This window comes from Sphingomonas sp. UNC305MFCol5.2, from assembly GCF_000712135.1.
Taxonomy (GTDB): domain Bacteria; phylum Pseudomonadota; class Alphaproteobacteria; order Sphingomonadales; family Sphingomonadaceae; genus Sphingomonas.
Map to the genome: position 1 here is coordinate 2,501 of NZ_JOOE01000004.1, position 112,623 is coordinate 115,123.

The following is a 112,623-nucleotide window of genomic DNA, read 5'->3' on the forward strand; positions in this document are numbered from 1 at the left end:
GGCGTTGCCTGAGTGGAGACCTGGTAAAACCACGCATCACTGCTCTGCCGAGTTTCGTGTGGGTCTTATGACCCATCCAGTGTTGTCGTTGGTGGTGTGGACTCTCAAGCGTGAGGTAAGGGCAATTCGTGGATGCCTTGGCATGTACAGGCGATGAAGGACGTGGCACGCTGCGATAAGCGTCGGGGAGCTGTGAGCAAGCTTTGATCCGACGATTTCCGAATGGGGAAACCCACCTGATCCGATTATCTCGAGCGTCAGCAATGACGGTCGGGGTAATGGGAGAAAGGTATCACTTAGCTGAATAAAATAGGCTTCGTGAAGCGAACCCGGCGAACTGAAACATCTCAGTACCCGGAGGAAAAGACATCAACCGAGATTCCGTTAGTAGTGGCGAGCGAACGCGGACCAGGCCAGTGCCCTCAATTCAACTAGCAGAAGCTTCTGGAAAGGAGCGCCATAGCGGGTGACAGCCCCGTATGCGAAAGTGATGTTGAGGGACTCGAGTAGGGCGGGACACGTGTAATCCTGTCTGAACATGGGGGGACCACCCTCCAAGCCTAAATACTCGTACATGACCGATAGCGAACTAGTACCGTGAGGGAAAGGTGAAAAGCACCCCGATGAGGGGAGTGAAACAGTACCTGAAACGGATTGCCTACAAGCAGTTGGAGCCTCTTTATGGGGTGACAGCGTACCTCTTGCATAATGGGTCTGTGACTTAATGTACCAAGCAAGCTTAAGCCGATAGGTGTAGGCGCAGCGAAAGCGAGTCTGAATAGGGCGACTTAGTTTGGTGTATTAGACCCGAAACCCGGCGATCTAGGCATGACCAGGATGAAGGTGAGGTAACACTCACTGGAGGTCCGAACCGATTAACGTTGAAAAGTTACCGGATGAGTTGTGTTTAGGGGTGAAAGGCCAATCAAGCCGGGAAATAGCTGGTTCTCCGCGAAAACTATTGAGGTAGTGCCTCGGACGAATACCATAGGGGGTAGAGCACTGGATGGGCTAGGGGGTCGCGAGATCTACCAAACCTAACCAAACTCCGAATACCTATGAGTACTATCCGGGAGACAGACGGCGGGTGCTAAGGTCCGTCGTCAAAAGGGAAACAGCCCTGACCTACAGCTAAGGTCCCCAAGTCATCACTAAGTGGGAAAGCATGTGGGAATCCCAAAACAACCAGGAGGTTGGCTTAGAAGCAGCCATCCTTTAAAGAAAGCGTAACAGCTCACTGGTCTAAACAAGGGTTCCTGCGGCGAAGATGTAACGGGGCTAAAGTGATGCACCGAAGCTTAGGATGTGATCGCAAGATCACGTGGTAGCGGAGCGTTCCGTAAGCCTGTGAAGCAGTCTGGTAATGGGCTGTGGAGGTATCGGAAGTGCGAATGCAGACATGAGTAGCGATAAAGAGGGTGAGATGCCCTCTCGCCGAAAGACCAAGGGTTCCTGCGCAAGGCTAATCCGCGCAGGGTGAGCCGGCCCCTAAGACGAGCCCGAAGGGGGTAGTCGATGGGAACCACGTTAATATTCGTGGGCCTGGTGGTGTGTGACGGATCTCGTGTGTTGTACGATCTTATCGGATTGATCGTGCTTCGAAGAGGTCCCGGGAAATAGCCCCACCGTATAGACCGTACCCGAAACCGACACAGGTGGTCAGGTAGAGTATACCAAGGCGCTTGAGAGAAGTGTCCTGAAGGAACTCGGCAAATTGCCTCCGTACCTTCGGAAGAAGGAGGCCCTTGTTCTGCGCAAGCAGTTCAAGGGGGCACAGGCCAGGGGGTAGCGACTGTTTAGCAAAAACACAGGGCTCTGCTAAGTCGGCTTCAAGACGACGTATAGGGTCTGACGCCTGCCCGGTGCCTGAAGGTTAAGTGGAGGGGTGCAAGCTCCGAAATGAAGCCCAGGTAAACGGCGGCCGTAACTATAACGGTCCTAAGGTAGCGAAATTCCTTGTCGGGTAAGTTCCGACCTGCACGAATGGCGTAACGACTTCCCCACTGTCTCCAGGACATGCTCAGCGAAATTGAATTCTCCGTGAAGATGCGGAGTACCCGCGGTTAGACGGAAAGACCCCGTGCACCTTTACTGCAGCTTCAGAGTGGCATTAGGAAGGAACTGTGTAGAATAGGTGGGAGGCTTTGAAGCATTGGCGCCAGCCAGTGTGGAGCCACAATGTGAAATACCACCCTGTTGTTTTCTGATGTCTAACCACGCACCGTCATCCGGTGCTGGGACCCTCTGTGGCGGGTAGTTTGACTGGGGCGGTCGCCTCCTAAAGAGTAACGGAGGCGCGCGAAGGTTGGCTCAGGCCGGTTGGAAACCGGCTGTTAGAGTGCAATGGCATAAGCCAGCCTGACTGCGAGACTGACAAGTCGAGCAGAGACGAAAGTCGGTCATAGTGATCCGGTGGTCCCTCGTGGAAGGGCCATCGCTCAACGGATAAAAGGTACGCCGGGGATAACAGGCTGATAACCCCCAAGAGCTCATATCGACGGGGTTGTTTGGCACCTCGATGTCGGCTCATCACATCCTGGGGCTGGAGCAGGTCCCAAGGGTTTGGCTGTTCGCCAATTAAAGTGGTACGTGAGCTGGGTTCAGAACGTCGCGAGACAGTTTGGTCCCTATCTGCCGTGGGCGTCGAAATTTGAGAGGAGTTGACCCTAGTACGAGAGGACCGGGTTGAACATACCTCTGGTGTACCAGTCGTCGTGCCAACGGCGCAGCTGGGTAGCTATGTATGGACGGGATAACCGCTGAAAGCATCTAAGCGGGAAGCCTCCCTCGAGATAAGATTTCTTAGGACGGTCGAAGACCACGACCTTGATAGATCGGATGTGGAAGTGCGGTAACGCATGGAGCTAACCGATACTAATTGTCCTATTCGCGCTTGAGAGTTCCACCATCAATGACAGCTCTGGCTGACATTCTGGTCGGATGATCCAGTCGCAGCTTTATTCAAACCCGTGTGCACGGTATCGATTTGAAACCCTGATTTGCGCCCAAAGGGCAGCCCAGGCTGCCCGTCGCACGGGCTCCATTGCCTGGTGGCTATGGCGTCTGTGAACCACCCGATCCCATCCCGAACTCGGCCGTGAAACCAGACAGCGCCGATGGTACTATCGCTCAAGCGATGGAAGAGTAGGTCGTCGCCAGGCATTGCAGCCCGTGCGAAACGCAAATCAGCAAAAACCCATTCACAAGTTAAGCGACCTCCGGTCGCGCCCATGGCGCGGGATGGAGCAGCCCGGTAGCTCGTCAGGCTCATAACCTGAAGGTCGCAGGTTCAAATCCTGCTCCCGCAACCAAGGTCGCTCGCCGCACCAAAGCCGCCCCGGGCGGCCTTTGGGTGCCGCCGTCTCGTCAGGCTCACAACCTGAAGGCCGTCAGACAAATCCTGACCCCGCAACCAGCCAAAGCCCGCATGCCGCAAAGCACGCGGGCTTTCTTGCGTCCTGCTCCGCGCTTGTCGTGCGACGCAGGTGAAGGGAAAGGCCGGAGTGGTCGGGCAACCCGACCACTCCCCGTCATGACGAACACGAAACGGCTGCCGCGCGTCCGCTACACCCAATAGTCCAGATGGTGTTGCTGCGACGTGGCGTAATCATGCGCTGACATGTCGGCCCATCCGAGTTGCCCGGCGCTTTCCGTCTCGGCGCCTTCCGGAGCCCGCCGCTCGCCCTCGCGGAGGAAGCCGAACATCACGTCGTCGCTCGCGGCGGCCGAATAATGGTCGTCCAGCCCCGCGACGTGCCCGAGCTCATGCATGACTACCGTCAGCAGATCGATGCCCGCAGGGCCATTGTCCCCCGCGAATTCGAGATCGTCGAACGGCGTCGCATCGAGATACCAGCCGAAGCCGGCGGCATTGCTGTCGATCAGCACTCCGCCGCTGCCGTGCAAGCCGAGATCGAGCCCGGCCAGATCGGCGACCGCGAACGATGTGGCGCGCATCGCGGCGACCGCGTCGGCGCCGGCGCCGGCATCCGCCCAACGCTGGATGGCGGCATCGACAAGGCCATCGAGCTCGGTCTGGCCGAGCAGATGGCCGGTGCCGGCCGACGGTCCGGCGACGGCGTCCGCCATCAGTGGCGTCGGATTGTCGGGGACCAGCGCGATGCCCCCGGCCGGCGAGGTCGCCCCGCCGGTCTGGCTCACGACGATGTTCGCCGCGGTGGCGACCGGCGTGTTGCCGTTGGCGTTCCAGGTGGCGACCGCATCATCGTCGAGGCCCGGCCCGCCCTCGACGAAACCGCCGAGGAAGATCCGCGGATCGGAGGTGCCGTCCAGATCCGAGGTGCGAAGGCGCAGCAGGTTGGTGGGTCCGCCGGCAAGGACATCGTTGTTGATGATGTTGGCATAGACCTGGTTGGTCTCGCCGGCCGCCGAGGAACCGGCGGTGATGTTGATGTCGGCAAGGGCGGTGGCGTTCGAATCGAGCGTGTTGTTGTCGAGCGTGAGATCGAGCCGCGCGTCGCCGAAGCGCGCCTGCGCCTCGATCGATGCGCTGCTGTTGCCGGTACCCATGGTGAAATTGTTGTTGCGGACCTCGACGATCGCAGTGCTGCCGGTGTCTTGCGGAAGAATGCGCACGCCCGATCCAGCCGCATTGGCAGTGACGATATTGTCGTTGATCCGCCCTTCGATGTCGGCGCCGCCGAAAGCCGTGACGTTGATCGCGTTGCCGCCGCGGCTGGTCACGGTGTTGCCGATGACGTTGAACGAAAATTGCGACGCGTTGCCTGCATTGAGATCGATGCCGGTGCCGATCGCCGCTTCGCTGTCGATGAGATTGTTGACGATATCGACGCTGACGATCGAATCATGATCGCCGACGACCTGGATCGCCTGGGTCCGGAGCCGCACGAAATCGCTGTCGATGATGTCGATGTTGGTGACTGGCGCGCCCGGCGCGGTGCTGAAGCTGCGGAACTGCAGGCCGCCATCGCCATTGGGGTTGACCGGACCACCGCCGATCACGGTCTGGCTGTCGCGGATGGTGACGTTGTCGAGCACGAGGTTGAGTCCGACATCGGTGTTGACGATGTCGAGCCCGTTGGTCTCCGAGAAGGAGATGTCGGTGTTCGAGATCGAGGAATTGCCCGACAGATTGGTGAACTCGAGGCCGCTTTCGTTCACGGCATTGCCGGCCTGGGTGATCGTGCTGTTGTTCATCACGAAATCGGCGACGTTGATGCCGACGACGCCGCTGTCGGCGGCGCCGTCGATATCGACATTGTCGAACGATGCGCCGTTCACGCCGCTCAGATAGATCGCGCCGTTGGAATTGCTCACGTCGAGATCGGTCGAAGTGCCGTTGGTCAGATTGGCGTTGGTGAGGGCGACATTGGCGATGCTCACCTCCGCGGTGTTGATCAGTTCGATGCCGCGCACGCCGATATTCTGGATCGTGCCGCCTGAGCCGTCGTTGCCGGTGCCGGTGATGTGCAGCCCGCCCGCCGTTCCGGTGCCGTTGAGCCGGATTGCGTAGGCGCCGCCATCGGCCGAGACGCTCTCGAAGGTCAGGTCGGCCGCGCCGATCGCAGTGCCGCTGACCGACACCGCGACCCCCGTGGTCGAGGTCACGCTGTTGCCCGCGCCGGTCGCGGTGACCGACCCGCCGCCGCTGGCGTTGAGACCCGCGCCGCTGGTGGTGACGATGTCGAGCCCGCCGCCAAGCGCCAGCGCGCCGCTGTTGCCGGTGAAGTTGACGGCGGTGGTGGTGCCGGTCGAGACCGTGCCGCCGCCGGTGAAGCTGGCGCTGAGCGACGATCCGGTGATGTCGATGCCGCCGCCGCTATGCGTGCCGGTGATCGTCGTCGCGCCGGTGACGGTGAAGCTGCCGCTCACGCCGGCCAGGTCGATCGCGCCGCCGCTCGAGCCCGAGGAGGCGGCGCTGTTGAGCGCGACATTGAGCGTACCGCCCTGATCCACGTCGATGATCTGGCCCACGCCCGATTTGCCGACGTCGCTGACCGTCAGCGTGCCGACGCCGCCGCCGCCGTCGGAGATGCCCGCGCCGGTGGTGTCGCCGATGTCGAAGCCCGAGATATGGTTGTTCTGGGCAAGATCGACGCCGTTGTTCGTGCCGCCGGTGACGATGATCGTCGGCCGGCCGGTGCCCTGCTCGATCGTCTCGGCGCCGATCACCAGATCCTGGCCGCCGCCGACCAAGGTCTGACCGTTCAGCAGATTGATGCCGTCGGCCTCGGAATAGGTGCCGGTGCCTTCGCGCAGATAGATGGTGTCGCCGGTGCCGGGGCCGCTCGGCGAGCCCTGCGCCGCGTTGAAGGCCGCGAGCGACGTGAACGGATCGGCCTGTGTGCCCAGATTGGCGCTGCCGACCGCGGCATTGTCGATGAACCAGACCTGGTTCGCCCCGACAGTGACGGTCACCGTCGCGGTGTCGGTTGCGCCGTCGGCGTCGGTGAGCGTGTAGGTGAAGCTGTCGGCACCGCTGAAACCGACCGGCGGCTCGTAGGTGAACGAGCCGTCGGGATTTACGGTCACGCTGCCGCCGTTCGCCGATGTCGCGTCGAAGGCAGTGACCGAAGCCTCGCCCGGCCCGGCGCCGACTCCGCCATCGTCGGTGTCGTTGGCGAGCACGCCGTCATTCGCATCGACGGTGAGCGTGACGTTGCCGACCACCGAATAAGCGTCGTCGACTGCGTCGGGCGGCAGATTGTCGGACTCGCCGGTGATCGTGACGGTCACGTCCTGCGTCGTGGTGCCGCCATGTCCGTCATCCACCGAGACGGTGTAGACTTGCGTCAGCGTCTCGCCTTCGTCGAGGAAATCGATCGCGCTGTCGTCGACTGCGAAATGCCAGCCGACGCTGTCGGTGCCCTGGTTGACGGCATCGAGCGTGAAGGTGCCGACATAGCCACTGTCTTGCGGCACGAAGCTCGCGCTGTGCGTGTCGCTCAAATCGGCGTCGTCGAACGCGATCGTGCCGCTGTCCTGGTGCGTGAAGGCATTCTCGTTCGGATCTCCATTGGGCAGTTCGGTAATGCTGCCCGTGGCATCGGTGCCGCCGGCATCGATCACCGGCGCGTCGTTGGTGCCGGTGACGGTGAGGGCGATCGTCGATGCGGCGGTGGCGCCATGTTCGTCGGCGATCGAATAATTGACCGTGACGACAGTGCTTTCGCCGACCGCGAGATAGTCGAAATCGCTGCCCGGGGCGAACTGCACCTGGTTCCCGACCACCGATGCGGTGCCTTGGCCCGACGGGGTGGAGGCAGTCGTGACCGTGAGCACCGCGCCGTCGTCCGCATCGGTATCGTTGCCGAGGACATTGACGAGGATCGTCGCGTTCTCGGTCGTCGCGGCGGCGTCCGGATTGGCGACGGGGCCGTCATTGGTGCCGGTGACGGTGACCGTCACGGTCGAGGCGGAAGCGGCGCCGAACTGGTCCTGCATCGTGTAATTGAGCGTGACGCTGGCGGTCGCGCCCACCGCGAGATGGTCGAAGTCGCTGCCCGGATTGAACTGGACCTGATTGCCGACCACGGCGGCGCTGCCTTGTCCCGCCGGGGCCGAAGCGCCGGTGACGGTGAGCACCGCGCCATTGTCGACATCGGTGTCGTTGGCGAGGACGTTGATCGATATGCTCGCATTCTCGGTCGTCGCCGCATTGTCGGGATTGGCGACGGGCGCGTCGTTCACGCCGGTGATCGTGAAAACGAGGTTGGCGGTGTCCGAGGCGCTGCCGTCCGACGCGGTGTAGGTGAAGCTGTCCTGCACCACCTGTCCCTGCGCGAGGGTCTGCGCCGTTGCGTTGAGCACATAGTTATAGGTGCCGTCGGCATTGAGCGTCAGCGTGCCATAGGTGCCGTTGAACACGCCGGGAGTGGCGGTCAGCGTATCGCCCTCGAAGTCGAAATCATTGTCGAGCACGCTCGCGGTGCCGCTGCTGTAATTGCCGGCATCCTCGGTGAGCGCGGCCGCGTCGTCGGCCGCGAACGGCGCGTTATTCGCAGTGAGATCAATAGTGACGTCGGCGAATTGCAGCCGCTCGACCGAGACCAACAGGTCGGTGCCGTCCGTGCCCGAACCGGGCCCGCCGGGGCCGTTATGCACCACGCCCGCGATCGGCCCGAGCCGATAGATCGTGTAATCGGCGAGCGAGCCCGAATAGACTGCGGTATCGGTGCCCGCGCCGCCGTCGATGACGTCGAATCCCGCACCGCCGGTGAGCGTATCGTTGCCGTTGCCGCCCGACAGATTGTCATTGCCGCTGCCGCCCGAGAGCGTGTCGTCATCGTCGTCGCCGGAAAGCTGGTCGTTGCCGTCGCCGCCGATCAGGATGTCGTTGCCGGTGCCGCCCGACAGCTCGTCGTCGTCGGTGCCGCCGTCCAGCGTATCGGCGCCGTTGCCGCCGAACAAATGATCGAGCCCCGCGCCGCCATGGAGATAGTCGTTGCCGTCGTCGCCATAGAGCGTGTCGCTATCGGCCTCGCCATAGAGGGTGTCGTTGCCCGTGCCGCCATGCATCACGTCATTGCCGGTACCACCGGTCAGCGTGTCGTCATTGGCATCCCCGAACATGTCGTCATTGCCCACGCCGCCGCTCATGACGTCGTTGCCGTTTCCTCCCGACATGTCGTCATTGCCGTCTTCGCCATAAAGTGTGTCGTTGCCGTCATTGCCTTCGATGTCGTCGTTGCCGGTTCCCCCATAGATCGTGTCGTTTCCGCCGCGCCCATAGAGATGGTCGTTTCCGCCAAGGCCATAGATCGTGTCATCGCCGTTGGAGCCGTTGATGGTGTTGCTACCATTATTGCCGGTGTAGATGGGCACATCCGTCTCCTATTGTTGCATTGCAGGAAGCAGCCGATTTGCGACGAAAAGAGCATGGAATAACAATTACAAAGCTCGCCGTATTCGGCGCGCATGTGCGGAAATTGTTGATGTGGTCCCAATCCCCCGTCCGAACGCAGCGCTCGAAATCTCGAACGAAACTTTGCCCCGCGCGACTCGATCTTATTTCATATCGGAACACGCACAGGTTACTCGCCGATGACTTCGAGTCCATAGCAAATCATTTTGGCCGGGGCCTGCGCGGAAAGATCCGATTCCAATCAAGGATCGGCAGGACGAGGCGTGCCCCCGTTTCAGGCCCTGGCGCCCGCGGCGACCGGCTTCCCTGCGATCGACACCAATCGCGAACGCAGCCATAAGGGGGCGCGGGAGTTGCTACGGCGTGACGACAAGCTTGGATGAAGCGCCGGACGAAGTGACTGCGGGAGTGCCTCCCCGCCGTGCGCGCTGGGGACGCTTGTTTCTAGCGCTGTTCGTGCTGCTGCTGACCGCATTGCTCGTCGCGTGGTTGCAGCGGCGCACCATCGCGCGCGAATTCGTCGATCGGGAATTGAGCCGCCGGGGCGTCCGCGCCCAGTACGAGATCGAGCAGCTCTCCCCCTGGCGTCAGCGGCTCACCCATGTCGTGATCGGCGATCCCCGCAATCCCGATCTGACCGCCGACTGGGTCGAGCTGGGTACCACGCTGTCGCCCTGGGGCGCCAAGGTGCTGGCGTTGCGCTCCGGTGAGGTCCGTATGAAGGCGCGACTGGTGCAGGGTCAATTGTCGCTGGGGGCGATCGACCGGCTGATGCCGCCTTCGTCGGGGAAACCTTTTACGCTGCCGCACATCGAACTCGCCGTCGCCGATCTGCGGATGCGGCTGGATAGCGGGCACGGCGTTGTCGATTTCCGGATGGCGGGCAAGGGGATGCTCGATGACGGCTTCACGGGCGCCACGCGCATCGCCGCGCAGCGGCTGGATATCGCCGGTTGTTCGATACTCGACCTGTCAGCTTCGGTGGCGCTCCACATTCGCCGCGCCCGACCCGATCTGGCCGGTCCGTTGGCAGCGGCGAGCCTCGATTGCGGCACCATCCGCGCCGATCAGCCACGGGTCGCGCTCAAGGCGATGCTGAGCGAGGGACTGGACAATTGGAACGGTACGGCGCGTGTGAACCTCGCCGCGCTCTCCATGCCCCGGCGGCGCGTTTCCCAAGTGGCGGGGGACGTGTCCTTTGCCGGCGGTGCCTTGGGAACGCGCGGCAAGGTCGCTCTCGGCACGGGGCGCTTCGACATGCCCCAGGCGGCGGGAGAGCGGTTGCAGCTCGGCGGTGGTTTTGCCCAGCGCGGGAGTGGCTTCGAATATCGCGGGAGGATCGCCGCCGGCTCGACGCGCCTCTCGCGGGCGTTGCTCGACAAGATCCGGAGCACTGCCGCCGCTGCACAGGGCACGCCGATCGGACCGATCGTCGCGCAATTGGCCGGTGCCACCGCCACGGCGGCTGCCGCGTTCGATGCGAGTGCCGACCTCGTCCTCACCGTCTCGCCGACTGGAATGCAATACCGCCTGCCGCGTCTGGAAGTCGCCGCGGCAAATGGCGCTCGATTCTCGTTCGACCGCGGGGATGGCGTGCGCGGGGACGCCAGTGGCGCGGCGCCGCGGCTCGACGGAACGCTCGCGCTGCGCGGCGGCGGAATGCCTGAAGTGCTGGTCCGCCTGTCACAGAAACCGGGTGACGCGCAGATCTACGGCGTCGGCTTCCTCCAGCCTTATGCCGCCGAGGGTGCGAGCCTCGCATTGTCGAACCTGGTCTTCGTGCTTGGGGATCGCGGCGGCACGATGCGGACATTCGCCACCCTTTCGGGGCCCTTTGCGGGCGGGCGGATCGATCGCCTCGCACTCCCGCTCGATGCACGCTGGCGCGACCGGAGCATCACCTTGAATCCGGGCTGCGTTCCCGTCCGCTTCGAGCGGATCGCCGCGGCGGGGGTAGTGCTGATGCCAGCGGGCGTGACGGCCTGTCCGCTGGGCAGCGCGATGGTGCGCACCGGCCCGGGCGGCGTGGGCGGCGGCGTTCGCCTCGTACACCCGGGCCTCTCCGGCCGGGTCGGCTCCAGCCCGCTCGCCTTGCGAGCGGCGGAGGCACGGTTCGAGCTGGGGACCCGCCGGTTCGAAGTGACCGGGACGGCGGTGCGTCTCGGCGCGGGGAGCATCACGCGCCTCGATATCGGCACGCTCTCCGGCCGCTTCGGCGACGTCATCGGCGGTGACTTTGCCGATCTCGGCGGCCAGATCGGCAGCGTGCCGCTGGTGATCTCCGGCGGCGCGGGAACATGGAAAGCCGATGCCACGGGTCTGTCGCTCGCGGGGCGGCTGCAAGTCGCCGACACCGCCGCGCCGGTGCGTTTCCACCCGCTCGCCAGCGACGACGCGATGCTGCGGCTGGCTGGCAACGATATCGTCGCCACTGCCGGCCTCAAGACTCCCACCGCCGGCGTGCCGGTGGGGCGGGTGGAAATCCGGCACGACCTCTCCACCGGCAAGGGCGTCGCATCAATCGCGGTGCCCGGCCTGCGCTTCGCCGAAAGCGGGCTGCAGCCCAGCGACCTCACGCCGCTCACCTTCGGCGTGATCGCCGACGTGAGCGGAACCGTGGAAGGCGAAGGCCGCATCCTGTGGTCGCCCGAAGGCGTGACCAGTACAGGCCGCTTCGGCACCCGCAGCGCGGATCTGGCCGCGGCGTTCGGGTCGGTCCGCGGCCTCGCCACCGAAATCCGGTTCAGCGATCTCCTCAACATGCGCACTGAACCCGGCCAGGTCGCGACCGTCGCCGAGATCAACCCCGGCGTACCGGTCAGCAACGGCGCGATCCGCTTCCGCCTGCTCGACAGCCAGCGTGTCGAGGTGGAAGGCGGGCGCTGGCCCTTCGCCGGCGGCGAACTCGTGCTCGAGCCGACGATCCTCGACTTCAGCCAGAGCCGCGAGCGGCGCATGACCTTTCGGGTTATCGGCGCCGACGCGGCCTTGTTCCTGAAGGAGATGGAGTTCGAGAATCTCGACGCCACCGGCACGTTCGACGGAACGCTGCCGATGATCTTCGACGAGAAAGGCGGCCGTATCGAAGGGGGCAGCCTGCGCGCCCGCGCCGGCGGTTCGGTCGCCTATGTCGGCGAGATCTCGCAGCACGACGTGGGTTTCTGGGGCAATATGGCGTTCCAGGCGCTGAAGGCGCTCGACTATCGCAGCCTGACGATCGCCATGAACGGTCCGCTCGCCGGCGACATGGTCACCGAGATCCGCTTTTCCGGCGTCAGCCAGGGCAAGGGGACCAAATCCAATTTCCTGTTGAAGCGGCTGGCGAAATTGCCCTTCGTGTTCAACGTCCGGGTCAGCGCGCCGTTCAAGCAGCTGCTCGATTCGGTGCAGTCCTGGTACGATCCGAACCGGCTGATCGAGCGCAACCTGCCCTCGTTGCTCGAAGAACAGGAACGATCCGGCGGCGAAAACGGCGCGAAGCCGGTTCAGCCGCGCGAAAGCGACAAGCTGCGATGAAGGGAGCCGTGATGCGGTTGAATCGAACTACAGGCCTTTTGGCGATGCTCCCGATCGGAGCCACGATCGGCGGCTGCGTCAACGTGACGGCGCCCGACAAGCCGATCGTCATCAACCTCAACATATCGATCACCCAGGAAGTGGTGTATCGCCTCGACAACAAGGCGAAGACACTGATCCAGGAAAATCCGGGAATCTTCTGATGCGCCCTATGCTCTTCACCGCCGCGCTTGCGGCAGCTGCGTTGACCGTCACGCCGGCGCTCGCCCAGCGCGATCCGGCCTATGCCGCGGCGCGCGCCGCGGGTCAGGTCGGCGAACAGCCCGACGGCTATCTCGGGATCGTCGGCACGGCGACCCCGGAGCTTCGCGCCTTGGTCAACAACCTCAATATCCAGCGCAAGAAGCAATATACCGATCAGGCTGCGGCGGGCTCGACCGTGCAGCAGATGGCGTTCGTCACCGGCTGCAACCTGATCCTGCGTACGGCGCCGGGCGAGAAATATCAGGCGCCCGACGGCCGCTGGCTCACCCGCGGTGCCGAAGCACCCGTGCGCGATCCGCGCTGTCTTTGAGCCGATAAGGCGAAATCGCGCTCTAGTTTCCCCTCCCGGTAAGGGAGGGGATCAAGGGGTGGGTAGCGGCGGCGAGGCTCGATGCCTCGCCCGGCGCTTCGCCGCTGGGCGACAGAGTCTTTTGGGCGCGCAGACGCGCGCACCCACCCCCAACCCCTCCCTGCAAGCAGGGAGGGGAGTTTAAGATCGCTAATGCGCCGCTCCCATCTCGACCGTCCGTGACGGCCGCGGCGTGAGCCAGATGATCATCGCCGCGAAGGCGAATACCACCGCCGAGATCAGGAAGATGTGCGTGGTCGCCACCGCCAGGGCTTCCTTGTCGACGAGCTGGGCGATCACCATCCGGATCTGATCCACCGAGAAGCCCTGCGCGGCGAGCGCGTCGCTGGTGCCTTGCGTGTTCAGGCTCGATACGATCTCGCTGCGGGCAACCCGGCTGCTGTCGTCCCACATCGTCGCCGAGATCGAAGTGCCGATCGCGCCGGCCATGGTGCGCAAAAAGCTCATCACCCCCGCGGCAGCCGCGGTCTCCTCGGGCTCGACAGCGCCGAGCGCGAGCGTCGTCAGCGGAATGAAGAAGAACGGCATGCCGAAGCCCTGAAGCAATTGGGGGAAAGCGAGCGTCCAGAAGTCCGCGCCGCTGTTCCAGTGGACACGCAGCAGCGAGGTCAGGCCGAGCCAGAGGATGCCGAAGCAGACCAGCGCGCGCGGATCGACCTTCGTCGACAGCTTGGCGACGATCGGCGACATGATCACCGCAGCGACGCCGGTGAACGCAGTGGCATATCCCGCATAAGTTGCGGTGTAGCCCATGCTGGTCTGCAGCCATTGCGGGATGATCACTGCCGAGGCGAAGAAGGTGGCGAAGGCGAAGGACAGGGATGTCACCGCCACCGTGAATCCCCGATGCCGGAACACGCGCAGGTCGACGATCGGCTGGTCCTCGGTGAGCTCCCAGGCGAGGAACACGACCAGCCCCACCGCGGCGATCACTGCCAGCGCGACGATCGTCGGATCGCTGAACCAGTCATGCTCGCGGCCGAGATCGAGCATGATCTGCAGCGCGCCGATCCACAGCAGCATCAGCGCGAGCCCGACGCCGTCGATCCGCATCTTCTCGGTTTTGGTCTCGGATGAAGCGAGCAGCCGCATCGCGCCGAACGCACAGAGCGCGGCGACGGGGATGTTGATGAAGAAGATCCAGTGCCACGACCACGAATCGCTGATCGTGCCGCCGAGGATCGGGCCGAGGATCGGCGCGGTAACCGTGGTCATCGCCCATACGCCCATTGCCTGCGCGCGCTGCTCGGGCTTGAAGATGCGCATCAGCAAGGTCTGGCTGAGCGGCATCAGCGGGCCGCCGCACAGGCCCTGCCCGATCCGGCACGCGACGAGCATGCCGAGCGACGTCGACATGCCGCACAGCAGCGAGAACAGGCCGAACCCGATCATCCCGAAGGTGAAGGTGCGCACCGTGCCGAACCGGCCGGCCAACCAGCCGGTCAGCGGCACGCACACCGCCTCCGCCACGGCATAGGAAGTGATGATCCACGTCCCCTGGCTGGCCGAGATGCCGAGGCTGCCGGCGATGTGCGGCACCGAGACGTTGGCGATCGTGGTGTCGAGCACCACCATGAAGTTGGTGAGCGCGAGCACCGCGCCCGCGAGGATCAGCCGGAACCCGGTGAGGGGCGCCATTTCCTCGGCCTTGCCGTTCATCGGAGCTGTCCTCAGTTCTTCGAGACGTCGATCTCGGCGTCCATGGACAGCCCGACCCGCAGCGGGTGCGCCAGCAACTCCTTCGGATCGAGCGCGACGCGTACGGGGAGGCGCTGGACCACCTTGATCCAGTTGCCCGTGGCGTTCTGCGCGGGAATCAGCGCGAAGGAACCGCCGGTACCGCCCGAGAGCCCGACGACGCGCCCATGATATTCGACATCGCCGCCATACAGGTCGGAGGTGAGCGTCACCGGCTGGCCGACCTTGACGCGGTCGAGCTGGCCTTCCTTGAAATTGGCGTCGACATAAAGCTGGCCGACGGGGACGATCAGCATCAGCGCAGTGCCGGGCGCGACGCGCTGGCCGATCTGGACGTTGCGCCGGGTGACCACCCCGTCGATCGGCGCGCGGATCACGGTGCGCTCGAGATCGAGCTTCGCCTGCGCCACCTTGGCCTGCGCCGCCAGCACTTCGGGCGCGGTGTTGGCGGTCGTGCCGCTGATCAGTGCGTTGTTGGCGGCCAGTTCGCCGCTGGCTGCGCCCTTGGTCGAGCTCGCCTGCGCAATGCCGGCGCGCGCCAGTTCGAGTGCCGCCCTGGCCGAGGCGAAGGCGTTGGTCGCCGAGGAGAGTTCCTCGCCCGACACCGCGCCATTGGGGGCGAGGCGCTGGCGCCGGGCGAGGTCGACGCGTGCCCTCTCGTAATCCGCCTGCGCGGAGACGAGTTGGGCGCGGGCACGCGCGATATCGGCGTTGCGAGCATCGACCTGCGCGGCGAGCGCCGTGCTGGTGGCCGAGGTCTGGCCATATTGGCGCCGGGCCCTGGCGAGTTCGGCCTCGGCCTGCGCGAGCGCGATCCGCGCGTCGCTGCCGTCGAGCTGGACGAGGACGTCGCCCTTGCGCACCGCCTGCGTGTCGGCGACGCGAACGTTCAGCACCTGCGCGGCGATCATCGGCGTCACGCTGGCGGTGTCGGCGCCGACATAGGCATTGTCGGTGCCGATATGATGGCTGCCGACCAGGGCATACCAGCCGCCATAGCCGGCGCCGGCGAGCAAGACGGCGCCGGCTATCCCGCCGAGCAGCTTCTTGCGGAGCGTGTTGGGCTTGTTCTGCACCTCGTCGGTGCGCAACTGGAGGCCTGCGGGATCTGCGTCAGCCATGGGTCGAATCCTTGCGTGCGGCGGTGGCCGTGTTGTTGTTGGAAAAGCCTCCGCCGAGCGCGCGGACCAATTGAACGTCGAGCGTGAATGCTCGCGCCTCGAGGTCGACGACGATCTGGCGGTTCTGCAGCACCCTCTCTTCGGCGGTCAGAACATCGAGGAAGGTCGACAGGCCGCCTTCATAGCGTTGCCTGGCGATTCCATAGGCGGCTTCCGAATCGGCGAGCGCCTGCCGGCTCTCGGAGAGGCGGATGGCGAGCGCGCGCTGGCTGGTCACTGCGTCGGCGACTTCGCGGAACGCAGTGGCGACGGTGCCGTCGTAATTGGCGACGGCTTCGTCATAGCCGGCGCGGGCGCCCTTATATTGGCCGGCGAGCTGCCCGCCGCGGAAGATCGGCAGGCTGATCGCGGGGCCGGCCTGGCCGAAGGTCGAGCCGCGGTCGAACAGGTTCGACAGGCCGAGCGACTGGAAGCCGATCAAGGCACTGAGATTGACCGAGGGATAGAAGTCGGCGCGCGCCACCTTGATGCGGCTGGCGGCGGCCTCGACCCGGGCACGGGCGGCGGCGATGTCGGGGCGGCGGCCGATCAGGTCTGTGGTCACGCCGGCGGGAAGCGACCGCGCCTCGGCGGGCGAGACGGGCAGGGCTATGGTCAGGCCTCGATCGGGGCCCTTGCCCAGCAAAGCCGCGATGCGATTGCGGGTCAGCCCGATCGCTTCGTCGGTTGCGGCGAGCGTGGCGCGTGCGGCGGGGACCGCCGAATCGGCCTGCTTGCTTTCGGCGCGGGTATCGAGGCCGGCAGCGACGCGATCGGAGACGAGTTTCTGCGTCTCGGTGCGGAGGCGCAGCGCATTCTCCTGCACCCGGCGTTCGGCGGCGAGCTGTGCCAGATCGGCATAGGCGCTTGCAATGTTGGTCGAGAGCACGAGCCGCGATTGTTCGAGCTCGATCCGCGCGGCCTCGGCATCGGAGGTCGCCGCGGCAAGTGCCGCGCGGTTCTTGCCCCACAAATCGAGGTCGAAGCTCAGGCTGGCGGCGACGCGCCCGCTGTCGTTCCAGCCCTGCGGCACGAACGCGGCGGGGATGCCGTTGTTATAGCTCTGTTTGGCCTCGGTCGCGCTCGCGTCGACTCCGATCGAGGGGAGCCGGGCGGCGCCGGCCTGTTGGGCGTAAGCCTGCGCCGAACGCAGCCGCGCCGCGGCGGCGGCGAGATCAGGCGAGTCCTTGAGCCCTTCTTCGATCAGTGCAGTGAGCTGCGGATCGGCATAATCGGTCCACCAGTTGCGGGCGGGCCATGTCGCCGCCGCGGCGCCGAAGGTCTGGCTCGCGGCATAGCTGTCGCCGGCGCGAACCTCGGGGCGCGCGCCGAGCTGCGGCACCGGTGCGCAGGCGGAAAAGAGGAGCGGCGTGGCGAGCGTCGCGAGGGCAGGCCGGAAGCGGGAAGCGATCATGATTTAAATACCGTACTGTAGGGTACGGCGACGCAAATGGTCCGGGCCTTGCGCCTTGTCAATAGGAAATCGTACCCTATAGTACGGTTATGGAAACGCTAATCGAAAAGGCGCCCGGCAAGCGCGAGGCGCGCAAGGAAGAGCGGCGGCTGGCGATCCTCGACGTCGCCAAGCGTTCGTTTCTCGAAAGCGGCTATTCGGCGACATCGATGTCGGCGATCTCGGTCGAGCTGGGCGGCTCCAAGGGTACGCTCTGGAACTATTTCCCCTCGAAGGAAGAGCTGTTCGCGGCGGTGCTCGAACATGCCACGGCGTCCTACCGCCGGGAGCTTGGTGATCTTCTCGAACCGTCGGCCGATCTGTGGATGACGATCGTAACTTTCTGCCGCAGTTTCATCGCCAAGATCACCTCGCCCGACAGCGTGCGGCTGCATCGCCTGATCGCCGCCGAAGCGGCGCGCTTTCCGGAGGTCGGCGAGATTTTCTATCGCCGCGCGCCGGAACCCACCCAGCGGATGCTCGCCGATTTCTTCGCGGGCCAGATGGCGGTCGGGCACATGCGCGACGCGGATCCGCTGGTTGCGGCGCGTGCGCTCGCCTGCCTGTGCATGGGGTGGCTTCACCAGCGTGTGATCTGGGGAATTGCGGAGCCTACGCCTGAAACCGTCGAGGCGGAGGCCTATGGCGCGGCCGACATCTTCGCGCATGCCTTCGACATTGCTCGCCCCGGCGAAGCCTAGTTTCGCCGCCGCGGTCGCTGTGGGCCGAAATTGAGCCGCCGGGTGACGTTGTAGTCGAGCACCGCCATGACGAAATATGCCGCGAACTGCTTGACGCGTGTCCACATGCCGGTGCGCGCATTGTAAACTTCGGCGGTTACTTGTTCCGAATTGGCGATCTCGCCCTCGATGAATTTCCGGACATGTGCCGCAAAGCTAACATCCTCGATTCGCAGCATAAGTTCTAGATTGAGGAACATGCTGCGGATATCGAAATTGGCCGAGCCGATGTGCACGACATCGTCGATGACGAACAGCTTGGTGTGGAGTTTCAACGGCTGATATTCGTAGATCTCGACATCCTTGCGCAACAGTCCCGCATAGGTGAAATGCGCCGCCCACAGCGACGCGGTGTGATCCACCTTTGACGGCAGTACCAGCCGGACGCGCCCGCGCCTGCCCACTTTGTCGAGCCGGCGCAGCATGGCGGGATTGGGTGCGAAATAGGAAGTGATCAGGTCGATTGCCTGCGCCCGCTGCATGTCGCGCTTGACGACTCGCGCCCATGGCGAGAGCCGCCGCATCGGGCCACCCAGCAGCCAGCGGGTTGCGCCTTCGGGTTCGCTCCACGAATTGAGCATCCGTGCGAGCGAGCGCATCGACGCGCGCGGCCGCTTCGCCCAGCGCGACAGCGCGTCGAAATAGCCCACCAGTCGTGCGGCGGCAGGCCCTTCCACGATCAGCCCGAGGTCGCGCCAGGCATGCTGTTCAGGCGTGCCGAAATAGCTGTTCTCGATATTGAACCCGCCGATGATCACACGCGATTCGTCGGCCAGCGCGAGCTTCTGGTGATTGCGCAGCAGATAGCGGCGACCCCAGCGGGGCACGAAGCGGCACATGTCCACTCCTGCCCTCTGCAGCGGATCGAAGAAGTGGCGGGCGGCGGCGTGCTCGCTGCCCAGCCCGTCTACGATCAAATGGACCTTCACGCCGCGCTCCGCGGCCGCGATCAGCGCATCGCGGATCGCGGCGCCGGCCGCGTCGTCGACATAGATGTAATAGAGCACCCGTAGCGTCCGCGTCGCCGAACGGATCAACGCCAGCAACGCGTCCATGCGTTCGGGCCCCTTGGGCAGCATCGTCAGCCGGTTACCGTCGACTGTGAAGGGCTGCGACCAGGGATCCATGGCGAATGCATGGGCTGCACCGGCCGCGGCGGCAAGTGTGGCAGTCTCCGGCAATCGCACCGCCCGAATCCTCGTGACGCAACTGAAACCATTGAACCCATGGGCCGCATTCTGGTTTCAACCGCGCTGGCGACGGGGCGTTTTCCTTGACAATCAGCGGGTCGATGCCTAAGTGCCGCCCCTCTCCCGGACACCATTATCCAAGGAAAGCGTAGATGGCGCGCGTCACAGTCGAGGATTGCGTCGACAAGGTCTCGAACCGATTCGATCTGGTTCTGTTTGCGGCGCAGCGCGCCCGGCAGATCTCGGGCGGGGCCGAACTGACCATCGATCGCGATCGCGACAAGAATCCGGTCGTCGCGCTGCGCGAGATCGCCGAGGAAACCGTTCGCCCGACCCATCTCGAGGAAGCGGTGGTTTCCAGCCTTCAGCGCGTCCAGATCGACGACGAGGAAGCACCGGACGAAGTCGGTTCGCTGGCGCAGTCGGCCGAGGCGCTTCGCCTCACCGCGGCGGCGCCGCCCCGCAACCAGAATCTGGGCAGCGATTACGAAGGCTGATTTTTTCGTATCGCAGGAAATTCGCGGCCCCGGAGCGATCCGGGGCCGTTTTCTATTCGGGCGCCTCTTCCGCGCGGCCCTTGAAGCCCTGCGCGACCACGAACCATTCCACTGAGCCCTTGCGGCTAGCGGGCGGTTTGGCGTGCTTCACGGTGGCGAAATTGCGCTTCATCTCCGCGACCAGTGCCGAATCGGCGCCGCCGGCGAACACCTTGGCGACGAAATCGCCGCCTGGCGCCAGCGTGCGAAGCGCGAAGTCGAGCGCCGCCTCTACCAGCCCCAAGGTGCGTAGCGCGTCGGTCTGGGGATGGCCCACGGTGTTGGCGGCCATGTCCGAGAGGATCAGATCGGGCGCGCCGCCCAGTTCCGCGACCAGCCGATCGGGCGCGGCGTCGTCCATGAAGTCCATCTGCAGGATAGTCGCGCCGTCGATCGGATCGACGGGCAGCAGGTCGATTCCCACCACCGCGGCCTTGGGCAGTCGCTTGCGCACTAATTGCGTCCAGCCGCCCGGCGCGATGCCGAGGTCGACGACGCGCTTCGACCCCTTGAGAAAATCGAACTTCTCGTCGAGTTCGAGCAATTTGTAGACCGCGCGGCTGCGATAGCCCTCGGCCTTGGCGCGCTTCACATAAGGATCGTTGAGCTGGCGCTCGAGCCAGCGATTCGATTGCGGGGTGCGGCCCCGCGCCGTCTTCACGCGCGTATGGCCGCGCCCGCCGCCGCGGCTCATAACCGGTCTCCGTTCATCAGACGTCGCAGGATGCCTTCGCGGATGCCGCGATCGGCGATGCCTAGGCGTTCGGCCGGCCACAAGTCGAGGATCGTCTCGAGGATCGCGCATCCGGCGACCACCAGATCGGCGCGTTCGCCGCCGATGCACGGCACTTGCGAACGTTCCGCCATGCTCATCCCCGCGATTCGCCGGCTGACTTCGCGCATCGCCGCCGAAGGCATGATCAGCCCGTCCACCACCGACCGATCATAAGCTGGCAGCCCCAGATGGACGCTGGCCAGCGTCGTCACGGTGCCCGACGTGCCCAGCAACCGCGGCGTGCCCTTCGGCGTCCGCAGGCGCGCGACGAAGGGCGCGAAGCTCTCGGCCACTCGAGCGCGCATGTCCGCATACACTGCGGCACCATGTTCGGCGCCGTCGGCGATGCCCGTGGCCTCGGTCAGCGAGACCACGCCCCAGGGCGCGCTGTGCCAGTCGAGGATGCGCGGCACTTCCGCACGCGAATCGACGAGTACCAGCTCGGTCGAGCCGCCGCCGATGTCGAATACCAGAGCGGGTCCGTCGCCGGGTTCGAGCAGCGCGTGGCAGCCCAATACGGCCAGCCGGGCCTCTTCCTCCGCCGTGATTATGTCGAGCGCGATTCCCGTCTCGCGATAGACACGCTCGATGAATTCGGATCCGTTCGTGGCCTGACGGCATGCCTCGGTTGCCACCGATCGCGCCAGTGCGACGTTGCGGCGTTTGAGTTTGTCCGCGCAGATCCGCAGCGCCGCCAGCGTGCGGTCGATCGCGGCATCGGACAGCTTGCCGCTGGTCGCGAGGCCCTCGCCCAACCGGACGATTCGCGAAAAGGCGTCGATCACCGTAAAGCCCGCCCCCTGCGGCCGGGCGATCAGCAATCGGCAATTGTTGGTGCCCAGATCCAGCGCTGCGAAATGGCGCGATTCGGGCCAGCGTGCCCGGGCAGGCCGCTCGGGCGGTGCTTTGGGTATCGGTCGGGCGGAACTGCCGCTCCGGCCACGGGGCACTCTGGCTGGGCCATCCCCCATCGGGTTCACTCGCTTATGTTCTGTTCCGTCTCGGCCATGTTGACCGTCCGGTGCTTGGGAACGAGGCTAGCGCAGAGGGACGGACGGAGCAAGGCGCACTGCCGAAGTGGCGTTGACAGCATTCAAACCCCGCCCTATCTGGCCGGCCCTGTTGCCCCGTCGTCTAAAGGTAAGACTACGGACTCTGACTCCGTCAATTGAGGTTCGAATCCTCACGGGGCATCCAGACCGCTCAAATCCCGTTGAGCGATATCTTGAGAGAGACCAGTTCGCACGAAGGTGCCGGTCGATCGGGCGAGTGTGCACGCCCCCCACCGCCAATCCCATCGCTGCGACGAAGCTCGCTCACGCTGAATGCGGGCATTCACAATGGGCCGGGGGTGAAAGCTGGCGCACCCGACAGGATTCGAACCTGTGGCCTCTGCCTTCGGAGGGCAGCGCTCTATCCAGCTGAGCTACGGGTGCCTTGAAAGCCGCGCCTAGCAAAGCCGGAGGGAGCGCGCCAGCCGTTTCCTTTTCAGCGCTTTGTGAGCGTCACCGGCTGGAAACTGCCGAGCCCGCACCTGGCGCCGCGCGACGGGCCGGTATCGCGGAGCACGGTGATCGTGTCGTACGAACAGAGATCGCCCGAACTGGTCTTGTACAGAAAGCGCCTCTCTGAAGAGAGACCGGGGCAGCTGCCGCCGTCGAGGCTGTTGCGATAGACTTGCCCGCTCCGCATCACGAAATCGATCGTAGCGCCGTCGCGAACCTTGGTCCGGAGGATCTGGTTGAGCCGGACACAATTGACCGGCTTGCCGGCGAGCATCGCGACCGGACCGTCGCCGTGATGCTGGATCGCGGCGCCGGGGGCGGCGGTGAAAAGCAGGGCGGAGGCGGCGAGCAGGGCGCGCATGGACCTATCCTTCCTTCCGGGCGCCGCGGCCGGGCTTGCCCGCGGGTGGCGCGGGAGCCTTGGGCTTGAACGCGCAGAGGTCGGCGACGACGCATCGCCAGCATTCGGGCGTCCGCGCCTTGCAGGTATAGCGGCCGTGCAGGATCAACCAATGGTGCGCGTGGATCCGGAACGGCCCGGGCACACGCTTTTCGAGCTTGAGCTCGACTTCGAGCGGGGTCTTGCCGCGTGCCAGCCCGGTGCGGTTGCCGACGCGGAAGATGTGGGTATCGACTGCGAAGGTCTCCTGCCCGAACGCACTGTTGAGCACGACGTTGGCGGTCTTGCGGCCCACTCCCGGCAGTGCCTCCAGCGCCGCACGGTCGGCGGGCACTTCGCCAGCATGTTGCTCGATCAGCGCGCGGCTGAGCGCGAGGACGTTCTTCGCCTTGGTGTTGTAGAAGTTGATCGTCCGCAGATGCTGCTTGAGGGTGTCCTCGCCGAGCGCGAGCATCTTCTCCGGCGTGTCGGCCTCGGCGAACAACGCGCGCGTCGCCTTGTTGACCCCGACATCGGTCATCTGCGCGGAGAGCACGACCGCGACGAGCAAGGTGAAGGCGTTCGAATATTCGAGTTCGGTTTCGGGGTGCGGATTGTCCGCCGCCAGCCGCGCGAAGAACTCGACGATCTCCGCCTTGTTCAAATGCCGAGCACCTGATCCATCGTGTAGCGGCCGGGCTGCTGGCCCTTGAGCCAGAGCGCCGCCTGGACCGCGCCGCGTGCGAAGATCGCGCGATCGTCGGCGCGGTGGGTGAGCTCGATACGCTCGCCCGCTGTCGCGAAGATCACGCTGTGATCGCCGACCACCGATCCGCCGCGCAGCGACGCCATCCCGATCGTGCCCTCGGCGCGCGGACCGGTGAGCCCGGCACGATCGGTGACGCCAGCTTCAGCGAGCGTTGTGCCGAGGCCGTGTGCGGCGGCGTTGCCGAGCATCAGCGCGGTGCCCGAGGGGGCATCGGCCTTGTTGCGATGGTGCGTCTCGACGATCTCGATGTCCCAATCGGGCCCGAGCCGCGCCGCGGCCTCGCGCACCAGCCTGGCGAGCAGGCCGATGCCCATCGAAGTGTTGCCGGTCTGCAGCACGGGGATTTCGGCGGCGGCGGCATCGATCAGCGCGTGCTGGTGCGCGCTCAGGCCGGTGGTGCCGACCACGATCGGCGTCCAGGCGGCACGCGCGGCGCCGAGATGCGCCTCGAGCGCCGCCGGCGCGGAGAAATCGACCAGCACATCGGCCTTGCGCGCCAGATCGGCGGGATTATCGCCGACATCCGAACCGCCTGCCAATTGCGCGCCGAGGCTGGGAGCGATCGCGGCGATCGCCTGCCCCATCCGGCCCATGCTCCCGAAGATACCGATGCTCGTCATAAGGCACGCTGTGGCACAATCGGGGGGCAGCGCGACAGGGGCTATTTCTTGCCCTTGCCCAACGGAATCCGGAATCGCACCATCGCGGCGGGGCCGCCGCCACGCGGTAATGCGCGCTGATCGGTCTCGACCGAGCGCGCCGGGACCCAGCGGGTGGCGGCGCGCACCGGTTGCTCGACATAATGCGGGCCGATCTTGGGCAGCCGATAGCGATTCGGATCGTTGTCCCCGCACACCACGATCTCGTCGGGATCGGTGCTGCAGCCGGGTGATTCGCTTTTGGCGATATCGAGATCGCCGCCGCCCAGAACGAGGGGAGGGCCATCCTGCGCAGCCATGGCGAACAGCATCAGCGTTGCGAATCCGGCCAGGGCGTTCCTAGTGGTGTGAACACAGTCGAACATTGCGGCAGCGGCAAGGCTGGGCCTTGACCACCGGGCCTCAGCGCGAACAGGTTCGTGCGATGACGGGCATTCGCAACATCGTAATCCTGACCGGTGCCGGTGTCTCGGCGGAGAGCAGCGTCGCGACGTTTCGCGGTCCGGGTGGGCTGTGGGAAGGCCACCGCGTCGAGGATGTCTGCACGCCCCGGGCGCTCGCGCGCGATCCCGAGCTGGTCCACCGCTTCTACGATGAGCGGCGCGCGAAGCTCACCAGCGTCGAGCCCAATGCCGCGCACCGCGCGCTGGCGCGGCTCGACCGGGAATGGCCGGGCGAGTTGCTCCTGGTTACGCAGAATGTCGACGATCTGCACGAGCGCGCCGGATCGCGGCGGCTGGTGCACATGCACGGCGAGTTGAAGTCGGCGCTCTGCGCGGCGTGCGGCAACCGTACCGCGTGGGAGGATTCGCTGCCGCCCGAGACCGAATGCCCCGATTGCGGCACGCCCGCGCTGCGCCCCGACATCGTCTTCTTCGGCGAGATGCCCTACCAGATGGAGCGGATCGAACGTGCGCTCGCCGAGGCCGACCTGTTCGTGTCGATCGGCACGTCCGGTGCGGTCTATCCGGCGGCGGGGTTCGTCCAGACCGCGCGCTATCACGGCGCCGAGACGCTCGAGCTCAACCTCGATCCCTCCGAAGGCAGCGCGTGGTTCGGCGAAAGCCGCCTGGGTCCGGCGGGGGAACTGGTGCCGGCCTGGGTCGGCTCGCTCGGGATCTAGCCGGTCACTTCAGCAGCACCAGCTCCTCGGCCATGCTCGGATGCAATGCGACGGTATCGTCGAACGCCTCCTTGGTGAGCCCGGCCTTCACTGCCACCGCGGCCGCCTGGAGGATTTCGGGCGCATCGGGGCCGATCATGTGGATGCCGACCACCCGGCCGGTCATTCCGTCGCACACCATCTTGTAGAGCGCGCGCTCGTTGCGGTTGGCGAGGACGTTCTTCATCGCCCGGAAGTCCGACGTGTAGACCTTGACCGAGCCGAGCTTGTTGCGCGCCTCGCCCTCGGTCATCCCTACTGCGGCGATCGGCGGATGGCTGAACACCGCGCTGGGGACGCTGGTATAATCGACCGTCTTCGGCTTGCCGCCGAATACCGTATCGGCGAACGCCTGCCCTTCGCGGATCGCGATGGGGGTGAGCTGGATGCGGTTGGTCACGTCGCCCACGGCATAGATGCTGTCGACGTTCGAGCGGTTCTGCGCGTCGACCTTGACCGCGCCCTTGGCGTCGATCTCCACGCCGAGTTCCTCGAGCCCCAGCCCGGTGGAATTCGGCACGCGCCCGGTGGCGAACAGGACGACATCGACCTCGATCGGCTCCTGCCCGGCGAGGAACACCTTGAGGCAGCCATTGTCGAGCTTCTCGATCTTCTCGAACTCGGCGTGGAAGCGGAAGTCGATGCCCTTGGTCAGCGAGATTTGGAGCAGCCGGTCGCGGACCGAATGATCATAGCCGCGGAGAATGACATCGGTACGGTTGACCACGGTCACGTGGCTGCCGAACTCGTTGAAGATCCCCGCGAACTCGTTGGCGATATAGCCGCCGCCCGCGATCAGGATGCGCCGGGGCAGGGTTTCGAGGTGGAATGCCTCGTTCGAAGTGATGCCGTGCTCGCTGCCCGGGAATTCGGGGACGTGCGGGTGCGCGCCGGTGGCGATCAATATGTACTTCGCAGTGACCTTCTTGCCGCTCGCCAGCGTCACTTCGTGCGGGCCGGTGACGGTCGCGCGTTCGAGGATGATCTCGGCGCCGGCATTCTCCAGCCCCTGGGTGTAGAGCCCGTTCAGCCGATCGACATCGGCGAGGACATTGTCGCGCAAGGTCGCCCAGTCGAAATCGCATTCGGGCACCTGCCAGCCGAAGCGCTTGGCGTCCTTCAGATCCTCGGCGAAATGCGCGCCGTAGACGAGCAGCTTCTTGGGCACGCAGCCGCGGATCACGCAGGTGCCGCCGACGCGATATTCCTCGGCGAGCGCGACCTTGGCGCCGTATGCCGAAGAAACGCGCGATGCGCGGACCCCGCCGGACCCCGCGCCGATCACGAAGAGATCATAATCATAGTCGGCCATGCAATCTTCCCCGCTTCGTCGCGCTGGAGCCGCAGATAGGCGTGCGGAAGCCCGATGCCAACGGACCGGTTTCGCCCCCCATGGGTTGATTGCGCGAACAAGGAGAGGCCCCATGCACATTATTCTTGGCGGCACCGGCCATGTCGGCTCGGCGGTCGCGGACGCGCTGCTCGCAGCGGACGAGCCCGTCACGATCGTCAGCCATGATCCGGCCAAGGCGGAAGCGTGGAAAGCGAAGGGCGCGAGGATCGCGATCGCCGACGTGCACGACGTGGATCTGCTGCGCTTCGTGTTCCGCAGCGGCCGGCGCGCGTTCCTGCTCAATCCACCCGCGGCTCCCCGTATCGATACCGATGCCGAGGAAAAGGCAACAGTCGCTGCGATCCTGGCCGCGGTCGAGGGCTCGGGACTGGAGAAGGTGGTCGCCGAATCGACTTATGGCGCGCAGCCGGGCGAGCGGTGCGGCGACCTCAACACCTTATGGGCGCTGGAGCGCGGCCTCGCGGGCCAATCGATTCCCTATGCGATAAATCGTGGCGCTTATTATTTCAGCAACTGGGCGGCAAATCTGGATGAGGCGCGCGACGAAGGCGTGCTGCGGACGATGTTCGACCAGGATTTCGAACTGCCGATGGTCGCGCCCGAGGATCTTGGCGCGCATGCCGCCGTGCTGATGAACGACGACCGCACCGGCATTTTCTTCGTCGAGGGACCGCGCCTCTATACGCCGCGGGATGTCGCCAATGCCTTCGCGGCGGCGCTCGACCGCACGGTACGAGTCGAGACGATTCCGCGCGGCCAGTGGACGCCCGCGTTCAAGGCGATCGGCTTCTCGAGCCCGGCCGCCGAAAGCTATGCGCGAATGACCGCGGCGACCGTCGACGGTCCTGCGATCCCCGACGATCCGGTTCGCGGGGCCGTGCGCCTCGAAGACTATATCGCCATGCTGGTCGAGCAGGCGGCAGTGTCCGCCTGACGACCGCCGTCAGGGGAAGGCGCGCGCGATCAGGTCGTTGGTCGAGGGATCGAAGTCGCCGCCGCCGGCACCCGCCGCCTTGGCCATTTCCTTGCCAAGCTCGACGCCGAACTGGTCGAACGGATTGATGCCGAGCAGCACTGCGTTCACGAAGGTCCGCTGTTCGTAAAACGCCAGCAGCGCGCCGAGGGTGCGCGGATCGAGCGTTTCGAGCAGCAGGGTCGAGCTTGGCCGATCGCCCGGATAGGCGCGCGCCAGCTCGTCATGCGCCTTGCCCGCCATCAGCGCGGCGCCTTGGGCGAACATGTTGAGCAGCAGCTGGTTGTGATGCGCATCGGACTGGCTGTCGCCGGGCTCGATCACGCCGACGAACTCGACCGGCACCAGCCGCGTGCCCTGGTGGAGCAACTGGAACACCGCGTGCTGCGCGTCGGTACCGACCCCGCCCCAGGTGATCGGCGCGGTCGGCCATTCGACCGGCTGGCCATCGGCGGTCACGCGCTTGCCGTTCGATTCCATCTCGAGCTGCTGGAGATAGCTCGGCAACAGCCGCAGCCTTTCGTCATAGGCGAACACGCCACGCGTCTCGCAGCCGCGCGCCTGGGTGTAGTAAAGGTCGGCGAAGGCGGCGAGGGCGGGGGCATTCTTCTCCAGCGGTGTCAGGCGGAAATGCCGGTCCATTTCGGCCGCCCCTTCGAGCATCTCCTCGAACGCCTCCCAGCCGAGCGCGAGCGCCGCGGGGAAGCCAATCGACGACCAGAGCGAATAGCGTCCCCCCACGCTCTCGGCGAAGGGCAGTACGCGGGTCTCGTCGACGCCCCATTCGATCGCCTTTTCGGGCGCGGCAGTGAGCGCGATCACGCGGCCATAGGGATCCTCGACGCCGTTCCCCTCCAGCCAGCCGAGCGCGCTGTCGGCGTTGAGCATCGTCTCGGTGGTGGTGAAGGTCTTGGAGGCGACCGCGATCAGCGTCGCTTGCGGATCGAAGCGGTCGAATGCCTCTTCGAGTGCCAGCCCGTCGACGTTCGACACCACCGCGACATCGTAGCGATCGGCGTCGCGGCCCAGCGCGTCGACCAGCAGATCGGGGCCCAAAGCCGATCCGCCGATGCCGATATGGAGGATGTGCCGGATCGGGCCGAGCGCCTCGGCCTCGATCGCGTCGATCAGCGCGCGCATCCGGCTATGGAAGCCGCGTGCCCGCGCTACGCTCTCGGGCGCGCCCTCGCCGCGTTCGGCGCTGTGCTCGGCGGCGCGGCCCTCGGTGACGTTGATTGCATGGCCGCCGAACAGCGCGTCGCGACTGGTGGCGAGGCCCATCGATTCGGCGAGCGCCGCGAACGCCTGCACCGCTTCGGTCGTCAAATGCGTCTTCGACCAGTCGAAATGAATGCCCGCGACATCGGCGGACAGCGCCGCGACGCGACCCGGATCGGCATCGAAAAGTTGCTGGAGCGGGGCGGATTTCAGGGCGCGGATCGTCGACCAGTCGGGCAATGCCATGTTCATCTCCTTGGATGCAGGCTGCCCCTAACGTCCCGTACCGGTCGCTTCCAGCCGGATTCAGCCGCTTGACCTCCCCGCTTAGCCCAAGCAGAGCACGTCATATGGATAATGTGCCCTCTACCGAGCCCGAAAAGCCGGCAGCCGACGCCCCGAAGCCTTATTCGGTGGGAACCGCGAGCGAAAAGCCCAAGTCCGAATGGCGCGATCTTGGCACGTTCCTGCTCAAGCTCGCGCTGATCGTGTTCGTCGTGCGCAGCTTCATCTTCTCGCCTTTTTCGATTCCTTCCGAATCGATGCTGCCGCGGCTGCTGATCGGCGACTATCTGTTCATCACCAAATGGAATTACGGCTATTCGAAGCATTCGCTGCCGTGGAGCCTGCCGCTGATCCCGGGCCGCGTCTTCGGCGGCACTCCCACGCGGGGCGATGTGGTGGTGTTCAAGGCGCCGCCGGGCAACGACACCGACTGGATCAAGCGCGTCATCGGGCTCCCGGGCGATACCGTGCAGATGGTGGGCGGCCAGCTGATCCTCAACGGCAAGCCGGTGCCCAAGGATGAGATTGCCAAGTTCGTGCTGCCGATCACGCCCAATTTCCAGCGCTGCCAGCCGCAATTCCAGAATATCGACGCGCAAGGCAATCAGGTGTGCAGCATCCCGCGCTATCGCGAGACCTTGCCCAACGGCAAGACCTATGAAGTGCTCGATCAGGGCACCTACCCGAAGGACAATACCGGCATCTACACCGTGCCCGCGGGCCATGTCTTCCTGATGGGCGACAACCGCGACAATTCGACCGACAGCCGATTCAGCCACGCCGATGGGGGCATCGAGTTCGTGCCGCTGGAGAATCTCGAGGGCAAGGCAGTGGTGAATTTCTGGTCGACCGACGGCAGCGCCAACTGGTTCCTGCCCTGGACCTGGTTCACCGCGGCACGCTGGAGCCGCATCGGAGAGGGCTTCTGACCGCCCCCGCTTTGGGGGGATGGATCGCCGAGACCTTCGGCCGCAAGCCTACCGACCTGGCCGCCTATCAGCGCGCGCTGACGCATGGCAGCCAGGCCGCGGCCAATTACGAGCGGATGGAATTCCTCGGCGATCGCGTGCTCGGGCTGGTCATCGCCGAATGGCTGTTCGAGCGCTTCCCCGAGGAGCCCGAAGGTGCCTTGTCGCGTCGGCTCAATGCACTGGTGACGGGACCGGTCTGTGCCGATGTCGCGCGCGAAGTGGGCGTGGCCCCGTATCTCCGCCTCGGCAAACAGGCGCGCGAGGACGGCGCGGCCGATAGCGACAATGTGCTGGGCGACGTGATGGAGGCGTTGATCGGCGCGCTCTATCTAGAATTCGGTATCGAGCCCGCGCGTGCCTTCATCCGGAAAACCTGGGCGAAACGTATCGACTTGCAGGTGCAGGCACCGAGGCACCCCAAGTCCGCGCTTCAGGAATGGGCGGCCGCGAACAACCGCCGTCCGCCCGAATATGAGATCGTCGATCGCTCGGGCCCCAACCATTCGCCGCGCTTCAAGGTGAAGGTGAGCATCGGCAAGCTCGCCGACGCGATCGGCGAGGGGACGTCCAAGCAGGAGGCGGAGACGGCGGCGGCGGCGGCTTTGCTGGAGAAGCTTGGCTCCAAATAGAGTGCCTTTCGACAAGCTCAGGGCGAACGGTCGGTGAGGCTGGCCCCTCTAGTCCGTTCGCGCTGAGCTTGTCGAAGCGCGGTAGTTGGGTCTAGCCGCATTACGATGACCGATTCCCCCACTCAACGTTGCGGCGTGATCGCCGTGGTCGGCGCGCCCAATGCGGGCAAATCGACGCTCGTCAACGCGCTCGTCGGCCAGAAGGTCGCGATCGTCAGCCCCAAGGCGCAGACCACGCGCGCGCGGCTGATGGGAATCGCCATCGAGGGGGATGCCCAGCTCATCCTCGTCGATACGCCGGGCATCTTCACGCCCGAGCGCCGGCTGGATCGCGCGATGGTCGCAGCGGCGTGGGAAGGCACCGACGGCGCCGACCTGATCGCGTTGGTGGTCGACGGCAAGGGCGGGACGGGCCCCAAGGTCCAGCAAGTGATCGAGAGCCTCGCGGGCCGCTCCGAGCGGAAAATCCTGATCCTCAACAAGGTCGATGTGGCCGACAAGCCGCGCCTGCTCGGCCACGCCGCGAAGCTCAACGAGATGCTGCCGTTCGACGAGACATATTTCGTCAGCGCGCAGACCGGCGACGGCGTCCCCGAATTGAAGGCCGCGCTTGCCGCGGCGATGCCCGAGAGCGCGTGGCATTTCCCCGAGGACCAGGTTTCCGACGCGACCGAGCGAATGATCGCCGCCGAAGTCACCCGCGAGCAGCTCTATCTCCAACTCCACGCCGAGCTGCCTTATGCGAGCGCCGTCGAGACCGAGAAATATTCGGAACGGCCGGACGGTTCGGTCGAGATCCACCAGCAGATCCTCGTCGCACGCGAGACCCAGCGCGCGATCGTGCTCGGCAAGGGCGGCACGCGGATCAAGGAGATCGGCGCCCGCGCCCGCGCCGAGCTCTCGCGGATCATGGGCGTGCCGGTGCACCTGTACCTGCACGTCAAGGTCAACCCGAAATGGGAGGAAGACCGCTCGCTCTATCGTGAGATCGGGCTCGACTGGGTGGAATAACCCTATTCGCTCAGCAGTGCGTCGGCCTCGGTAGCGGACTCGTCATCGTCGCCGGAGCGGATGCTGACCGCGCGGGTGGTGGAGACCTGCATCGCGACATTGCCGAGCGTGCGGAAGATATCGGGGATCGTCTCGACTGCGACGAGCAGGCCCAGCGGCAGGATCGGCACGCCCATGGCGATGGCGATCGGCGCGATCGAGCTCACGAAGCTCACCGTGCCCGGCAGCCCCACCGCGCCCATCGTCGTGATCGCGCCCGCGGCAAGCCCTGCGGCGATTTGGCCCGGCCCGAGCGGGATGCCGAACCAGTGCGCGACATAGATCGCCACCGCGAAGTTCATCGCCGGGCCGGTCCAGCGGAAAATCGCGACGCCGATCGGCAGCGTCACGCCCGAATGCGCGACGGGCACGTCGAGCTTCTCGGTTGCCTTGAGCATCGCCGGCAGGCTCGCCAGCGACGATTGGGTGCTGAGCGCGACTGCCTGTGACGGACCGATCGCCCGGAGATAGCGGAGCAGCGATACTCGGCCGGCGATCCACGCGAACGGCGCCGAGAGCAGCCACAATACGATGCCGACGCCCGAGATCACCGCGACGTAATGGAGCAGCGCGCCGAACGCCGAGGTGCCTGCGCGCGCGCCGACGACATAGGCCAGTGCCCCCACGCCGATCGGCCCCAGCCACAGCACCCAATTGATCACGACGAGCATCGCATTGCCCAAAGCCTCGAAGAAACCGGTCAGGCGTTGGCGTTCCTCGGCGGGGAGGCGCGTGACCGCGAAGGCGAAGACGGTGGTGAACAGAATGAGCGGCAGGAAGGCGTCGCTTGCCGCCGACGTGACCGGATTCGACGGCACCATCGCGATGAGGAAGTCGGTGAAGGGCGGCACTTCGCCGATCTTAGGCGCTTCCTGCGCTAGCGCGCCCTTCAGCGCGGCGGCGGCGCCCGGATCGAGCGGCCAGAGATCGAGGAAGCCGAGCGTCAGCGCGCCTCCCAATGCCGAGGAAACCCAGAGCAGGACGATGAAGGTGACGAAGGCGCGCGTGGCGAGTTTGCTGGCCTTGGCGCGCTCCGCGGTGGCGGCGATTCCGGTGATCAGCAGCGATGTGACCAGGGGCACGATCGTCATCTGCAGCGCATGGAGCCAAATCGTGCCGATTGGCTGAACCCAGTCGGCGGCCTGAATCGCGATCGCGGGTGACGATTTGGCGACGAGCACGCCGATGACGAGCCCGGCGATCAGGGCCAGAAGGATGCGGGTAGGTTGCGACATGCTCGCCCTTTGTAGTTTTCGCCGCTATCTCTGCGGGCACGAAACGCCACAAGGGCGCGAACAGGCAGGGCATGGCAAGAAAATATTTCGGTACGGACGGAATTCGCGGGACGACCAACGTCTCGACGATGACTGCGGCGATGGCGATGAAGGTCGGGATGGCGGCCGGCGCGCACTTCGCGCGCGGCGATCATCGCCACCGCGTGGTGATCGGCAAGGACACGAGGCTGTCGGGCTATATGCTCGAGAACGCGATGGTGGCGGGGTTCACCAGCGTCGGCATGGACGTGGTGCTCGTGGGGCCGATGCCAACTCCGGCGGTGGCGCTGCTCACCCAGTCGATGCGCGCCGACATGGGCGTGATGATCTCGGCCAGCCACAATCCCTATGCCGATAACGGCATCAAGCTGTTCGGGCCCGATGGCTACAAGCTTTCCGACGAAGACGAGCTCGCGATCGAGGCGCTGATCGACGGCGACGTCCCGCTCGCCCCCGCAGCCAATATCGGTCGGGCGCGGCGCGTCGAGGATGCGCGTGGACGCTATATCCACGCCGCCAAATCGACCTTTCCAGAGGATCTCACGCTCGACGGGCTCAAGATCGTGGTCGATTGCGCCAATGGTGCCGCTTATCAGGTCGCTCCCTCGGCGCTCTGGGAGCTCGGCGCCGAAGTGATCGCGATCGGCGTCACGCCCAACGGCAAGAACATCAACGACGGCGTCGGCTCGACCGCGCCTGAGACTCTCTGCGAAACCGTCGTCGCCTCAGGCGCGCAGGTCGGCATCGCGCTCGATGGCGACGCCGACCGGCTGATCGTCGTCGACGAGACCGGTCGGGTGATCGACGGCGACCAATTGATGGCGCTGATCGCCAGCGGCTGGGCGCGGCAGGGCAGGCTCGCCGGCGGCGGGCTGGTGACGACGGTGATGTCCAATCTCGGGCTCGAGCGGCACCTCGCCGCGCAAGGGTTGGGAATGGTGCGGACCAGCGTCGGCGATCGCTACGTCCTCGAGAAGATGCGCAGCTCGGGCTATAATGTCGGCGGCGAGCAGAGCGGGCACATCATCCTCTCCGATTACGCCACCACCGGCGACGGGCTGGTCGCGGCGTTGCAGGTGCTCGCCGAACTGGTCCGCGCCGGCGCGCCGGCGAGCGAAGTGCTCCACCGTTTCGATCCGCTGCCGCAGATCCTCAAGAATGTCCGCTTCAAGGGCGGCAAGCCGCTCGACGATGCGCGGGTGAAGGACGCCATCGCCACCGCTGAAGCGGAACTCGATGGCAGTGGCCGACTCGTCATCCGTGCCTCGGGCACCGAACCGGTAATCCGGGTGATGGCCGAGGGCGACGATCGCGGTCAGGTCGAGGCGGTGGTCGACCGGGTGTGCGACGCGGTGCGCGAGGCGGCCGCCTGATGCTCGAGATGCGTCCCGATTGCGAGCGCTGCGGCACGGACCTCCCCGCCGACGATCCCGGTGCGTTCATCTGCTCGTTCGAATGCACCTTCTGCGCCGGATGCGCCGACGCTCTCGACGAAAACTGCCCCAATTGCGGCGGTGAATTGATGGACCGGCCGACGCGGACTGGTAAGGCGCTCGAACGCCACCCCGCCTCGGCGGAGCGCAAGTTCAAGGGATAGACCAGTGACGCCGCGTATCCTGATTATTGCTGGTTCCGATTCGGGTGGCGGCGCGGGCATCCAGGCCGATATCAAGACCGTCTCCATGCTCGGCGGCCACGCGATGACCGCGATCACTGCGATCACTGCGCAGAACACGCTCGGCGTCGGGGCCGTGCATCCGGTTCCCACCGACATGGTGATCGCGCAGATCGACTCGGTGGTGCGCGACATCGGAGTCGATGCGATCAAGATCGGCATGATCGGCTCGGCGCGCACGGCGCTGGCGCTTGCCGACAAGCTCGCCGAGCTGCCCGGGGTACCGGTGGTGTTCGATCCCGTCATGGTCGCGAGCAGCGGCGCGACGCTGGCGGACGACGCGACGGTCGCCGCGTTCGAGCGGCTGATGGGCTACGCGACGATCGTCACGCCCAATCTTCCTGAGCTCGAAGCGCTGGGCGGCGATCCCGCGGCCTTGGTAGCGGCGCATGGTTGCGCGGTGCTGGTCAAGGGCGGGCATGGGGATATGCCGCAAGTCACCGACCGGCTGCACTCGGCCAATCCCGACGATCCGCCCATGATCGAATGGAGCGATCCGCGGATCGAGAGCGAGGCGACGCACGGCACCGGTTGCACGCTTTCCTCGGCGATCGCCTGCGGCCTCGCGACCGAATGGGACCTGCCCGAAGCAGTCAATCGCGCGCGCCGTTTCGTCCGGATAGCGATGCGCGAGGCACCTGATCTGGGGCGCGGCCATGGCCCGATGGGGCAACAGGCAGTGCGGCTCGATCTCAACATGAGCTTCTTCGAGCCGATGCTGAACCAGGTGACGGTGCCCGCGCGCGACCTCGCCGCTTCCGAGCGCTTCTACCGCCTGCTGGGCCTTCGGCAGGTCGTTCGCGCCAGCCCGCGTTATGCCCGTTTCGAGACCGAGGGTGGCGCAACTTTCTCGGTCGCCACCGACAAGGATTACACCGCCCCGGTCGTCTATTTCGAATGCGGCGATCTCGACGTGACGGTCGCCTATCTCCAGCAACAAGGCTTCAAGTTCGAACAGGAGCCCAAGGACGAGCCCTGGGGCTGGCGCGAGGCGCGGCTGCGCGATCCGGCGGGCAATGCGGTCCGTCTCTATCAGGCTGGCGAGATGCGGCGCTTTCCGCCATGGCGGCTCGACGATGCCTGACCTGAAGTTCGAGCGCCGCTACAAGCGCCTGCACAACGGCCCAGTCGCCGGCGTCGACGAAGCCGGCCGCGGGCCGCTCGCCGGACCGGTGGTCGCCGCGGCGGTAGTGCTCGATCCCAAATGCATCCCAGAGGGCATCGACGATTCGAAGGTGCTCACCGCGGCAAAGCGCGCCGACCTGTGCGCGCGGCTGCTCGAATGCGCCAAAGTCGGCGTCGGGATCGCCTCGGTAGAGGAAATCGACACCCTCAACATCTTCTGGGCGACGATGCTGGCGATGACGCGCGCGGTCGACGCGCTCGGCTTCGTCCCCGCCTTCGTGCTGGTCGACGGCAATCGCTGCCCGGACTGGGCCCACCAAAGCCACGCCGTGGTCGGCGGCGATGCGCTCTGCCTGTCGATCGCCGCGGCGTCGATCGTCGCCAAGCACCGCCGTGATTGCATGATGCAGGAGCTCGATCTTCTCCACCCCGGTTATGGCTGGGCGAGCAACAAGGGCTATTCGGCCAAATTCCATCAGGAAGCGCTGCGTACGCTGGGACCGACTCCGCATCACCGCCGCAGCTTCGCGCCCGTTGCGCAGGCCGAACTCGATTTCGGTCCGGTGATCGCAGCGGAATGAACCGTGCTCCGGCGAAGGCCGGAGCTCTGGATGCGAGGGGGTATGTTCGGCCAAGGCTCCGGCCTCCGCCGGAGCACTGAAAGCGGAGTGCAACTAGCCCCGCATCAGCCGGTCCACCCGCGTCATCGCCAGTGCCGCCAGCAGCAGCGTCGCGGCCGCGAACGCCATCGTCCAGATCGGCTCGCCGGGGAAGAAGCGCTTCATGATCGATCCCATCGCGGTCGCGACCAGCAATTGCGGCACCACCACGAAGACGTTGAACAGCCCCATATAGATGCCGAGCTTCTTCTGCGGCAGGCTCGAGGCGAGGATCGCATAGGGCATTGCGAGGATCGACGCCCAGGCGATGCCGATCCCCACTTCGCTGAGCAGCAGCCAATGCCGGTCGGGCATCACGAAGAAGCTCGCATAGCCCGCCGCGCCGCACAGCAGCCCGACGATATGCGTCCGTGCCTGGCCGATCCGCGCGGCGAGGAAGGGCAGGAGCGTCAGCGCGGCGATCGCGGCGACGCCGTTATAGGTGGCGAACAGCGCATCGACCCAGTTCGCGCCCTTCTGATAAAGCGGGTCCGTGGCGTCGGCGGCACCGAAGAAGACCTGCGTCACGATCGGCGTGGTGTTGATCCACATGATGAACAAGGCCGACCAGCTGAAGAACTGCGCCACCGCCAGCCGCTTCATCAATACCGGCATGCCCGAAAAGTCGCCGACGATGCTGCTCAGCATGTTGGCGGGCGAACCGGCGCGGGCGAGCGCGATCGCCGCTGCGCTGGCGAGCCCGTAACCGAGCAACAGCGTGCCGAGCAGATAAACTTCCTTCTCGAGCCCCAGCTGCCCGACCTCCCAGATCACGAACATCCCGGCGGCGAGCCAGACGAGGCTGGTGGCGTAGCCGCGCGTCGCGAGAAGCGGAGCGGCCTGTTCGTCCACCCCCGCGGAGCCGTCGAATGCCGCCATGGCGTCGGGCGCATATTCGCGCGTCGTCACTACGGTCCACAGCACCGAAAGGAACAATGCGCCGCCGCCGAACCAGAAGGCATAGTGAACGGTATCCGGTATGCCGCCGCCCACGGCGAGGTTCGATATGCCGAGATGCTCGAGCGCCCAGGGGAAGATCGATCCGACCACTGCGCCTGCGCCGATGAACGCGGTCTGCACCGCATAGCCGGCGGCGTGCTGGTCCTTCCGCAGCATGTCGCCGACGAACGCGCGGAACGGCTCCATCGAGACGTTGAGCGAGGCGTCGAGCACCCACAGCATCACTGCGGCGAACAGTAAGGCGGGCGCCAGCGGCATCGCGAACAGCGACAGCGCGGCGAGCAAGGCGCCGGCAAAGAAATAGGGCCGCCGCCGGCCCAGCCGGCCGAGCCAGGTTCGGTCGCTCATATGCCCGATCACCGGCTGGACGAGCAGTCCGGTGAGCGGCGCGGCCACCCATAGCCATGGCAAATCGTCGATCTTCGCCCCGAACGTCTGGAAGATCCGGCTCATATTGGCGTTCTGCAGCGCGAAGCCGATCTGGATGCCGAAGAAGCCGAAACTGATGTTCCACAGGCCGGCAAAAGACTGGCGCGGCTTTTCGATCATTTGGTGCTCCAGAAATCTGAAATCGTCATCCCGGCCTTGTGCCGGGATCCACCGTGCCGCGACGGAAGAACAGGCGGCTCCAGCTTCTCGCCGAGCCGCTTGGTGGACCCCGGCACAAGGCCGGGGTGACGTAGGGCATTGAGTCTCAAGGAGGACTTAGCCCGCAGACCCGCAGGATTTCCGCACCACCAGCTTGGTCGGCAGCAGCGCCGACCCGACCGGTTGCTCGCGGATGCGGCCGATCAGTGTCTCAACCAGTTTGCGCCCGGCGGTGCGCGGGTCCTGCATCACGGTGGTGAGCGGGGGGCTGGCGGAGCTCGCGGCGGGAATGTCGTCGAAGCCGACCACTGCCACGTCCTCGGGCACGTTCAGTCCCGCAGCGGCCAGCGCGCGCATTGCGCCGATCGCGATCAGATCGCTGGCGGCAAGGATCGCGTCGAACTTCTCGCCGCTGGCGATCAGCGCGTTGGCGGCGGCGGCGCCCGATTCCTCCGTGGTGATCGCGTCGAACTGGAGCCTGGGCCGCGGGATCACGCCGCCTTGCTTGAGTGCCGCGACATGGCCGCGATAGCGATCGTGGAACTCGGGATAATGGCTCGATGCGCTGCCCAGGAAGGCGATGTTGCGCCGCCCGAGCGACAGCAGATGCTGGGTCGCGTCCCTGCCGCCGCCGCGATTGTCGCAGCCGACGGTCAGCCCCGAAGCTTCGGACTGGACCGATCCCCAGCGCACGAAATGTGTCCCGGCATCCTCGAGCGCGCGCAGCCGCGTCCGGTACAATTCGTAATCGCCATAGCCGAGCAGGATGATCCCGTCGGCCTTGCGCGAATCCTCGTAATCATTGTGCCAGTCGCTCGACAGCTGCTGGAAGCTGATCAGCAGGTCGTGATCGTGCTCGGCGCAGGCGCGGATGATCGATCCCAGCATCGAGTGGAAGAACGGATTGATCAGCGAATCGTCGGCGGTCGGGTCTTCGAAGAAAAGCAGTGCCAGCGTCTGCGAATGGCGCGTGCGCAGATTCGATGCGGCCTTGTCGACGCGGTAGTTGAGCTGCTTGGCGATCGATTCGATGCGCAGCCGCGTGACGGGGTTGACCCCCAGTTCGCCCCGCAAGGCACGCGAGACGGTCGGCTGCGAAACCCCCGCGAGCTGGGCGATGTCGAATGAAGTGGGTTTGCGTTGCATGCCCGGCGCTCCCTTCCCGCGCGCGGTCTTCGCGGCTTCGCATAATATGCAGACAGCGCAGATCGTCCGCCGCGTCAACGTCACAGGTGATGCAAATCCGTCACGCGGGGCATGGATCGCTATTGAATACGTATGTGAGCGGCTGGTCGAGCGCCCCCGTTTCGGAAGAAGTGCGCGTCGACGGCGGGCAGTTCCTTCGCTCGTCACATGTTGCGCATTCGAAATGAGCCGGCCGCAGAGCCGGAGCGACGCGCCGATTAGGGGAGACGGACTTTGATCAGCAAAACCCGGGGCCGGACGGCCACTCGTATCGCTCTTGGCACGAGCAGCCGGACACTTGCCGTGGCGCTCGCGCTTGCCGCCTTCGCCGCGCCCGCCGCCGCGCAGGAAACGCCGGTCGCCGAAGCCGATGCCCAGGACAGTCCCGACATCGTCGTCACCGGCTTCCGTGCCGCGCTCGAGAATGCCGTCGCCGAGAAGAAGTCGCGTGACCAGGTCGTCGAATCGATCTCGGCCGAGGACATCGGCAAGCTCCCCGACGCCTCGATCGCCGAATCTATCGCGCGCCTGCCGGGCCTGACTTCGCAACGCGTCTCGGGCCGTTCGAACGCGATCTCGATCCGCGGCTTCGCGCCTGATTTCTCGACTACTCTTCTCAACGGGCGCGAGCAGACCTCGACCGGCGACAATCGCGCGGTCGAATATGATCAATATCCGTCCGAGATCATGAGCCAGGTGCTCGTCTACAAGACACCGATGGCGTCGATCGTCGGGCAGGGGCTTTCGGGCACCGTCGACCTGCGCACCGTACGCCCACTCGATTATGGCCGGCGGACCTTCTCGGTCGGCGGCCGCGGCACCTATGTCGATCTCGGCAAGCTCAATCCGGAATCGAAGGAGTTCGGCTACCGGGTCAACGCGACTTATATCGACCAGTTCGCCAACGACACGCTCGGCATCGCGCTCTCGGCCTCGTATCTCGACGAGCCCTACCAGATCCAGGAGTTCAACGCCTGGGGCTATGCCGGCACCGGCGCGAACGGTTCGGCGCCCTATGTGATCGGTGGCTCCAAGTCCTATGTCACTTCGACGCAGTTAAAGCGGCTGGGCTTACAGGGTACGATCGAATGGCGCCCAGCGCCGGAGTTCACCACGAGCTTCGACGGCTTCTTTTCGGACTTCAAGGACGACCAGATCAAGCGCGGCGTCGAGCTTCCACTCTATTGGGGTGGATCGCCGCTCTCGAACGCGCAGACCGAGGGCAATCTCGTCCGCTCGGGCACCTTCTCGAATGTCGAGGGCGTGGTGCGCAACGACGCTTTTCAGCGGCATGCCAAGCTTTATTCGTTCGGCTGGAATGGCAAGTATGAGAGCGATGACGGCTGGAACGCGATGCTCGACATCAGCATGTCGAAGACCGATCGCAACGAACTGGTGCTCGAAAGCAATGCCGGCACGGCCCGCGGCCCAGGAACCGGCGCGACCGACACGATCGGCTTCATCAGCGGCGAGAACGCCACCACGTTTTCGCACAACCTAAACTACGGCGATTTCGGCACGATCCTGCTCACGAGTCCCTTGGGCTGGGGCGGTGATCAGACCGCGGTCGACGGCCGCCGGATCATCGGGGGGCAGGACGGCTATTACAACAACCGTATCATCGAGGACGAACTGTGGCAGTATCGCCTCCAGGTCGAGAAGGCGCTCGACGGCTTCCTCGGCGCAATCAAGTTCGGGCTCAACTACACCAACCGTTCGAAGAAGCTGACACCGGACGAGGCGTTCCTCGGCCTCGTCGCCAATACCGACGGCACCGTCAGCATTCCCGTCCCCGAGCAATATCGCCTGGGCACGGCGAACCAGGACTTTCTGGGCCTCGGCTCGGTGATCGCTTATGATCCGATCGCGCTGCTCGAGGGGGGCATCTATCAGAAGGTGCCCAACCCCTATGGCGACGTCGTGGTCAAGGCATACGACATCCGCGAGAAACTGATGACCGCCTATTGGCAGGCGGATATCGACGCCGAGCTCGGCGCATCGAAGCTGACAGGCAATTTCGGCGTCCAGGCGATCTTCACCGATCAGAATTCGCGCGGCGCCAGCGCGGTATTCCTCGGCACCAATCCCAACGGCTCGCCGAACGTCGGCGCCGCGGTCCGCGATGCGAGCACCGATTATGTCGACGTGCTGCCCAGCCTCAACCTGTCGCTACGCCTGCCGAGCGACTTCGTGATCCGCTTCAGTGCGGCGCGCGAGATCATCCGTCCGCGGATCGACGACATGCGCGCGACGATCAATTTCAATTACGCCATCATCACGCAGAATGGGCAGACCTATGCCTTCCCGAACGGCAATGGCGGCAACCCCGATCTGCGACCGTGGCGCGCGAATGCCGTCGACCTCACCTTCGAGAAGTATTTCGGCGGGCAGGGCTATGTGGCGGCGCAGTTCTTCTACAAGGACCTGAAGAGCTACATCTACAACCAGGACCAGATCGTTCCGACGAGCAGCCTCGCGCTGGCGCCGCCGGGCGGTGGGGCGATCATCGCGCCGATCGCGACGCTCAACGTGCCGATCAACGGCGAGGGCGGCACGCTCTACGGCGCGGAGCTGGCCGCGACCTTGCCCTTCGGCAGCGTGATCAGCGCACTCGACGGCTTCGGCGTGACCGGCGGTATTTCCTACACCAAGACCAAGATCGAGCCGACCCCCGGCGCCCCTGCCGAGGATATTCCCGGATATTCGAAGTGGGTCGCCAACGGCACCGCCTATTTCGAGAAATGGGGCTTCTCGGCGCGGGGCAGCGTTCGCTACCGCTCGAGCTTCATCGGCGAGGTTTCGGGCTTCGGCGCAGGCCGGGTTCGGCGGCGCGCCAGGGGCGAGACGATCGTCGACGCGCAGATCGGTTACGACTTTCAGGACGGATCGGCGCTCGACGGCCTTTCGCTGTTCGTTCAGGGACAGAACCTGACCGACGAACCGTTCGTCACCTATAATCCGGGCGAGCCGCTCCAGATCATCGACTATCAGACTTATGGCCGCCGCTTCCTCGCGGGTGCGAGCTTCAAGTTCTGATGATGGTTGGCGCCGCGCGGGCCCTCCCCGCGCGGCGCCTCTGCGGAAAGGTCGAGTAAGTGACCGTATCCCATATGATGCGACTCCACGCATTGTTGTTGTTTGGCGCGTCGGTACTCTCCGCGCCCGCAGCGGCGCAGAGCCTTCGCGATCGATTGCCCGAGGACGAGGTGCTGTACTTCCTCCTCCCCGACCGCTTCGAGAATGGCGACACCGCCAATGATCGCGGCGGGCTGAAGGGGGATCGGCTCGTCACCGGCTATGATCCGACGCACAAGGGATTCTTCCACGGCGGCGATCTCGTGGGGCTGACTCGCCGGCTCGATTATATCCAGGCGCTCGGCGCGACGGCGATCTGGGTCGGTCCGATCTTCAGGAACAAGCCCGTGCAGGGGCCGCCGGGGCAGGAATCGGCGGGCTATCACGGCTATTGGGTGACCGACTTCACGCGGGTCGATCCGCATTTCGGCACCAATGCCGAGTTCAAGGCGCTGGTCGATGCGGCGCATGCACGCGGCATCAAGGTCTATATGGACATCATCGCCAATCACACGGCGGACGTGATCCAGTATCGCGAGTGCGGCGGCTGCGAGTATCGCGGCCGAGCCGATTATCCGTACGGCCGCAAGGGCGGAGGGAAGGGCGAAGCGATCAATCCCGGCTTTGTGGGCGATCAGGCGCAGACGGCGGAGAACTTCGCGCGGCTAACGCGTCCCGATTATGCCTACACGCCGTTCGTGCCCGCGGCCGAGAAGGACGTGAAGCGACCTGCCTGGCTCAACGATCCGATCTATTATCACAATCGCGGCAACTCGACCTTCGCGGGCGAAAGCTCGCTGCTCGGCGATTTCGTCGGGCTGGACGATGTAATGACCGAGAATCCGCGAGTGATCGCGGGGATGGTCGAGATTTTCGGGGGCTGGATCGATCGCTTCGGGATCGACGGTTTTCGCATCGATACCGCGCGCCACGTGAACCCCGAATTCTGGGCGGCGTTCGTGCCCGCGATGCTCGAGCGTGCAAAGGCGAAGGGCATTCCCAACTTCCACATCTTCGGCGAGGTCGCCGATCCCGACACTTCGGCGCTGGCGCGGCACACCCGCGTAGACCGGCTGCCAGCAGTGCTCGACTTCGCCTTCGCACGCGCAGTCAATGCGGTCAGCGCCGGGGAGGCGGGGACCGATCGGCTCGCTACGGTGTTCGCCGCCGATCCGCTCTATGAAGGCGGCGAGGCCACCGCGCGGCGGCTCCCGACTTTCCTCGGCAACCACGATCAGGGCCGCGCCGCCTTCTTCATTCGCAAGGCCAATCCAAAGGCGAGCGCCGAGGAACTGCTCGCGCGCGACCGGCTCGCGCATGCGATGCTGCTGCTGCTGCGCGGGGTGCCGACGATCTATTCGGGTGACGAGCAGGGTTTCGTCGGGGACGGCGGCGATCAGGATGCGCGCGAGGACATGTTCGCCAGCCGGGTCGCAGTCTATAACGATAATCAGCTGCTCGGCACGAACAAGACGAATGCCACTGCGAACTTCGACACCGATCACCCGCTGTTCCGCGAGATCGCCACGCTCGCGAAGCTGCGCCGCGCGCACCCCGCGCTGACCCGCGGTCGCCAGCAGCTCCGCTTCGCCGGCGACAAGCCCGGGCTGTTCGCGGTGTCGCGCTTCGATCCGGTCGCAGGAAACGAATATCTGATCGCGTTCAATTCGAGCCCGCAGCCATGGACTGGCAATATCGAAGTCGAGACCGGATCGGCGGCCTTCACTGCCCTCGCCGGTACCTGCCCCGCCGGTGCCGCGGCGCCGGGCAGCATCGCCCTCTCTCTGCCCGCGTTCGGCTATGCCGTCTGCGCCGCCGGAAAGCCGCAATGAACGAACTGCTTGCCCAGCAACCCGAGGCCGATACCCGTGCGTGGTGGCGCGGATCGGTGATCTATCAGATCTATCCGCGCAGCTTCGCCGATTCGAACGGCGACGGCGTCGGCGATCTGGCGGGGATCACTGCGCATCTCGATCATGTCGCTTCGCTCGGTGTCGACGCGGTGTGGCTGTCGCCTTTCTTCACTTCGCCGATGCGCGATTTCGGCTACGATATCGCCGATTTCTGCGACGTCGATCCGATCTTCGGGGCGCTCGCCGATTTCGACGCGCTGATCGCGCGCGCGCATCAGCTCGGGCTGCGCGTGATCATCGACCAGGTCTATTCGCACAGCTCGGATCAGCATCCGTGGTTCAAGGAGAGCCGCGAGAGCCGGAGCAATCCCAGGGCCGACTGGTATGTCTGGGCCGATCCGAAGCCCGACGGCTCTCCTCCCAACAACTGGCAATCGGTGTTCGGCGGCCCGGCATGGACGTGGGACGCGCGGCGCGGCCAATATTATCTGCACAATTTCCTGCGTGAGCAGCCCGATCTCAATTTCCACAATCCGGCGGTGCAGGACGCCGCGCTGGCGATCGCGCGCTTCTGGTTCGAGCGCGGAGTCGACGGCTTCCGGCTCGATGCGATCAACTTCACGATGCACGATCCCGAACTGCGCGATAATCCGCCGGCGCCCGATACCGGCACGCCGCGCACCCGCTCGTTCGATTTCCAGCAGCATGTCTACAATCAGAGCCACACCGATATCCCGCGCTTCCTCGAGAAATTGCGCCGGCTCGCGGACAGCTTCGGTGGACGCTTCACGGTGGCGGAAGTCGGCGGGCCCGCGCCCGAGCCCGAGATGCACCTGTTCACCGAAGGCGAGACCCGGCTCAACAGCGCCTATGGCTTCAACTTCCTCTATGCCGATCGCCTGACGCCCGCGCTCGTCCGCGATGCAGTCGAGGGCTGGCCGCATGCCCCCGGCATCGGCTGGCCGAGCTGGGCGTTCGAGAATCATGATGCGCCGCGCGCGATCTCGCGCTGGATCGCGCCCGACCATCGCGACGCGTTCGCGCGGCTAAAGATGCTCCTGTTGCTCTCGCTGCGCGGTAATGCCTTTCTCTATTATGGCGAAGAGCTGGGGCTCACCCAGGTCGAGATCGGGTTCGAGCATCTCCGCGATCCGGAGGCGATTGCCAATTGGCCGCTGACATTGAGCCGCGACGGTGCCCGTACGCCGATGCCATGGCAGGCCGATGCCCCCCAGCTCGGCTTCACGGCGGGGCACCCGTGGCTGCCTGTCGGACCCGATCATGCCGCGCTGGCGGTGGACCGGCAGGAGGCGGATCCCGAATCGCTGCTCAATCTCACGCGGCGGTTGATCGCGCTGCGTCATTCGAATCCGGCGCTGATGACGGGGTCGATCACGATCCGGCAGGCCGAAGGCACCCTGTTGCTGTTCGAGCGCGAGGCCGAGGGGCAGACCCTGTTCTGCATGTTCAATCTCGGTGACACCGCGCTTCCAGCGCCTGCGCAGATGCGCGGCCGCCGGGTGATTCAAACCGTCAACGGCGCCACGGCCGATCTGCTGCCCCCTTTCGCCGGCCTGATCGCCGAATAGCGTTCGGGTTCCCGGACGACTATGCACGCTTCCGAAGACCGGAGGATTGCAATGCCCGAAGCCGCGCCGCTCCACATCGCCTTCCTGCTCTTCCCGCACGTCACTCAGCTCGACTTGACCGGCCCGGCGCAGGTGCTGTCTCGGATGGGCAATGTGAAGCTCGATCTGGTTGCGAAGACGCGCGAACCGGTCGAGACCGACGCCCAATTCGCGCTTTTGCCCACAGCGACCTTCGCCGAGATCGAGTCCACCGATATCCTCTGCGTGCCCGGTGGCTTCGGGACGGTCGCCGTGATGGAGGACCCCGAGACTCTGGCATGGCTTCGCCGGGTGGCCGGGACGGCGCAGTGGGTGACGAGTGTCTGCACCGGCTCGCTGGTGCTTGCCGCGGCCGGGCTGCTCACCGGTTATCGCGCGGCATGCCATTGGGCATCGCGCGAGCAGCTCGCCTTTTTCGGCGCCGAACCCGTCGCCGAGCGCATCGTGTTCGATCGCAATCGCGTCAGCGGTGGCGGCGTGACCGCCGGCATCGACTTCGCACTCGCGCTGACTGCGCGGATCCGCGGCGAAGCGCATGCGAAGTTTGTCCAGCTCAGTCTCGAATATGATCCCGCGCCGCCTTTCGACAGCGGCTCGCCCGAGCACGCCGATCCGGCGACGCTCGCCAGATATCATGCGATGGTCGAGAAATTCGCGCCGGGTCGCGTGGAGAAAGTGCGTGCGATTGCATCGCGGCTGGCGGAGGCGCGATCTGCCGGTTAAGCGCTCGTCATGCCCGATACCCTGACGATGAACGACGGTCGTGCGATCCCCGCGATCGGTTTCGGTACCTATCTGGTCCCCAATGACGAGGCCGCGCGGATCACCCGCGAAGGACTCGAGGTCGGCTACAGGTTGGTCGATACCGCAGCTTTCTACGGCAACGAGATCGGCGTCGCTGATGGCCTGAGCGGGCGTGACGACGTGTTCGTCACTACCAAGCTGTGGCGGAGCGATATGGGGTTCGATCCGGCGCTACGGGCGTTCGACCGGAGTCTCGAACGGCTCGGGCGCGGCAGTGTCGACCTTTACCTGATCCATTGGCCGATGCCGTCGCTCGGCAAATATGTGGAGACCTGGCAGGCGCTGGTGCGGCTGCGCGACGAGGGGCGGGCGAAATCGATCGGCGTGTCGAACTTCGGTCCGGATCATCTGCGGGGGATCATCGATGCGACGGGCGTGGTGCCGGCACTCAACCAGGTCGAGCTCCATCCGGGGTTCCAGCAGCGTCCCCTTCGCGAATTCCATGCCGCGCACGGCATCGTCACGCAGAGCTGGGGGCCGTTGGGGCAGGGGACGATGCTCGAACATCCCGAGGTGGTTCGCATCGCCGGCCGGCACGGTTGTTCGCCGGCACAGGCAATTCTCGCCTGGCATCTGCATCACGGACTCGCAGTGATCCCCAAAGCCTCGGCGAAGGAGCGTCTCTCCGCCAATCTCGCGGCAAGCGACGTGACGCTGGAGCTGGAGGATATCGACGCGATCGATGCGCTCGACGATCCTGACGGCCGACTCGGCCCCAACCCCGCCAATCTCTAGCCCAGCGCCTTCGCCGCGCCCTTCAAATCCTCGACGAACGCCGCGAATTCTTCCTCGGCGCGGCTCTTGTCGGGCATGCGCAGCAGGAAGCTCGGATGGATCGTGATCCAGCCCAACCCACCCTCCGCGAGCTCAATCGCCCGGCCGCGACTACCGCTGATCGTCACAACCTTGCCCAGCATCTGGCGTGCCGCGGTGGCACCCAGCGCCACGGTCATATCCGGCTTCACCAGCAGCCGCTCTTGCTCATACCACCAGCGGCATGCGCGGATCTCGCCGGCGTCCGGTTTGGAATGGATCCGGCGTTTGCCGCGCGGCTCGAATTTGAAATGTTTCACTGCATTGGTGACGTAGACGGTGGAACGGTCGATCCCTGCCACGCCGATCGCCTTGTCGAACATCAGCCCGGCGGGGCCGACGAACGGTCGGCCGGCAAGATCCTCCTGATCGCCCGGCTGCTCGCCGACGAACATCATTCGCGCATCGACCGGACCCTCGCCAAATACGGTCTGCGTCGCATGCTCGTAGAGATGGCAGCGCGTGCAGCGCGCCGCCTCTTCGCGCAGGGCTCCCCAGGCCGCCGCTTTATTGTGGCCGATTCCGGTCCGCGCTTTCGTCACCCTTGCCTTCTCCCGCGCCCGGGCGCCTGCCAAATGCTCCCTTACCAACGCGGTTCCCGGCGGGTTCTTTCCTCGTCTCGCGGGAGCGCGGCAGAGGCTCAACGCGCCGGTGCGGCCTTCGGCATCGCATCGATCCAGTCGTGGACCAGCGCAACGCCTTCCTTGTGGACGGTAGCGCGGCCGAGCTCGGGCATGGCGATCCCCGGATCGGTGCTTTCCATCCGGTAGATCAGGATCGAGGCGTCGGGGGCGCCCGGCTGAATCGCGAAATCGCGATCGCCGCTGCCGCGTCCCGCCGCAACGGGGCGCTTGCGGATACCCAGCGCGGTGCGATCGCCTTGGCGCCAGTCGAGGAACAGCCCCGAGTTCGACGCGGCGCCGGCGGGATTATGGCAATGCGCGCAATTGATCTCGAGATAGGCCCGGGCCCGCGCTTCCAGCGGCGCAGCGGCGTCGTCCCAACGCGCGATCCGCGGTGCATCGGCCGGGAGCCGGTCGAGCATGCCGCCGGCGACTAGTTTGTCGAGCTGGGCATTATGATTGAGATAGCGCGCCTTGATGCCGATCGGCGTGATCCGGCCGTTCAGCGCGTGGCAGTCCTTGCACTGGTTCTGGTTGGGTACGGCATAACTGATGCTGCGTGACGCGCCCGACGGGTCGTTGAACGTCACCGGGACGCGCGTCCCGGCGCGCTTCAGATCCGCATCGGTGCCCGCGGCGTTCCAGACATAGGGCAAAGCGACCCAGCCGCTCGCGCGGTGGAGCAGCAGCCGCGTCTCGATCGGCTTGAATATTCCGTCGATACGGTAGCCGAAGGTCTTGACCAGCGCGACACCCACTGGGAGCTCGAATACCTGGTCGGGGTCGTATTTCGCCTGCGCGCCCTCGGGCAAGTAGAGATAGCGCTCTTTCTCGGCATAATCGGAGAAGAGTGCGGTCTCGAGATCGTAGCGGATCATCCGCGCGGCGGGGGTGCGAGTCGGAAGATCGGTGAACAGGCCGAATTCGGAGAGATGCGCGGGGAAACCCTGGCCGGTGATCGCAGTGTCGTCGACGCCGCCCGGTCGGGCGACCAGCGCGGCGACGAGCAACGCCCCGGCGCCTAGCAGCGCCTTCACTTCGCCGCGGCCTCCATCGCCGGGGGCAATTTCACGATACCGGGCGGCGGCGGGATTTTCTCACTGAGCTTGACCGGCTGCGGTTTGGCAGTCTCGATCCCTGCGCCGAGCGCGAGACCGAGCGACAGCATCGGCACCTGATTGTCACCGGTGAGGTCCACCGCGTCTCCCCCGGTGCCGTCCCAGAAGATCGGCGGCAAGGTGCCTCCCAGCGCCTTGGCGAGCTCGGCGCCGCCCGGCATGGCGGGCGCGAAACCGGCGTGGCCATGCTTGTTGGCAGCGAGATGAACGTGGCGCGGAAGGGGATTATAGCCCTTGTCATCGAACGGCTGCCGATAGGCGATCACCATGATGTTGGCGGTGCCATGGCCAGCGAGTTCGTTACCGGTGACGGTGACATTGTTCGCGGCCATGATCAGCACGCCGGTGCCGGTGGGGACAGTGGCGACGATATTGCCTTTGGGCGCGAAGTTGGGCGTGTCGTTGTCGACCACCTTGTTGCCGCTCACCGTCACCCAGCCCGCGCCACGTCGGGGCAGCGCCGGCAGGTCGAAGACGAGGATGCCGCCGGTATTGTGCGTGACGAGGTTGCCGGTCACATCGGCGTGGCCGCTATTCTCGATCTCGATCCCCGCGACATTGTACATGGCGGTCGAGTTGCGGACGATAATCCGGTCGGATTGGCCGACATAGATGCCCGCGTCCGACGCACCCTTCACCGTGACGCGATCGATCAGCACATCGCTGCTCTCGACCGGATAGACGCCATAGGCGCCGTTGGTGGCCTTGGGCCCGCCGGTCCATTCGACACGGATGTCCTTGTAGAGGATCCGGTCGGCGCCCTTGGACTTGATCCCGTCGCCCTTGCTGTCCTCCACCGCGAAACCGCGCAGCACCACGTCGTCCGACGTGACGAGAAGTCCCTCGCCGGCGCCGAGCTGGCCCTTGAAGCTGAGGACGGTTTTATCGGGTCCGGCGCCGCGCACGGTGACGCGATCGACATCGAGGCTGAGGCCGTCGGTGAGCTCGAAGCGGCCTGCGCCGATCCGCACAATGCTCCCTGGCTTCGCCTCGATCAGTGCGGCCTGCAACCGCTCCTGCGCATTTGCGCCGGCCTCCACGGTCACGGTCTGCGCCGCCGCCGGACTGGCGGCCAGCACGGCCGCGAGCGTCCAGTATCGCTTCATCCTGCTCTCCCATCTTTATTTTTGGGCATGATAATCAGAGCGAAGTGAATTGACACCCTTGTTAATTAGCCGGGTTCGGCGGCGTGGCAGACGAACTCGACCAGCCGTCCGTCGGGATCGCGGAGATAGCCGGCGTAGTAATTCGGGTGGATATGCGGGGCGAGCGCCGGCGCTCGATCCAGCGTCAGCCCGGCGGCGCGGCCCTTGTCGTAGATCCGGTCCACCGTCGCGCGATCAGGCGCGGCAAAGGCGAAATGCACGTCCGACGGCGTGCCTTCGACGAGGAACAGGTCGAGCGCGCTGTCGTTGCCGAAGCCCTTGGCGTCGCCATCGACCTTCTGGGTGTAACCGAGCGGGCCGAGCGCCTTGGCATAGAAGGACAGGCTTTCGGCCATGCGCGACGTGCGGATTTCGATATGGTCGATCATCGGGAGCTCCTTGAATAATATGCGAACAGATAAGGGTGCCCGCTCGGTGGATTCCCGCGAAATGAATATCCACATGGCGGATTCCCGCGCAGATTGGCGCTAGAGTGACGGCGATGGCCCGATCCGACCTCGACGCGTTCGACCGCAAGCTCCTCACCCTCGTCCAGCGCGACGCGGGACGCACCGCGGATGCGCTCGCCGAGGAGGTCGGGCTCTCGCCGTCTTCCGTGTTGCGCCGACTGAAGCGGTTGCGGGACGACGGCGTCATCGTCGCGACCGCTGCGGTGGTCGACCCGCTGAAGGTGGGCAAGCCGAACTTCTTCCTCGCCGCGCTCGAGATCGAACGCGAGCGGCCCGAGTTGATTGCGCGACTGCGCCAATGGCTTGCAGCCGAGCCGTGGATCCAGCAGGTCTATTATGTTACCGGCACCGCCGATTTTGTGTTGGTGGTGGTCGCACCCGATGTCGGTGCGTACGACGCGCTGATGAGCCGGCTGATGGGCGACAATCCCAACGTCCGCCGTTTCACCACCAATGTCGCGCTCGGAGTGGGCAAGCGCAGCCTGTTCGTGCCCATCGACTCGGCGGATTAAGGCTATTTGCGTGACCCGGTCGAACCAATCCCTGCCGCCGCTGAGTCGCGCTTGCTCATGACCGACGAGGCGCAAGGCGCATTGTATTTTGGCGGCATGGACGCCGTTCGTCGCGCGCGATAAGCAGCCGAGCCATGGGTTGGGCTCTTCCACGCGATGTGAACTGGCGCGTGGCTTCGCTGTGGATCGCGCTGGTCTTCACCATCGGCGCTGGCTGGCTGTTCAAGGGACATTGCCTGCCCGGCGGCTGGACCGATGCCGAGCAATACACCACCGGCTGCTACAATGACGTGATGCCCTTTTGGCACGGGCGCGAAGTGGCCGAGGGCAAGATTCCCTATTTCCAGACCCGGATGGAATATCCGGTGCTCACCGGTGCGCAGATCTGGGTCGAGGGCGCGACGACGCGCCTGCTGTTCGGCCATCGCGCGCGCGACGGCCATTTTCTCGGCGTGGTGACGATTGCCAACGGGCTGCTCGCCGCGCTGGTGTTGTGGCTGTTGCTGCGCGCGGGAATGGACGAGAATCGCCTCTGGGGCTGGGCGCTGGCGCCACCCTTGATCCTCTATGTCGGGCATAATTGGGATATGGCCGCGGCGGCACTCGCGGTGGCGGCGCTGCTGCTCGCGCGTGAAGGGCGGCTGGTGCCCGCGGCGGCGGCGGCGGGACTCGGCACCGCTGCCAAGCTGTTTCCGGTGCTCGCGCTGCCATTGATCGGACTCGGCGCATTGTTCGGCGACGCCCGTCCCTGGCGCGAGCGGCTGCTCCGCGCGGCGGCGCTGTCGGCCGCGGCGATCGGGGCGTGGGGATTGGTCAATCTGCCGGTCGCCTGGTTCGCACCCGAGAACTGGAGCGAATTCTATCGCTTCTCGCAGGAACGCCAGGGCACCGCGGCCGCGAGCTGGGAGATCTTCTCCAACATGGGCTGGTGGTTCACCTGGATCGAGGACCGCAATCGCTATGCCGCAATTGCCTTCGTTCTGGGTACGACGCTGATCGTCGCACTCAGCTGGCGCCAGCACCGTACGCACCTCTGGGTGTTGTTCACGCCGGTGCTCGCCTGGTTCATGCTGACCAACAAAGTCTATTCGCCGCAGTTCGACCTCTGGCTCTATCCGCTGCTGCTGATGACCGCGCCGCGATTATGGCCGGTGGGCCTGTTCGTGCTGGGGGATCTGGGCACCTATTTCGCCGAATTCTGGTGGTTCGCCGGGATGGAGCATGGCTGGCCGGCGACGAGCTATATCCATATTGCACTGGCTGCGGGCTTCCGCGCCGTGGCGATGCTGTGGATCATCGGCGAGTGCGTGCTGCGCGATCCGCCGGAATGGCTGCTGCGTAGGGGCTGAGCCGCTCAGGGCAGCGGCAGGTTGGATGCTTCCTGCTGGCGCGCCCGTGTCTCGGCGCGCGCGCGGGTGGCCTGACGCACGAAGCAGCCGGTGGAGCCGCCGGGGCCCACCGTCGAGCAACTGCCGACGCCGCCCGTCCGGCCCGTGTCCAGCGCGTCCTGCGAACGCACTGCCCAGCTCTCGCTGATCTGCGGGCGGACGGACTGATCCCGCAGCGATTGGGGGATACGGAAGCGCTCGCTCTCATCGAGCCGCTGGCAGACGACGATTTCCTCGCCATTGTCGTTGGTTGGGCATTTGTCGTCGCCATAGATGAGCAGGACGCCGTTCTGCGCGGCATTTTGCGCCTGTGCGGCCGGTACCAGCAAGGGCGCTGCGGCAAGCCCCGCCACGATCACGATCCGCTTGAGCATCATGCTGTCTCCTCGCGCCTGTCCTGGCGCCTCAACGCTTAACCGGGCCTGTCATATCCGTTTCGATACTGCAATGGCCGCCCGGCACCCCATCCGGATCAACCCCGAGAGAAGCGGATAGGCCACCGCATTCTCCGCGCCCGAGGCGATCGCAGTGTCGCGATGCTCGATTTCCTCTTCGCGAAACCGGGCGACGGCATCGCGCAGCTCGGTATCGCCGCTGCCGAGCTCGGCTAGCTGACGCTGGTAATGCAGGTCGATCTCGGTTTCGATCGCCGCGGTACAGGCCATTGCGGCGGACGGACCGATCGCCGCGGTGACTGCGCCCAATGCGAAGCCGGCCACGTTCCAGAAAGGCTGAAGCGCGGTCGGCCGCACGCCGCGCCGCGCGATCATCGCGTCGAAAAATGCGCGGTGGCGCTCTTCCTGATTGGCCATGCCGTTGATCATGCGCGCCATCGGCGTGCGATCGCCCATCACGGCGAGTTGTCCGGCATAGATGCGCGTCGCGCCATATTCGCCGGCCTGATCGACGCGGACCATCGCGTCATGGCCTTCGCGGCGATCGCCCGGCTTCCAGCTCATCGCCGCGCCTTTCGCGGCGCCAGCGCGAAGATCGTCACGGCTCCCCCCAGCGACAGGATCGCGTTGAAGCCCGCGAGGCTGATTCCGAAGAGCGTCCACTGCGGTACGTCACAACGCACGAGTGGGCGGCGAAGTGCTTGATTGAGGATATCCATCGCATCGCCATGGCCGACGGGAGCGGTGCAGGCGGTGATCCCCTGCCACCAATGATATTCGACTCCGGCATGGAACACGCCGATCGCGCCGCTGACTGCGATCAGCAACGCGGCGAACAGCACGAACAGCATCTGCACCGGCCGCGGCAGCGGCGCGAACGCGAGCAATGCGACCCCGACCGCCGCATAATGCGGCCAGCGCTGCCAGTGGCACATCTCGCACGGCACGAGCCCGAACAATTGCGATCCCCACGCTCCGGCGAGCAATGCGGCCGGCAGGAGGAGCGCGATCAGCCGCGCGGTCCGGAGCCCGTCCCTGCGCACGCCTCAGCGGCCCTTGACTGCGACCTGGGGCTTGCCGCCCGAGCGGGCAATCGTCTGCAGTGCATAATGGAGCTGGAAGTCGTCGATGCCCTGTTTCTTGAGCTGCTCGGCGGTCTGGGCGAAGCGCGGATCGGTGCGGGCATCGTCCTCGAGCGTCGCGTCGTCGACCTTCTCGGCGTTGATCAAATGCTTCCGGAGATCGGCCTCGCGGATCACCGTGCGATCCTTGTAATCGGGATCGGAGATCTGCGGCACGAGCAGATCGGGCTTGATCCCGCCTTCTTGCACCGAATGGCCCGAAGGCGTGAAATAGCGTGCGGTGGTGAGCCTGAGCGCGGCGCGCTGGCCCATCGGCAGGATCGTCTGTACCGATCCCTTGCCGAAGCTGCGCACACCCATCACGAGGCCGCGATGATGATCCTGCAGCGCGCCTGCGACGATTTCGGAAGCCGAAGCGGTGCCCGAATCGACCAGCACGATCACCGGCAACCCCTTGGCGAGATCGCCGGGGACCATCGATTCGGCGTAATAACGCTCGATGTCGTTCTTCTCGCGGCCGCGCTGCGAGACGATCTCGCCATGGCCGAGGAACACATCGGAAACCGCGATCGCCTCGCTCAGCAGCCCGCCGCCATTCTCGCGAAGGTCGACGACATAGCCCAGCGGCTTGTGGCCGAGCTGCTTGTCGATGCCCTGGATCGCCTTGATCGTGTCGGCGCCGGTCTGTGCCGTGAAGGTGTTGATGTTGATGTAGCCGACGCCGTTCTTGACCTCCCACTTCACTGGCTTCTGCACGATGATCTCGCGCACGAGGCTGAACTGGAGCGGCTTGTCGGCGCCCGGGCGGACGACCGTCAGGTTGATCTTGGTGCCCGGCTGGCCGCGCATCTGCTCGATCGCCTCGTCGAGGCTGCCGCCAACGATGAACTTGCCGTCGAGATGCGTGATGAAATCGCCCGACTTGATTCCCGCGCGGGCCGCCGGTGTGTCTTCCGTGGGCGCGATCACCTTCACCGCGCCGTCTTCCTGCGTCACGGTGAGGCCCAGCCCGCCGTAATTGCCGTCGGTCTGGATCTTGAGATTGTCGAAATCGAGCCCGTCGGCGTAGGAGGAATGTGGGTCGAGCGCGGCGAGCATGCCCTGGATCGCGCCCTTGATCAGCGTCTGGTCGTCGACCTTCTCGACATAGTTCGCCTTCACCTGATTGAAGACTTCCATGAAGGTGTCGAGCTCGCGGTAGCTGTTGGTATCGACACCCGCCATTGCGCCCGAGGCGACGGGGACGAGCGCGAGCGCGCTGACTGCGGCGGTGACCTGGAGAAGCGGACGAAGCATCATACGACTTTCGACAAAAACGACTTGCACAATCTAGTGCAGGATAACGGCATTTACACGGCCTGTCAGTCGAGCAATTGCGTGAGATCCATGGGCTGGCCGCGACGGCGCAACTCGATCGTGATTCGGGGATCGCCCCCGCCGGGCGCTCGCCCGATCAGCTGGCCTTGCGAAACCCGATCACCGACCCGCACCGCCAGCCCGCCGAGCCCCGCGACCAACGAGGTCCAGCCATTGCCGTGATCGATGATGATCACGCCGCGATAGCCGCGGAAAAGCCCGGCATAGACGATGCGTCCGGCGGCAGGGGCGATCGCGCGGGCGTTGGGCAGAGTGGCCAGCGTGAGGCCGCGCGCGCGGACGCCGGTGGTGGAGAGCTCGCCAAGGCCCGTGACGAGTTGTCCGGCCACGGGCAGGCGATAGGCGGCGACATGCTTGACGGCGGCTGGCGCGGCTTCGGTATCGGGCCGCGGCAGCGGGCCGGAAAGAGCGAGCAATTCCCCTTGTATCTGGTCGGCCTCGCCTTGCGACTCCATCTGGTCGACGATCTCGCGCGCACGTTCGCCGAGCGCGAGCGCCCGGTCCGATTCGACCAGCGCACTACGCCCCAATTCCTGTGAGCGCGCGCGATGCTCGGCCTCGAGCCGCACGAGTCCGATGCGTTCATCCTCCAGTCGCGCCCGGCTTTCGCGCAGCGCGCGCACCGCGGTCCCGGCATTGGCGCGGAGTTGCTGGACGCGGGCGAGCTCGGCGCGCACCTCGGCAGTGCGCCGCTCGACGACGGGCATGGTGGTGCCCAGCACGGCGCGGACATGGACCATGTCTTCGGTCGATCCGGGCTGGATGAGCCCGAGCACCGCAGGGCGGCGCGCCATCGATTGCAGCGCGGCGATCAACCGAACCACCGGGCCCTGCCGCTCGGCGACCTGGCTGCGCTGCGCCGCAAGCAGCCGATCGACGATCGCGATACGCGCCTCGGCGGCAATGATGTCGGCCTCGGCCGCCTTGATGCGTTCGGCGGCGGCGGCTTCCTGCGCGCGGGCCTGTATGGCCTGATCACGCTCGTTGGCGGCTGCATTCTCCAATGCCTGTGCGCGGGCCTGCGCGGCATCGGACGCCGTCTTCGCCGATTGCAGCCGCTTTTGCTGCTCGCGCAACTGCTGCGCGTCCGCCATGCTTCCTGCGGCGAGCATCGCCAGCAATGCCATAGCGGTGGCGGTGCTCCGCGCGGGTCCCATGGCTCACCCTTCGCGGTGATAGGGATGATTGGCAAGGATCGACGTGGCGCGCCACAATTGCTCGGCGAGCATCGCGCGCGCCATCAGATGCGGCCAGGTCGCCCGCCCGAACGAGACCAGCAGGTCGGCCTGCGCGCGCTGGGCATCGTCGAAACCGTCTGCCGCGCCGATCAGGAACCGCGTCTCGCGCACGCCGTCGTCGCGCCAGCGCCCCAGCTTCTCGGCGAGCAGACGCGAAGGAAGGTTCTCCCCGGTCTCATCGAGCATGACGATCCGCGTGCCCGGCGCCTGTTCGGGCATCTTGCCGCCGGCGTCGGGAAGTTCGGTGATCTTTGTCGGCCAGGCGACGCGCTTCAGATAGCGCTCGACCAGCTCGGCCTCGGGCCCGCGCCCGATGCGCCCGCGCGCGACGATGTGGAGCAGCATCAGCCCTCCGTCGCGGTGCGGGCCTCTAACTGCAAACTACGCCTGCCCTGCGTTTTCCCCGAACGACCACATCCGCTCGAGATTGTAGAAGGTGCGCACTTCGGGGCGGAACAGGTGGACGATCACGTCGCCTGCGTCGATCAGCACCCAGTCCGCGGTGGGCAGGCCCTCGACACGCGGGCTCCGGCCGAACTCGGCCTTGATCTTCTCGGCGAGCTTGGTCGCCATCGACGCTACCTGGCGCGTCGAGCGCCCGGAGGCGACGACCATATAGTCGGCGATGCTGCTCTTGCCGGCGAGCGGGATCGAGACGGTTTCGACCGCCTGATCGTCGTCGAGCGAAGTCATCACGAGTGCATGCAGTGCCTCGACGCCATCGGCACCGGGGACGCGCTGCACATTGGGGGAAGTGGCCAAGTTAGTTCCTCAGGGTTGCAACATGTCTGTGCGCGACGGTGGAGACGGCACGGACGGCGCCGATATGGATATCGAACGCGCGTTCGGAAAGCGCCGGTGCCAGGCAGGGTCGGCGGCGCGGATGCGGGTCGCCGAAGTCGGATCGGGGCGAAAGCGCAGCAGCACGAGGGCCGGCAATCTCCAACTCGTCCATTTCTTCGCCTGGCCTGCGGGCCGCACAGCGCGCCGCAGCCAACTCATCGCGGGACTAGCGTGAGCCCGTGCATCATAGCCGGGACGTGCAATCACCGCAATCGGAACCTGTCGCGCAATGTCGCGCCAGCGCTCCCATTTATCGAATTGGGCAAGATTGTCGGCGCCCATCAGCCAGATGAAGCGATGCTTGGGAAAGGCGCGCGAAAGGCGATCGAGCGTATCGGCGGTGTAGCGTGTCCTGAGCCGTTTCTCGATATCGGTGACCCGGATCGGCGCATGGAGCGCCATCCTCTGCGCCGAGGCCATGCGCGCCTTGAACGGCGCCATCCCCGCTTTGTCCTTGAGCGGATTGCCGGGCGAGACCAGCCACCATACCTCGTCGAGCCCAAGCGTGCGGATCGCATGGAGCGAGAGCCTGCGATGCCCGCGATGCGCCGGGTTGAACGAGCCGCCGAGCAGTCCGATGCGCTTCATTCGGGGAAGCGGCGGACGACTTCGATCGCGCCGATGATCGCCGCATTGAATGCGGGCAGGTCTTCGGCGGGGATCCAATATTCGCGATGCGCACGGCCGCCCGCATCCTCGACACGATAGTTGGCGATAAAGGCACGCTGCACATCGAAGCGCGTGACGAAACCCGCGCCGCTCTCCGGGACATTCCAGTCGCGCGCAATCTTCACTGCATACTCTTCGCTGGTGACCGGATAGAATATCGGCTGCTCGGGCAGGCGCGGCGGGAATTCGCGCATCCCACTCGCCTCGATCAGCTCCAGCTCCCCGGGGCCTACGGGACGCCATAGCGTCACAGTGTCGGTCACGGCCGCGCCTGGCCGGTGCCCCGAACGACCCATTTGTACGTCGTCAGCCCTTCGAGCGCGACAGGGCCGCGGGCGTGGAGGCGGCCGGTGGAGATGCCGATCTCGGCGCCCAGCCCGAACTCGCCGCCGTCGGCGAACTGGGTCGAGGCGTTCCACATCACGATCGCGCTGTCGACTTCGGCGAGGAAGCGCTCGGCAGCGGCCGCGTCCTCGGTGACGATCGCATCGGTGTGATGCGATCCGTGTGCGGCGATATGCGCCATCGCGTCTTCGGCGCCGTCGACGAGCTTCACCGACAGGATCGCGTCGAGATATTCGGTGTCCCAGTCGCCGCATTCCACCGGCAGCGTCCGCGGTTCGATCGCCTGGATTTCGGCGTCGCCGCGCAGCTCGCAACCCGCCTCGGCGAGTGCTGCGAGCACCGGTGCGGGATCGGCGAAGCCGCGGTCGATCAGCAAGGTCTCGGTCGCGCCGCAGATGCCGGTGCGGCGCATCTTGGCGTTGAGCGCGAGTTCCCGGGCCATCGCGGGATCGGCGGCACGGTCGATATAGGTGTGGTTGAGCCCGTCGAGATGCGCGAGCACGGGCACGCGCGCCTCGGCCTGGACGCGCGCGACGAGGCCCTTGCCGCCGCGCGGCACGACCATGTCGATCGCACCCTCGGCTGTCAGTATCGCGCCGACCGCGGCGCGATCGGTGACGGGGACAAGCTGGATCGCATCGGCGGGCATGCCGCCTTCTTCCAACCCCTTCGCCAGCGCGGCGTGAATCGCGCGGTTGCTGCGGATCGCTTCCGAGCCGCCGCGCAGGATCGCGGCGTTGCCCGACATCGCGCAGAGCGCGCCGGCATCGGCGGTGACGTTGGGGCGGCTCTCATAGATGATGCCGATCACGCCGATCGGAATGCGCACCCGGGTCAGCACCAGCCCATTGGGCCGATCGACACGCTCGATCACCTTGCCGACAGGATCGTCGAGCCGCGCCACCGCCTCGACGCCGGCGGCGGTCGCCTCGACACGGCTCGCATCGAGCCGCAGCCGATCGAGCAGCGCGCCCGACAGCCCCGAAGCCTGGGCCGCGACCATGTCCTCGGCATTGGCCGCGACGATCGCGTCGCTCGCCTCGCGGATTGCGGCTGCGGCCGCGAGCAAGGCACGGCTCTTCTGGTCGCTGGTCATCGCCGCGAGGCGGCGCGAGGCGGTGCGGGCCCGCGCGGCCATGTCTGTGATCAGCATTTGGATATCGGCATCGGCCATGCTGCACCCGCTAGCACGGCTTGGCGCAAGCTGATAGGCGTCGCGCATGGGGGAATTCGAGGCAGCTGGTGAAATCGTCACCGGAGGATTGCTGGGCCGCGCGCTGGAGCCGCGGGCCGGCGAGGGGCAATCGCACGCGGAGCATATGTGCCTCAACTGTGGCACCGCGCTGATCGGCGCGCACTGCCATCATTGCGGGCAATCGGGACACGTCCATCGTTCGCTCGGCGCGGTCGGGCACGAGATCGTCCACGGCGTGTTCCACTTCGAAGGCAAGTTCTGGCGCACGCTGCCGCTGCTCGCGTGGCGCCCGGGCGATCTCACCCGGCGTTACGTCGCCGGCGAACGCGCGCGATTCGTCTCGCCGATGGCGATCTTCCTCTTCTCGATCTTCGCGATGTTCGCAGTCTTCTCGTTCGCGGGAATCTCCGCACCGAGCGAGATCTCGGGCCTCACCGCCAAGCCAGCCACAGCGATCGAGGAGGCGCGCAAGGATGCCGAGGAGAATCGCGCAGAGGCTACCCGGGAACTGCGCGCGCTCGCACCCGACAATCCGAAACGCGCCAAATATGAGCAGCGCATCGCCACAGCGAACCACGATTTGGCTGAGCTGAACGAAGCTGCGAAGCACGTCTCGCCCGACAAGGTGGACCAGATCGTGGAGGTCCGCACCGGCTGGTACACGCTTGATCACGGCATCGAGAAGTGGAAGAAGAACCCGTCGCTGATGCTCTACAAGCTCCAGTCGAGCGTCTATAAATTCTCGTGGCTGCTGATCCCGCTGTCGCTGCCGTTCCTGTGGCTGCTGTTCTTCTGGAAGCGCCAGTACAAGCTCTACGACCACGCGGTCTTCATCATCTACTCGATCGCGTTCATGTCGCTGCTGTTCATCGTGATTACGCTGGCGGCGCAGCTGGGCGTGCCCTCCGGCTGGCTGGGCATGGCGGGGGTGTTCATCCCGTTCTTCCACATCACCCGGCAGCTCAAGCAGGCCTATCAGCTGCGCTGGTGGTCGGCAGTGCTGCGCGCGATCGTGCTGACCTGGTTCATCGCGATCGTGCTGGTGCTCTTCCTGCTGATCCTGGTGGCGATGGGGATGACCGGCTAGGGCCGCTGCCGGGGCGAAGTTGACGAAGTTGACTACCCCTTCGCGCGCGCGAAGCAGTCAACTTCGCGCGCGGCAGTGGGGCGGAGATGCGGTCGGTGCGCCATGCCGAGACCCCAGCAGAACAAATCCTACATTTCCAGCACTATTCCCAGGCCGCGCCAAAGCGGCGTCACCGGCAGGGATAGGTCTTGTTGAGATAGACGTAGACGCCGTCCTTGAGTTCGATTTCCTGCTCGGCCGGTGACAGCGCCTTGAAATGGGCCATGAGCTTGTCGCTCTCGAATTCCGCCTGTCCGGGAGGCGGCGGGCAGGCGATCGGTTTCGCTGCCGCCTTCGCCTTGTCGACATCGGCGCGCCAGGCCCCGAGGATCGTCTCCAGCTCGTTCATGAGCCGCCGCAGCTCGGGATCGAGCTTCGCCATCTCGCCGAGCTTCTCCACCGCAGTCCACCGTGCGATGAATTCACGGACCGGCATTGCCTGCACGGGAGCTGCGAGCAGGCTCATCCCCGCAGCCGCCAGCACCAAGTGCCTCACCGGCACGGATAAGTCCGCTTCATATAGGCGTAGACTGCGGCCTTCATGCTCATTCCCCGTTTCGCCACCGGGATCTTCTCGAGCTCGGCGAGCATCTGCTTCGGCGTGAGTTTGGGCTTGCCTGTCTCGGGCGGGCAGCTGTGCGGAGTCTTGCCCGCCGCGCGCGCGGCGCGCAGATCGGCGGTATAAGCGGCGCGGATCGCGGCGACTTCGTGCTTGATCAGCTCGGCGTCGGGCGAGAGCAACGCCAGCGCGCCTTGCGCCTGCAGCGCCTTCGCCTTGGCGAGGAATTGCGCGACGGTCATCGCTTGCGCCGTCGTCGGCACGATCAGCGCCGTGGCAATCACCAGAACCGTCAACCGCCGCATAGGAAAAAGCCCTCCCCCGATCGCTCGGGAGAGGGCTAATCGTAACCCGTTTAACGTCAACTGAACTTATGCACCTTGCGGGGCGGGGCTCCCGAACGGGCCCTTGGGCTTGCGAATCTTCGGGATCGAGGTGCCCGCGGCGGCGACCGGAGCCGCCTTCGTGCCGGGGTCCTCGCGGCCCATGTCCTCGCCAGCGATCAGCCGCTTGATCTCCTCGCCGGTCAGCGTCTCATATTCGAGCAGCGCCTGGGCGAGGCTGTGGAGCTGGTCGACATGGTCGGTCAGCACCTGCTTGGCGCGGTTGAGCCCGCCCTCGACCAATTTCTTGATCTCGGCGTCGATCAGCTGTGCGGTTTCGTTCGACATGTGCGCGGGACGCGCCATGCCGTAGCCGAGATAGTTCTGATCGTCGTCGGCATATTCGAGCGGGCCGACCGCTTCGGACATACCCCATTTCGTCACCATCGAGCGCGCGAGACGCGTCGCGGACTGGATGTCCGACGATGCGCCCGAGCTCACCCGATCGTAGCCGAAGATCAGTTCCTCGGCGACGCGGCCGCCCATCGCGATCGAGAGATGCGCGTACATCTGGTCGCGGTGCATCGAATTCTGGTCGCGCTCGGGCAGGCGCATCACCATGCCCAAGGCGCGGCCGCGCGGAATGATCGTGGCCTTGTGGATCGGATCCGACGCGGGCTCGTGCATCGCGACGATGGCGTGACCAGCCTCGTGATAGGCGGTCATGCGCTTCTCGTCCTCGGTCATCAGCATCGACTTGCGCTCGGCGCCCATCATGACCTTGTCCTTGGCGTCCTCGAACTCGCTCATCGCGACGAGGCGCTTGCCGCGGCGCGCCGCGAGCAATGCCGCCTCGTTGACGAGGTTCGCCAGATCGGCGCCCGAGAAGCCCGGCGTGCCGCGCGCGATGACGCGGGGATCGACGTCGGGCGCCAGCGGCACCTTCTTCATATGGACCGACAGGATCTTCACGCGGCCTTCGATGTCCGGGCGCGGCACCACGACCTGGCGGTCGAAGCGGCCCGGGCGCAGCAACGCCGGATCGAGCACGTCGGGGCGGTTGGTCGCCGCGATGATGATGATGCCTTCGTTCGCCTCGAAGCCGTCCATCTCGACGAGCAGCTGGTTGAGCGTCTGCTCGCGCTCGTCATTCTGGTTGCCGAGACCCGCGCCACGCGAACGGCCGACCGCGTCGATCTCGTCGATGAAGACGATGCACGGCGCCGATTTCTTGGCCTGTTCGAACATGTCGCGGACACGGCTGGCGCCGACGCCGACGAACATCTCGACGAAGTCCGAACCCGAAATGGTGAAGAACGGCACGCCCGCCTCGCCTGCGATCGCGCGGGCGAGCAGGGTCTTGCCGGTGCCGGGCGAGCCGACGAGCAATGCGCCCTTGGGGATCTTGCCGCCGAGGCGCGCGAACTTGGTCGGGTCCTTGAGGAACTCGACGATCTCCTGCAGCTCCTCACGCGCCTCGTCGATGCCGGCGACGTCGTCGAAAGTGACCTTGCCTTCCTTCTGGGTCAGCAGGCGGGCGCGGCTCTTGCCGAAGCCCATCGCGCCGGAACCCGAATTCTTCTGCATCTGGCGCAGCACGAAGAAGGCGATGCCGAGGAAGAGCAGGAAGGGCAGCGACTGGTAGAGGATGTAGAACCAGACCGATGGCTGCTCTTCCGGACGCGCGTTGATCGTCACGCCCTTCTCGCGCAGCGTCGAGATCAGCTGGGGATCATTGGGCGCGTTGGTGCGGAACTTCGCATCGCTCGAAAGCGTGCCCGAGACGAGGCTGGTGCCTGCCGAGCCCGCGGCGATGTTGACCGACTTGACCTCGCCGGCCTGCACCTTGTCGAGGAAGCTCGAATAGGACATCGCATCGCCTGCGGCCTGCGCACCTGGACGGTCGAACAGGTTCACGAACAGCGCCAGCGCCGCGAGGATGCCCACCCAGATCAGGAGGCTTTTCATCCAGGGATTGCCGCCGCCGTTTTCGGGACCCTGCGGCTTGTTGTTGTCGTTCATCGAGCTCGATACCTTTCGCCCGTCCTAGATAGGCGCCGCCAGGTTAATGGCAATGGAACACTATGGTACTTTGGGTCGATCAGTGTGATCGACGCGCCGGGGCCAGGCTGAAACGCCATTCAGCACGTTTCGCCTCGGCTTTCACCCCCGCAATCGTACCTGTCTTCCCCGAAACGAGCGTGGCGACCAGCCCGTCGAGACTCTCGCCGCGAAGTGGGGCGGGATCCTCTCCATCTTGTGAGCGGATATGGTCGACCGCGCGCTCGACGAGCCGACGCTGCAATTCGTAAGGCAAATCGCGTGCTTCGAGCTGCGCCGAGCCGGGGTCGATCCGGCTCCGCATTTGCCACTCGCGCTCCGTCACCCATTCGAGCGCGTCCTCCGCGTGCCGCAAGTTGTGCGCCGCGAGCGCCAGGCGGTCGGCCGGGAGCTCGGGCGTTTCGGCGAGCATTCTTCGCATCCGGGCGCGGTCGAACCGTGGGTCGCGATTCGAGAGGTCCTCTATCGGCACGATTCCCGCCGCGGCGACGATCGCCTCCAGCTCGGCGCGCGACCAATTGAGCAGCGGACGGACCAAAGTCACGTCGCCCAGTGGTCGCGCCGCGCGCATCGCCGCGAGTCCGCCGACACCCGCACCGCGGCGGGCGCGCATCAGGAAGGTTTCGGCCACGTCGTTCTGCTGGTGTGCCGTCGCGATCCATCGAGCGCGGTCTCTCGCCCATTCGGCGAGCAGGGCGTAGCGCAGCGTGCGTGCGCCTTCCTGGAGATTGCCCTCGGGCACAATGCCCGTGAGGATGGCATGCGGAACGCCGAGCGGGTCACAGATCTCGGCTACGAACCGCGCCTCCGCCGCTGCTTCGGGGCGCAGGCCATGATCAACGGTAGCGGCGATCACTCTGTCCGGAAACGCCGCCGCCGCCAGCAACAGCAATGCGAGACTGTCAGGCCCGCCCGATACCGCAAGCGCCAGCCTGAAATCCTCCCTAGGGGAGGAGCAAAGCGCAATCACATCGTCGCGAAAGCGCGCAACCTGATCCGCCGGGGGCGTCAGCTCATTTGCACTTCTGCGCGACACGTCCCTCGGCGATGCCGTTCTTCATCTCCGCGGACAGCCGCTCGCCGTAAAGCTGGTCGAGCTCGGTATAGACCTTGCACACTTCGCTCGCGGGCTTCTTCAGCTTGGTCAGCGCCTGTGCCAGATAATAGAGACTGTCCGGCGCGCGCTCGCCGTTCGGGTTCTTCTTGTAATTCTCGTAGAAGGCGACCGCGGCGAGGCTCGGCGCACCGGCGTCGAGATAGGCGCGGCCGAGCAGATTCTGCGAAAAGCTCGCACGGCGGTGCTGCGGATATTTGGTCGCCACCGCCTCGAGCTCGCGGCGCGCTTCGGGATAGAGCTTGGCCTGCCACAGGCGATAGCCATAGGTATAGCCGTCCTCGGCCGGGTCGCCCGAATTGGGCTTCTGGATCGCCGCGACCTGCTGCGCGCGGGTACCGGTCGGCTTGGCGGCGGGTGCCTCTTCGGCGGGCGGGCGGCTTGCGGGCCGGGTCGGCCGCGCGGGTGCTTCGGAAATGTCGACCGGCGCGATCACCGGATCGCCCGATGCGCCGATCTGCGCCCCATTGTCCTCCAGTGCCTTCAGCCGTGCGTCAGTCGCGCGCTTATAGGCGCTGAACCCGTCCTCGAGCTGCTTGAGCCGATAGCCGTCCTGCTCGACCTGCCCGGTGAGCGACTGCACCTGATTCTCGAGCGCGGCGACGCGCTGGGTCAGATCGGCGACCGGGCTTCCCGAAGGAACACCGGGCGCCTCGATGCTGGTATCGGGAACGATCTGCGGCTCGATCGTCTGGCCCGCGCCGCCCGGGAACACCTTGCGCTGCACCGCGCGCATCTCGCGCTCGAGCCGATCGACGCGGCCTTCGACCGCGGTGGTCTGGGCCTGGGCCGCAACGGGACCGGCAATGGCGGCAGTCACGCCTGCCGCGACAATCAGGAAACGCATTCGTCACACCCCCCGGTGCTGATTTCGGGAATTAAGCAGATGATATAGTCGACACGCCGTGCCTTGTCGCCCGCCTTAAAGTGTGGCGGCGGCGTTGCCAGCAGGCACGTCCACGGGTGCGGTAGAAGGGGTCGATGGCGCGCCGGATTGCCCGCGCGACTGTAGCGCCGCGGCGCTCACCTCGACTTCGACGGTCTCCACGCCGGTGCCCAGCGGGGGCACGTTCGAGCCGTTGAGCAAAACCTGGATCCGGTCGGGCCGGCCGGTACGCACGCGCGGACGATCGGCATCGGCCGGTACGTCGTAGCGTTCGCCCGCCGCCATTTCCTTCTCGAACAGCCGCTTGCCGCTCGCATCGGTCACCCGGATCCATGCAGTGTCGGTCGCCACCAAAGTCACTTGCCCGCCGGTGACGGGCGCGGGCGCGGGCGCCGCGGCGTTGCCCGGATCGGCGGCGATTGTGTTCTCGATCGGGATCACATTCTCGTCCGGCGCGCCGGCGCGGAACAAATTGGTGCCATACCAGAGTCCCACCCCGATCAGCACCAGCACGGCTACGATCACCCCGACGATGACGATGCCGCTTGGCGGCGTGCGCGAGCGCTCGTTGAAATCATAGGCCGGGGGCGGCGCGGGACGTTCGGGCCGCTCGCCGATCTCGAGCCGCAGCTCACGCGCGAGCGCGACTTCGTCGGCGCCCACCGCCCGGGCATAGGCCTTGGCGAAGCCCAGCGCGTAGGTGGACGAGGGCAGGCTGGCGAAGTTCGACTGCTCGATCGCCTCGAGATGGCGTTGCGGAATGCGGGTACGGCTCGCGATCTCACTCAATTCGAGCTTCTGCGCTTCGCGCGCCGCACGCAGTTTCTCGCCCACGGTGGCGGGGAAAAGCGTCGGGTTGTCGGCGTTTTCGCCTTCCATTCTCACCTCCGGCAGAAGGGTTCGCGGCCCTGTGTGCTCCCGCCTTTGCGCGGGTGTCCCTCACGCCGCTGCCCCTGTCAACGCTGCCGCAGCAAAACTGGCGAAAGATCAGGCGAGTTCGACCGAATGCTCGCTCGCCCAGCTCGCGAGCATGTCGCGCAGCGGCGCGCGCGGGTCTGCGAGCCACGGAGTCATCGAGTCGATCAGTGCGGCGCGATCGAGCGAGCGGACCATCGCCTTGATCGGTCCCACCGCCGCCGGCGTGATCGAGAGCCGGTCGATGCCGAGCCCGATCAAGGCCATCGCCTCGAGCGGCCGCCCGCCCATCTCGCCGCATATCGCCACCGGCACGTCCGCGGCGTGCGCCTGATCGATCACGCGCTTGAGGAAGCGCAGAATCGAGGGGCTGAGCCAATCGTAACGCAACGCCAACTTGGGGTGCGCGCGATCGGCGGCGAACAGGAACTGGGTGAGATCGTTGGTGCCGATCGACAGGAAGTCGATCTTCGGCAGCAATATGTCGAGCACTTCGGCGAGTGCCGGTACTTCGAGCATCGCACCATAGCGGATCTCGGTCGGCATTTTCCGCCCGCGCGCCGCAAGCCAGGTGCGCTGCGCTTCGAACAGGTCGCGCGCCGCGTCGAATTCCCATGGTTCGGAGACCATCGGGAACATGATGTTGAGCGTCTTGCCCGCGCCTGCCTCAATCAGCGCGCGCGCTTGCGCCTTCATCAGGCCGTCGCGATCGAGCGCGAGCCGCAGCGCGCGCCAGCCCATCGCCGGGTTCTCCTCGTCGCCGTCCTCGTCATGGTTGAGATAGGGCAGCGCCTTGTCGCCGCCGATATCCACCGTGCGGAAGGTAACGGGGCGCTCGCCCGCGGCTTCGAGCACGTCCTTGTAGAGCCGCTTCTGCGCCTCACGCTGCGGCAAGGTCGCGGAGACGAGGAACTGGAATTCGGTGCGGAACAGCCCGATGCCGTCGGCACCGGTCAGGTCCAGTGCGGCGAGATCGTCGCGCAGCCCGGCATTGACCATCACGGTGATGCGATGCCCGTCGCTCGTTACCGGCACTTCGCCGCGCAGCTGGGCGAAGGCGGCACGGCGCTTCTGGCTGAGCGCCAATTTGGCCTCGAACGCCTCCTGCATCGCGCCGGTCGGCCGGACGAACAGGCTCTCCTCGGCAGTGTCGAGCAGCAGCATGTCGCCCTCGGCGATCAGCCGCCGCACGTCGCGCACGCGGCCGAGCACCGGCACGCCCATCGCCCGGGCGACGATGGTGACGTGCGCGGTCAGCGATCCTTCCTCAAGGACCACACCCTTCAGCCGCCGCCGGTCATATTCGAGCAGTTCGGCGGGGCCGAGGTTGCGCGCGATCAGGATCGAATCCTGCCTAAGGCCCATCTGCGCCGCAGTGCCCAATTGGCCTGAGACGATGCGGAGCAGCCGGTTGGAGAGGTCCTCCAGATCGTGCATCCGGTCGCGCAGCAGCGCGTCGTCGATCTCGCGCATCCGCATCCGGGTGCGCTGCTGGACGCGTTCGATCGCGGCTTCGGCGGTCAGACCCGAATCGATCGCCTCGTTGATCCGCCGGCTCCAGCCTTCGTCGTAGGCGAACATCTTGTAGGTCGCGAGGACCTCGTCATGCTCGCCACCGCCGCCGAACTCGGCCTGACTGGCCATGCGCTCGATCTGATCGCGCATCTTGTCGAACGCGGCATAGACGCGGTGGCGTTCGACTTCGATATCCTCGGCGACGGTATGCTCGATCGTGATGCGCGGCTGGTGGAACACCGCGACGCCCGCGGCCATCCCCTCGACCAGCTTGAAGCCGCTCGCGCGCGATGCCGCGGTCGATTGCGGGCGCGTCGTGGCGCCCCCCATCTGGTCGACCAGGTCGGCGTTGGCGATCAGTTCGGACAGCACCATCGCCACCGTCTGCAGCGCCTCGATCTCGACATCGGCATAGCGGCGCGGCTCGGCATGCTGGACCGCGAGCACGCCCACCGCGCGCTCGCGCCGGATGATCGGGACGCCGGCAAAGCTGTGGAAGCGCTCCTCGCCCGTCTCCGGCCGATAGGCGAAGTCGGGATGCGCCGCCGCCTCGTCGAGATTGAGTGTCTCGACATTGGCTGCGATCGTGCCGACCAAGCCCTCGCCGAGTGCGAGCTTGGTGACGTGGACGGCTTCCTGGTCGAGTCCGCGGGTCGCGAACAGTTCGAGCACGCCTTCGCGCAGCAGATAGATCGAACAGACCTCGCTATCGAGCACGGTGCCGATGATTTCCGCCACCGAGTTGAGCTTGGATTGCACGGGCAACCGTTTCGCCATCACGTCGTGAAGGCGGGTGAGGATCTCGCGAGCGGAAGCGGCGGCAGTGAGGGCCATGGCTCCCGGCTAACAGATTGTCCCGGCGCGCGCCATTGTCCCGCAAGACAAAGCGCGCCTCGGCGAACCAGCGCGCCGAACCACTGAAGCGCCGGCCCGTGGCCGCCATCGCCACTCACGATTTTCCCTGTTGCATTTGCCAATACTGTATATCATACAGTGTATGACGCATACCATGTGAGACACGGCAATGCCCATTGAAGAGGACCAGTTCGAAAAGCTGCGCGTCGAGCTCCGGCGCGGCTCGCTGGTGCTGGCGGTGCTCGGGGCGCTGCGCGAGGAGCGCTATGGCTACACCCTGCGCACCAGCCTCGAAGAGGCCGGGCTGCCGATCGACGAAGGCGCGCTCTATCCGCTGCTGCGCCGGCTCGAGGCGCAGGGACTGCTCACCAGCGAATGGCGCGAAGAGGCGAAGCGCAACAAGCGCTTCTACCGCCTCTCGCCCGACGGACTCGAGATCCTCGCCCAATTGCTCGGCGAATGGAACGCGATCTCGGAATCGATCCTGCTGCTCACCGGAAGGGACAAGTGATGGACCTCATCGAACGCTATCTCGCGGCCGTCCGGCGGAATCTGCCGGCCGAAAAGGCCGACGACATCATCGCCGAACTCCATGACGATCTCGCCACGCGGCAGGAGATGCGCGAGGACCGGCTCGGCCGGCCGCTGCGCCGCGACGAGATCAACGCACTGCTCAAGGAATTCGGACACCCGCTGGTGATCGCCGCACGCTATCACACCCAGCAATATCTGATCGGGCCCGAAATCTTCCCCTTCTACCTGTTCGGGCTGCGGATCGTGCTGACGATCGGCGCGATCCTGCTGGTCGCGATCGGCGTGATCTCGGCGCTGCTCGGCGATCGCAACATTGTCGAGATGTTCGTGCGCATCACCGGCGATCTCTGGGGCTTCTTCTTCGCTTCGGTTGCGATCGTGACGCTCGGCTTCGCTTTGTTCGAGCGCTATGGCGGCCCGGTCGATCAGTTGATCCGCTGGACACCCGAACAACTCCCCGCGCCGCTCGCGCGCCGCAAGGGCCAGTGGGAAGCCGCGTTCGAAGTCGGGATGAGCATCGCCTTCTTGCTCTGGTGGATCGGCGCGATCCGCTTCCCGACGATCGCGGCGACCAGCGGGGTCCGTGTCGAGCCCGCCGCGATCTGGGACCAATATTATCTGCCGATCCTCGTGCTCGCCTCGGCGCAGCTCGTGGTCAATCTGGTCAAATGGCTGCTGCCACGGCTCTGGCGAGTCCAGGCGCTCCTGTCGATCGCCGTCTCGGTGGCGACCATCGCGCTGGCCGCCGGGCTCTACAAAGCAGGGGCCTGGGTGACCGTCGTTGCGGCCGGCAAGGACACGGGGAACCTCACCCGGCTCACCGAAAGCGTGAACCTCTCGATCCGCATCGCGCTGATCGTGATGATGGCGATCATGGCGGCGCAAGCGCTGGGCGAGCTGTGGAAGCTTGCCCGCGGGCAGCGCACGGCAGGCCTTGCGGTCTAAACCGCCCGCTTCTCCAGCGCGTGCGCGGCCTCGGCCATCAGCGTGGCAATGATCTCGGCGACCGGCTCTTCCTTGTTGACCATGCCGACCGATTGGCCCGCCATCACGCTGCCATGCTCGACATCGCCGTCGATCACAGCGCGGCGCAGCGCGCCCGCCCAATAATGCTCGATCTGGAGCTGCGCCTCCATCATCTCGACCTTCCCCTCGTCGAGCAGCTGGGCGACTTCGCGCTGCTTGGCGGTGAACAGCTCGCCGGCAGCGTTCTTCAGCGCGCGCACCGGGATGACCGGAAGCCGCGGATCGATCTGGACGCTGGCCGTCGCGTCGCGTGCAGAAGCGCGGATGAACGCCTTCTTGAAGTTGGCGTGCGCGATGCTCTCTGTGGCGCAGACGAAGCGCGTGCCGAGCTGGACGCCCGCCGCTCCCATGTCGAGATAGCCGGCGATCGCCTCGCCGCGGCCGATCCCGCCGGCGACGAACACGGGGACTTGGGCGGCCACTTCGGGCAGGATTTCCTGCGCGAGCACGCTGGTCGAGACCGGGCCGATATGCCCGCCGGCTTCCATGCCCTCGACGACGAGCGCGTCGACGCCCGAACGGATCAGCTTTTTGGCGAGGCTCAGCGCCGGCGCGAAGCAGATCAATTTGGCGCCGAATTCCTTGATCGCGTCGAGGCTGCCCGCCGGGGGCAGTCCGCCGGCGAGCACGACGTGCGTCACGCCATGTTTCTTGCACACTGAGATCAGCTCGAGCAGCTGCGGGTGCATCGTAATCAGATTGACGCCGAACGGCTTGTCGGTGAGCGCTTTGGTGCCGGCGATCTCCTTGTCGAGCAATTCGGGAGTCATCGCGCCGCATGCGATCAACCCGAAGCCGCCCGCATTGGACATCGCTGCGACGAGGTTGCGCTCGCTCACCCACGACATCGCGCCGCACATGATCGCGACTTCGCTGCCCAGGAATTCGCATCCGCGGGCCATGCGTCGGGCCAGGCGCTCGGCGCCGATACTGCTGTCAGTGGTCATGGCGGCAGGGCCTAGCCGGGCGGAAGGCTTTGGGGCAAGCACGGAACGCGGCTCATTCGCTGTCGACATTGCCGTAAGTGATGCGGATGCTCACCCAGGTGCCGGTCAGCTCCTTGCCGCCGACGCGCGGCGCGCGGACGCGGAACTGCCACGCCGCCTGTCGCACCGATCCGGCATAGCCCGAGCCGCGCGGACCCTCGCCCAGCTCCTGACAATCCTCGACCCGGTGATCGGCCACGGTGCGGCACGCGATCAGGCCCCAGCCCGGACCGAGTGCACGCCGGGAAAGATAAGGTGAGAGTTCGGCGTCGCGCGGCCGGCGATACCATTCGGCGGCGTAGAGCGGTTCGCCGTTGGGGGCCTTGCCCACCACGGTGCTGTCGCCCGCGCGGCTCCCCGAACTCGCTGCCGAGGCGGTTTCGCCTTCCGGCGCGGCTGCCGGCTGCGAACCCTTCCCGGCAATGTCCGCCGCCTTGTATTCGGAGCGGGTCATCCGGACGAAGGTGGACGGGAGCGGCGGCGTCGGCGGCTTGGGCACGGGTGGCGGCTCCACCGGCTTGGGCGGGACAGGGCGGGGCTTACCGCTCTCGACCTTGCGTTCGTCGGCCTTTTTCTCCGGCGTCCGGTTCGCCTCCTCGCTGTCGCTGGAGGGACCCGAGATCCCGAAGACGCTGGGCACGTCGCCCTTTTCCTTGCCCGGGATCACCGGCGCCATGAACCACAATAGCAGCGCCACCAGCAGCTCGATCAGCAGCGCGAGCACGAACGCCACGCCGCGTTGGCCGAGCGACGCGCGCAGCCGGACGGAAGCGCTCGGGCGCGTTTCGATGGAATCGACTACGGACAAGGCAGAGCGTCCGATGCCGCGGCCATGCGGCGGAAAGATGTCAGAAACGCGCGGTCAGGCCACGGCGTCTTCCGCATCCAGACCATAGGCCGTGTGCAGCACGCGCACCGCCAGCTCGGTCTCGTCCTCGTTGATCAGCACCGAGACCTTGATCTCGCTCGTCGTGATCGCCTGGATGTTGATCCCGCGCGCGCCCAACGTCTTGAACATCGTCGCGGCGACGCCGGCGTGGCTGCGCATGCCCACGCCCACGACCGAGATCTTGGCGACGCGCGTGTCCTGGATCAGCTCGGCAAAGCCGATCGCCGCCTTGGACTGGTTGAGCGTCTCGATCGAGCGGGCGAGATCGGCCGCCGGCACCGTGAAGGTCACGTCGGTGGCGCTCGCGCTGCCGGCACTCTGGTGCGCGATGTTCTGGATAATCATGTCGACGTTGATGTTGGCGTCGGCGAGCGGCGTGAAGATAGAAGCCACCGCGCCGGGCTGATCGGGCACTGCGGTCAGCGTGATCTTGGCTTCGTTCTTGTCGTGCGCGATGCCGGTGATGAGCTGGCTTTCCACGTCCTGAATCTCCTCTTCGCCGACGATCATCGTGCCGGGCAATGTGTCCGCCATCGGTGCCGTGTCGCCGGTGAACGACGACAGCACCTGGACGCGGACCTGTTCCTTCATCGCCAGTCCCACCGAGCGCGTCTGGAGCACTTTCGCCCCAACGCTGGCGAGCTCCAGCATCTCCTCGTACGTCACTTTCTTGAGCTTCCGGGCCCTCGGCACGATGCGGGGATCGGTGGTGTAGACTCCGTCCACGTCGGTGTAGATGTCGCAGCGATCGGCCTTGACCGCGGCCGCGACTGCCACCGCGCTGGTATCCGATCCGCCGCGGCCGAGCGTGGTGACGCGGCCGGTCTCGTCACTGGTCACGCCCTGGAAGCCGGGAATCACCGCCACTTCGCGGCGCGACCAGCCTTCTTCGAGCCCCGTCGAGTCGATCGACTTGATCCGTGCCTTGGCATGCGCGGCGTCGGTCCAGATCGCGACTTGAGACCCCAGCCACGAACGTGCTGGCACGCCGATCGCCTGGAGCGTCATCGCCAGCAAGCCGCTGGTGATCTGCTCGCCGCTGGAGACGACCACATCATATTCGCGCGGATCGTAGAGCGAGCTCGCCTCGCGGCAGAAGCCGACCAGCCGGTCGGTCTCACCCGCCATCGCCGAGACGACCACCGCGATTTCGTTGCCCGCGTCCCATTCGCGTTTGACCCGCGCGGCCACGTTGCGGATCCGCTCGATGCCGGCCATCGAGGTGCCGCCGAACTTCATCACGATGCGTGCCATGTCGAGTGCTTGTTTTCCGGGCCTTGGGAAGGATGGACCGGCCTGATAGGAGGCGGCCATGGCGAACGCAACCAAAGCAACTATTGACCGACATGAAGCTGAGCATTTCGGCAAGCTCGCCGCGGACTGGTGGAATCCGAAGGGTAGCTCGGCCATGCTGCATCGGCTGAACCCTGCGCGCCTGGCCTATATCCGCGAGGTGACCGACGCGCATTTCGACGGCGACGGTATGTCGTTTACGCCGCTCGCGGGCAGGACGGCGCTCGACGTCGGCTGCGGGGCGGGGCTTCTTGCCGAGCCGCTCGCCCGGCTGGGCGCCCGGGTCACCGGCCTCGACGCCGCGCCGGAGAATATCGGCGCCGCGCGCGCGCATGCCGCCGCTGCGGGCCTCGACGTCGAATATATCGCCGGCGGGATCGAGGACCTTCCCGGCCGCCGCTTCGATCTCGTCACGTCGATGGAAGTGATCGAGCACGTCGCCAATCCTGCCGCCTTCGTCGCGGGCCTCGCCGACGCGCTCGCGCCGGGTGGACTGATGATCCTGTCGACGCCCAACCGTACCGCGCTGTCACGACTGGCGATGATCACGTTCGGCGAAGGCAGCGGCGCGATCCCCAAGGGTACGCACGACTGGAGTCAGTTCCTCACCCCTGAGGAGCTGACGGCCTTGCTCGAAGGCGCCGGGCTACAGGTCGGCGACCTCCGCGGCCTTGGTTTCTCTCCCGCCCGCGGCTTCGTTCTCAGCGACGATGCCAGCCTCGACTATCTGGTCACCGCGCGCCGCGCCTGAGCATTATTGGCCCATGTCGAGCACCGCGACCGGCCCCATGTCGATCACCTGCTTGCCGGTGTTGAGGTGGAATGCGGCGCCGATCGATCCGACGGCATAGTCCTTGTCGGCCTTGCCCGAGAACTGAAGCAGCTTCCATTCGGGCGTGACGTCGAACGGCTTGCCGAACAGCGCGGTATAGGGCGCCGCCGAAAGCTGGATCTGCCCGTTGACCTTCGCGGTCGGCGCGTCCCCCTTGTTCAGTCGCGCATAGAAAGCGACGACCAATTTATCGCCCGCCTGGACCGGCTTCAGCAGCGGCACATTGACGCCGATGCTCCACGGCTCGCCCGCGCCGGTCAGGGGAATACGGAGTGCTTTGCCGCCCTGCACCGCCTTGTCGTTCACCAATTTGGGTGGGGGCGTCAGGCCATAGGGCTTGAAGCTGGCCGGGTTGGTGTTGGTGATCACCTTTTCGGCGAGCGCGTCCTCGTCCGATTTGGCATCCTGCGCAACGCCGGGTACGGCGAGCAGCGCGGGCACGGCGGCACCCAGCGCGAGTGCGATCCGCAAGTCCATGATTCCCCCTCCTTATTATTTGAGGAGGAGACTATGCTGCGCACCGCCGCCGTCAACGGCAAAGTGACGGCGCCGACCCGGACTCAGAAGAGCCTGCCTCCGTTCGGCACATCCTTGCCCGGCCGCACCAGCACGACCTTGCCCGCTTCATCCGGGAAGCCGAGCGTCAACACCTCGGACATTACCGGTCCGATCTGCCGCGGCGGGAAATTGACCACCGCTGCGACTTGCATCCCCGGCAATTCCTCGAGGCGATAATGCTCGGTGATCTGCGCCGACGAACGTTTTCGGCCTATGGCTGGCCCGAAATCTATCAACAGCTTGTAGGCCGGCTTGCGTGCTTCGGGGAAAGGCAGCGCCTCCACGATCGTGCCGACGCGGATATCGACGGCGAGGAACTGGTCGAAGCCGATCGTCTCGGCGGGCAAAGCGGCGGGATCGTGGGTGATGTGCATGCCCTCGCCCTTATCGCGCCGCCTCCGCCTCCGACAAGGCGGTCTCGACGATCGCCGGCCGCGCCTCCTCGCCCAGTTGCTCCATCGTGCATTGCCTGGGCGCCTTGTCGGGGCGCCAGCGCAGGAAACCGGTGCCGTGGCGGAAACGGCGGCCGGTGACATGATCGTAGCGCACCTCGGCGACCAGCTCGGGGCGGAGCGGTTGCCATTCGGCCGAGCGTTCGGTCGACCAGCGGCTCGGCCCACCGGGCGCGTCGCCGGTGAAGCCTGGCGCCTCGATCAAAGCTTCCAGTCTTTCGGTCAGCGCCGGGCGGTCGGTCGCGGCAATTGCCGAAGTGAAGCCGACATGATGCAGCAGCCCGGCGTCGTCATAGAGCCCGAGCAGCAGCGATCCCACCTCGCGCTTCTTGCTGGCGTAGCGAAAGCCGCCGACCACGCAGTCGGCGGTGCGCAGCCTTTTGACCTTGAGCATGGCACGCTCGCCCGGCTGGTAGGCCTCGTCGCGGCGCTTGGCGATCACCCCGTCGAGCGCACCGCCCGCCGCGGCGAGCCAGCTTTGTGCAACTGCCCGCTCCTCGGTCAGCGGCGATAGACGCAGCGTCTCCGAGCAATGATCGTCGTAAAAGGCTTCCAGCGCGGTTCGACGTTCGCAAAGGGGGCGCTCGACGAGCGCACCGGCCTCGGGCGACCATAGGCAATCGAACAGCATCAGCCGCGCCGGCGTCTCGGTCGAAAGTTTCCGGATGCGGCTCTCGGCCGGATGGAGCCGCATCTGCAGTGCCTCGAACGACAATGTCGGTCCGACGGGAATCAGCAGCTCGCCATCCAGTACCACCCGATCCACCGGCAGCCCCGCGATCGCCGCCGCGACTTCGGGAAAATAGCGCGCCAACGGCTTGCCCGACTTGGATTGAAGTTCGACTTCATCGCCTTGTTTGAACGCCAGGCAGCGGAACCCGTCCCATTTGGGCTCGAATTGCCAGCCCGGGCCGTCGGGCAGCGCTTCGACGAACCGGGCCTCCATGGGCTCGATGTTGGCGAAGTTCAGTGGCTGGCTCCATCATAATGCGTGATCTCGAGCGCATCGAGATCGACGCCGTCGGCGCAGCGCAGGTTGATCTCGACCATCGCCTTGCCGTCGGGACCAGTGCCCTCGGCAAAGGGGGCGATCCCGCACGTCTTGCAGAAATGATGGCCGATCACGTGATGATTGAATTTGTAGGTGGCGACATCGTCGCGCGATCCATGGAGCGCGAACTTGTCGGGCGTGGTGAAGTGATGCAGCGGCGCCTTGCGTCGGCAGATCGAGCAATTGCACGCCATTGCCTTGGTCGGGGCGTCCTCGTCGACGGTATAGCTGATCGCGCCGCAATGGCAGCTTCCGGTGAACGACATATCCTGGCTCCTGGTGGGTGAACGTCTTTGCGCGTCCGCCGATCCGATACCGCGCATTCGCCGCAAAGGCCATTGCCGTTGTTCCTGATATGTTCTAAAGAAAGGCAATGCAATCGAGCTTCGCGTTTCGCGGCCGCGACGATCTGCTCCTCTGGCATCGGAGGCTGACTCCGTTACGAGAGCGAGTACGACCCCACCCGGCACGCCGACCGGTCGGCCAATTGGTCAAATCGATGATCAGCGGCCGCACCCGCGATGCCGTGTCGCAGGCTGCCTATGACCGGCTGGTTGCTGCATTCGGCTCGCCGCGATCGCTCGCCGCTGCCGGCGCGCGGAATGTGCTGACGGTGATCCGGGACGTCACTTTCGCCGAAGCCAAGGCCGCGCACCTCGTGGTCGCGCTGCGCCGGATCGCGGCCGAGCGCAGAGGCTTCGATCTCGACTTCCTCGCCGATCTTCCGCTCGACGACGCGCTCGCCTGGCTTGAGCGTCTGCCGGGCGTCGGCCGCAAGGTCGCGGCATCGACGCTCAACGCGAGCACGCTCTCGCGCCCCGTGCTGATCGTCGACAGCCATGTCCTGCGCGTGCTCCAGCGCCTCGGTTTCGTCGGCGTGCATGCCGATGGCCGCGTCGCGAGCGAGACGGCGACGGCCGCCTTGCCGGATTGGCCGGGCAGGGCGTTCCTCGATCTCCATGTCGAACTCAAGCTGGTGGGGCAAATCTGGTGCCGGTCCGCAGCGCCGCAATGCCACGCCTGTCTGCTCTCCGCCGTTTGCCCGAAGCGGTTGACTGCTTAGCGGCGTGTGCCGCAATTGAGGGCCATGGGGGACGTCAAGCTGCACCCGAGTTGGCTCGAACCGCTGCGAAGCGAATTCGCGTCGCCGTACATGACCGCATTGCGCGAATTCCTCGTCGCCGAGAAGGCCGCGGGCAAGCGCATCTTCCCGGCGGGCGGCGAATGGTTCCGCGCGCTCGATCTGACTCCGCTCGAGGATGTCCGCGTAGTGATCCTCGGCCAGGATCCCTATCATGGCGAGGGGCAGGCGCATGGCCTGTGCTTCTCGGTGCGGCCGGGCACGCGCACGCCGCCCAGCCTCGTCAACATCTACAAGGAGATGGAGGCGGATCTCGGCATTCCGCGCGCGCGCCACGGCTTTCTCGAGCATTGGGCCGAACAGGGCGTGTTGCTGCTCAATGCGGTGCTCACCGTCCAGCTGGGCATGGCCGCTTCGCATCAGGGGCGCGGCTGGGAGCGTTTCACCGATGCGGTGATTCGGCTGGTCAATGCGAAGCAGGAGCCGGTGGTGTTCCTGCTTTGGGGCAGTCACGCGCAGAAAAAGGCGGCGTTCGTCGATTCGATCGACAAGGGCGGACGGCATCTCGTGCTCAAGGCGCCGCACCCGTCGCCGCTCTCCGCCCATTCGGGCTTTTTCGGCTGCAGGCACTTCTCGAAGGCAAACGAATTTCTCGCCAGCCGCGGCCAAAAGCCCATCGACTGGGCGCTGCAGGATCCCGCATGACCGCTAACCTCGCGTTCATCCCGCGAGTGACAAGATCGCATGTTTTTGTCAGGTGCCTGAATATATTAGGGAAAGAGCTGACCATGCGCAAACCCGTCGCTGCTGTGCTGAGCCTGGCGATGACGCTCTCCGCCTGCGGCGGTGGCGGCAGCGGCTCGGTCGTCACGCCGCCGCCTGTCGGTGCCACACCGACGCCGACCCCCACCGCGATCGCCGGCTGTTCGCTCCGCGAGCGGCAGGACTGGGCCGCGGCGCAGCTCAATGAATGGTATCTCTTCCCCGAGACGCTGCCGACCGGCCTGAGCCCCGCAGCTTATGGTAATGTCGACGACTATATCGACGCGCTCACCGCCACCGCGCGTGCGCAGGGTCGCGATCGCTATTTCACCTATCTGACATCGATCGCCGAGGAGAATGCCTATTATTCCTCGGGTTCGAGCGCGGGGTTCGGCTTCCGCCTGGCCTATGATTTGGCGGGCGGACATGTGTTCGTCGCCGAAGCGTTCGAAGGTACGCCCGCGCTGAACGCCGGGATCGATCGCGGCACCCAGATCGTCGCGATCGGCACCAGCGTGGCCAATTTGCGCACGGTCAGCGCTATCCTTGCGAGCGAGGGGCCGGCGGGGGTGAGCGCTGCGCTGGGCAACCCCGCCGTCGGCACGACGCGCGTACTGCGCATCAGCGATACCGCCGGCACCCGCGACGTGACCGTCGCCATGGCCGATTACGAGCTGAAACCGGTATCATCGCGCTACGGCGCCAAGATCCTCGACGATGGCGGCCGCAAGGTCGGCTATATCAATCTGCGTACCTTCATCTCGACCGCCGACCCTGCGCTGCGCGCGGCTTTCGCGCAGTTCAAGGCAGCGGGCATCACGCAGGTGATCATCGATCTGCGCTACAATGGGGGCGGCCTCGTTTCGATTGCGCAGCTGATGGGCGATCTGATGGGTGCGAATCGCGCCGCGACCGATGTGTTCGATTACATGGTCTTCCGCCCCGAGAAATCGGCGGAGAACGACACGCGATTCTTCCAGCCCAAGGCCGAATCGATCGCTCCGACCCGCATCGCCTTTATCGGGACCGGCGGCACGGCATCGGCGAGCGAGCTCGTGATCAATGCCTTCATCCCCTATCTCCACGCCAACGCGGCGCTGATCGGCACCAACACCTATGGCAAGCCGGTCGGGCAGATCGCAGTCGACAAGGCCGCGTGCGACGATCGCCTGCGCGTGATCGCCTTCGCCACCCAGAATTCCGCGCATCAGGGCAATTATTTCAGCGGTCTCGCCGGCACCGTCGAGGCGAGTTGCCGCGCAGGCGACGATATTTCCTATCCGCTTGGCGATTCGCGCGAGGCGTCGACCAAGGCGGCGCTCGATTTCCTCGCGGGGCGCAGCTGCACTGCGATCGCATCGAGCGGACAGACGACGCTCGCGCTCAGGACCAGCGCGAACGAGCTGCTCACCCCCGAACGTCCGACCACGATCCAGCGCGAAGTGCCTGGCGCGTTCTAGCGTTCCCCCTTCCGTGCATGGCAGGGGCAGCGATCAGGACGTTTCGGGCTTATCGGGACCTGCTTCGACCTGAAGCTTCGCCTCGGGCTCGCCCGTTTCGGCCGTGGCCAGCGCCTCCGCTTCGGGCTGAGCCTCGCTCCCGGCCTCTGCCGCCTCTGCCTCTCCGCCTTCCGGCACCAGCGCCCGCACTTCCTCCATGAAGCGGGCGAGGCTTATCGGCTTGGAGACATAGGCATTGGCCCCGGCGGCGCGGATCCGATCCTCATCCTCGCGCCCGGCATAGGCCGTCACTGCCATGATCGGGATCGCACGCAGCCCGGCGTCCTGCTTCATCTCGCGAATCAGGTCGAATCCGGTGACGTGCGGCATCTGGATGTCCATCACGATCAGATCGGGTTCGAACGCGCGCGCCCTGGCGACGGCCTCGCGCCCATCGGCCACCGGCTCCGCGGCGAAGTCGTGCGCGCGCAGCAGATCGCAGAACAGCTTTAGATTGAGTTCGTTATCCTCGACAACGAGAACCCTTTTTGCCACGCGCAGACCTCATGCAGTTGGAGATGGTTTAGGCGATGCCGCCGGTGGAAACAAACGCAGAGGCAATTGCGCTCCAGGCCCTGGTCTGGACGCTCGGCGATCCGGCGCGCGCGGCGCGGCTGCTGGACCTGACCGGCCTCGATCCCGCAGGGTTGCGCGCCCGTGCCGGCGAGCCTTTGTTGCTCGCGGCGACGCTCGGGTTTCTCGAGGCGCATGAGCCCGATCTCGTCGCCTGTGCCGAGGCGCTGTCGATCAAGCCGGCCGATCTCGTCGCCTCCCGCGCGGAGCTCGAACGCGCATGAAACCGCTGCTGATCACCGATTGCGACGAAGTCCTGCTCCACATGGTCCGCCATTTCGGCGTGTGGCTCGACGAAGCGCATGACATCGACTTCACGCCCAATGGCGGCGATTTCGCCACATCCATGCGCCACCGCGGCGATCAGGCCTTGGTCGAACGCACGCAGATGTGGGCGTTGCTCGACGGCTTCTTCCCCGCCGAGATGGATCGCCAGACGTTGGTGCCGCACGCTCGCGAGGCGCTGGCGGCGCTCGCCGAACATGCCGAGATCGTCGTGCTCACCAATCTCGGCGATCATTGCCGCGAGCATCGCATCGCCCAGCTCGCTACCCACGGCATCGCGCACCGCGTCGAGTGCAACCAGGGGCCCAAGGGGCCGCCGGTGGCGCGGCTCGTTGCCGAGCTCGGCGCGCCCGTCACGGTGTTCGTCGACGATCTCGCGGTCCATCACGAATCGGTCGCCGAGCATACACCGCAGGTCCACCGTCTCCACATGATCGCCGAGCCGAGCCTCGCGCCCGCTGTCCCGGCCGCACCGCATGCGCATGCCCGGATCGACGATTGGCGCGAAGCGGGCGACTGGATCGCGGCGCGTTTCGCGGCGGGCTTGACCGCCGATGCCACCGGTGGTTGATCGCGGCATGACTCAGGAAATCGATGCGAAGCTGGCCGAGCTCGGCCTCTCCCTCCCCGAAGCAGCGGCTCCGGTCGCGGCCTATGTCCCCGCTGTCGAGGCGGGCGGCCTGCTCCACGTGTCCGGCCAGCTCCCGTTCCTCGACGGTCAGTTGATGACCGGGCGGCTCGGTGAGGATCGCGATCTCGAATATGGCCAGCAGGCCGCGCAGCGCTGCGGGCTGATGCTCGTTGCACAAATCAGGAAGGCGCTGGGCGGCGATCTCGATCGGGTCGAGCGCATCGTGAAGCTCGGCGTGTTCGTCAATTCGACCGGGAGTTTCACTGATCAGCCCAAGGTCGCCAATGGCGCGTCGGAGCTGATGCAGGCGCTGTTCGGCGAGGCCGGCCGGCACGCGCGCAGTGCAGTGGGCGTGCCTGCCTTGCCGCTCAACGCGGTGGTCGAGGTCGACGCGGTAGTAGCGATCCGCCGCTGACCGCTGTGGCGGTGTAGCAACAGTTCGTCACGAACGAGCAACAAAGTAGCAAATATTGTTGTGCGCCGCAGCGGCGTCCGGCAATGATCTTGTGCTGTCTGGAAATCGCGCGGGTTTTGAACCTCATAGACGCGGTGCCGGCAGCAGCAGGTGGGGACCCTTCGTCACTGAATTTGAAAGGGATTTCCATGCGCTTTTCCATGATCAGCCTGGGCGCTCTCGCGCTCGTCACCGCTGCGCCCGCGATGGCGCAGGACGAGACCGAGCCCGCTCCCGCTGTCACCGTCAACGGTAGCGCGACCGTCGTAAGCGATTATAAATTCCGCGGCATCTCGCAGACTGACGGCAATTTCGCCGTGCAGGGCGGGATCACCGTGAGCCACGAATCGGGCTTCTATGTCAGCGTCTGGGGCTCATCGGTCGACGACTATGTCACTGTCCACGGCACGGCCCACCAGGAGATCGACCTGATCGCCGGCTTCAAGAAGTCGTTCGACGGCGTGACCTTCGACATCGGGGCGCTCTATTATGTCTATCCGGGAACCCGGCCCGGTTTCGCCGGCGACAATAGCGCGTCGGACTTTATCGAGCCCTATGTCTCGCTTTCCTACGCGATCGGCCCGGTAACCGCCAAGGCGACTGCCAATTACGCGCCGAAGCAGAAGGCGCTTGCGCTCGATCAGGGTGCGACCGGGCTCCTCGACAAGCAGGACAACCTCTATCTCGCGGGCGATCTTTCGACCTCGATTCCCAACACGCCCCTGGCGCTGACCGCGCATCTCGGTCACACCTTCGGCCCCAGCTGGCTGTCCGGCCCGACGGACGAATATACCGATTGGGCATTGGGGGCGACCGCGACGTGGAAGTCGCTGACCTTCGGCGTTCAATATGTCGACACCGACACCTTCTTCACCACGCCGAGCGGCAAGAATGCGGCAAAGGGCGGCGTGATCGGCACGATCGGCGTCAGCTTCTAAAAGACGGGGAGGGAACGGTCCGCCGTTCTCTTCCGCGCAAAAAGGCGCCGGTCCGCAATGCGCGTGGCCGGCGCCTTTTGTTTCCGGTTCGATTATTGCGGCGTGCTGGCCCGTGCGGCCTGGCCGTCGCCCTGCGGCGCAGCGATGATGTCGCGCGTCGTGCTGCCCTTGTCGACCACGTTGGTGGTGGGGCTGCCCGCACTGCTGCGCGTGCCGACTTCGGCCGAAGTGCGGCCGGCAGCGTCGAGCGTGGCATTCTCCGAGGCGCTGCGCGCCTGCGATCCGCCGAACAGGGCGTCGAGCGCCTGGGCGGAAGGATTGGTGTCCTGCGGGCGCGGCGCGCCCGGACGCGGCGGTACCAGGGCAAAATCGGGCGGGATCACCAAAGGCGCGGCGCGCGCCACGGCGAATTCATCGGGACGGGCGCGGTCGACCCCGCTCTTGCCGCAGGCGGAGAGCGAGCCCGCGAGCGCGATGCCCGCAGCGACGGTGATCAGCTTACGCATTGACTTCATTCTCCACAGCGGGCGCTTGCCCGGCCTTATCGCGCACGAACAGGGCGCGGATCAACAGGATCAGCACGCCGATGGTAATCGCCGCATCGGCCACATTGAAGACCAAAAAAGGGCGCCACGTCCCGAAATGCAAATCGGCGAAATCGACGACATAGCCGAGCCGCGTCCGATCGAGGATATTGCCCAGTGCACCGCCCAGCACCAGGCCGAGCGCGGCCACGTCCGGGCGCTTCTTTTCGCGCAGCATCCACCAGAGCACGCCCGCCGCGATCCCCGCGGTCAGCAGCACCAGCAGCCAGCGCATCGTCGCGCCGCTCGCCGGCAGCAGCCCCAGCGACACCCCGACATTCTTGACGAACCTGAGGTCGAAGATCGGCAGCACGGTCAGCGACGCGTCCTGCACATTGAGCCCCAGCGGACCGGTCACATAATATTTCGCGCCCTGATCGATCAGGAACACGAGCGCCGCGACGAGCAGCCCGAAATGCCAATTCTTCATCAACCCACCACCTCGGCGCAGCGGTCGCACAGCAAGCCGTCCTCCGCAACCTCGGGAAGATGTCGCCAGCACCGGCCGCATTTATGGCGTTCGGTGGGCGTTACCGTGACGCTGTCGCCCTGCTCGACCTTCGAGACGATGAACAATTCGGCGAGTTCGTCGCCTGAGGCCGGCAGATCGGGCACAGTCACTTCGGCCTCGAGGCTCGAACGGATCGTCTTTTCGCGGCGATAGGGCTCGATCGCCTCGGTCACCGTCTGGCGTAGCGCGCGGATCGCGGTCCAGTCGCCGGTCGTGATTGCCCCCTCGGGCAGCACCGGCCAGTCGAGCAGATGGACCGAACCGTCCTCGCTCGGGAAGCGTGCCTGCCACACTTCCTCGGCCGTGAAGCTCAGGATCGGCGCGGCATAGCGCACCAAAGCGTGGAACAAAGTGTCGAGCACCGTCCGATAGGCGCGCCGCTTCGAATCCGTGGCCGCGTCGCAATAGAGGCAGTCCTTGCGGATATCGAAGAAGAAGGCCGACAGATCCTCGTTGGCGAAATCGGTCAGCGCGCGGCTGTAGCGATTGAACTCGAACGCCTCCGCCGCGGCGCGCAGCTCGGCGTCGAGCTCGGCGAGCCTGGCGAGCACATAGCGCTCGAGCTCGGGCATCTCGCCGACGGGCAGCTTCTCGGCCTCCTCGAACCCGTCGAGCGCGCCGAGCAGATAGCGGAAGGTGTTGCGCAGTTTCCGGTAGGTGTCGCCGGTGCCGGCGAGCACTTCCTTGCCGATGCGCACGTCCTCGAAATAATCGGTCTGCGCGACCCAGAGGCGCAGGATGTCCGCGCCGCTCTCGCCGATGATTTTCAGCGGATCGACGACGTTGCCGAGCGACTTCGACATCTTGCGGCCATTGCCGTCGAGCGCGAAGCCGTGGGTGAGCACCGCTCCGTAAGGCGCGCGGCCGCGCGTGCCGCAGCTTTCGAGCAGCGACGACTGGAACCAGCCGCGATGCTGGTCCGAGCCTTCGAGATACAGGTCGGCGCGGACATCTTCGCCATAGCGCGCCTCGACCACGAAGGCATGCGTCGAGCCGGAGTCGAACCACACGTCGAGAATGTCGGTGATCACTTCGTAATCGGCGAGGTCGTAGCGTTCGCCGAGCAGGGCCTGGTGGTCGGCCTGGAACCAGGCATCGGCACCGCCATTGGTGAAGGCCTGCAGGATGCGGGCGTTGACCTCCGGGTCGCGGAGATAATCGCCGGTGGCGCGGTTGACGTAGAGCGCGATCGGCACGCCCCAGGCGCGCTGGCGGCTGATCACCCAGTCGGGGCGGCCCTCGACCATCGAACGGATGCGGTTGATCGAGCGCTCGGGCACCCAGCGGGTGGTTTCGATTGCGTCGAGCGCGATGCCGCGGAGAGTGGCGCCATTCGACTCCCTCTCCCCTTCAGGGGAGAGGGGCATATCCCCGATCGGTGTCGCATGCGGAGAGCCCCCCTCTCCCAACCCTCTCCCCTGAAGGGGAGAGGGCTTTTGCGCTCCATCCATCGGGATGAACCATTGCGGCGTCGCGCGGAAGATGATCTTGGCCTTGCTCCGCCAGCTGTGCGGATAGCTGTGCGCGAAATCGTCGGTTGCGGCGAGCAAGGCGCCCGCTTCGCGCAGATCGGTGCAGATCGGGCCGTCCGAGGCGACGAACTTCTTGTTGATCACCGAACCCTGGCCGCCGAGCCACAGCCAGTCGGCGCGGTACATGCCCGCGCCGTCGACCGCGAACACCGGATCGATCCCGTGCGCTTTGCACAGCAGGAAGTCGTCCTCGCCATGGTCCGGCGCCATATGGACGAGGCCGGTGCCGGTGTCGGTGGTGACGAAGTCGCCGGGCAGGAACGGGCGCGGTTTGGCGAAGAAGCCGCCGAGATGATGCATCGGGTGGCGGGCGACGGCGCCGGCGAGGTCGGAGCCCTTGCCACGCCAGACAGGCTTGAACGGAGTCTCATCCGGAGTGAAGGAGGTCCTTCCCCTGAAATCGCCCGGCTGGCCGCGATCAAAAAGCTCCGCCGCGACGATGACGGTGCCTTCCCAAACGGTTTTAAGGTTGCCCGTATTGGCCGGTAGTGACTTGTCGATCAGTGCGAGCTGCCTGCCCTTGTAGGCGACATAATCCAAGTCCGGTCCATAGGCGAGCGCCTGGTTCACCGGGATCGTCCACGGCGTGGTCGTCCAGATCACTGCATGCGCGCCGACCAGCTCGGGCGCGTTCGGCGCCTCGACGATCTCGAACGACACGTCGATCTGCGTCGACACCACGTCCTCATATTCGACCTCGGCCTCGGCCAGCGCAGTCTTCTCGACCGGGGACCACATCACCGGCTTGGCGCCGCGATAGAGCTGGCCGCTCTCGGCGAACTTCAAGAGCTCGCCGGCGATGATCGCCTCGCTCTGATAGTTCATCGTGAGGTACGGCGTGTCCCAGTCGCCCATCACCCCGAGCCGCTCGAACTGGCCGCGCTGCACGGCGACCCATTTCTCGGCATAGGCCCGGCACTCGGCGCGGAAGGCGACGGGATCGACTTCGTCCTTGTTGAGCTTCTTGGCGCGATAGGCTTCCTCGACCTTCCACTCGATCGGCAGGCCGTGGCAGTCCCAGCCGGGGACGTAGGGCGCGTCCTTGCCGAGCAGGGTCTGGCTGCGCACGACGATGTCCTTGAGGATCTTGTTCATCGCATGGCCCATGTGAATGTCGCCATTCGCGTAGGGTGGGCCGTCGTGGAGCAGGAAGGTCTCGCGGCCCGCGCGGGCCTCGCGCAGCTTTCGATAGAGCCCGATCTTCGCCCAGCGTTCGAGGATCGCCGGTTCCTTTTGGGCAAGGCCGGCCTTCATGGGGAAATCGGTCTTCGGCAGGAAGACGGTTTCGCGATAGTCTTTTTCGTCGCTCATGGGTCCGCGCCGATTAGAGGATGGGCGCACGGAAGTCATCCCTTACGAAAGGACTGCGAGTCGCGCGCTTCGGCAGGTATTTGGATACCGGTTCCTGACGAAGTTGACGGTCCCACCTGCGCACGCGCGGGCGCGCGGGTGCGCGCGAGGGCCGAGTATAATGAATAGAACATTTCGCGAACGTGATCGGCCAAATCCTACATTGCAAGGGGGTTCTGCCGGATCACGAAAAGGGGGTGAGGCGATAGGCCCCTGGCGCGACTGTCACGCCAGCCTCGGGCCAGGGTCCACCGGGAGGCAGCGGAAAGCGGGAGGATCGAATCCTGCCGACGCGGCTTGGTGGACTCCGGAACAAGTCCGGGGTGACGAAAGAGCTAGCGCAGAAGCGCCCGCGCCTTTGCGGCGTCCGCGTCCATCTGGACCTTGAGCGCGTCCATCGAATCGAATTTCGCCTCGGGGCGCAAATAGTCGATCAGCGAGACTTCGAGGACCTGATCGTACAGATCGTCGTCAAAGTCGAAGAAGAAGCTCTCGAGCAGTTCCTCGGGCGGATCGAAGCTCGGGCGGATGCCGAGATTGGCGACGCCGTTCAGCACGCGCCCGTCGGCCAGCCGTCCGCGCACGGCATAGATGCCGTAAGCGGGGCGCAGATAATTGGCGAGGGACATGTTCGCGGTCGGATAGCTGAGCTCGCGGCCGAGCTTGGCGCCGTGCTGGACAGGCCCCTCGATCGCGAAGGGGCGGGTGAGCAGCTTCGCGGCGCCGCGCGGATCGCCTGCGCGCAGATAGTCGCGGATCCGGCTCGACGACACGGTCTCGCCGTCGAGCGTCACCGGCGCGACCACTTCCGCCGAATAGCCGAGTGCGCCGCCCAGTTCGGCGAGCATCGCGACATCGCCTTCTCGCCCCTTGCCGAAGGTGAAGTCGCCCCCGGTCACCACGCCGCCCACGCCGAGGATCTCGACCAGTTGCCGCTCGGCGAATTCGCGCGCGCTGAGCCCAGCCAGCGCCGCGTCGAAGTGGAAGACGAGCATCGCATCGACGCCTGCTTCGGCGAACAGCCGCGCGCGCTGGTCGAGCGTGGTCAGCCGGAAGTGCCCCGATCGCGGCTGGAAATAGCGCTTGGGGTGCGGATCGAAGGTCGCGACGATCGCCGGGCGCCCTTCGGCCCGGGCACGTTCGACCGCGCGGCCGATCACGGCCTGATGCCCGAGGTGAAACCCGTCGAAATTGCCGAGCGCGACGATCCCGCCGCGAAGATGCGCCGGCACCGGCGAGCCGTTGTCCAGTCGCTCCATCGGTGGGGCTATAGGGAGAGGGCGGGTGTTCTGAAAGCCCTCTCCCTTGGGAGAGGGAACTAGCTTCCCACGATCCCCGCCCTGAGCACGCGCAGCACATTGCCGCCCATCACCTTGCGGATCTCGTCGGGCGTGAACCCCCTGTCCACCAAAGCCTGTGTCACCGCCGCGAGCTGCGACGTGTCGAACCCGGTCGTCACGGCCCCGTCGAAGTCCGAGCCCAGCCCGACATGATCGATCCCCACCAGATCGCGGACATGCGCGATCGCCCGCGCGATCGCCTCCGGCGCGGTCGAGCAGATCGCCGCGTCCCAATAGCCGATGCCGATCACCCCGCCGGTCTTCGCCACGCCGCGAATCTCCTCGTCGGTGAGGTTGCGGTTGACCTTGCAGGTCGCCTGCACGCCGCCATGGCTGGATACGACCGGGCGCTTCGCCATCGCGAGCACTTCGGCGACGGTCCGGTGGCTCGAATGCGCGATGTCGACGATCATGCCGAGCTGTTCCATCCGCCGCACGGTCTGGACGCCGAGTGGAGTCAGCCCGCCTTTCTTCACGCCGTGCATCGATCCGGCGATTTCGTTGTCGAAGAAATGGGCCAGCCCGGCCATGCGGAAGCCCGCGGCGTGGAGCCTGTCGAGATTGCCGAGCTTGCCCTCCATGTCCTGCAGCCCCTCGATCGAGAGCATCCCGCCGACGACCTTCTTGCCGCCCGCGCGATCGGCGAGCAGACGGTCGAGCTCGGCCGGGGTGCGGATCACGCGGAGCTTGCCGTTCGATCCCGCGGCGGCGCGATCGAGCTTCCGCGCGTGCCACAGCGAGCGCTCGAGCAGCGAGTTCCACGTCTTGACCGGCTGGAGCTGCGCCACCGTCAGCATCGTGATGTTGTCGGTGTCGGCGGTGTTCGAATCGTAATTCTGGCCCTTGGGCGTCTTGGTCACCGACGAGAATATCTGCAGCGCGACATTGCCCTGGATCAGCCGCGGCAAGTCGACCTGGCCGCGCTCGGCGCGATCGAGCAGGCTGCGGCGCCAGAGCAGGGTGTCGCCGTGCATGTCGACGATCTGGAGCGAATCGTGGAGCGCGCGGGTCTGCGCAGTGACCCTGGGGAGCGGCGCGGGGACGACCTTGTTCATTCCCGCCTCGACGATCGGCGGCGCGATGCCGAAGAACCCGATCCCGGCGAGCAGCAATATCGCCGCTAGCCCCCAGAGCCATTTTTTCATCCTGCCCGCTCCCCAACCCGCTCCAACGTGACGAAGCTGTAGGCGGGACGCCCGGCTTCGCTCGCATGGTCCTCGCGTGCCGTCTCGCGCCAGCCCGCGCCGAAGCCGGGTACGCGCGCATCGCCCTCGGCGTCGACATGGACTTCGGTCAGCTCGACTCGTCCGGCGCGGTCGAGGAACAAGGCGAACACTTCCGCCCCGCCGATCACCGCGACCTCGCCGTCGCCCGCCAGCATTAGCGCCGCCTCGGGCGAATGCGCGACTTCGGCGCCCGCGGCATGCCAGCCGGTGTCGCGGGTCAGCACGATGTGGCGGCGGCCGGGCAGGGGGCTGGGGAAGCTCTCGAAGGTTTTCCGCCCCATCACCATCGGCTTGCCCATGGTCTGCGCCTTGAAGCGCTTGAGGTCGGCGGGGAGGTGCCAGGGCAATTTGCCGTCGCGCCCGATCACGCCATTGTCGGCGCGGGCGAGGTGGAAGGTGATGTGCCCCATGCCGCGGTTCAGGGCTGGCAGCGCATCAGCGCCGCGGCCTGATCCTGCGCCGATCCGTTGGGCGGGGCGTCGCTCACCTTCACTTCGTAGAGTTGCGGCCACATCTTGCCGGTGACGAAAATGCGCTTGGCGCTCGCGTCATAGGCGATGCCGTTGGGCACTTCGTCCTCACTCGGCGTAAGCGGGCCGAGCGCGGAAACGTCGACGAAGCTCTTGACCTTGCCGGTCGCGGGATCGATCCGCGCGATCAGGTCGGTGCGCCAGATGTTCGCCCAGATCTCGCCGTCGATCCATTCGAGCTCGTTGAGCTCCTTGACCGCGCACCCATTGGCTGTGACCGCGAGAGTCGATTGCTGCGCCATCGTCTCGGGATCGAGGAAGCGCAGCGTCGACGTGCCGTCGCTCATGATCACCGACTTGCCGTTGTGCGTCATCCCCCAGCCTTCGCCCTTGTACGCGAATTCGCCGAGCGGCTTGAAGTCGGCCTTGCTGTAGATGAAGCCCTTCTGGTCCTTCCAGGTCAGCTGGTAGATCCTGTCCTTCCAGCCGATGATCCCCTCGCCGAAATAAGGCGGCGACAAGGGCGCCTGCGCGACGACTTCGCCGCTGTCGAGATTGACCTTGCGGATCCCCGAAGTGCCTTCTTCCCCGGTACTCTCGAACAAGGTGCCGCCATCGAGGAACAGGCCTTCGGTAAAGGCCTGCGTGTCGTGCGGATAGCTCTTCACTACCTCGACCGTCTGCACCTTGGGCATTTCGTCCTGGCCGCTGCAGCCGGCGAGGGCGAGCAGCCCGGGCATGATCAGCTTGCGCATCATACCGCCACCGGCGCCTTGATATGCGCCTGCGCTTCATAGTCGTGGATCACGAAATCCTCATAGTCGTAACTGTCGATCGAGGGCGCCATGCGCAATATCTCGAGCCGGGGGAGCAGACCGGGTTCGCGCGCCAACTGCTCGCGGGCCTGTTCGAGATGGTTCGAATAGAGATGGCAGTCGCCGCCGGTCCAGATGAACTCGCCCGGCTCGAGCCCCGCCTGCTGCGCGAGCAGATGGGTGAGCAACGCATAGCTGGCGATGTTGAAGGGCACCCCGAGAAAGATGTCCGCCGAGCGCTGGTAGAGCTGGAGGCTGAGCCGGCCATTGGCGACATAGGTCTGAAACAGGCAATGGCACGGCGCCAGCGCCATGGCGTGGAGCTCGCCGGGGTTCCATGCCGAGACGATCTGGCGACGCGAGCCGGGATTGTTCCGGATCTGGTCGAGCAGCTCGGCGATCTGGTCGATCTCCTTGCCGTCCGCGGTCTCCCAATGGCGCCATTGCTTGCCGTAGACCGGGCCGAGATCGCCGGCCTCGTCGGCCCATTCGTTCCAGATGCTCACCTTGCGCTCCTGCAGCCAGCGGACATTGGTGTCGCCGCGCAGGAACCAGAGCAATTCGATGATGATCGATCGGATATGGAGCTTCTTGGTGGTGAGCAAAGGAAAGCCCGCGGCGAGATCGAAGCGCATCTGGTGGCCGAACACCGAGCGCGTGCCCGTGCCGGTGCGGTCCATCGTCTCCGCGCCGTGTTCCAGCGCGCGTTCCATCAAGTCGAGATATTGACGCATCGCATCAGCCTAGCGGGGCGATGGCCGCGCGCCAAGCGGATCGGTTGGCTCCGTTTCGGTGCCGAAGTGGAGGGAGAAACACTTAGGGGATGCGCGCCGCGCTGGCAGCCTGAGCGAATGGCTCTCGAAGCTCTCGCCGCGCCGCGCCGGCTCGCGGATGCCAATGCCGCCGGCGCCTTGTTCGCGTGCCTGGCCGACGAGCCTACCGAAGTGATGGCGTTCGTGTACATGGGCGCGGATCAGCAGGTGCTGGGGCTGCGCCACGCGCGTTCGGGTTCGGTCAGCCGGCTGGTGTTGCCGATCCGCGAGGTCGCTGCCGATGCACTGGCGTTCGGCGCAGTGGCAGTGGTGATGGCGCATAACCATCCGAGCGGAGACCCGAAGCCGAGCATCGCCGATCGTGAGGCGACGCGCCTGCTGGCGCGAGCACTTGGGACGCTGGAGGTGCGGCTGATCGATCACCTGATCGTGGCGACCGGGGGGATCGTCAGCTTTCGCGGTCTCGGATTACTCTGAGCCCTCGCCCGTCTGCACCGCTGCCGGCGTAGCGCGGGCGCCGCTCTTGCATGCCTTGATCATGCTCGGCTCGGGGCGTTCGCCGCCGGCGCGGAAGATTGCCAGATAGCCGCCGGCCGAAGGCATCGGCCGCATCGAGACGAGGGTATAACCGAGCGCGCCGAACTCGCATTTGAGCAGATCGGGCGGCGTGCCGTGATGCTCGGTCGGGCGATCGGCATCGACGACGATCACTTCGCCGTCAGGCGTCAGCGAGGGTCGGAGGCGCCAGAGAAACTCGTACGGCGATTCGATCTCATGGTACATGTGCACCATCAGCACGCGGTGGAAGCTCGCCTCGGGCAATCGCGGATCCGCGGGAAGGCCGAGCCGCACGGTGACGTTGTTGAGCCGCTCGCGAATCACGCGATTGGCAAGCTGCTCGATCGTGGCTGGGACGATGTCCTCGGCGACGACGCGGCCCTTGTCGCCGACGCGCTGGCCAAGGCGAATCGTGTAATAGCCCTCGCCCGCGCCGATATCGGCGACGGTCATGCCGGGCTTGATCCCGGCCAAGTTCATCACCTGGCCCGCCTCGTTGAGCCGATCACGCGCTTCTTCGGTCGACCAGCGCGTCGAGACGATCGTAGCCACCGGGCGATCGGCGGCGGGGAAGCCGGTATTCTTCGTTTGCGCCTTGTCCTCGCGCAGGACCGGCTTGGCTCCGTCGCACCCGGCGAGCAGCAACAGGGCGGTGCCCAGAGCGAGCGCTGGCCTCAATCGACATCCTCCACTTCGACCGTCTCGCCGGTCACGCGCTGCGATAGCGCAGCCGCCATGAACGCGTCGAGGTCTCCGTCGAGCACATCGGACGGCGCAGTGGAAGTCACTCCGGTGCGAAGGTCCTTCACCAGCTGATAGGGCTGAAGAACATAGGAGCGGATCTGGTGGCCCCAGCCGATATCGGTCTTGGTGGCGTTCTCGGCATTGGCGGCCTGCTCGCGGATCTGGAGCTCGCGCTCGTAGAGGCGGGCGCGGAGCTGGTTATACGCCTCGGCCTTGTTCTTGTGCTGCGAACGCTGGTTCTGGCACTGGACGACGATGCCGGTGGGAATGTGCGTGATGCGCACCGCCGAATCGGTGGTGTTGATGTGCTGCCCGCCGGCGCCCGACGCGCGATAGGTGTCGATGCGCAGGTCGCTCTCATTATATTCGACCTGGATATCGTCATCGATCACCGGATAGACCCACACCGACGAGAAACTAGTGTGGCGCCGCGCCGCGCTGTCGTACGGCGAGATGCGGACGAGGCGGTGCACGCCGCTCTCGGTCTTGGCGTAGCCGTACGCGTTCTCGCCCTTGATCAGCAACGTCGCCGATTTGATCCCGGCCTGCTCGCCGGCGTGATAGTCGATCAGCTCGACCTTCATGCCGTGGCGCTCGGCCCAGCGCGTGTACATGCGCTGGAGCATCCCCGCCCAGTCCTGGCTTTCGGTGCCGCCGGCGCCCGAGTTGATCTCGATATAGGTGTCGTTGGGATCGGCCTCGCCCGAGAGCAGGGCCTTGACCTTGTCGACCTCGGCGCGATCGGCGAGCGCGGCGAGCGCGGCGGTGCCTTCGCTCGCCATCTCCTCGTCGCCTTCGGCCTCGGCCATCTCGATCAATTCGGCGGTGTCGTTGAGTTCGGTCTCGATCGCGCGCGTAGCGGTGACCGCCTCGTCGAGGCGGCGGCGTTCGCGCATCACGTCCTGCGCGGCCTTGGCGTCGTTCCACAAAGTCGGATCCTCGACGCGCGCGTTGAGTTCGTCGAGCCGGCGCAGCGCGCGGTCCCAATCGAGGAACCGGCGCAGCAGCGCCAGCGCCGCCTTGATCTTGTCGACATGAGCCTGCGCTTCGGCGCGCATATTCGATAACTCCAAATTTCGGTCATCCTGGCGGAAGCCGGGATCTCGTGCCTCAGGCCGTCCCCATGCGGCCTGAGATCCCGGCTTTCGCCGGGATGACGATATAGGGTGCCGCGCTAGTAGATTCCGTCCTCGCGTTGCAAGAAGTCGCTGTCGGAGGGCGCCTGGGTGGCGGGCGCGGCCTTCTTCTCGACGGTCTTTTTCGCGGCCGCTTCCTCTTCGGGCGTGCGGCGGCGGCGCTGCGGCTCGACTTCGGGCTTGAAGGCTTCCCAGATCACCGAGGCGAGCGGGTCGCTGGTCGGCCAGCCGCCGGCGACCTTGCGGCCGCTCGCGCGATCGATGCGGACCATGCGGATGCCGGCCGGCGCGGTGAAGGGCAGCACTTCCATGCCCTTGAATGCCGGAATCGCGAATTGCTTGAAGATCGGCGCAGCGATCGATCCGCCCTGGGCGTAGCCGCCCAGATTGGTCGGGCTGTCATAGCCGAGATAGAGCCCGCCGATCATCTGGGGGGTGCCCCCGACGAACCACACATCGGTCGGGCCCGACGTGGTGCCGGTCTTGCCCATCATCGGCCGGCCGAGTTCGCGCAGCGTCGTGGCGGTGCCGCGCTGGATCACGCCTTCGGTGATGTGGACGATCTGATAGGCGCTCATCGGCTCGACGATCTGGCGGGCACGGGTGATCGGCCGCGGCATCGCGCCGCCGTCATAGTCGCGCGCGTTGCAGCGATCGCAGGCGCGCCAGTTTTCGGGCCAGATCACTTCGCCGCGGCGATTCTGGACGAAATCGATCAATGTCGGGTTGAGCGCGCGGCCGTGGTTCACGAGGATCGAATAGGCATTGACCATCCGCAGCACGGTCGTCTCGCCCGCGCCCAGCGCGTAGCTGAGATAGGTCGGGAATTTCTGCTTCGAGACGCCGACGCGCTGAATGAGGTCGACGACGTGCTCCATGCCGATCTGGTTGGCGACCTGCACGGTCATCAGGTTGCGCGACTGTTCGACGCCCCAGCGCAGGGTCTTGGGGCCGGCGCCGCGCTGGTTGCCGAAATTGCGGAAGCATTTGTTGCCGAGGCCCGCGCCCTGCCAGACGCAGAAGGGGCCGTCGACGACGATCGAGGCGGGGGTGAGCCCCTGTTCCATCGCGGCGGCATAGACCAGGGGCTTGATCGTCGAGCCCGGCTGGCGCTGTGCCTGCGTGGCGCGGTTGAACGACTGGATCCGCGAATCGAACCCGCCCTGCATCGCGAGGATGCGGCCGGTGCGCGGATCCTCGACCACCATGCCGCCGGATACCTTGGGCACCGAACGGAGCGACCAGGCGCCGCCTTCAGGCGCGACGGCGATGATGTCGCCGGCCTGGATCGCGTCATACGCCTCGCCGCCCTTGCCGCGCACCGGCATCGTCGCGAAGTCGCGAGGGAGCGTGCCAGTCTGGCCGTTGTCGAACCCGATCTGCCAGCCGCCGGCATTGCGCTCGATCGCGACGGCGGCGCGCCAATCCTCATAGTCGACGCCGATATTGGTGTTGAGGAATGGCTGCAGCCAACCGTTTGACACGTTGACATGGTTGATCGATCCGCTCCAGCCCCGGCCGCGATCATAGCGAAGCAGGCCGTCGCGCAGTGCCTTCTGGGCATATTGCTGGAGCTGCGGATCGAGCGAGGTGCGCACCCACAGGCCGCCGCCATAAACGCTGTTGGGGCCGTCCTCGGCCTTCTCGCCGAACTTGTCGATCAGCTGGCGGCGGACCTCTTCGACGAAATAGCCGCCGACGCGCTCGTAACGGGGCGTCTGCCGCGGGATTGCGCCCAGCGGCGCCGCGATGGCCTCGGCATGCTGCGTCGGCGTGATAAAGCCATTGGCCTGCATCTGGCCGAGCACCCAGTTGCGCCGTTCGAGCGCGCGCGCCTCATAGCGTTCGGGCGAATAATTGGCCGGGCCCTTGGGCAGGATGGCGAGATAGGCCATTTGCGGCAGGCTGAGCTCGTTCAGCGCCTTGCCGAAATAGGCCTGGCTCGCCGCCTCGACGCCGCCGGCGTTGCGGCCGAGCTCGATCGAATTGAGATAGAGCTCGAGGATCTGCTCCTTCGAGAGCGTATTCTCGATCTTCCAGGCGAGGATCGCCTCCTTGCCCTTGCGCAGATAGCTGACTTCGTTGCCGATCAGCAGGTTCTTGGCGACCTGCTGGGTGATCGTCGAGGTGCCGCGGGGAGTCTCGCCGCTCACGATCCCCTGGAAGGCGGCGCGCACCAGCCCGGGGATGTCGATGCCGTGATGGCTGAAGAAGGTCTTGTCCTCGGCGGAGATGAACGCCTCGACCAATTGCTTGGGATATTCGGCGTAGCTCAGCTGGACGCGGCGCTCGCGGGCATAGCTGTGGATCGGCAGCCCGTCGGCCGAGCGGACATTGGTCGGCAGCGGCGGCTCATAGGCGCGCAAGCTGTCGACCGAAGGCAGGTTGCGCGCGATCAGCGCCCAGACCAGGAACCAGAACAGGCCCGCGAGCAGCGCCAGCCAGGCGAGTACGCGAAACCACCAGCGCCGATGCACGCGCAGATACCAGCCGCGGATACCGCCGGCCTCGCGCCTGATCGTCACCTTCTCGCTGGAAATGCTGCCGTCCGCCATGCGGGGTGCGGTGTAGCAACTTTCTCGGACGATGAAACCCGATCAAAACGTCCGCGAAACCAACCCGTCGCTTTCCCTTCTATAAAGCAGGGGTGGGGAGATTACGAACAGCCAGATCAGCGCGCGGCCATACGCGTGGCGAAGTGGATCTCCACGGCCTTGCGCACGCCTTGCGCAACCTTGCGCCGGCCTTCCGGCGAGGCGAGGAAGGCGGCGTCGCCGGAATTGGAGATATAGCCGGTCTCGAACAGCACCGAGGGCATATCGGGCGCCTTGAGCACCATCAGCGAGGCCATGCGGTGGTAATTGGGCTTGATCGGCATCAGCGGCTGCGCCTCGCGGCCGAGCAATCGCGCGAAATTGGCGCTGGCGTTCATCGTCTCGCGCTGGGTGAGATCGATGAGGATCGACGAGATGTCGGGGCTGGCGGCGCCGAGATCGACGCCGGCGAGGATGTCGGCCTTGTTCTCGCGCGCCGCGAGCCGCGCGGCTTCCTTGTCGGAAGCAACCTCGGAGAGCGTGTAGACGGTTGCGCCGGTCGCTTCGGCATTGCCGGCGCTGTCGCAATGGACCGAGATGAACAGATCGGCCTTCAGCCGCCGCGCGAGGCCGTAGCGCTCCTGGAGCACGAGGAACCGATCGTCCTCCCGCGTGAGCGCGACGCGGACCCGGCCCGAGGCGAGCAGCGCATCCTTGATCGCCTTGGCGACCTCGAGCGTGACATCCTTCTCGCGAAGTCCGCCGTCGCCGGAGATGGCGCCGGGATCGTGCCCGCCATGCCCGGCATCGATCACCACCAGCGGGCGGCTCGCCTCGCCATAGACGCGCGGCAGCGGCGCCCGGGGCAGGCGCCCCGGCAGCGGTATCGACACGCTGTACGGAGGCCGGCTCGCGGGCTGGAAATAAGCAAAGGGCGGCAAGAAGCTCATCCGCCGCTCGGCAGCGGCGCGCGCGAAGCGTTCGTCGTCGACGGTCTTGAGCCGGAGCGTCAGGGTGCGGCCGTCCTTGCCGAAGCTTCCCTCGCTCACGATTGCCGGACGCGCGAGATCGAGGACGATGCGCGCGCCGTCGCCTTGCGCACCCTGGCGGATCTTCGCGACGACGCCACCGGCGGCGGCGGCGCGGCCCGGCTCGGTGCCGGCTACGTCCAAGGCGATGCGCTGCGGCCCGGAGAGCAGGAATGCGCTCGCCTGGGTGACCGGCGCGTCGAACTTCACGACGACGCGATCGCCATGGACGCGCACTTCCTGCACGACGCCTGCCCAACTCGGCACCCCGGTCAACCAGCCGGAGAGAAGGGCAAGCAGGAATAGCACCCGCACGATATGCCGCGCAGGGGCTCGAGGGGTCCAGCCCAAATGCATGATAGCTAACTCTTGAACACGTCTTCCCTGACGAATGCGTTTTAGCCGGTGCCCCTCAAATCCAGGTGAAACAGCTTGGTTAACCGGCATAAATTTGCCGGACGGCGGCAAATTCATGCCGTGGCTTGCACGACGTTATTCGCATCGGGTGCGGTTGCCGCATGGCGCGGGGGGTGCTAGCAAGCTCCCGCTCCGATCCTTGTATCGGACGATATTCGCGGCCACATTCGCCGCGACAGTTCAGGTTGACGCTCGCATGAGGCAATTTTCCCATCGTCCCACCCGCCAGGCCCCTTCGGCCGGCCGCGTGACGATGGCGAAGCTTCCGGACCACGCGTCCGGGCGTGCCCTTCGAGCAGCAGCAGTTTTCGAAACCTGCGAGACCGCAGCCGGCACCGCCGGCCAAGGCCGCATTCTGTATCGCGCGCACGCGCCCCAGCCCTTCAGGAACACTAATCTCAGGGGTCCAGGCCGGCGCGCCCGGAGAACAATAAATGACCATGCGTATGCTGATCGACGCGCGGCACCGGGAGGAAACCCGGGTTGCCGTCGTCAAGGGAAACCGAATCGAGGAGTTTGACTTCGAGTCTGCCGAGCGAAAGCAGCTCAAGGGGAATATCTATCTGGCCAAGGTCACGCGGGTGGAGCCGTCGCTCCAGGCCGCGTTCGTCGATTACGGCGGCAACCGCCACGGCTTCCTCGCTTTCTCGGAAATCCATCCCGATTACTATCAGATCCCCAAGGAGGACCGCGACGCGCTGCTCCGCGAGGAGGCCGAGCATGCCGCCGAGGAAGCCGCTCTGCGCGCGCAGGATGACGGCGACGACGACGATCACGAAGGCGAGGATGGCGTAGAGGTTCTCGAGCGCCCGCACGACGACGAGGAGCATGACGAGGATTCCGAAGGCGAGACCGCCGAGGGCGAGGGAAGCGGCGATCGCGGCCGCGGCCGGGGCCGTCGCCGCGGGCGCGGCGGCAAGGAAGACGAGGCCGAGGCGCTGCGCCAGCGCCGCATGAACCTGCGCCGCCGCTACAAGATCCAGGACGTGATCCGCCGCCGTCAGGTACTGCTGGTCCAGGTCGTCAAGGAAGAGCGCGGCAACAAGGGCGCGGCGCTGACCACCTATCTGAGCCTCGCCGGCCGCTATTGCGTGCTGATGCCCAACACCGCGCATGGCGGCGGCATCTCCCGGAAAATCAGCTCGGCTGCCGATCGCAAGCGCCTCAAGACGATCATGTCGGATCTCAAGCTGCCGCCGACCATGGGCTGCATCGTCCGCACCGCGGGGCTCCAGCGCACCAAGACCGAGATCAAGCGCGACTTCGATTATCTCGCGCGGCTGTGGGACGGGATCCGAGAGACGACCTTGCAATCGTCGGCGCCGGCTCTGGTCTATGGCGATTCCGATCTGTTGAAGCGCGCGATCCGCGATATCTACAACAAGGATATCGACGAGGTGATCGTCGAGGGCGAGGACGGCTATCGCCAGGCCAAGGAGTTCATGCGGCTCCTGATGCCCAGCCACGCCCGCAAGGTGAAGCAATATGCCGACGCGGTGCCGCTGTTCCAGCGCGCCGGCGTCGAGGAGCAATTGTCGGCGATGTACCACCCTGTGGTGCAGCTGAAGTCCGGCGGTTACCTCGTGATCAACCCGACCGAGGCTCTGGTCTCGATCGACATCAACTCGGGCCGTTCGACGCGCGAGCATTCGATCGAGCAGACCGCGACCCAGACCAACCTCGAAGCCGCGCAGGAAATCGCGCGCCAGCTGCGGCTGCGCGACATGGCCGGTCTCGTCGTCATCGACTTCATCGACATGGATCACGGATCCAACGTCCGTAAGGTCGAGAAGGCGATGAAGGAGGCGCTCAAGAACGATCGTGCCCGCATCCAGGTCGGCCGCATCTCGGCGTTCGGCCTGATGGAGATGAGCCGCCAGCGCCTGCGCACCGGCGTGCTCGAGGCATCGACTCGCCAGTGCCCGCATTGCGAAGGCACCGGCCTGGTCCGCACCGCCTCGTCGGCGGGTCTCTCGGCGCTGCGTCTGATCGAGGACGAGGCCGCGCGCGGCCGCGGCTCGCAAATCACGCTGCGCGCCAGCCAGGAAGCGGCTTTCTATCTGCTCAACCGCAAGCGCGGAGAGCTGGCCGAGATCGAGGATCGGTACGGCGTCCTCGTCGAAGTCGTGTCCGACGGCGAGGTCGAGGGCGCCCGCATGTCGGTCGAGGCGGGCGGTCCGCCGCCGGCGCATGCACCCAAGATCGAGCGGCTCCTCGACCTCGCCGAGGACGAGGACGATTACGTCGAGGAGATCGACGAGGAAGAGGACGAGGAGCAGGCCGAGGCCGAAGCGCCGCGTGACCGCCAGCCCCGCGAAGTGCGCGAGCGCGACGAAGGCGAAGGCGAGGGCCGCGGCAAGCGCCGCCGCCGCCGCCGTGGCCGCGGTCGCCGTGGCCGCGAGAACGAGGCCGGCGAAGGCAGCGAAGTCAGCGAAGGCGAGACCGGCGGCGAGGCCGAGGACGCCGAGGACACGACTGTCGAAGCCGAAGCTTCGGAGCATGCCGAGCACGAGAGCGGCGAGGGCGAAGCTGGTCGCAAGCGCCGTCGCCGTGGTCGTCGCGGCGGTCGTCGCGGCCATGCCGAGGACACGGGTGCCGAGGCGGCCGATGCAGTCGAAACGGCCGAGCCGGCCGGCGACGTCGAGGCGCTGACCGAGGTGGCTCCCGAGGCTCCGGCCGAGAAGCCCAAGCGTTCGCGCCGCAAGAAGGCCGATGCCGAGGCACCTGCGGAGATCGTGGCCGAGGCCGCTCCCGAGGCTGTGGCTCCCGAGCCCGAGGCCCCGGCCGAGAAGCCCAAGCGCTCGCGCCGGAAGAAGGCCGATGCCGAGGCCCCGGTCGAGGCGATCGAAGTCGCGCCCGTGGCGGTGGTCGTCGAGGTTCCTGCCGAGAAGCCCAAGCGGACGCGCCGCAAGGCCGCCGCGCAGGCCGCTCCGGCGCCCGCCGACGCCAGCGTCGAGGCCCCTGCCGAAGCCGAGACGGTGACGCAGGACCTCGGTGCCGAGGGCGACGCCGGCGAATCGGGTCCCCGCCGTGGCTGGTGGCAGCGGACCTTCGGCGCCTGACTCGAGGGGAGCGCGCGGGCTGAACCGCCCGCGCGCTCCCGAGAGGCTTCATGACATGTTCATCGCGCACATCCGAGAGCGTTGCCGCCAGTGGAGTTTGCCCCGATGATGCCGCGCATGAAGCGTATAGCGGCCGTACTGGCCTTTCTCTGTCTCAGCCTGTTCGCGGCGCGCCCGGCGATGGCGCAGTCGATCCTGCGCGATGCCGAGACCGAGGCGATGCTCGCCGACATGACCCGCCCGATCATTCAGGCTGCGGGGCTCTCGCCCAACAATGTCCGCGTGGTGCTGGTGAACGATCCGTCGATCAACGCGTTCGTCGCCGGCGGGCAGATCGTCTATATCCATTCGGGGCTGATCGACGCAGCCGACAACGCCAACGAAGTCCAGGGCGTGATCGCGCACGAGATCGGCCATATCGTCGGTGGGCACGCCGTGTTCCAGAACGACGGCGGCTATACCAAGATCTCGATCCTCAGCCTGTTGCTCGGCGCTGCGGCGATGGCGGCGGGCGCGGGCGAGGCGGGCACCGGCATATTGATGATGGGCCAGCGCGCCGCGATCGGGAAATATCTCGCCTTCAGCCGCATCCAGGAATCCTCGGCCGACGCCGCCGGCGCGCGCTTCCTCAACACTGCCGGCATCACCGGCAAGGGGATGCTGACCTTTTTCGACAAGCTGACCGCGCAGATGCATCGCTACGGCTATTACGCGACTCAGGCCAACCCCGAAGTCGATCCGTTCGCGCAGACTCACCCGATGTCGGCCGATCGCGTCGAGAATCTCCGGGCCGATCTGCAATCGGCGCCGGCATGGAACAAGCCGATCGATCCGAAGATGGAAGTGCGCTTCAAGCGTGTGCAGGCCAAATTGCGCGGCTATGTCAATGAGCCCGAGGCGACGCTGCGCATCTATCCGGCGACCGATCAGTCGGCGCCCGCGCATTATGCCCGTGCCTATGCCTATCACAAATCGGGCTATCCCGATCAGGCGGCGGCGGAGACGGCCGCATTGGTGAAGACCGCGCCCGACGACCCCTATTTCCTCGAGCTCGAAGGCCAGATCCTGCTCGAATCGGGCAAGCCGGCCGAAGCGATCGCGCCGCTGCGCGAGGCGACGAGGCGCTCCAACAACCAGCCGCTGATCGCCGCGACCTTCGGCCACGCGCTGCTCGCGACCGAGGACAAGGCCAATCTCGCCGAGGCCGAGACCGTGCTTCGCCAGGCAGTCGCGCGCGACAAGGAGAATCCCTTCGCCTGGATGCAGCTCGGCACCGTCTATGAACGCAAGGGCGACGAGCCGCGCACTGCGCTCGCCACTGCCGAGCGCGCGAACCTGATGGGCGACGCGCGGACCGCTCTGGTGAGCGCGCGATCGGCGATGGCGAATTTGCCGCAGGGCTCGGCCGACTGGATCCGCGCGCAGGACATTTCGATGGTGTCGCAGACCGCGATGGATGAAGAGAAGAAGCGCCGCCGATGACCGACAGACTGCTGCGCAGCCCGCTGGCGCTCGCCGGCGCCATGTTCGTATCCGCCTTGCTGGGCGCCGGGCTGTTCGCGCTGATCCTGAGCTGGGCACCGGGGATCGCCGGGCCGGCGATCCGCGGTTATCTGCTCGAGCATCCCGAAGTGCTGCCCGAGGCGATGGACCGGCTGCAGGCGCGCGAGACCGCGCGCTACGAAAAGGTGCAACAGGGCGCGCAGGCCGCGGTGCCGCAGCATCTCGCGCAGCTGCAGACGCCGTTTGCCGGCGCCTGGGCGGGCAATCCGAACGGCGACGTCACGGTCGTCGCGTTCATGGACTATGCCTGCGGCTATTGCCGGGCGAGCCTGCCCGGGATCGAGGAGCTGCTCGCCAGGGATCCGAACGTCCGCATCGTCTATCGCGAATTCCCCGTGCTCGGGCCCGAAAGCGTCGTCGCGGCGCGCTGGGCGCTGGCGGCGGCCGAACAGGGCAAGTTCCGGGCGTTCCACGACGCGCTCTATGCCGCCGGATCGCCGAGCGTGGAGAACATCACGCTGGCCGCGGGCAAAGCGGGGCTCGACAAGGAACTGGTGAACAAGGCCGTACAGTCAAAGGCTGTCGAGCAGGAAATTCTCGCCAATCACAAATTGGGCGAAAAACTGGCGATGACCGGAACGCCCGCCTGGGTGATCGGCGGCAAACTGCTTGCGGGCGCGCGCGATTATGCGGGGCTGGCGGCGGCAGTCGCCGAGGCGCGGGCGGGGAAGTAAATCCTCTCCAGAGGGGGAGGATTCGATTGGACCCGCTTGCCGTGTCCTACCTCCGACCCTACGTAACGGCTCCGTTCCGTTCTGGGGGCCATCCCGAATGCAATCCATTTTGTCTGTCTCTCAGGTCAGCAAGACCTATGGCTCGGGCCAGAAGGCGCTCGAGCATGTCGATCTGGAGATCCGCCGCGGCGAGATCTTCGCTTTGCTCGGGCCCAACGGCGCGGGCAAGACCACGCTGATCAGCATCATCTGCGGGATCGTCACGCCGAGTTCGGGGACGATCCTCGTCGACGGGCATGACGCGATCCGGCATCCCCGCGAGGCACGCTCGCGGATCGGCCTCGTGCCGCAGGAAATCGCAGTCGACATGTTCTCCACGGTCGGCTCCACGCTGCGCTTCTCGCGCGGGCTGTTCGGCAAGAAGCCCGACCAGGCGCATCTCGATCAGGTGCTCAAGGATCTCTCGCTGTGGGACAAACGCGATGCGAAGATCATGGAATTGTCCGGCGGCATGAAGCGTCGGGTGATGATCGCCAAGGCATTGAGCCACCAGCCGGATATCCTGTTCCTCGACGAACCCACCGCCGGCGTCGACGTCTCGCTCCGCCGCGACATGTGGAAGATGATCGGCAAGCTGCGCGAGCGTGGAACGACGATCATCCTCACCACCCATTATATCGAGGAGGCCGAGGAAATGGCCGACCGGGTGGGCGTGATCAACAAGGGGCAGTTGCTGCTCGTCGAGGAGAAGGCCGCGTTGATGAAGAAGCTCGGCAAGCGCGAGATGGACATCGCGCTGGTCGAGCCGATGGCGGCGGTCCCGGCGGGGCTGGAGGAGTGGCATCTGAGCCTCGAGGACGAAGGGCATCGGCTGCGCTACGTGTTCGACGCGCAGGCCGAACGCACCGGCATTCCCTCCTTGCTGCGCAAGCTTTCGGAAATGGGGATCGCGTTCAAGGATCTCGACACGAGCAAATCGAGCCTCGAGGACATTTTCGTCGATCTGGTCGAGGCGAAGCATGCTTCCAACGAAGGAGCCGTGGCATGACCGGCGTCAATTTCCACGGCATCTGGGCGATCTACAAGTTCGAGATGGCGCGCACCCTGCGCACGCTCTGGCAGAGCGTGGCGACGCCGGTGATCACCACCTCGCTCTATTTCATCGTCTTCGGCGGGGCGATCGGTAGCCGGATCCAGTCGATCGGCGACGTCAATTACGGCAGCTTCCTCGTGCCCGGGCTGATCATGCTCTCGCTGCTGACGCAGAGTATCGCCAATGCCTCGATCGGCATCTATTTCCCCAAATTCACCGGCACGGTGTTCGAACTGCTCTCCGCACCGATCTCGGCCGTGGAGATGGTGATCGGCTTCGTCGGCGCGGCGGCGACCAAGTCGATCGTGATCGGGCTGATCATCCTGATCACTTCGGCATTCTTCGTGCCGCTCCGGATCGATCATCCGGCGGCGATGCTGGCGTTCCTCGTGCTCACTTCCGTAACCTTCAGCATGTTCGGCTTCATCATCGGCATCTGGGCCAGGGGCTTCGAGCAACTGAACGTGGTGCCGGCGTTGCTGGTCACGCCGCTGACCTTCCTCGGCGGCGCCTTCTATTCGATCGACATGCTGCCCGAGCCTTGGCGCACGGTGAGCCTGTTCAACCCGGTGGTGTATCTGGTCAGCGGCTTCCGCTGGAGCTTCTTCGGTGCGGGCGATGTCAGCGTCGGCTGGAGCCTCGGCGTGACCGGACTGTTCCTCGTTTTGTGCCTCGGGCTGATCGTTACGATCTTCCGCACCGGATATCGGCTGAAGAGCTAGCCGTGGTTGCGCCGCATCGAGATGCGTGGCGGCAGATGCACGCGAGCGATCTCGCGGCGGTGTCGGCGATCTCGGACGCAGTGCACGGGCGCTACACCGAACCGAAGGCGGTCTATGCCGAACGGTTGGCGTTACATCCTGCGGGATGCCGCGTGTTCGCGCATGAGGGCGAGGTCGCGGGCTATCTGATCACGCATCCCTGGCATCGCGACGACCCGCCGAAGCTGGGGGGGCTGCTCGGCGCGGTGCCTGCGGACGCGACGACCTATTACCTCCACGACATCGCGCTGCTGCCCGCGGCGCGCGGAACGGGCGCGGGCAAGGCGGCACTCGACTTCGTCATGGAACGTGCCCGCGCGCTTGGTTTCGCCGACATCACGCTGATGGCGGTCGGCGGCGCCGATCGCTTCTGGGGCGCGCAGGGTTTTGCCACTGTCCCGCGCGAGGCCGACCAGTCCTACGGCGCGGGCGCGTATCTCATGCGGATGCCGGTCGCGGCTATTTGACGACCGGCAGCGTCACCAGCGATCCGCCGCACACGCGCTGAGTCGCCTTCACGAAGTCCTCGGGCGCCGCCTTGTAGATGTTGGACACGAACTTCTGCGGATTGCGGTCGATCACCGGGAACCAGCTCGACTGGACCTGCACCATGATCCGGTGGCCTTTCTTGAAGACATGGTCGTGGCTGCGCAGCGGCACGTCCCACGCCACCACCTGGTTCGGCGTCAGCGGTGTCGCCTTCTCGAAGCTCTGGAGATAGCGCCCGCGGCGCACCTCCATTGCGATCGGGAACTGATAGCCGTTCATCGTGCGCGGATATTCGCCGAGCGCGCCGGGGCGGACCGGCTCGTAATCGTCGGGCAGCACGTCGATCAGCTTGACGACGAAGTCGCTGTCGGTGCCGGACGTCGACGCCATGAGCTTCGCCGCGACTTCGCCGGTGACGGTCAGGTCGGCCTCGAGCGGCGCGCTGGTGTAGCTCAGCACATCGGGGCGGTGATCGACGAAGCGCTGGTCGGCTGCTTCCCACCAACGCCATTCCTGCGAGGGATAGGTGCGCGAAATGGGGCGCTCGCGGAACGGTACCGGATTGGCGGGATCGGAGACATATTCGCGACACTGGCCGGCGTCGGCGGGCGCATTGAACGACAGCGTGCCGTCGCTCTGGAGATAGAGGTTGGTCGCGGTCGCGCCGGGGGCAGGCCATTTCGGGTAGGACTTCCACTCCCACGAGCCGCTCTGGAACATCCGCGCCTCGCCGGTCGGTTTGCTGCCCTTGCCGTGGAGCCAGTAGGCGAAGAACGGCGCTTCGATGTCGCGCATGAAGTCGGTGCCGCTCTCCTTGCCGTGCTTGATGTAGCCGACATCGGTGCCGGGGCTATGCCAGGTCCCATGCGCCCAGGGGCCGGCGACGATCATGTTGAGGCCGTCCGGGTCCTGCGCCTCCATCTTCTCGTAGATCTTCCACGTGCCGAGCGGATCTTCCTGGTCCCAGAAGCCGGCGACGTGGAGCGTCGGCACGGTCGTGCGGCCGAGCTTCTCGGTCCAGCGCTGGCGCTTCCAGAAATCGTCGTAGTCGGGATGCTCGATCATCGCGGTGAGCTGGGGCACTGTCCCCTTGAAATAGAGCTTGTCGAGATTTGCGACGGGGCCGAGCTTCAGGAACCAGTCGTACGTGTCGACGGGGTTCTTGCCGCCATAGTCGAAATCGTCGCCCTGGTCGTTGTTCTGCAGGCTGAAGAGCCAGTCGGTGGCGTAAGAGAGCCGCGCGGCGCCGTAGCGGTGGAGATCGTCGTTGATCCACCAGTCGTTCCACGCCGCCTGCGGGCTGACCGCCTTGAGCGCCGGGTGTGGTCGGGCGAGCGCCACTGCCGAGGCATAGCCGGGATAGGAGACACCCCACATCCCGACCTTGCCGTTATTGTCGGCGACGTTCTTCACCAGCCAGTCGACGGTGTCGTACGCGTCGGTCGCCTCGTCGACCTGCTTCTTGCCCTTGGCGTCGAGCGCCATCGACATCGTAAAATCGCCGTCCGACTTGAACTGGCCGCGCATGTTCTGGAAGACGAGGACATAGCCGTCCTCCATCAGGAAGCGCATCGATGCCGGCACGCTCGCGGGCGGCTGGGCAGGGACGCCATAGGGCGTGCGCTGGAGCAGGATCGGCAGCTTGCCGGCCTTGCCTCTGGGGCGGATGATGACGGTCTGCAGTTTCGCGCCGTCGCGCATCGGCACCATCACTTCCTGATAGGTGAAGGGCGATTCGGTGGCGTTCGCAGGTGCCTGCTGACGGGCCGGCGCGGCGGCCAAGGGAAGCGCGGCAACGCTCGCCGCGAGCAACAACATCAGCTTGTTCATGTGCGATCCCCGTCCGGTTCCGGCCCGGACTAAAGGGGCGCACCGCTCGGCTGTCAATCGAGCCGATGCTCGCCCTTCACCCAGCGCACGGTGCCCGAGCTCGCGCGCATGACGACGCTCTCGGTGGTCATCTTGCCGCGCACGCGCTTGACGCCTTCGAGCAGCGAACCGTCGGTGACGCCGGTGGCGGCGAAGATGCAGTCGCCCTTGGCGAGATCGGTGAGGTCGTAGATCTTGTCGAGATCCTCGATCCCCCATTTGCGTGCCCGGGAGCGCTCGTCGTCATTGCGGAACACCAGCCGACCCTTGAACTGGCCGCCGACGCAGCGGAGCGCCGCACAGGCGAGCACGCCCTCGGGAGCGCCGCCCGAGCCCATATACATGTCGATCGTGGTGTCGGGATCGGTGGTGGCGATCACCCCGGCCACGTCGCCGTCGCCGATCAGCACGATGCCGCAGCCGATCGCGCGCAACTCGGCGATCAATTTCTCGTGGCGCGGGCGATCGAGCACGCAGACGATGATCTCGTTGGGTTCGACGCCCTTGGCGGCGGCAAGCGCCTTGACGTTGTCGGTCGGCGACTTCGCAAGGTCGATCACATTCTCGGGATAGCCGGGGCCGACCGCGATCTTGTCCATATAGACGTCGGGGGCGTTGAGCAGGCAACCATGCTCGGCCACCGCGAGCACCGCGAGCGCGTTGGGGCCGGCCTTGGCGCAGATCGTGGTGCCTTCGAGCGGATCGAGCGCGATGTCGATCTTGGGGCCGCTGCCGATCGCCGAGCCGACCTTTTCGCCGATATAGAGCATCGGCGCCTCGTCGCGCTCGCCCTCGCCGATCACCACGGTGCCGTCCATGTAGAGCGAATTGAGCGCCTCACGCATCGCCTCGACCGCGACATGGTCCGCCGCCTTCTCGTCGCCCCGCCCGACCAGGCTCGACGCGGCGATCGCCGCTGCTTCGGTGACGCGCACCATTTCGAGCACGAGGACACGATCGAGAACGTGGCTTGCGGTCGTCATCGGCTGGGGATCCCTCTACAGAACTGCCGTGGCGATAGGGGGCCGATGTTGCACTGTCGAGGCTGCTAGCGCTGTCAGTGAGTCTGCATTCCCGCCACAACCGTGCGGCAGCCTCGCTTCGTCGCAAGGCGCGGTCACTCGCCGAGGATGTGCATCCACATCGGCTCGCCGACGAGGCTCTGCGATCCGCGGAGCTTCTCCAGCGCCTGCGCGACGCTGCGCTCGGGTCCCTCGTGCGTGACGATAGCGACGAGCACGCTGCCGTCGGGATTGGCGCCGCGCTGGATCAGGCTCTCGATCGAGACGCCGGCATCGCGCATCGCCGCGGCGATCTCGGCGAGCACGCCGACCTTGTCGGTGACGGTCAGGCGCACATAAGCGCGGGCGCGGCGGTCGCCGCTTTCGGCGGCGTGCTGCGCGGCGAGCGCATCCGCGGGCATCGCATAAGGATGGCCGAATTCGCCGCGGGCGATGTCGATCAGGTCGGCGACGACTGCCGAAGCGGTCGGGCCGTCGCCGGCGCCGGCGCCCTGGAACAGCAGGCGGCCGACGAAATTGCCCTCGGCGACGACGGCGTTGGTCGAGCCGATGACGTGCGCGAGCGGGTGGCTGAGCGGGACGAGGTGCGGATGCACGCGCTGGAACAGGCCGTGCGGTCCTGAATCCGCCACGCCGAGCAGGCGGATGCGATAGCCGAGCGCCGCGGCCTCGGCGATGTCGGCGGCGAGGATGTGGCGGACGCCGGTGATCGCCACATCGTCGAAAGCGGGCTGCGCGCCGAACGCGACGCTGGCGAGGATCGAGAGCTTGTGCGCGGCGTCGACGCCGTCGATGTCGAAGCTGGGATCGGCTTCGGCATAGCCCAATGCCTGCGCCTCGCTCAGGATCTCGGCGAAGTCGCGGCCTTCCGCCTCCATCTTGGAGAGGATGAAATTGCAAGTGCCGTTGAGGATGCCATAGACGCGGGCGATCACGTTGGCGGCGGCGCCTTCGCGCAGGCCCTTGATCACCGGCACGCCCCCTGCGACCGCGGCTTCGAACTTAAGCGCGAGATCGGCGGATTCGGCGGCGCGCGCGAGCTCGAGCCCATGATGCGCGATCATCGCCTTGTTCGCAGTGACGAGGCTCTTGCCCGCGCCGAGCGTCGCGCGGGCGAGCGCGAGGGCAGGACCGTCCGAGCCGCCGACCAGTTCGACCACCACATCGGCTTCCGGGTGCCGTGCCAGCTCGGCGGGATCGTCGATCCAATCGAAGCGGGCGATGTCGACGCCGCGGTCCTTGCTCCGGTCGCGCGCCGAGACCGCGACGACCTGAATCGGCCGACCCGCACGCCGCGCGATCAGCTCGCCATTGGCGTCGAGCAGGCGAATCACGCCCGCGCCCACGGTTCCGAGGCCGGCGAGTGCGATACGAAGCGGTTCGGTCATAATATCTCTCACTCCCCTCCCGGTCAGGGAGGGGTTGGGGGTGGGTGCGAGCGTCAGCGAGCCCTTCGACGCCGTACGTGAAAGCGACGGACGAGGCATCGAGCCCCGTCCGTCGCTACCCACCCCTAACCCCTCCCTGACAGGGAGGGGAAGAAAGTTTTCTTCATTCCGCCGACTTCACGACCAAGGTACACCCTTGGCTGCAGTCGAAGGGCTCCAGCCACTGTGCGTCGATGAACAGGACGGCGAACGCCAGAACAGGTGCAAGGAGCGAGACGCGCCATTTGCGGACGACGAGCGCCGTAAACTGGCCCGCGAGAATTGCGCCCAATAGCCAGCCCACGGCCGAATGCACGATCGAGTCGTCATATTGCCACGCCTGGAACAAGAGGAAAGCCACCGGCACAGACAACGCCCCGACGCCGATCGCCAGCCATTTCCACATGATGTTTATTTCTTGATCAGCCCGATCTCGACGAGCCGTTCGTGCAGATAAGCGTGCGAGCTGATCGGCTCGGGATAACGGTTCGGCCGCTCCGCGCTGATGCAGCCGGGCAGCGTCTCGATCAGGAAATCGGGCGCCGGATGCAGGAAGAACGGCATCGAGTAGCGCGCGTGGCCGCGGCGTTCGGGCGGCGGATTGACCACGCGGTGGGTGGTCGAGGGCAGGACATGGTTTGTCAGCCGCTGGAGCATGTCGCCGACATTGACCACCATCGCGCCTTCGGGCGGCTTGACCGGCAGCCACTTGCCGTCGCGGTCGAGCAATTCGAGCCCGGCCTCCTCGGCGCCGAGCAGCAAGGTGATCAAATTGATGTCCTCATGCGCGCCGGCGCGGACCTCGGGGGCGTTCGCGTCCACGGGCGGATAATGGAGCAGGCGCAGCACCGAATTGCCGTCCTTGACCGCGGGATCGAACCAGTTCGGCGCCAGCCCCAGATAGCGCGCGATCGCCGAGAGCAATTTGTCGCCGGCATCGTCGAATGCCTGGAACAATTCGAGGAAGGTCTCGCGGAAACCCTCGGGCCGGTCGGGCCAGATGTTCGCCGGCATGTCCGCCGCGAAGCGGTGGCCTCGCGCCAGCTCGCGGCCGACATGCCAGAATTCCTTGAGGTCGACATGCGTCGCGCCCTTGGCGATCTCGGTCTTGAACGGCGTATAGCCGCGCGCGCCGCCGCCGCCCTCGACGAAATAGCTGCGCTTCTCCGCTTCGGGCAGGTCGAAAAAGGCCTTGGTCATCGCCCATGCGCGTTCGATCAAATCGGCGGGTATGCCGTGATCGCGCACCACGGCGAAGCCGAAGCGCTGGAAGGACCGGCCGAACGCCTGAGCGAAGCCGTCCGGATCGGATTGCTGATCAGCGAGCGAAAGCGCCGGGATTTCAGCGAGAGTGTCGAGCATGCGAGTCTCCGGGTTATGCTCCACCTAGACCCGCAACCCGCCGCGGAACAAGCCGGGCGGTCCCGCTATTTGCCCAAGCCTCAGCTGCCGACTTCGAGCTTGCCTTTGGTCTTCTGATCGCCATCGGCGCTGAGGACTAGCCGGAAAGGGTCGCCGTCGTCGGTGGTGCCCTTGAGCCCGTCGCCATCGGCTTCGATCTTGAAGCCACGCGCCGCCATCTTGTCGCGGAACCAGCCTTGCACCTTCGCCAGTGCCGCCGGGCTCTCGAATGCGACGCGGACCTTGCCCTTGTCTCCGCCGGCCTTGCCGTCCTCGGCATCGACGTTGAGCGCGCTGACCTGCGAATCGGGATAGAGCTTGACGCCGTTAAAGTCGAAATTCTCGGCGTTGACGCGGAATTTGGGCAGTTTGATCGCGCCTTCGAACCCGGGCGCCTTGATTGCCATCTGGCCGTTGCTGTCGGTCGCGATCGTGGCGTTGCCGTCCTCGTCGGAGGTGGCATTGATCGAGAAGCTGGTGCCTGCGCCCGGTCCGCCACAGGCGGCGAGAGGCAGGAGCGTCAGCAGCAGCAAGGCACGATGCATTCCGGATCTCCGCATGCGTATTATTAATGCAATACACTATGGGTTGGCACCGCGAGCGTCAACCAGGGGGTGACGCCCGCGCTTCGATCCGCCATTGGCTCCGGCCATGTCCGAGCCGCACCTCTCCACCGATTCCGCCAATCGCGCGCCGCTCCGGTTCGGCGAGTTCGTGGCGCTGATCGCGTCGATGATGGCGCTCACTGCGCTCGGCATCGATTCGATGCTGCCGGCGCTTCCCGCGATCGGCGACAGCCTGGGCGTGACCGAGCCCAACCACCGCCAGTTCGTGATCACTGCGTTCCTGCTCGGCTTCGCCTTCGCGCAACTCGTCTACGGCCCGCTATCGGATAGGTTCGGGCGGCGGCCGGTGCTGATCGTCGCGCTGACCAGCTATGTGCTCACCAGCGCGCTTGCGGCGATCTCGGGCAGCTTCCTCCTGCTGCTGGTCGCGCGGGCGGCGATGGGCGCATCGGCGGCGGGCGCACGCGTGGTGACGGTGGCGCTGGTGCGTGACTGTTTCGCCGGCCGCGCGATGGCGCGGGTGATGAGCCTCGCCTTCATCGTCTTCATGGCGGCACCGATCTTCGCGCCCGCCTTCGGGCAAGGCGTGCTCGCGGCCGGCGGATCGCGGAGGATGATCTTCTGGGGCGTCGGCGGCGTCTCGGCGCTGGTGGTGGCGTGGTTCTGGCTGCGCATGCCCGAGACGCTCAACCCCGATTCGCGCCAGAGCCTCCGGCCGGGCCGAATCGTCGCCGATTACGGCCTCGTGCTGCGCGATCGCCATGCGGTGGGGTACACGATCGCCACGGCATTGCTTTCTGGCGGGCTGTTCGGGTTCATCGGCTCGGTCCAGCAGATCATGGAAGTGGTGTTCGGCCGCCCCGAATTGCTCACCATCGTCTTCGCCACCGTCGCCAGCACGATGGCGATCGGATCGTTCCTCAATTCGCGGATCGTGATG

The 112,623-nt window shown here is 65.9% G+C and carries 101 protein-coding genes, 3 tRNA genes, 2 rRNA genes and 2 pseudogenes (1 of these 108 running past the window's edge); 44 read left to right on the forward strand and 64 right to left on the reverse strand.

Annotated elements, in window-relative coordinates:
• The first annotated feature begins 105 nt into the window (after positions 1-105).
• From BR78_RS0116055 to BR78_RS0116065, 3 genes are all read left to right on the forward strand, one after another.
• Positions 106-2,898: ribosomal RNA gene (locus BR78_RS0116055) — 23S ribosomal RNA — on the forward strand.
• A gap of 148 nt (positions 2,899-3,046) precedes the next feature.
• Positions 3,047-3,161, forward strand: a 5S ribosomal RNA gene (gene rrf, locus BR78_RS0116060).
• A gap of 73 nt (positions 3,162-3,234) precedes the next feature.
• Positions 3,235-3,311, forward strand: a tRNA-Met gene (locus BR78_RS0116065).
• A gap of 253 nt (positions 3,312-3,564) precedes the next feature.
• On the opposite strand, the gene BR78_RS20620 is transcribed toward BR78_RS0116065, so the two are convergent.
• On the reverse strand, positions 3,565-8,805 hold the full coding sequence (locus BR78_RS20620; RefSeq protein ID WP_037566989.1) for an Ig-like domain-containing protein: 5,241 nt from the start codon (positions 8,803-8,805) through the stop codon (positions 3,565-3,567).
• Between the two features lie 403 nt (positions 8,806-9,208).
• Here BR78_RS20620 and BR78_RS0116075 point away from each other — a divergent pair, with 403 nt between their 5' ends.
• The 3 genes from BR78_RS0116075 to BR78_RS0116085 are packed head-to-tail and all read left to right on the forward strand — an operon-like array spanning position 9,209 to position 12,935.
• Positions 9,209-12,361, forward strand: a complete 3,153-nt coding sequence (locus BR78_RS0116075) for an intermembrane phospholipid transport protein YdbH family protein (protein ID WP_029937053.1) — start codon at positions 9,209-9,211, stop codon at positions 12,359-12,361.
• A gap of 44 nt (positions 12,362-12,405) precedes the next feature.
• Positions 12,406-12,564 (forward strand): YnbE family lipoprotein, encoded by a 159-nt coding sequence (locus tag BR78_RS20625; protein ID WP_081855854.1) that lies wholly within the window; start codon positions 12,406-12,408, stop codon positions 12,562-12,564.
• A complete protein-coding gene (locus BR78_RS0116085; RefSeq protein ID WP_029728707.1) occupies positions 12,564-12,935 on the forward strand; it encodes a YdbL family protein in 372 nt (123 codons plus the stop codon). The genes BR78_RS20625 and BR78_RS0116085 overlap by 1 nt, the downstream gene beginning before the upstream one ends.
• Before the next feature lie 189 nt (positions 12,936-13,124).
• Here the strand turns inward: BR78_RS0116085 and BR78_RS0116090 are convergent, their stop codons facing one another.
• The 3 genes from BR78_RS0116090 to BR78_RS0116100 are packed head-to-tail and all read right to left on the reverse strand — an operon-like array spanning position 13,125 to position 17,267.
• The gene (locus BR78_RS0116090; protein WP_029728706.1) at positions 13,125-14,654 is read right to left on the reverse strand and encodes a DHA2 family efflux MFS transporter permease subunit; all 1,530 of its coding nucleotides are present in this window, start codon (positions 14,652-14,654) and stop codon (positions 13,125-13,127) included.
• Between the two features lie 11 nt (positions 14,655-14,665).
• Positions 14,666-15,814 carry an HlyD family secretion protein gene (locus BR78_RS0116095; RefSeq protein ID WP_029728705.1) on the reverse strand — a complete coding sequence of 383 codons (1,149 nt, stop codon included), beginning with the start codon at positions 15,812-15,814 and terminating at the stop codon, positions 14,666-14,668.
• A complete protein-coding gene (locus BR78_RS0116100; RefSeq protein WP_029937054.1) occupies positions 15,807-17,267 on the reverse strand; it encodes an efflux transporter outer membrane subunit in 1,461 nt (486 codons plus the stop codon). Before BR78_RS0116100 ends, BR78_RS0116095 begins: the two co-directional genes overlap by 8 nt.
• Before the next feature lie 89 nt (positions 17,268-17,356).
• Here BR78_RS0116100 and BR78_RS0116105 point away from each other — a divergent pair, with 89 nt between their 5' ends.
• Positions 17,357-18,007: a TetR/AcrR family transcriptional regulator gene (locus BR78_RS0116105; RefSeq protein ID WP_029937055.1), complete on the forward strand. Its 651-nt coding sequence runs from the start codon at positions 17,357-17,359 to the stop codon at positions 18,005-18,007.
• Here the strand turns inward: BR78_RS0116105 and BR78_RS0116110 are convergent.
• Positions 18,004-19,173: a phospholipase D-like domain-containing protein gene (locus BR78_RS0116110; RefSeq protein ID WP_029937056.1), complete on the reverse strand. Its 1,170-nt coding sequence runs from the start codon at positions 19,171-19,173 to the stop codon at positions 18,004-18,006. The genes BR78_RS0116105 and BR78_RS0116110 overlap by 4 nt on opposite strands.
• A 215-nt stretch (positions 19,174-19,388) precedes the next feature.
• On the opposite strand from BR78_RS0116110, the gene rpoZ reads away from it, so the two are divergent.
• On the forward strand, positions 19,389-19,733 hold the full coding sequence (gene rpoZ / locus BR78_RS0116115; RefSeq protein WP_029937057.1) for a DNA-directed RNA polymerase subunit omega: 345 nt from the start codon (positions 19,389-19,391) through the stop codon (positions 19,731-19,733).
• Positions 19,734-19,785: 52 nt separating this feature from the next.
• On the opposite strand, the gene BR78_RS0116120 is transcribed toward rpoZ, so the two are convergent.
• Both BR78_RS0116120 and BR78_RS0116125 read right to left on the reverse strand, forming a co-directional pair.
• Positions 19,786-20,466 carry an RlmE family RNA methyltransferase gene (locus BR78_RS0116120; RefSeq protein WP_029937058.1) on the reverse strand — a complete coding sequence of 227 codons (681 nt, stop codon included), beginning with the start codon at positions 20,464-20,466 and terminating at the stop codon, positions 19,786-19,788.
• A complete protein-coding gene (locus tag BR78_RS0116125) occupies positions 20,463-21,518 on the reverse strand; it encodes a Ppx/GppA phosphatase family protein (RefSeq protein WP_081855827.1) in 1,056 nt (351 codons plus the stop codon). The genes BR78_RS0116120 and BR78_RS0116125 overlap by 4 nt, the downstream gene beginning before the upstream one ends.
• A 152-nt stretch (positions 21,519-21,670) precedes the next feature.
• On the opposite strand from BR78_RS0116125, the gene BR78_RS0116130 reads away from it, so the two are divergent.
• Positions 21,671-21,744, forward strand: a tRNA-Gln gene (locus BR78_RS0116130).
• 162 nt (positions 21,745-21,906) lie between these two features.
• Here BR78_RS0116130 and BR78_RS0116135 read toward each other — a convergent pair.
• The 5 genes from BR78_RS0116135 to BR78_RS0116155 all read right to left on the reverse strand — a co-directional run bounded on the left by BR78_RS0116135 (position 21,907) and on the right by BR78_RS0116155 (position 24,224).
• Positions 21,907-21,983 (reverse strand) — tRNA-Arg (locus BR78_RS0116135).
• 52 nt (positions 21,984-22,035) lie between these two features.
• Positions 22,036-22,413 carry a hypothetical protein gene (locus BR78_RS0116140; RefSeq protein ID WP_029937060.1) on the reverse strand — a complete coding sequence of 126 codons (378 nt, stop codon included), beginning with the start codon at positions 22,411-22,413 and terminating at the stop codon, positions 22,036-22,038.
• Between the two features lie 4 nt (positions 22,414-22,417).
• Positions 22,418-23,095, reverse strand: a complete 678-nt coding sequence (gene nth / locus BR78_RS0116145; RefSeq protein ID WP_029937061.1) for an endonuclease III — start codon at positions 23,093-23,095, stop codon at positions 22,418-22,420.
• Positions 23,092-23,820: a 4-hydroxy-tetrahydrodipicolinate reductase gene (gene dapB, locus BR78_RS0116150; protein WP_029937062.1), complete on the reverse strand. Its 729-nt coding sequence runs from the start codon at positions 23,818-23,820 to the stop codon at positions 23,092-23,094. Before dapB ends, nth begins: the two co-directional genes overlap by 4 nt.
• A gap of 41 nt (positions 23,821-23,861) precedes the next feature.
• Positions 23,862-24,224, reverse strand: coding sequence for a hypothetical protein (locus BR78_RS0116155; RefSeq protein ID WP_156022347.1), 363 nt, complete (start codon positions 24,222-24,224; stop codon positions 23,862-23,864).
• 59 nt (positions 24,225-24,283) lie between these two features.
• On the opposite strand from BR78_RS0116155, the gene BR78_RS0116160 reads away from it, so the two are divergent.
• Positions 24,284-24,982, forward strand: a complete 699-nt coding sequence (locus BR78_RS0116160) for an NAD-dependent deacylase (RefSeq protein WP_029937064.1) — start codon at positions 24,284-24,286, stop codon at positions 24,980-24,982.
• A gap of 4 nt (positions 24,983-24,986) precedes the next feature.
• Here the strand turns inward: BR78_RS0116160 and gorA are convergent, their stop codons facing one another.
• The gene (gene gorA / locus BR78_RS0116165) at positions 24,987-26,333 is read right to left on the reverse strand and encodes a glutathione-disulfide reductase (protein WP_029937065.1); all 1,347 of its coding nucleotides are present in this window, start codon (positions 26,331-26,333) and stop codon (positions 24,987-24,989) included.
• Positions 26,334-26,445: 112 nt separating this feature from the next.
• Here gorA and BR78_RS0116170 point away from each other — a divergent pair, with 112 nt between their 5' ends.
• Entirely contained in the window at positions 26,446-27,309 is an 864-nt protein-coding gene (locus BR78_RS0116170; protein ID WP_029937066.1) for an NmrA family NAD(P)-binding protein, read from the forward strand.
• Positions 27,310-27,318: 9 nt separating this feature from the next.
• On the opposite strand, the gene pgi is transcribed toward BR78_RS0116170, so the two are convergent.
• Positions 27,319-28,812 (reverse strand): glucose-6-phosphate isomerase, encoded by a 1,494-nt coding sequence (gene pgi / locus BR78_RS0116175; protein ID WP_037566992.1) that lies wholly within the window; start codon positions 28,810-28,812, stop codon positions 27,319-27,321.
• A gap of 104 nt (positions 28,813-28,916) precedes the next feature.
• On the opposite strand from pgi, the gene lepB reads away from it, so the two are divergent.
• From lepB to era, 3 genes are all read left to right on the forward strand, one after another.
• Positions 28,917-29,780, forward strand: a complete 864-nt coding sequence (gene lepB / locus BR78_RS0116180; RefSeq protein WP_029937068.1) for a signal peptidase I — start codon at positions 28,917-28,919, stop codon at positions 29,778-29,780.
• 11 nt (positions 29,781-29,791) lie between these two features.
• The gene (gene rnc / locus BR78_RS0116185) at positions 29,792-30,451 is read left to right on the forward strand and encodes a ribonuclease III (RefSeq protein ID WP_081855828.1); all 660 of its coding nucleotides are present in this window, start codon (positions 29,792-29,794) and stop codon (positions 30,449-30,451) included.
• Positions 30,452-30,556: 105 nt separating this feature from the next.
• Positions 30,557-31,462 carry a GTPase Era gene (era, locus tag BR78_RS0116190; RefSeq protein WP_029937070.1) on the forward strand — a complete coding sequence of 302 codons (906 nt, stop codon included), beginning with the start codon at positions 30,557-30,559 and terminating at the stop codon, positions 31,460-31,462.
• 2 nt (positions 31,463-31,464) lie between these two features.
• Here era and BR78_RS0116195 read toward each other — a convergent pair whose 3' ends face one another.
• Entirely contained in the window at positions 31,465-32,736 is a 1,272-nt protein-coding gene (locus BR78_RS0116195; RefSeq protein WP_029937071.1) for a dicarboxylate/amino acid:cation symporter, read from the reverse strand.
• Positions 32,737-32,807: 71 nt separating this feature from the next.
• Between BR78_RS0116195 and glmM the strand changes: the two genes are divergently transcribed.
• The 4 genes from glmM to BR78_RS0116215 are packed head-to-tail and all read left to right on the forward strand — an operon-like array spanning position 32,808 to position 36,156.
• A complete protein-coding gene (glmM, locus tag BR78_RS0116200; protein ID WP_029937072.1) occupies positions 32,808-34,148 on the forward strand; it encodes a phosphoglucosamine mutase in 1,341 nt (446 codons plus the stop codon).
• Positions 34,148-34,372 carry a DUF1272 domain-containing protein gene (locus BR78_RS0116205; RefSeq protein WP_029937073.1) on the forward strand — a complete coding sequence of 75 codons (225 nt, stop codon included), beginning with the start codon at positions 34,148-34,150 and terminating at the stop codon, positions 34,370-34,372. Before glmM ends, BR78_RS0116205 begins: the two co-directional genes overlap by 1 nt.
• A 4-nt stretch (positions 34,373-34,376) precedes the next feature.
• A complete protein-coding gene (thiD, locus tag BR78_RS0116210) occupies positions 34,377-35,534 on the forward strand; it encodes a bifunctional hydroxymethylpyrimidine kinase/phosphomethylpyrimidine kinase (protein WP_029937074.1) in 1,158 nt (385 codons plus the stop codon).
• On the forward strand, positions 35,527-36,156 hold the full coding sequence (locus tag BR78_RS0116215) for a ribonuclease HII (protein WP_029937075.1): 630 nt from the start codon (positions 35,527-35,529) through the stop codon (positions 36,154-36,156). Before thiD ends, BR78_RS0116215 begins: the two co-directional genes overlap by 8 nt.
• 93 nt (positions 36,157-36,249) lie before the next feature.
• Here the strand turns inward: BR78_RS0116215 and BR78_RS0116220 are convergent, their stop codons facing one another.
• Positions 36,250-37,743: an MFS transporter gene (locus BR78_RS0116220; RefSeq protein ID WP_029937076.1), complete on the reverse strand. Its 1,494-nt coding sequence runs from the start codon at positions 37,741-37,743 to the stop codon at positions 36,250-36,252.
• Between the two features lie 156 nt (positions 37,744-37,899).
• Positions 37,900-38,928, reverse strand: coding sequence for a LacI family DNA-binding transcriptional regulator (locus tag BR78_RS0116225; RefSeq protein WP_029937077.1), 1,029 nt, complete (start codon positions 38,926-38,928; stop codon positions 37,900-37,902).
• A gap of 342 nt (positions 38,929-39,270) precedes the next feature.
• Between BR78_RS0116225 and BR78_RS0116230 the strand changes: the two genes are divergently transcribed.
• The 5 genes from BR78_RS0116230 (at position 39,271) to BR78_RS0116250 (ending at position 47,062) form a co-directional block, all read left to right on the forward strand.
• Positions 39,271-42,003 carry a TonB-dependent receptor gene (locus BR78_RS0116230; protein WP_231478290.1) on the forward strand — a complete coding sequence of 911 codons (2,733 nt, stop codon included), beginning with the start codon at positions 39,271-39,273 and terminating at the stop codon, positions 42,001-42,003.
• A 74-nt stretch (positions 42,004-42,077) separates the two neighbouring features.
• Complete coding sequence (locus BR78_RS0116235) at positions 42,078-43,874, forward strand: alpha-amylase family glycosyl hydrolase (protein WP_029937079.1); 1,797 nt, start codon at positions 42,078-42,080, stop codon at positions 43,872-43,874.
• A complete protein-coding gene (locus BR78_RS0116240; RefSeq protein ID WP_029937080.1) occupies positions 43,871-45,484 on the forward strand; it encodes an alpha-amylase family glycosyl hydrolase in 1,614 nt (537 codons plus the stop codon). The genes BR78_RS0116235 and BR78_RS0116240 overlap by 4 nt, the downstream gene beginning before the upstream one ends.
• Positions 45,485-45,535: 51 nt before the next feature.
• Positions 45,536-46,246: a DJ-1/PfpI family protein gene (locus tag BR78_RS0116245; RefSeq protein ID WP_037566996.1), complete on the forward strand. Its 711-nt coding sequence runs from the start codon at positions 45,536-45,538 to the stop codon at positions 46,244-46,246.
• 27 nt (positions 46,247-46,273) lie between these two features.
• Positions 46,274-47,062: an aldo/keto reductase gene (locus tag BR78_RS0116250; protein ID WP_231478291.1), complete on the forward strand. Its 789-nt coding sequence runs from the start codon at positions 46,274-46,276 to the stop codon at positions 47,060-47,062.
• Here the strand turns inward: BR78_RS0116250 and BR78_RS21420 are convergent.
• The 4 genes and pseudogenes from BR78_RS21420 to BR78_RS0116270 form a co-directional block, all read right to left on the reverse strand.
• Positions 47,059-47,805 (reverse strand): annotated as a pseudogene (locus BR78_RS21420) (UdgX family uracil-DNA binding protein); the annotation flags it as partial. The gene BR78_RS0116250 and the pseudogene BR78_RS21420 overlap by 4 nt on opposite strands.
• Positions 47,781-48,800: an SO2930 family diheme c-type cytochrome gene (locus tag BR78_RS22210; protein WP_037566998.1), complete on the reverse strand. Its 1,020-nt coding sequence runs from the start codon at positions 48,798-48,800 to the stop codon at positions 47,781-47,783. The gene BR78_RS22210 and the pseudogene BR78_RS21420, both read right to left, overlap by 25 nt.
• The gene (locus tag BR78_RS0116265) at positions 48,797-49,987 is read right to left on the reverse strand and encodes a parallel beta-helix domain-containing protein (RefSeq protein WP_029937085.1); all 1,191 of its coding nucleotides are present in this window, start codon (positions 49,985-49,987) and stop codon (positions 48,797-48,799) included. The genes BR78_RS22210 and BR78_RS0116265 overlap by 4 nt, the downstream gene beginning before the upstream one ends.
• A gap of 65 nt (positions 49,988-50,052) precedes the next feature.
• A complete protein-coding gene (locus BR78_RS0116270) occupies positions 50,053-50,415 on the reverse strand; it encodes a VOC family protein (RefSeq protein ID WP_029937086.1) in 363 nt (120 codons plus the stop codon).
• 113 nt (positions 50,416-50,528) lie between these two features.
• On the opposite strand from BR78_RS0116270, the gene BR78_RS0116275 reads away from it, so the two are divergent.
• Together BR78_RS0116275 and BR78_RS0116280 are read left to right on the forward strand one after the other, a co-directional pair.
• Positions 50,529-51,008, forward strand: a complete 480-nt coding sequence (locus BR78_RS0116275) for an Lrp/AsnC family transcriptional regulator (protein WP_029937087.1) — start codon at positions 50,529-50,531, stop codon at positions 51,006-51,008.
• Between the two features lie 134 nt (positions 51,009-51,142).
• Positions 51,143-52,357, forward strand: coding sequence for a glycosyltransferase 87 family protein (locus tag BR78_RS0116280; RefSeq protein ID WP_029937088.1), 1,215 nt, complete (start codon positions 51,143-51,145; stop codon positions 52,355-52,357).
• Positions 52,358-52,362: 5 nt separating this feature from the next.
• On the opposite strand, the gene BR78_RS0116285 is transcribed toward BR78_RS0116280, so the two are convergent.
• From BR78_RS0116285 to BR78_RS0116330, 10 genes are all read right to left on the reverse strand, one after another.
• Entirely contained in the window at positions 52,363-52,773 is a 411-nt protein-coding gene (locus BR78_RS0116285) for a hypothetical protein (protein ID WP_231478292.1), read from the reverse strand.
• 48 nt (positions 52,774-52,821) lie between these two features.
• Positions 52,822-53,355, reverse strand: a complete 534-nt coding sequence (locus BR78_RS0116290; protein ID WP_029937090.1) for a demethoxyubiquinone hydroxylase family protein — start codon at positions 53,353-53,355, stop codon at positions 52,822-52,824.
• Positions 53,352-53,834, reverse strand: a complete 483-nt coding sequence (locus tag BR78_RS0116295) for a disulfide bond formation protein B (RefSeq protein ID WP_029937091.1) — start codon at positions 53,832-53,834, stop codon at positions 53,352-53,354. Before BR78_RS0116295 ends, BR78_RS0116290 begins: the two co-directional genes overlap by 4 nt.
• A gap of 3 nt (positions 53,835-53,837) precedes the next feature.
• Positions 53,838-55,169: a S41 family peptidase gene (locus BR78_RS0116300; RefSeq protein WP_029937092.1), complete on the reverse strand. Its 1,332-nt coding sequence runs from the start codon at positions 55,167-55,169 to the stop codon at positions 53,838-53,840.
• Positions 55,170-55,234: 65 nt separating this feature from the next.
• Complete coding sequence (locus tag BR78_RS0116305) at positions 55,235-56,407, reverse strand: murein hydrolase activator EnvC family protein (protein ID WP_029937093.1); 1,173 nt, start codon at positions 56,405-56,407, stop codon at positions 55,235-55,237.
• A 3-nt stretch (positions 56,408-56,410) separates the two neighbouring features.
• Positions 56,411-56,833, reverse strand: a complete 423-nt coding sequence (locus BR78_RS0116310) for a 23S rRNA (pseudouridine(1915)-N(3))-methyltransferase RlmH (RefSeq protein ID WP_029937094.1) — start codon at positions 56,831-56,833, stop codon at positions 56,411-56,413.
• A gap of 36 nt (positions 56,834-56,869) precedes the next feature.
• A complete protein-coding gene (rsfS, locus tag BR78_RS0116315; protein ID WP_156022401.1) occupies positions 56,870-57,181 on the reverse strand; it encodes a ribosome silencing factor in 312 nt (103 codons plus the stop codon).
• A gap of 78 nt (positions 57,182-57,259) precedes the next feature.
• Entirely contained in the window at positions 57,260-57,919 is a 660-nt protein-coding gene (locus BR78_RS0116320; protein ID WP_029937096.1) for a nicotinate-nucleotide adenylyltransferase, read from the reverse strand.
• Positions 57,916-58,263 carry a hypothetical protein gene (locus BR78_RS0116325; protein WP_029937097.1) on the reverse strand — a complete coding sequence of 116 codons (348 nt, stop codon included), beginning with the start codon at positions 58,261-58,263 and terminating at the stop codon, positions 57,916-57,918. The genes BR78_RS0116320 and BR78_RS0116325 overlap by 4 nt, the downstream gene beginning before the upstream one ends.
• Entirely contained in the window at positions 58,260-59,519 is a 1,260-nt protein-coding gene (locus tag BR78_RS0116330) for a glutamate-5-semialdehyde dehydrogenase (protein ID WP_029937098.1), read from the reverse strand. The genes BR78_RS0116325 and BR78_RS0116330 overlap by 4 nt, the downstream gene beginning before the upstream one ends.
• A gap of 46 nt (positions 59,520-59,565) precedes the next feature.
• Between BR78_RS0116330 and BR78_RS0116335 the strand changes: the two genes are divergently transcribed.
• Positions 59,566-60,627 carry a DUF3667 domain-containing protein gene (locus BR78_RS0116335; protein ID WP_029937099.1) on the forward strand — a complete coding sequence of 354 codons (1,062 nt, stop codon included), beginning with the start codon at positions 59,566-59,568 and terminating at the stop codon, positions 60,625-60,627.
• 169 nt (positions 60,628-60,796) lie between these two features.
• Here BR78_RS0116335 and BR78_RS0116340 read toward each other — a convergent pair whose 3' ends face one another.
• The 7 genes from BR78_RS0116340 to ptsP form a co-directional block, all read right to left on the reverse strand.
• On the reverse strand, positions 60,797-61,132 hold the full coding sequence (locus BR78_RS0116340) for a hypothetical protein (protein WP_029937100.1): 336 nt from the start codon (positions 61,130-61,132) through the stop codon (positions 60,797-60,799).
• A gap of 26 nt (positions 61,133-61,158) precedes the next feature.
• On the reverse strand, positions 61,159-61,530 hold the full coding sequence (locus BR78_RS0116345) for a hypothetical protein (protein ID WP_029937101.1): 372 nt from the start codon (positions 61,528-61,530) through the stop codon (positions 61,159-61,161).
• Between the two features lie 66 nt (positions 61,531-61,596).
• Positions 61,597-63,570 carry an ATP-dependent zinc metalloprotease FtsH gene (gene ftsH, locus BR78_RS0116350; RefSeq protein WP_029937102.1) on the reverse strand — a complete coding sequence of 658 codons (1,974 nt, stop codon included), beginning with the start codon at positions 63,568-63,570 and terminating at the stop codon, positions 61,597-61,599.
• Positions 63,571-63,649: 79 nt separating this feature from the next.
• The gene (gene tilS, locus BR78_RS0116355) at positions 63,650-64,579 is read right to left on the reverse strand and encodes a tRNA lysidine(34) synthetase TilS (protein WP_231478293.1); all 930 of its coding nucleotides are present in this window, start codon (positions 64,577-64,579) and stop codon (positions 63,650-63,652) included.
• A gap of 43 nt (positions 64,580-64,622) precedes the next feature.
• Positions 64,623-65,570: a tetratricopeptide repeat protein gene (locus tag BR78_RS0116360; protein ID WP_029937104.1), complete on the reverse strand. Its 948-nt coding sequence runs from the start codon at positions 65,568-65,570 to the stop codon at positions 64,623-64,625.
• A gap of 75 nt (positions 65,571-65,645) precedes the next feature.
• Complete coding sequence (locus tag BR78_RS0116365; protein ID WP_051683383.1) at positions 65,646-66,488, reverse strand: helix-turn-helix domain-containing protein; 843 nt, start codon at positions 66,486-66,488, stop codon at positions 65,646-65,648.
• Between the two features lie 108 nt (positions 66,489-66,596).
• Positions 66,597-68,873: a phosphoenolpyruvate--protein phosphotransferase gene (ptsP, locus tag BR78_RS0116370; protein ID WP_029937106.1), complete on the reverse strand. Its 2,277-nt coding sequence runs from the start codon at positions 68,871-68,873 to the stop codon at positions 66,597-66,599.
• 190 nt (positions 68,874-69,063) lie between these two features.
• Here ptsP and BR78_RS0116375 point away from each other — a divergent pair, with 190 nt between their 5' ends.
• Together BR78_RS0116375 and BR78_RS0116380 are read left to right on the forward strand one after the other, a co-directional pair.
• The gene (locus BR78_RS0116375) at positions 69,064-69,405 is read left to right on the forward strand and encodes a PadR family transcriptional regulator (protein ID WP_029937107.1); all 342 of its coding nucleotides are present in this window, start codon (positions 69,064-69,066) and stop codon (positions 69,403-69,405) included.
• Positions 69,405-70,373 carry a hypothetical protein gene (locus BR78_RS0116380; RefSeq protein ID WP_029937108.1) on the forward strand — a complete coding sequence of 323 codons (969 nt, stop codon included), beginning with the start codon at positions 69,405-69,407 and terminating at the stop codon, positions 70,371-70,373. The genes BR78_RS0116375 and BR78_RS0116380 overlap by 1 nt, the downstream gene beginning before the upstream one ends.
• Here the strand turns inward: BR78_RS0116380 and BR78_RS0116385 are convergent.
• Genes BR78_RS0116385 through BR78_RS0116395 form a run of 3 tightly spaced genes read right to left on the reverse strand, consistent with a single transcriptional unit; the run spans position 70,370 to position 73,583 of the window.
• The gene (locus BR78_RS0116385; protein WP_029937109.1) at positions 70,370-71,401 is read right to left on the reverse strand and encodes an NAD(P)H-dependent flavin oxidoreductase; all 1,032 of its coding nucleotides are present in this window, start codon (positions 71,399-71,401) and stop codon (positions 70,370-70,372) included. The two genes, BR78_RS0116380 and BR78_RS0116385, sit on opposite strands and share 4 nt — an antisense overlap.
• Before the next feature lie 52 nt (positions 71,402-71,453).
• A complete protein-coding gene (locus BR78_RS0116390; protein ID WP_051683384.1) occupies positions 71,454-72,248 on the reverse strand; it encodes a hypothetical protein in 795 nt (264 codons plus the stop codon).
• Between the two features lie 54 nt (positions 72,249-72,302).
• The gene (locus tag BR78_RS0116395) at positions 72,303-73,583 is read right to left on the reverse strand and encodes an aspartate kinase (protein ID WP_029937111.1); all 1,281 of its coding nucleotides are present in this window, start codon (positions 73,581-73,583) and stop codon (positions 72,303-72,305) included.
• Positions 73,584-73,641: 58 nt separating this feature from the next.
• On the opposite strand from BR78_RS0116395, the gene ubiG reads away from it, so the two are divergent.
• Positions 73,642-74,373, forward strand: a complete 732-nt coding sequence (gene ubiG / locus BR78_RS0116400; protein WP_029937112.1) for a bifunctional 2-polyprenyl-6-hydroxyphenol methylase/3-demethylubiquinol 3-O-methyltransferase UbiG — start codon at positions 73,642-73,644, stop codon at positions 74,371-74,373.
• A 3-nt stretch (positions 74,374-74,376) separates the two neighbouring features.
• Here ubiG and BR78_RS0116405 read toward each other — a convergent pair whose 3' ends face one another.
• The 4 genes from BR78_RS0116405 to BR78_RS0116420 form a co-directional block, all read right to left on the reverse strand.
• Complete coding sequence (locus BR78_RS0116405; protein WP_051683385.1) at positions 74,377-74,931, reverse strand: carbohydrate binding domain-containing protein; 555 nt, start codon at positions 74,929-74,931, stop codon at positions 74,377-74,379.
• 83 nt (positions 74,932-75,014) lie between these two features.
• The gene (locus BR78_RS0116410) at positions 75,015-75,386 is read right to left on the reverse strand and encodes a tRNA-binding protein (protein WP_029937114.1); all 372 of its coding nucleotides are present in this window, start codon (positions 75,384-75,386) and stop codon (positions 75,015-75,017) included.
• 10 nt (positions 75,387-75,396) lie between these two features.
• A complete protein-coding gene (locus BR78_RS0116415) occupies positions 75,397-76,434 on the reverse strand; it encodes an ATP-dependent DNA ligase (RefSeq protein ID WP_029937115.1) in 1,038 nt (345 codons plus the stop codon).
• The gene (locus tag BR78_RS0116420) at positions 76,431-76,781 is read right to left on the reverse strand and encodes a GFA family protein (RefSeq protein ID WP_029937116.1); all 351 of its coding nucleotides are present in this window, start codon (positions 76,779-76,781) and stop codon (positions 76,431-76,433) included. The genes BR78_RS0116415 and BR78_RS0116420 overlap by 4 nt, the downstream gene beginning before the upstream one ends.
• Before the next feature lie 233 nt (positions 76,782-77,014).
• On the opposite strand from BR78_RS0116420, the gene BR78_RS0116425 reads away from it, so the two are divergent.
• The 3 genes from BR78_RS0116425 to BR78_RS0116435 all read left to right on the forward strand — a co-directional run bounded on the left by BR78_RS0116425 (position 77,015) and on the right by BR78_RS0116435 (position 79,818).
• Positions 77,015-77,578, forward strand: coding sequence for an endonuclease III domain-containing protein (locus BR78_RS0116425; protein ID WP_231478294.1), 564 nt, complete (start codon positions 77,015-77,017; stop codon positions 77,576-77,578).
• A 24-nt stretch (positions 77,579-77,602) separates the two neighbouring features.
• Complete coding sequence (ung, locus tag BR78_RS0116430) at positions 77,603-78,301, forward strand: uracil-DNA glycosylase (protein WP_029937118.1); 699 nt, start codon at positions 77,603-77,605, stop codon at positions 78,299-78,301.
• Positions 78,302-78,384: 83 nt separating this feature from the next.
• A complete protein-coding gene (locus BR78_RS0116435; protein ID WP_029937119.1) occupies positions 78,385-79,818 on the forward strand; it encodes a S41 family peptidase in 1,434 nt (477 codons plus the stop codon).
• A 174-nt stretch (positions 79,819-79,992) separates the two neighbouring features.
• On the opposite strand, the pseudogene BR78_RS0116440 reads toward BR78_RS0116435, so the two are convergent.
• A pseudogene (locus BR78_RS0116440) lies at positions 79,993-80,352 on the reverse strand (response regulator); the annotation flags it as partial.
• 35 nt (positions 80,353-80,387) lie between these two features.
• On the opposite strand from BR78_RS0116440, the gene BR78_RS0116445 reads away from it, so the two are divergent.
• The 4 genes from BR78_RS0116445 (at position 80,388) to BR78_RS0116460 (ending at position 82,738) form a co-directional block, all read left to right on the forward strand.
• Positions 80,388-80,654 (forward strand): DUF3572 domain-containing protein, encoded by a 267-nt coding sequence (locus BR78_RS0116445; RefSeq protein WP_029937121.1) that lies wholly within the window; start codon positions 80,388-80,390, stop codon positions 80,652-80,654.
• Positions 80,651-81,286 (forward strand): hypothetical protein, encoded by a 636-nt coding sequence (locus BR78_RS0116450; RefSeq protein ID WP_029937122.1) that lies wholly within the window; start codon positions 80,651-80,653, stop codon positions 81,284-81,286. Before BR78_RS0116445 ends, BR78_RS0116450 begins: the two co-directional genes overlap by 4 nt.
• 7 nt (positions 81,287-81,293) lie before the next feature.
• Entirely contained in the window at positions 81,294-81,761 is a 468-nt protein-coding gene (locus BR78_RS0116455) for a RidA family protein (RefSeq protein WP_029937123.1), read from the forward strand.
• A gap of 188 nt (positions 81,762-81,949) precedes the next feature.
• On the forward strand, positions 81,950-82,738 hold the full coding sequence (locus BR78_RS0116460) for a TorF family putative porin (protein ID WP_029937124.1): 789 nt from the start codon (positions 81,950-81,952) through the stop codon (positions 82,736-82,738).
• A gap of 92 nt (positions 82,739-82,830) precedes the next feature.
• On the opposite strand, the gene BR78_RS0116465 is transcribed toward BR78_RS0116460, so the two are convergent.
• From BR78_RS0116465 to BR78_RS0116500, 8 genes are all read right to left on the reverse strand, one after another.
• Positions 82,831-83,244 (reverse strand): DUF3035 domain-containing protein, encoded by a 414-nt coding sequence (locus BR78_RS0116465; RefSeq protein WP_029937125.1) that lies wholly within the window; start codon positions 83,242-83,244, stop codon positions 82,831-82,833.
• Entirely contained in the window at positions 83,237-83,752 is a 516-nt protein-coding gene (lspA, locus tag BR78_RS0116470) for a signal peptidase II (protein ID WP_029937126.1), read from the reverse strand. Before lspA ends, BR78_RS0116465 begins: the two co-directional genes overlap by 8 nt.
• A complete protein-coding gene (gene ileS, locus BR78_RS0116475; protein WP_029937127.1) occupies positions 83,752-86,676 on the reverse strand; it encodes an isoleucine--tRNA ligase in 2,925 nt (974 codons plus the stop codon). Before ileS ends, lspA begins: the two co-directional genes overlap by 1 nt.
• A 374-nt stretch (positions 86,677-87,050) precedes the next feature.
• Positions 87,051-87,974, reverse strand: coding sequence for a bifunctional riboflavin kinase/FAD synthetase (locus BR78_RS0116480; RefSeq protein WP_029937128.1), 924 nt, complete (start codon positions 87,972-87,974; stop codon positions 87,051-87,053).
• Positions 87,975-88,033: 59 nt separating this feature from the next.
• Entirely contained in the window at positions 88,034-89,200 is a 1,167-nt protein-coding gene (locus tag BR78_RS0116485) for a dipeptidase (RefSeq protein ID WP_029937129.1), read from the reverse strand.
• Entirely contained in the window at positions 89,197-89,691 is a 495-nt protein-coding gene (locus BR78_RS0116490; RefSeq protein WP_029937130.1) for a dihydrofolate reductase, read from the reverse strand. Before BR78_RS0116490 ends, BR78_RS0116485 begins: the two co-directional genes overlap by 4 nt.
• An 8-nt stretch (positions 89,692-89,699) precedes the next feature.
• Positions 89,700-90,506 carry a glutaminyl-peptide cyclotransferase gene (locus BR78_RS0116495; protein ID WP_029937131.1) on the reverse strand — a complete coding sequence of 269 codons (807 nt, stop codon included), beginning with the start codon at positions 90,504-90,506 and terminating at the stop codon, positions 89,700-89,702.
• Positions 90,506-91,300: a thymidylate synthase gene (locus BR78_RS0116500; protein ID WP_029937132.1), complete on the reverse strand. Its 795-nt coding sequence runs from the start codon at positions 91,298-91,300 to the stop codon at positions 90,506-90,508. Before BR78_RS0116500 ends, BR78_RS0116495 begins: the two co-directional genes overlap by 1 nt.
• Before the next feature lie 117 nt (positions 91,301-91,417).
• Between BR78_RS0116500 and BR78_RS0116505 the strand changes: the two genes are divergently transcribed.
• The gene (locus BR78_RS0116505; RefSeq protein WP_029937133.1) at positions 91,418-91,816 is read left to right on the forward strand and encodes a JAB domain-containing protein; all 399 of its coding nucleotides are present in this window, start codon (positions 91,418-91,420) and stop codon (positions 91,814-91,816) included.
• Here the strand turns inward: BR78_RS0116505 and BR78_RS0116510 are convergent.
• The 4 genes from BR78_RS0116510 to BR78_RS0116525 form a co-directional block, all read right to left on the reverse strand.
• The gene (locus BR78_RS0116510; protein ID WP_051683388.1) at positions 91,808-92,575 is read right to left on the reverse strand and encodes a class I SAM-dependent methyltransferase; all 768 of its coding nucleotides are present in this window, start codon (positions 92,573-92,575) and stop codon (positions 91,808-91,810) included. The two genes, BR78_RS0116505 and BR78_RS0116510, sit on opposite strands and share 9 nt — an antisense overlap.
• Positions 92,572-93,699 (reverse strand): peptide chain release factor 2, encoded by a 1,128-nt coding sequence (gene prfB, locus BR78_RS0116515; protein ID WP_029937135.1) that lies wholly within the window; start codon positions 93,697-93,699, stop codon positions 92,572-92,574. Before prfB ends, BR78_RS0116510 begins: the two co-directional genes overlap by 4 nt.
• Positions 93,700-93,815: 116 nt before the next feature.
• Entirely contained in the window at positions 93,816-96,332 is a 2,517-nt protein-coding gene (locus tag BR78_RS0116520) for a penicillin-binding protein 1A (protein ID WP_029937136.1), read from the reverse strand.
• 116 nt (positions 96,333-96,448) lie between these two features.
• Complete coding sequence (locus BR78_RS0116525) at positions 96,449-97,696, reverse strand: N-acetylmuramoyl-L-alanine amidase (RefSeq protein ID WP_029937137.1); 1,248 nt, start codon at positions 97,694-97,696, stop codon at positions 96,449-96,451.
• Between the two features lie 506 nt (positions 97,697-98,202).
• Between BR78_RS0116525 and BR78_RS0116530 the strand changes: the two genes are divergently transcribed.
• From BR78_RS0116530 to BR78_RS0116555, 6 genes are all read left to right on the forward strand, one after another.
• Positions 98,203-100,818, forward strand: a complete 2,616-nt coding sequence (locus BR78_RS0116530; protein WP_029937138.1) for an Rne/Rng family ribonuclease — start codon at positions 98,203-98,205, stop codon at positions 100,816-100,818.
• Between the two features lie 117 nt (positions 100,819-100,935).
• On the forward strand, positions 100,936-102,300 hold the full coding sequence (locus BR78_RS0116535; protein WP_037567094.1) for a M48 family metalloprotease: 1,365 nt from the start codon (positions 100,936-100,938) through the stop codon (positions 102,298-102,300).
• A complete protein-coding gene (locus tag BR78_RS0116540) occupies positions 102,297-103,055 on the forward strand; it encodes a DsbA family protein (RefSeq protein WP_051683389.1) in 759 nt (252 codons plus the stop codon). The genes BR78_RS0116535 and BR78_RS0116540 overlap by 4 nt, the downstream gene beginning before the upstream one ends.
• 97 nt (positions 103,056-103,152) lie before the next feature.
• Complete coding sequence (locus BR78_RS0116545) at positions 103,153-104,103, forward strand: ABC transporter ATP-binding protein (protein ID WP_029937141.1); 951 nt, start codon at positions 103,153-103,155, stop codon at positions 104,101-104,103.
• Positions 104,100-104,870 carry an ABC transporter permease gene (locus tag BR78_RS0116550; protein ID WP_029937142.1) on the forward strand — a complete coding sequence of 257 codons (771 nt, stop codon included), beginning with the start codon at positions 104,100-104,102 and terminating at the stop codon, positions 104,868-104,870. The genes BR78_RS0116545 and BR78_RS0116550 overlap by 4 nt, the downstream gene beginning before the upstream one ends.
• A 35-nt stretch (positions 104,871-104,905) precedes the next feature.
• Positions 104,906-105,376 (forward strand): GNAT family N-acetyltransferase, encoded by a 471-nt coding sequence (locus BR78_RS0116555; protein ID WP_051683390.1) that lies wholly within the window; start codon positions 104,906-104,908, stop codon positions 105,374-105,376.
• Here the strand turns inward: BR78_RS0116555 and BR78_RS0116560 are convergent.
• From BR78_RS0116560 to BR78_RS0116585, 6 genes are all read right to left on the reverse strand, one after another.
• Positions 105,369-107,228, reverse strand: coding sequence for a CocE/NonD family hydrolase (locus tag BR78_RS0116560; RefSeq protein ID WP_029937144.1), 1,860 nt, complete (start codon positions 107,226-107,228; stop codon positions 105,369-105,371). The two genes, BR78_RS0116555 and BR78_RS0116560, sit on opposite strands and share 8 nt — an antisense overlap.
• Before the next feature lie 53 nt (positions 107,229-107,281).
• Positions 107,282-108,250: a class II fructose-bisphosphatase gene (gene glpX / locus BR78_RS0116565; protein WP_029937145.1), complete on the reverse strand. Its 969-nt coding sequence runs from the start codon at positions 108,248-108,250 to the stop codon at positions 107,282-107,284.
• A 134-nt stretch (positions 108,251-108,384) separates the two neighbouring features.
• Positions 108,385-109,677: a homoserine dehydrogenase gene (locus BR78_RS0116570; RefSeq protein ID WP_029937146.1), complete on the reverse strand. Its 1,293-nt coding sequence runs from the start codon at positions 109,675-109,677 to the stop codon at positions 108,385-108,387.
• A gap of 163 nt (positions 109,678-109,840) precedes the next feature.
• On the reverse strand, positions 109,841-110,122 hold the full coding sequence (locus tag BR78_RS0116575; RefSeq protein ID WP_029937147.1) for a hypothetical protein: 282 nt from the start codon (positions 110,120-110,122) through the stop codon (positions 109,841-109,843).
• A 5-nt stretch (positions 110,123-110,127) separates the two neighbouring features.
• Positions 110,128-111,078 carry an isopenicillin N synthase family dioxygenase gene (locus BR78_RS0116580; RefSeq protein WP_029937148.1) on the reverse strand — a complete coding sequence of 317 codons (951 nt, stop codon included), beginning with the start codon at positions 111,076-111,078 and terminating at the stop codon, positions 110,128-110,130.
• An 80-nt stretch (positions 111,079-111,158) separates the two neighbouring features.
• Positions 111,159-111,662, reverse strand: coding sequence for a hypothetical protein (locus BR78_RS0116585; protein ID WP_029937149.1), 504 nt, complete (start codon positions 111,660-111,662; stop codon positions 111,159-111,161).
• 106 nt (positions 111,663-111,768) lie between these two features.
• On the opposite strand from BR78_RS0116585, the gene BR78_RS0116590 reads away from it, so the two are divergent.
• Positions 111,769-112,623, forward strand: partial view of a multidrug effflux MFS transporter gene (locus BR78_RS0116590; RefSeq protein WP_029937150.1) — the 5' portion only. It continues 381 nt past the right edge of the window; 855 of the gene's 1,236 nt are visible here — the first part of the coding sequence; it begins with the start codon at positions 111,769-111,771; the stop codon falls past the right edge of the window.

What these genes read in the sequence shown, in the direction of transcription:
- BR78_RS20625 (WP_081855854.1), top strand. Translation starts at nt 12,406, where the DNA reads ATGCTCCCGATCGGAGCCACGATCGGCGGCTGCGTCAACGTGACGGCG.
- BR78_RS0116085 (WP_029728707.1), top strand. Translation starts at nt 12,564, where the DNA reads ATGCGCCCTATGCTCTTCACCGCCGCGCTTGCGGCAGCTGCGTTGACC.
- BR78_RS0116090 (WP_029728706.1), bottom strand. Translation starts at nt 14,654, where the DNA reads ATGAACGGCAAGGCCGAGGAAATGGCGCCCCTCACCGGGTTCCGGCTG.
- BR78_RS0116095 (WP_029728705.1), bottom strand. Translation starts at nt 15,814, where the DNA reads ATGGCTGACGCAGATCCCGCAGGCCTCCAGTTGCGCACCGACGAGGTG.
- BR78_RS0116100 (WP_029937054.1), bottom strand. Translation starts at nt 17,267, where the DNA reads ATGATCGCTTCCCGCTTCCGGCCTGCCCTCGCGACGCTCGCCACGCCG.
- BR78_RS0116105 (WP_029937055.1), top strand. Translation starts at nt 17,357, where the DNA reads ATGGAAACGCTAATCGAAAAGGCGCCCGGCAAGCGCGAGGCGCGCAAG.
- BR78_RS0116110 (WP_029937056.1), bottom strand. Translation starts at nt 19,173, where the DNA reads ATGGATCCCTGGTCGCAGCCCTTCACAGTCGACGGTAACCGGCTGACG.
- rpoZ (WP_029937057.1), top strand. Translation starts at nt 19,389, where the DNA reads ATGGCGCGCGTCACAGTCGAGGATTGCGTCGACAAGGTCTCGAACCGA.
- BR78_RS0116120 (WP_029937058.1), bottom strand. Translation starts at nt 20,466, where the DNA reads ATGAGCCGCGGCGGCGGGCGCGGCCATACGCGCGTGAAGACGGCGCGG.
- BR78_RS0116125 (WP_081855827.1), bottom strand. Translation starts at nt 21,518, where the DNA reads ATGGGGGATGGCCCAGCCAGAGTGCCCCGTGGCCGGAGCGGCAGTTCC.
- BR78_RS0116140 (WP_029937060.1), bottom strand. Translation starts at nt 22,413, where the DNA reads ATGCGCGCCCTGCTCGCCGCCTCCGCCCTGCTTTTCACCGCCGCCCCC.
- dapB (WP_029937062.1), bottom strand. Translation starts at nt 23,820, where the DNA reads ATGACGAGCATCGGTATCTTCGGGAGCATGGGCCGGATGGGGCAGGCG.
- BR78_RS0116155 (WP_156022347.1), bottom strand. Translation starts at nt 24,224, where the DNA reads ATGTTCGACTGTGTTCACACCACTAGGAACGCCCTGGCCGGATTCGCA.
- BR78_RS0116160 (WP_029937064.1), top strand. Translation starts at nt 24,284, where the DNA reads ATGACGGGCATTCGCAACATCGTAATCCTGACCGGTGCCGGTGTCTCG.
- gorA (WP_029937065.1), bottom strand. Translation starts at nt 26,333, where the DNA reads ATGGCCGACTATGATTATGATCTCTTCGTGATCGGCGCGGGGTCCGGC.
- BR78_RS0116170 (WP_029937066.1), top strand. Translation starts at nt 26,446, where the DNA reads ATGCACATTATTCTTGGCGGCACCGGCCATGTCGGCTCGGCGGTCGCG.
- pgi (WP_037566992.1), bottom strand. Translation starts at nt 28,812, where the DNA reads ATGGCATTGCCCGACTGGTCGACGATCCGCGCCCTGAAATCCGCCCCG.
- lepB (WP_029937068.1), top strand. Translation starts at nt 28,917, where the DNA reads ATGGATAATGTGCCCTCTACCGAGCCCGAAAAGCCGGCAGCCGACGCC.
- era (WP_029937070.1), top strand. Translation starts at nt 30,557, where the DNA reads ATGACCGATTCCCCCACTCAACGTTGCGGCGTGATCGCCGTGGTCGGC.
- BR78_RS0116195 (WP_029937071.1), bottom strand. Translation starts at nt 32,736, where the DNA reads ATGTCGCAACCTACCCGCATCCTTCTGGCCCTGATCGCCGGGCTCGTC.
- glmM (WP_029937072.1), top strand. Translation starts at nt 32,808, where the DNA reads ATGGCAAGAAAATATTTCGGTACGGACGGAATTCGCGGGACGACCAAC.
- BR78_RS0116205 (WP_029937073.1), top strand. Translation starts at nt 34,148, where the DNA reads ATGCTCGAGATGCGTCCCGATTGCGAGCGCTGCGGCACGGACCTCCCC.
- BR78_RS0116215 (WP_029937075.1), top strand. Translation starts at nt 35,527, where the DNA reads ATGCCTGACCTGAAGTTCGAGCGCCGCTACAAGCGCCTGCACAACGGC.
- BR78_RS0116220 (WP_029937076.1), bottom strand. Translation starts at nt 37,743, where the DNA reads ATGATCGAAAAGCCGCGCCAGTCTTTTGCCGGCCTGTGGAACATCAGT.
- BR78_RS0116225 (WP_029937077.1), bottom strand. Translation starts at nt 38,928, where the DNA reads ATGCAACGCAAACCCACTTCATTCGACATCGCCCAGCTCGCGGGGGTT.
- BR78_RS0116235 (WP_029937079.1), top strand. Translation starts at nt 42,078, where the DNA reads ATGATGCGACTCCACGCATTGTTGTTGTTTGGCGCGTCGGTACTCTCC.
- BR78_RS0116240 (WP_029937080.1), top strand. Translation starts at nt 43,871, where the DNA reads ATGAACGAACTGCTTGCCCAGCAACCCGAGGCCGATACCCGTGCGTGG.
- BR78_RS0116245 (WP_037566996.1), top strand. Translation starts at nt 45,536, where the DNA reads ATGCCCGAAGCCGCGCCGCTCCACATCGCCTTCCTGCTCTTCCCGCAC.
- BR78_RS0116250 (WP_231478291.1), top strand. Translation starts at nt 46,274, where the DNA reads ATGAACGACGGTCGTGCGATCCCCGCGATCGGTTTCGGTACCTATCTG.
- BR78_RS0116265 (WP_029937085.1), bottom strand. Translation starts at nt 49,987, where the DNA reads ATGAAGCGATACTGGACGCTCGCGGCCGTGCTGGCCGCCAGTCCGGCG.
- BR78_RS0116270 (WP_029937086.1), bottom strand. Translation starts at nt 50,415, where the DNA reads ATGATCGACCATATCGAAATCCGCACGTCGCGCATGGCCGAAAGCCTG.
- BR78_RS0116275 (WP_029937087.1), top strand. Translation starts at nt 50,529, where the DNA reads ATGGCCCGATCCGACCTCGACGCGTTCGACCGCAAGCTCCTCACCCTC.
- BR78_RS0116280 (WP_029937088.1), top strand. Translation starts at nt 51,143, where the DNA reads ATGGGTTGGGCTCTTCCACGCGATGTGAACTGGCGCGTGGCTTCGCTG.
- BR78_RS0116285 (WP_231478292.1), bottom strand. Translation starts at nt 52,773, where the DNA reads ATGATGCTCAAGCGGATCGTGATCGTGGCGGGGCTTGCCGCAGCGCCC.
- BR78_RS0116290 (WP_029937090.1), bottom strand. Translation starts at nt 53,355, where the DNA reads ATGAGCTGGAAGCCGGGCGATCGCCGCGAAGGCCATGACGCGATGGTC.
- BR78_RS0116300 (WP_029937092.1), bottom strand. Translation starts at nt 55,169, where the DNA reads ATGCTTCGTCCGCTTCTCCAGGTCACCGCCGCAGTCAGCGCGCTCGCG.
- BR78_RS0116305 (WP_029937093.1), bottom strand. Translation starts at nt 56,407, where the DNA reads ATGGGACCCGCGCGGAGCACCGCCACCGCTATGGCATTGCTGGCGATG.
- BR78_RS0116310 (WP_029937094.1), bottom strand. Translation starts at nt 56,833, where the DNA reads ATGCTGCTCCACATCGTCGCGCGCGGGCGCATCGGGCGCGGGCCCGAG.
- rsfS (WP_156022401.1), bottom strand. Translation starts at nt 57,181, where the DNA reads ATGACTTCGCTCGACGACGATCAGGCGGTCGAAACCGTCTCGATCCCG.
- BR78_RS0116320 (WP_029937096.1), bottom strand. Translation starts at nt 57,919, where the DNA reads ATGAAGCGCATCGGACTGCTCGGCGGCTCGTTCAACCCGGCGCATCGC.
- BR78_RS0116330 (WP_029937098.1), bottom strand. Translation starts at nt 59,519, where the DNA reads ATGGCCGATGCCGATATCCAAATGCTGATCACAGACATGGCCGCGCGG.
- BR78_RS0116335 (WP_029937099.1), top strand. Translation starts at nt 59,566, where the DNA reads ATGGGGGAATTCGAGGCAGCTGGTGAAATCGTCACCGGAGGATTGCTG.
- BR78_RS0116340 (WP_029937100.1), bottom strand. Translation starts at nt 61,132, where the DNA reads ATGAGCCTGCTCGCAGCTCCCGTGCAGGCAATGCCGGTCCGTGAATTC.
- BR78_RS0116345 (WP_029937101.1), bottom strand. Translation starts at nt 61,530, where the DNA reads ATGCGGCGGTTGACGGTTCTGGTGATTGCCACGGCGCTGATCGTGCCG.
- ftsH (WP_029937102.1), bottom strand. Translation starts at nt 63,570, where the DNA reads ATGAACGACAACAACAAGCCGCAGGGTCCCGAAAACGGCGGCGGCAAT.
- BR78_RS0116360 (WP_029937104.1), bottom strand. Translation starts at nt 65,570, where the DNA reads ATGCGTTTCCTGATTGTCGCGGCAGGCGTGACTGCCGCCATTGCCGGT.
- BR78_RS0116365 (WP_051683383.1), bottom strand. Translation starts at nt 66,488, where the DNA reads ATGGAAGGCGAAAACGCCGACAACCCGACGCTTTTCCCCGCCACCGTG.
- ptsP (WP_029937106.1), bottom strand. Translation starts at nt 68,873, where the DNA reads ATGGCCCTCACTGCCGCCGCTTCCGCTCGCGAGATCCTCACCCGCCTT.
- BR78_RS0116375 (WP_029937107.1), top strand. Translation starts at nt 69,064, where the DNA reads ATGCCCATTGAAGAGGACCAGTTCGAAAAGCTGCGCGTCGAGCTCCGG.
- BR78_RS0116380 (WP_029937108.1), top strand. Translation starts at nt 69,405, where the DNA reads ATGGACCTCATCGAACGCTATCTCGCGGCCGTCCGGCGGAATCTGCCG.
- BR78_RS0116385 (WP_029937109.1), bottom strand. Translation starts at nt 71,401, where the DNA reads ATGACCACTGACAGCAGTATCGGCGCCGAGCGCCTGGCCCGACGCATG.
- BR78_RS0116395 (WP_029937111.1), bottom strand. Translation starts at nt 73,583, where the DNA reads ATGGCACGCATCGTGATGAAGTTCGGCGGCACCTCGATGGCCGGCATC.
- ubiG (WP_029937112.1), top strand. Translation starts at nt 73,642, where the DNA reads ATGGCGAACGCAACCAAAGCAACTATTGACCGACATGAAGCTGAGCAT.
- BR78_RS0116405 (WP_051683385.1), bottom strand. Translation starts at nt 74,931, where the DNA reads ATGGACTTGCGGATCGCACTCGCGCTGGGTGCCGCCGTGCCCGCGCTG.
- BR78_RS0116410 (WP_029937114.1), bottom strand. Translation starts at nt 75,386, where the DNA reads ATGCACATCACCCACGATCCCGCCGCTTTGCCCGCCGAGACGATCGGC.
- BR78_RS0116420 (WP_029937116.1), bottom strand. Translation starts at nt 76,781, where the DNA reads ATGTCGTTCACCGGAAGCTGCCATTGCGGCGCGATCAGCTATACCGTC.
- BR78_RS0116425 (WP_231478294.1), top strand. Translation starts at nt 77,015, where the DNA reads ATGATCAGCGGCCGCACCCGCGATGCCGTGTCGCAGGCTGCCTATGAC.
- ung (WP_029937118.1), top strand. Translation starts at nt 77,603, where the DNA reads ATGGGGGACGTCAAGCTGCACCCGAGTTGGCTCGAACCGCTGCGAAGC.
- BR78_RS0116435 (WP_029937119.1), top strand. Translation starts at nt 78,385, where the DNA reads ATGCGCAAACCCGTCGCTGCTGTGCTGAGCCTGGCGATGACGCTCTCC.
- BR78_RS0116445 (WP_029937121.1), top strand. Translation starts at nt 80,388, where the DNA reads ATGCCGCCGGTGGAAACAAACGCAGAGGCAATTGCGCTCCAGGCCCTG.
- BR78_RS0116450 (WP_029937122.1), top strand. Translation starts at nt 80,651, where the DNA reads ATGAAACCGCTGCTGATCACCGATTGCGACGAAGTCCTGCTCCACATG.
- BR78_RS0116455 (WP_029937123.1), top strand. Translation starts at nt 81,294, where the DNA reads ATGACTCAGGAAATCGATGCGAAGCTGGCCGAGCTCGGCCTCTCCCTC.
- BR78_RS0116460 (WP_029937124.1), top strand. Translation starts at nt 81,950, where the DNA reads ATGCGCTTTTCCATGATCAGCCTGGGCGCTCTCGCGCTCGTCACCGCT.
- BR78_RS0116465 (WP_029937125.1), bottom strand. Translation starts at nt 83,244, where the DNA reads ATGCGTAAGCTGATCACCGTCGCTGCGGGCATCGCGCTCGCGGGCTCG.
- lspA (WP_029937126.1), bottom strand. Translation starts at nt 83,752, where the DNA reads ATGAAGAATTGGCATTTCGGGCTGCTCGTCGCGGCGCTCGTGTTCCTG.
- ileS (WP_029937127.1), bottom strand. Translation starts at nt 86,676, where the DNA reads ATGAGCGACGAAAAAGACTATCGCGAAACCGTCTTCCTGCCGAAGACC.
- BR78_RS0116480 (WP_029937128.1), bottom strand. Translation starts at nt 87,974, where the DNA reads ATGGAGCGACTGGACAACGGCTCGCCGGTGCCGGCGCATCTTCGCGGC.
- BR78_RS0116485 (WP_029937129.1), bottom strand. Translation starts at nt 89,200, where the DNA reads ATGAAAAAATGGCTCTGGGGGCTAGCGGCGATATTGCTGCTCGCCGGG.
- BR78_RS0116490 (WP_029937130.1), bottom strand. Translation starts at nt 89,691, where the DNA reads ATGGGGCACATCACCTTCCACCTCGCCCGCGCCGACAATGGCGTGATC.
- BR78_RS0116495 (WP_029937131.1), bottom strand. Translation starts at nt 90,506, where the DNA reads ATGCGCAAGCTGATCATGCCCGGGCTGCTCGCCCTCGCCGGCTGCAGC.
- BR78_RS0116500 (WP_029937132.1), bottom strand. Translation starts at nt 91,300, where the DNA reads ATGCGTCAATATCTCGACTTGATGGAACGCGCGCTGGAACACGGCGCG.
- BR78_RS0116505 (WP_029937133.1), top strand. Translation starts at nt 91,418, where the DNA reads ATGGCTCTCGAAGCTCTCGCCGCGCCGCGCCGGCTCGCGGATGCCAAT.
- prfB (WP_029937135.1), bottom strand. Translation starts at nt 93,699, where the DNA reads ATGCGCGCCGAAGCGCAGGCTCATGTCGACAAGATCAAGGCGGCGCTG.
- BR78_RS0116520 (WP_029937136.1), bottom strand. Translation starts at nt 96,332, where the DNA reads ATGGCGGACGGCAGCATTTCCAGCGAGAAGGTGACGATCAGGCGCGAG.
- BR78_RS0116525 (WP_029937137.1), bottom strand. Translation starts at nt 97,696, where the DNA reads ATGCATTTGGGCTGGACCCCTCGAGCCCCTGCGCGGCATATCGTGCGG.
- BR78_RS0116530 (WP_029937138.1), top strand. Translation starts at nt 98,203, where the DNA reads ATGCTGATCGACGCGCGGCACCGGGAGGAAACCCGGGTTGCCGTCGTC.
- BR78_RS0116535 (WP_037567094.1), top strand. Translation starts at nt 100,936, where the DNA reads ATGAAGCGTATAGCGGCCGTACTGGCCTTTCTCTGTCTCAGCCTGTTC.
- BR78_RS0116540 (WP_051683389.1), top strand. Translation starts at nt 102,297, where the DNA reads ATGACCGACAGACTGCTGCGCAGCCCGCTGGCGCTCGCCGGCGCCATG.
- BR78_RS0116545 (WP_029937141.1), top strand. Translation starts at nt 103,153, where the DNA reads ATGCAATCCATTTTGTCTGTCTCTCAGGTCAGCAAGACCTATGGCTCG.
- BR78_RS0116550 (WP_029937142.1), top strand. Translation starts at nt 104,100, where the DNA reads ATGACCGGCGTCAATTTCCACGGCATCTGGGCGATCTACAAGTTCGAG.
- BR78_RS0116555 (WP_051683390.1), top strand. Translation starts at nt 104,906, where the DNA reads ATGCACGCGAGCGATCTCGCGGCGGTGTCGGCGATCTCGGACGCAGTG.
- BR78_RS0116560 (WP_029937144.1), bottom strand. Translation starts at nt 107,228, where the DNA reads ATGAACAAGCTGATGTTGTTGCTCGCGGCGAGCGTTGCCGCGCTTCCC.
- glpX (WP_029937145.1), bottom strand. Translation starts at nt 108,250, where the DNA reads ATGACGACCGCAAGCCACGTTCTCGATCGTGTCCTCGTGCTCGAAATG.
- BR78_RS0116570 (WP_029937146.1), bottom strand. Translation starts at nt 109,677, where the DNA reads ATGACCGAACCGCTTCGTATCGCACTCGCCGGCCTCGGAACCGTGGGC.
- BR78_RS0116575 (WP_029937147.1), bottom strand. Translation starts at nt 110,122, where the DNA reads ATGTGGAAATGGCTGGCGATCGGCGTCGGGGCGTTGTCTGTGCCGGTG.
- BR78_RS0116580 (WP_029937148.1), bottom strand. Translation starts at nt 111,078, where the DNA reads ATGCTCGACACTCTCGCTGAAATCCCGGCGCTTTCGCTCGCTGATCAG.
- BR78_RS0116585 (WP_029937149.1), bottom strand. Translation starts at nt 111,662, where the DNA reads ATGCATCGTGCCTTGCTGCTGCTGACGCTCCTGCCTCTCGCCGCCTGT.